Annotated in this window: 110 protein-coding genes and 5 tRNA genes (2 of these 115 running past the window's edge); 57 read left to right on the top strand and 58 right to left on the bottom strand. The window is 55.9% G+C overall.

The genetic code is table 11. The features are described 5' to 3' along the window. The 6 genes from D7D48_RS09335 to D7D48_RS09310 all read right to left on the bottom strand — a co-directional run. Positions 1-264: the 5' portion of an amino acid permease gene (locus D7D48_RS09335; protein WP_125231145.1), read on the bottom strand. 1,119 nt of this gene lie to the left of the window's left edge; only the first 264 of its 1,383 coding nucleotides appear in the window; its start codon is at positions 262-264; the stop codon falls past the left edge of the window. A gap of 66 nt (positions 265-330) precedes the next feature. After that, a complete protein-coding gene (locus D7D48_RS09330) occupies positions 331-2,394 on the bottom strand; it encodes a S9 family peptidase (protein ID WP_125231144.1) in 2,064 nt (687 codons plus the stop codon). A gap of 64 nt (positions 2,395-2,458) precedes the next feature. After that, on the bottom strand, positions 2,459-3,694 hold the full coding sequence (locus D7D48_RS09325) for a Xaa-Pro dipeptidase (RefSeq protein ID WP_125231143.1): 1,236 nt from the start codon (positions 3,692-3,694) through the stop codon (positions 2,459-2,461). 77 nt (positions 3,695-3,771) lie between these two features. Continuing rightward, a complete protein-coding gene (locus D7D48_RS09320) occupies positions 3,772-4,188 on the bottom strand; it encodes a DUF2497 domain-containing protein (protein WP_125231142.1) in 417 nt (138 codons plus the stop codon). Positions 4,189-4,208: 20 nt separating this feature from the next. Continuing rightward, positions 4,209-5,654: a TolC family outer membrane protein gene (locus tag D7D48_RS09315; protein WP_125231294.1), complete on the bottom strand. Its 1,446-nt coding sequence runs from the start codon at positions 5,652-5,654 to the stop codon at positions 4,209-4,211. A 17-nt stretch (positions 5,655-5,671) separates the two neighbouring features. Then, on the bottom strand, positions 5,672-6,256 hold the full coding sequence (locus tag D7D48_RS09310) for a protein-L-isoaspartate O-methyltransferase family protein (RefSeq protein ID WP_125231141.1): 585 nt from the start codon (positions 6,254-6,256) through the stop codon (positions 5,672-5,674). Positions 6,257-6,528: 272 nt separating this feature from the next. Here D7D48_RS09310 and D7D48_RS09305 point away from each other — a divergent pair. Both D7D48_RS09305 and D7D48_RS09300 read left to right on the top strand, forming a co-directional pair. After that, a tRNA-Cys gene (locus D7D48_RS09305) sits at positions 6,529-6,602 on the top strand. Positions 6,603-6,813: 211 nt separating this feature from the next. After that, positions 6,814-7,305, top strand: coding sequence for a c-type cytochrome (locus D7D48_RS09300; RefSeq protein ID WP_245964426.1), 492 nt, complete (start codon positions 6,814-6,816; stop codon positions 7,303-7,305). Positions 7,306-7,339: 34 nt separating this feature from the next. Here D7D48_RS09300 and D7D48_RS09295 read toward each other — a convergent pair whose 3' ends face one another. From D7D48_RS09295 to xseA, 3 genes are read right to left on the bottom strand one after another with little or no spacing between them, the layout of a single operon-like run. Then, positions 7,340-8,233, bottom strand: coding sequence for a M23 family metallopeptidase (locus D7D48_RS09295; RefSeq protein ID WP_245964425.1), 894 nt, complete (start codon positions 8,231-8,233; stop codon positions 7,340-7,342). Next, entirely contained in the window at positions 8,211-8,414 is a 204-nt protein-coding gene (locus D7D48_RS09290) for a DUF2093 domain-containing protein (protein WP_125231140.1), read from the bottom strand. The genes D7D48_RS09295 and D7D48_RS09290 overlap by 23 nt, the downstream gene beginning before the upstream one ends. Positions 8,415-8,458: 44 nt before the next feature. Beyond that, on the bottom strand, positions 8,459-9,868 hold the full coding sequence (xseA, locus tag D7D48_RS09285; protein ID WP_125231139.1) for an exodeoxyribonuclease VII large subunit: 1,410 nt from the start codon (positions 9,866-9,868) through the stop codon (positions 8,459-8,461). Between xseA and purD the strand changes: the two genes are divergently transcribed. Both purD and D7D48_RS09275 read left to right on the top strand, forming a co-directional pair. Next, positions 9,867-11,147: a phosphoribosylamine--glycine ligase gene (gene purD, locus D7D48_RS09280; RefSeq protein ID WP_125231138.1), complete on the top strand. Its 1,281-nt coding sequence runs from the start codon at positions 9,867-9,869 to the stop codon at positions 11,145-11,147. The genes xseA and purD overlap by 2 nt on opposite strands. Before the next feature lie 94 nt (positions 11,148-11,241). Continuing rightward, a complete protein-coding gene (locus D7D48_RS09275) occupies positions 11,242-11,928 on the top strand; it encodes a hypothetical protein (RefSeq protein WP_125231137.1) in 687 nt (228 codons plus the stop codon). A gap of 32 nt (positions 11,929-11,960) precedes the next feature. On the opposite strand, the gene D7D48_RS09270 is transcribed toward D7D48_RS09275, so the two are convergent. From D7D48_RS09270 to D7D48_RS09255, 4 genes are read right to left on the bottom strand one after another with little or no spacing between them, the layout of a single operon-like run. Further along, positions 11,961-12,134 carry a DUF1272 domain-containing protein gene (locus tag D7D48_RS09270; RefSeq protein WP_342769825.1) on the bottom strand — a complete coding sequence of 58 codons (174 nt, stop codon included), beginning with the start codon at positions 12,132-12,134 and terminating at the stop codon, positions 11,961-11,963. Between the two features lie 19 nt (positions 12,135-12,153). Next, positions 12,154-12,876, bottom strand: a complete 723-nt coding sequence (locus D7D48_RS09265; RefSeq protein WP_185739835.1) for a M48 family metallopeptidase — start codon at positions 12,874-12,876, stop codon at positions 12,154-12,156. Continuing rightward, the gene (locus D7D48_RS09260; RefSeq protein WP_125231134.1) at positions 12,845-13,279 is read right to left on the bottom strand and encodes a YcgN family cysteine cluster protein; all 435 of its coding nucleotides are present in this window, start codon (positions 13,277-13,279) and stop codon (positions 12,845-12,847) included. The genes D7D48_RS09265 and D7D48_RS09260 overlap by 32 nt, the downstream gene beginning before the upstream one ends. Position 13,280: 1 nt before the next feature. Then, positions 13,281-13,901 (bottom strand): SCO family protein, encoded by a 621-nt coding sequence (locus tag D7D48_RS09255; RefSeq protein WP_245964424.1) that lies wholly within the window; start codon positions 13,899-13,901, stop codon positions 13,281-13,283. Between the two features lie 71 nt (positions 13,902-13,972). On the opposite strand from D7D48_RS09255, the gene D7D48_RS09250 reads away from it, so the two are divergent. Further along, positions 13,973-14,611, top strand: coding sequence for an ankyrin repeat domain-containing protein (locus tag D7D48_RS09250; RefSeq protein ID WP_245964423.1), 639 nt, complete (start codon positions 13,973-13,975; stop codon positions 14,609-14,611). A gap of 26 nt (positions 14,612-14,637) precedes the next feature. Here D7D48_RS09250 and msrB read toward each other — a convergent pair whose 3' ends face one another. Both msrB and D7D48_RS09240 read right to left on the bottom strand, forming a co-directional pair. Next, positions 14,638-15,120, bottom strand: a complete 483-nt coding sequence (gene msrB, locus D7D48_RS09245) for a peptide-methionine (R)-S-oxide reductase MsrB (protein ID WP_125231131.1) — start codon at positions 15,118-15,120, stop codon at positions 14,638-14,640. A 60-nt stretch (positions 15,121-15,180) separates the two neighbouring features. Beyond that, positions 15,181-16,461 (bottom strand): cytochrome P450, encoded by a 1,281-nt coding sequence (locus tag D7D48_RS09240; RefSeq protein ID WP_125231130.1) that lies wholly within the window; start codon positions 16,459-16,461, stop codon positions 15,181-15,183. Positions 16,462-16,790: 329 nt separating this feature from the next. Here D7D48_RS09240 and queG point away from each other — a divergent pair, with 329 nt between their 5' ends. Beyond that, on the top strand, positions 16,791-17,876 hold the full coding sequence (queG, locus tag D7D48_RS09235) for a tRNA epoxyqueuosine(34) reductase QueG (protein ID WP_125231129.1): 1,086 nt from the start codon (positions 16,791-16,793) through the stop codon (positions 17,874-17,876). A gap of 39 nt (positions 17,877-17,915) precedes the next feature. Here queG and D7D48_RS09230 read toward each other — a convergent pair whose 3' ends face one another. Together D7D48_RS09230 and D7D48_RS09225 are read right to left on the bottom strand one after the other, a co-directional pair. Continuing rightward, positions 17,916-18,314 (bottom strand): hypothetical protein, encoded by a 399-nt coding sequence (locus D7D48_RS09230; RefSeq protein WP_245964422.1) that lies wholly within the window; start codon positions 18,312-18,314, stop codon positions 17,916-17,918. Further along, positions 18,311-18,970: an EI24 domain-containing protein gene (locus tag D7D48_RS09225; RefSeq protein WP_125231128.1), complete on the bottom strand. Its 660-nt coding sequence runs from the start codon at positions 18,968-18,970 to the stop codon at positions 18,311-18,313. The genes D7D48_RS09230 and D7D48_RS09225 overlap by 4 nt, the downstream gene beginning before the upstream one ends. Positions 18,971-19,042: 72 nt before the next feature. On the opposite strand from D7D48_RS09225, the gene D7D48_RS09220 reads away from it, so the two are divergent. Next, the gene (locus tag D7D48_RS09220) at positions 19,043-20,038 is read left to right on the top strand and encodes an adenosine kinase (RefSeq protein WP_125231127.1); all 996 of its coding nucleotides are present in this window, start codon (positions 19,043-19,045) and stop codon (positions 20,036-20,038) included. Here the strand turns inward: D7D48_RS09220 and D7D48_RS09215 are convergent. Genes D7D48_RS09215 through tsaD form a run of 3 tightly spaced genes read right to left on the bottom strand, consistent with a single transcriptional unit; the run spans position 20,035 to position 23,599 of the window. Further along, positions 20,035-21,531, bottom strand: coding sequence for a lipopolysaccharide biosynthesis protein (locus tag D7D48_RS09215; RefSeq protein ID WP_125231126.1), 1,497 nt, complete (start codon positions 21,529-21,531; stop codon positions 20,035-20,037). The two genes, D7D48_RS09220 and D7D48_RS09215, sit on opposite strands and share 4 nt — an antisense overlap. A gap of 41 nt (positions 21,532-21,572) precedes the next feature. Next, positions 21,573-22,568 carry an NAD(P)H-dependent glycerol-3-phosphate dehydrogenase gene (locus tag D7D48_RS09210; RefSeq protein WP_125231125.1) on the bottom strand — a complete coding sequence of 332 codons (996 nt, stop codon included), beginning with the start codon at positions 22,566-22,568 and terminating at the stop codon, positions 21,573-21,575. Further along, positions 22,565-23,599: a tRNA (adenosine(37)-N6)-threonylcarbamoyltransferase complex transferase subunit TsaD gene (gene tsaD / locus D7D48_RS09205; RefSeq protein ID WP_125231124.1), complete on the bottom strand. Its 1,035-nt coding sequence runs from the start codon at positions 23,597-23,599 to the stop codon at positions 22,565-22,567. Before tsaD ends, D7D48_RS09210 begins: the two co-directional genes overlap by 4 nt. Before the next feature lie 42 nt (positions 23,600-23,641). Between tsaD and hemC the strand changes: the two genes are divergently transcribed. From hemC to D7D48_RS09160, 9 genes are all read left to right on the top strand, one after another. After that, the gene (gene hemC / locus D7D48_RS09200; RefSeq protein ID WP_125231123.1) at positions 23,642-24,577 is read left to right on the top strand and encodes a hydroxymethylbilane synthase; all 936 of its coding nucleotides are present in this window, start codon (positions 23,642-23,644) and stop codon (positions 24,575-24,577) included. Next, a complete protein-coding gene (locus D7D48_RS09195; RefSeq protein WP_125231122.1) occupies positions 24,574-25,299 on the top strand; it encodes a uroporphyrinogen-III synthase in 726 nt (241 codons plus the stop codon). The genes hemC and D7D48_RS09195 overlap by 4 nt, the downstream gene beginning before the upstream one ends. Then, positions 25,296-26,132 (top strand): RNA-binding protein, encoded by an 837-nt coding sequence (locus D7D48_RS09190; protein ID WP_125231121.1) that lies wholly within the window; start codon positions 25,296-25,298, stop codon positions 26,130-26,132. Before D7D48_RS09195 ends, D7D48_RS09190 begins: the two co-directional genes overlap by 4 nt. A 100-nt stretch (positions 26,133-26,232) precedes the next feature. Beyond that, positions 26,233-26,664, top strand: a complete 432-nt coding sequence (locus tag D7D48_RS09185) for a flagella basal body P-ring formation protein FlgA (RefSeq protein ID WP_185739834.1) — start codon at positions 26,233-26,235, stop codon at positions 26,662-26,664. Between the two features lie 82 nt (positions 26,665-26,746). Continuing rightward, positions 26,747-27,022 carry a flagellar biosynthesis anti-sigma factor FlgM gene (gene flgM, locus D7D48_RS09180; RefSeq protein ID WP_125231119.1) on the top strand — a complete coding sequence of 92 codons (276 nt, stop codon included), beginning with the start codon at positions 26,747-26,749 and terminating at the stop codon, positions 27,020-27,022. Between the two features lie 4 nt (positions 27,023-27,026). Next, a complete protein-coding gene (locus D7D48_RS09175; protein WP_125231118.1) occupies positions 27,027-27,314 on the top strand; it encodes a hypothetical protein in 288 nt (95 codons plus the stop codon). A 73-nt stretch (positions 27,315-27,387) separates the two neighbouring features. Continuing rightward, positions 27,388-28,167: a lysozyme family protein gene (locus D7D48_RS09170; protein WP_125231117.1), complete on the top strand. Its 780-nt coding sequence runs from the start codon at positions 27,388-27,390 to the stop codon at positions 28,165-28,167. Then, complete coding sequence (gene flhA / locus D7D48_RS09165) at positions 28,164-30,293, top strand: flagellar biosynthesis protein FlhA (RefSeq protein ID WP_125231116.1); 2,130 nt, start codon at positions 28,164-28,166, stop codon at positions 30,291-30,293. The genes D7D48_RS09170 and flhA overlap by 4 nt, the downstream gene beginning before the upstream one ends. Next, complete coding sequence (locus D7D48_RS09160) at positions 30,283-30,993, top strand: sigma-70 family RNA polymerase sigma factor (RefSeq protein ID WP_125231290.1); 711 nt, start codon at positions 30,283-30,285, stop codon at positions 30,991-30,993. The genes flhA and D7D48_RS09160 overlap by 11 nt, the downstream gene beginning before the upstream one ends. A 9-nt stretch (positions 30,994-31,002) precedes the next feature. Here D7D48_RS09160 and D7D48_RS09155 read toward each other — a convergent pair whose 3' ends face one another. Then, positions 31,003-31,935, bottom strand: a complete 933-nt coding sequence (locus D7D48_RS09155) for a peptidylprolyl isomerase (protein WP_125231115.1) — start codon at positions 31,933-31,935, stop codon at positions 31,003-31,005. 79 nt (positions 31,936-32,014) lie between these two features. On the opposite strand from D7D48_RS09155, the gene D7D48_RS09150 reads away from it, so the two are divergent. After that, a tRNA-Ser gene (locus tag D7D48_RS09150) sits at positions 32,015-32,104 on the top strand. 1 nt (position 32,105) lies between these two features. Here the strand turns inward: D7D48_RS09150 and D7D48_RS09145 are convergent. Next, the gene (locus D7D48_RS09145; RefSeq protein WP_125231114.1) at positions 32,106-34,118 is read right to left on the bottom strand and encodes a TonB-dependent receptor plug domain-containing protein; all 2,013 of its coding nucleotides are present in this window, start codon (positions 34,116-34,118) and stop codon (positions 32,106-32,108) included. A gap of 147 nt (positions 34,119-34,265) precedes the next feature. Here D7D48_RS09145 and D7D48_RS09140 point away from each other — a divergent pair, with 147 nt between their 5' ends. The 3 genes from D7D48_RS09140 (at position 34,266) to D7D48_RS09130 (ending at position 38,781) form a co-directional block, all read left to right on the top strand. Further along, complete coding sequence (locus D7D48_RS09140) at positions 34,266-35,762, top strand: CoA-acylating methylmalonate-semialdehyde dehydrogenase (RefSeq protein WP_125231113.1); 1,497 nt, start codon at positions 34,266-34,268, stop codon at positions 35,760-35,762. A 5-nt stretch (positions 35,763-35,767) separates the two neighbouring features. Continuing rightward, complete coding sequence (mmsB, locus tag D7D48_RS09135) at positions 35,768-36,649, top strand: 3-hydroxyisobutyrate dehydrogenase (protein WP_125231112.1); 882 nt, start codon at positions 35,768-35,770, stop codon at positions 36,647-36,649. Positions 36,650-36,780: 131 nt separating this feature from the next. Next, positions 36,781-38,781: a 3-hydroxyacyl-CoA dehydrogenase NAD-binding domain-containing protein gene (locus D7D48_RS09130; protein WP_125231111.1), complete on the top strand. Its 2,001-nt coding sequence runs from the start codon at positions 36,781-36,783 to the stop codon at positions 38,779-38,781. 225 nt (positions 38,782-39,006) lie between these two features. On the opposite strand, the gene D7D48_RS09125 is transcribed toward D7D48_RS09130, so the two are convergent. Beyond that, positions 39,007-39,082 (bottom strand) — tRNA-Val (locus tag D7D48_RS09125). A 50-nt stretch (positions 39,083-39,132) separates the two neighbouring features. Then, positions 39,133-40,065: a helix-turn-helix domain-containing protein gene (locus tag D7D48_RS09120; protein WP_125231110.1), complete on the bottom strand. Its 933-nt coding sequence runs from the start codon at positions 40,063-40,065 to the stop codon at positions 39,133-39,135. Positions 40,066-40,320: 255 nt separating this feature from the next. Between D7D48_RS09120 and D7D48_RS09115 the strand changes: the two genes are divergently transcribed. The 5 genes from D7D48_RS09115 (at position 40,321) to D7D48_RS09095 (ending at position 44,251) form a co-directional block, all read left to right on the top strand. Beyond that, on the top strand, positions 40,321-42,399 hold the full coding sequence (locus D7D48_RS09115) for a M3 family metallopeptidase (protein ID WP_245964421.1): 2,079 nt from the start codon (positions 40,321-40,323) through the stop codon (positions 42,397-42,399). A 115-nt stretch (positions 42,400-42,514) separates the two neighbouring features. Further along, the gene (locus tag D7D48_RS09110) at positions 42,515-43,414 is read left to right on the top strand and encodes an SPFH domain-containing protein (protein WP_125231109.1); all 900 of its coding nucleotides are present in this window, start codon (positions 42,515-42,517) and stop codon (positions 43,412-43,414) included. Between the two features lie 9 nt (positions 43,415-43,423). Continuing rightward, positions 43,424-43,624, top strand: coding sequence for a type II toxin-antitoxin system antitoxin (locus D7D48_RS09105; protein ID WP_125231108.1), 201 nt, complete (start codon positions 43,424-43,426; stop codon positions 43,622-43,624). Position 43,625: 1 nt separating this feature from the next. Continuing rightward, positions 43,626-43,964: a hypothetical protein gene (locus D7D48_RS09100; protein WP_125231107.1), complete on the top strand. Its 339-nt coding sequence runs from the start codon at positions 43,626-43,628 to the stop codon at positions 43,962-43,964. Between the two features lie 17 nt (positions 43,965-43,981). Next, positions 43,982-44,251 carry a hypothetical protein gene (locus D7D48_RS09095; RefSeq protein WP_125231106.1) on the top strand — a complete coding sequence of 90 codons (270 nt, stop codon included), beginning with the start codon at positions 43,982-43,984 and terminating at the stop codon, positions 44,249-44,251. Here D7D48_RS09095 and D7D48_RS09090 read toward each other — a convergent pair. Further along, positions 44,248-45,084, bottom strand: coding sequence for a S1/P1 nuclease (locus D7D48_RS09090; RefSeq protein WP_125231105.1), 837 nt, complete (start codon positions 45,082-45,084; stop codon positions 44,248-44,250). The genes D7D48_RS09095 and D7D48_RS09090 overlap by 4 nt on opposite strands. 94 nt (positions 45,085-45,178) lie before the next feature. Here D7D48_RS09090 and bla point away from each other — a divergent pair, with 94 nt between their 5' ends. The 4 genes from bla to D7D48_RS09070 all read left to right on the top strand — a co-directional run bounded on the left by bla (position 45,179) and on the right by D7D48_RS09070 (position 48,706). Then, the gene (gene bla / locus D7D48_RS09085; protein ID WP_125231104.1) at positions 45,179-46,102 is read left to right on the top strand and encodes a class A beta-lactamase; all 924 of its coding nucleotides are present in this window, start codon (positions 45,179-45,181) and stop codon (positions 46,100-46,102) included. A 77-nt stretch (positions 46,103-46,179) separates the two neighbouring features. Next, the gene (gene ispG, locus D7D48_RS09080) at positions 46,180-47,319 is read left to right on the top strand and encodes a flavodoxin-dependent (E)-4-hydroxy-3-methylbut-2-enyl-diphosphate synthase (protein ID WP_125231103.1); all 1,140 of its coding nucleotides are present in this window, start codon (positions 46,180-46,182) and stop codon (positions 47,317-47,319) included. After that, positions 47,316-47,801: a GNAT family N-acetyltransferase gene (locus D7D48_RS09075; protein WP_125231102.1), complete on the top strand. Its 486-nt coding sequence runs from the start codon at positions 47,316-47,318 to the stop codon at positions 47,799-47,801. The genes ispG and D7D48_RS09075 overlap by 4 nt, the downstream gene beginning before the upstream one ends. 2 nt (positions 47,802-47,803) lie before the next feature. Then, the gene (locus D7D48_RS09070; RefSeq protein WP_125231101.1) at positions 47,804-48,706 is read left to right on the top strand and encodes a DMT family transporter; all 903 of its coding nucleotides are present in this window, start codon (positions 47,804-47,806) and stop codon (positions 48,704-48,706) included. A gap of 16 nt (positions 48,707-48,722) precedes the next feature. On the opposite strand, the gene D7D48_RS09065 is transcribed toward D7D48_RS09070, so the two are convergent. The 7 genes from D7D48_RS09065 to D7D48_RS09035 are packed head-to-tail and all read right to left on the bottom strand — an operon-like array spanning position 48,723 to position 56,405. Further along, a complete protein-coding gene (locus D7D48_RS09065) occupies positions 48,723-49,913 on the bottom strand; it encodes a serine hydrolase domain-containing protein (protein ID WP_125231100.1) in 1,191 nt (396 codons plus the stop codon). Continuing rightward, complete coding sequence (locus tag D7D48_RS09060; RefSeq protein ID WP_125231099.1) at positions 49,910-50,707, bottom strand: SDR family NAD(P)-dependent oxidoreductase; 798 nt, start codon at positions 50,705-50,707, stop codon at positions 49,910-49,912. The genes D7D48_RS09065 and D7D48_RS09060 overlap by 4 nt, the downstream gene beginning before the upstream one ends. Next, complete coding sequence (locus tag D7D48_RS09055; RefSeq protein WP_125231098.1) at positions 50,704-51,465, bottom strand: SDR family NAD(P)-dependent oxidoreductase; 762 nt, start codon at positions 51,463-51,465, stop codon at positions 50,704-50,706. The genes D7D48_RS09060 and D7D48_RS09055 overlap by 4 nt, the downstream gene beginning before the upstream one ends. Before the next feature lie 44 nt (positions 51,466-51,509). Further along, on the bottom strand, positions 51,510-52,592 hold the full coding sequence (locus D7D48_RS09050) for a phosphotransferase family protein (RefSeq protein WP_125231097.1): 1,083 nt from the start codon (positions 52,590-52,592) through the stop codon (positions 51,510-51,512). After that, entirely contained in the window at positions 52,589-53,677 is a 1,089-nt protein-coding gene (locus D7D48_RS09045) for a Zn-dependent alcohol dehydrogenase (RefSeq protein WP_125231096.1), read from the bottom strand. Before D7D48_RS09045 ends, D7D48_RS09050 begins: the two co-directional genes overlap by 4 nt. After that, on the bottom strand, positions 53,674-54,957 hold the full coding sequence (locus tag D7D48_RS09040; protein ID WP_125231095.1) for an acyl-CoA dehydrogenase family protein: 1,284 nt from the start codon (positions 54,955-54,957) through the stop codon (positions 53,674-53,676). The genes D7D48_RS09045 and D7D48_RS09040 overlap by 4 nt, the downstream gene beginning before the upstream one ends. Positions 54,958-54,989: 32 nt before the next feature. Beyond that, on the bottom strand, positions 54,990-56,405 hold the full coding sequence (locus D7D48_RS09035) for an MFS transporter (RefSeq protein ID WP_125231094.1): 1,416 nt from the start codon (positions 56,403-56,405) through the stop codon (positions 54,990-54,992). A 211-nt stretch (positions 56,406-56,616) separates the two neighbouring features. Here D7D48_RS09035 and D7D48_RS09030 point away from each other — a divergent pair, with 211 nt between their 5' ends. The 4 genes from D7D48_RS09030 (at position 56,617) to purL (ending at position 62,250) form a co-directional block, all read left to right on the top strand. After that, positions 56,617-57,777, top strand: coding sequence for an acyl-CoA dehydrogenase family protein (locus tag D7D48_RS09030; protein WP_125231093.1), 1,161 nt, complete (start codon positions 56,617-56,619; stop codon positions 57,775-57,777). 2 nt (positions 57,778-57,779) lie between these two features. Continuing rightward, a complete protein-coding gene (locus tag D7D48_RS09025; RefSeq protein WP_125231092.1) occupies positions 57,780-58,916 on the top strand; it encodes an acyl-CoA dehydrogenase family protein in 1,137 nt (378 codons plus the stop codon). Positions 58,917-58,929: 13 nt separating this feature from the next. Then, entirely contained in the window at positions 58,930-59,724 is a 795-nt protein-coding gene (locus D7D48_RS09020) for an SDR family NAD(P)-dependent oxidoreductase (RefSeq protein WP_125231091.1), read from the top strand. A gap of 327 nt (positions 59,725-60,051) precedes the next feature. Then, positions 60,052-62,250: a phosphoribosylformylglycinamidine synthase subunit PurL gene (gene purL, locus D7D48_RS09015; RefSeq protein WP_125231090.1), complete on the top strand. Its 2,199-nt coding sequence runs from the start codon at positions 60,052-60,054 to the stop codon at positions 62,248-62,250. A 44-nt stretch (positions 62,251-62,294) separates the two neighbouring features. Here purL and D7D48_RS09010 read toward each other — a convergent pair whose 3' ends face one another. Beyond that, positions 62,295-63,083, bottom strand: coding sequence for a Coq4 family protein (locus D7D48_RS09010; RefSeq protein ID WP_125231089.1), 789 nt, complete (start codon positions 63,081-63,083; stop codon positions 62,295-62,297). A gap of 129 nt (positions 63,084-63,212) precedes the next feature. Between D7D48_RS09010 and D7D48_RS09005 the strand changes: the two genes are divergently transcribed. From D7D48_RS09005 to bfr, 3 genes are all read left to right on the top strand, one after another. Next, positions 63,213-64,442 carry a DUF418 domain-containing protein gene (locus D7D48_RS09005; protein ID WP_185739833.1) on the top strand — a complete coding sequence of 410 codons (1,230 nt, stop codon included), beginning with the start codon at positions 63,213-63,215 and terminating at the stop codon, positions 64,440-64,442. Positions 64,443-64,496: 54 nt separating this feature from the next. Further along, positions 64,497-64,667 carry a (2Fe-2S)-binding protein gene (locus tag D7D48_RS09000; RefSeq protein WP_125231087.1) on the top strand — a complete coding sequence of 57 codons (171 nt, stop codon included), beginning with the start codon at positions 64,497-64,499 and terminating at the stop codon, positions 64,665-64,667. A gap of 101 nt (positions 64,668-64,768) precedes the next feature. Further along, positions 64,769-65,248 (top strand): bacterioferritin, encoded by a 480-nt coding sequence (gene bfr, locus D7D48_RS08995; RefSeq protein WP_125231086.1) that lies wholly within the window; start codon positions 64,769-64,771, stop codon positions 65,246-65,248. Positions 65,249-65,266: 18 nt separating this feature from the next. Here bfr and der read toward each other — a convergent pair whose 3' ends face one another. From der to panB, 4 genes are all read right to left on the bottom strand, one after another. Continuing rightward, on the bottom strand, positions 65,267-66,670 hold the full coding sequence (der, locus tag D7D48_RS08990) for a ribosome biogenesis GTPase Der (RefSeq protein ID WP_125231085.1): 1,404 nt from the start codon (positions 66,668-66,670) through the stop codon (positions 65,267-65,269). A 22-nt stretch (positions 66,671-66,692) separates the two neighbouring features. Next, positions 66,693-68,042 (bottom strand): outer membrane protein assembly factor BamB family protein, encoded by a 1,350-nt coding sequence (locus D7D48_RS08985; protein WP_185739832.1) that lies wholly within the window; start codon positions 68,040-68,042, stop codon positions 66,693-66,695. Next, a complete protein-coding gene (locus tag D7D48_RS08980; RefSeq protein WP_245964420.1) occupies positions 68,039-68,803 on the bottom strand; it encodes a tetratricopeptide repeat protein in 765 nt (254 codons plus the stop codon). The genes D7D48_RS08985 and D7D48_RS08980 overlap by 4 nt, the downstream gene beginning before the upstream one ends. Before the next feature lie 77 nt (positions 68,804-68,880). Beyond that, on the bottom strand, positions 68,881-69,747 hold the full coding sequence (panB, locus tag D7D48_RS08975; RefSeq protein ID WP_125231084.1) for a 3-methyl-2-oxobutanoate hydroxymethyltransferase: 867 nt from the start codon (positions 69,745-69,747) through the stop codon (positions 68,881-68,883). A 122-nt stretch (positions 69,748-69,869) separates the two neighbouring features. On the opposite strand from panB, the gene D7D48_RS08970 reads away from it, so the two are divergent. Beyond that, entirely contained in the window at positions 69,870-70,295 is a 426-nt protein-coding gene (locus D7D48_RS08970; RefSeq protein ID WP_245964419.1) for a hypothetical protein, read from the top strand. A 3-nt stretch (positions 70,296-70,298) separates the two neighbouring features. Further along, the gene (locus D7D48_RS08965; protein ID WP_125231083.1) at positions 70,299-70,514 is read left to right on the top strand and encodes a helix-turn-helix transcriptional regulator; all 216 of its coding nucleotides are present in this window, start codon (positions 70,299-70,301) and stop codon (positions 70,512-70,514) included. Between the two features lie 10 nt (positions 70,515-70,524). On the opposite strand, the gene D7D48_RS08960 is transcribed toward D7D48_RS08965, so the two are convergent. From D7D48_RS08960 to guaA, 4 genes are read right to left on the bottom strand one after another with little or no spacing between them, the layout of a single operon-like run. Beyond that, positions 70,525-71,595, bottom strand: coding sequence for a glycerophosphodiester phosphodiesterase (locus D7D48_RS08960; protein ID WP_125231082.1), 1,071 nt, complete (start codon positions 71,593-71,595; stop codon positions 70,525-70,527). A 25-nt stretch (positions 71,596-71,620) separates the two neighbouring features. Then, positions 71,621-71,974 (bottom strand): arsenate reductase, encoded by a 354-nt coding sequence (locus tag D7D48_RS08955; protein ID WP_125231081.1) that lies wholly within the window; start codon positions 71,972-71,974, stop codon positions 71,621-71,623. Between the two features lie 28 nt (positions 71,975-72,002). Further along, positions 72,003-72,212, bottom strand: coding sequence for a DUF2805 domain-containing protein (locus D7D48_RS08950; protein WP_125231080.1), 210 nt, complete (start codon positions 72,210-72,212; stop codon positions 72,003-72,005). Between the two features lie 13 nt (positions 72,213-72,225). Then, positions 72,226-73,800: a glutamine-hydrolyzing GMP synthase gene (gene guaA, locus D7D48_RS08945; protein WP_125231079.1), complete on the bottom strand. Its 1,575-nt coding sequence runs from the start codon at positions 73,798-73,800 to the stop codon at positions 72,226-72,228. A gap of 72 nt (positions 73,801-73,872) precedes the next feature. Between guaA and D7D48_RS08940 the strand changes: the two genes are divergently transcribed. Then, complete coding sequence (locus tag D7D48_RS08940; protein ID WP_185739831.1) at positions 73,873-74,397, top strand: TetR family transcriptional regulator; 525 nt, start codon at positions 73,873-73,875, stop codon at positions 74,395-74,397. Here the strand turns inward: D7D48_RS08940 and D7D48_RS08935 are convergent. From D7D48_RS08935 to tgt, 7 genes are all read right to left on the bottom strand, one after another. After that, positions 74,394-74,744, bottom strand: coding sequence for a hypothetical protein (locus tag D7D48_RS08935; RefSeq protein WP_125231077.1), 351 nt, complete (start codon positions 74,742-74,744; stop codon positions 74,394-74,396). The genes D7D48_RS08940 and D7D48_RS08935 overlap by 4 nt on opposite strands. A gap of 62 nt (positions 74,745-74,806) precedes the next feature. Then, entirely contained in the window at positions 74,807-75,580 is a 774-nt protein-coding gene (gene xth, locus D7D48_RS08930; protein ID WP_125231076.1) for an exodeoxyribonuclease III, read from the bottom strand. Between the two features lie 14 nt (positions 75,581-75,594). Further along, positions 75,595-75,939, bottom strand: a complete 345-nt coding sequence (locus D7D48_RS08925) for a HesB/IscA family protein (protein ID WP_425452553.1) — start codon at positions 75,937-75,939, stop codon at positions 75,595-75,597. Between the two features lie 99 nt (positions 75,940-76,038). Then, positions 76,039-76,770 carry a M23 family metallopeptidase gene (locus tag D7D48_RS08920; protein ID WP_125231074.1) on the bottom strand — a complete coding sequence of 244 codons (732 nt, stop codon included), beginning with the start codon at positions 76,768-76,770 and terminating at the stop codon, positions 76,039-76,041. 322 nt (positions 76,771-77,092) lie between these two features. Further along, positions 77,093-77,551, bottom strand: a complete 459-nt coding sequence (locus tag D7D48_RS08915; RefSeq protein ID WP_125231073.1) for a peroxiredoxin — start codon at positions 77,549-77,551, stop codon at positions 77,093-77,095. A gap of 13 nt (positions 77,552-77,564) precedes the next feature. Beyond that, positions 77,565-80,255, bottom strand: coding sequence for a bifunctional [glutamate--ammonia ligase]-adenylyl-L-tyrosine phosphorylase/[glutamate--ammonia-ligase] adenylyltransferase (gene glnE, locus D7D48_RS08910; protein ID WP_125231072.1), 2,691 nt, complete (start codon positions 80,253-80,255; stop codon positions 77,565-77,567). Next, a complete protein-coding gene (gene tgt / locus D7D48_RS08905) occupies positions 80,252-81,379 on the bottom strand; it encodes a tRNA guanosine(34) transglycosylase Tgt (RefSeq protein ID WP_125231071.1) in 1,128 nt (375 codons plus the stop codon). Before tgt ends, glnE begins: the two co-directional genes overlap by 4 nt. Positions 81,380-81,522: 143 nt before the next feature. On the opposite strand from tgt, the gene tldD reads away from it, so the two are divergent. The 4 genes from tldD to D7D48_RS08885 all read left to right on the top strand — a co-directional run bounded on the left by tldD (position 81,523) and on the right by D7D48_RS08885 (position 85,727). Then, positions 81,523-82,950 (top strand): metalloprotease TldD, encoded by a 1,428-nt coding sequence (gene tldD, locus D7D48_RS08900; protein WP_125231070.1) that lies wholly within the window; start codon positions 81,523-81,525, stop codon positions 82,948-82,950. Positions 82,951-83,007: 57 nt separating this feature from the next. Continuing rightward, positions 83,008-83,712 (top strand): endonuclease/exonuclease/phosphatase family protein, encoded by a 705-nt coding sequence (locus tag D7D48_RS08895; RefSeq protein ID WP_125231069.1) that lies wholly within the window; start codon positions 83,008-83,010, stop codon positions 83,710-83,712. A gap of 169 nt (positions 83,713-83,881) precedes the next feature. Further along, positions 83,882-84,220 carry a P-II family nitrogen regulator gene (locus D7D48_RS08890; protein WP_125231068.1) on the top strand — a complete coding sequence of 113 codons (339 nt, stop codon included), beginning with the start codon at positions 83,882-83,884 and terminating at the stop codon, positions 84,218-84,220. A gap of 31 nt (positions 84,221-84,251) precedes the next feature. Then, positions 84,252-85,727, top strand: coding sequence for an ammonium transporter (locus D7D48_RS08885; RefSeq protein ID WP_125231067.1), 1,476 nt, complete (start codon positions 84,252-84,254; stop codon positions 85,725-85,727). A 779-nt stretch (positions 85,728-86,506) separates the two neighbouring features. Here the strand turns inward: D7D48_RS08885 and D7D48_RS08880 are convergent. Continuing rightward, on the bottom strand, positions 86,507-86,920 hold the full coding sequence (locus D7D48_RS08880; protein ID WP_245964418.1) for a bactofilin family protein: 414 nt from the start codon (positions 86,918-86,920) through the stop codon (positions 86,507-86,509). 7 nt (positions 86,921-86,927) lie between these two features. Further along, positions 86,928-88,106: a M23 family metallopeptidase gene (locus D7D48_RS08875; RefSeq protein WP_245964417.1), complete on the bottom strand. Its 1,179-nt coding sequence runs from the start codon at positions 88,104-88,106 to the stop codon at positions 86,928-86,930. A gap of 290 nt (positions 88,107-88,396) precedes the next feature. Here D7D48_RS08875 and D7D48_RS08870 point away from each other — a divergent pair, with 290 nt between their 5' ends. From D7D48_RS08870 to D7D48_RS08835, 8 genes are all read left to right on the top strand, one after another. After that, positions 88,397-89,650: a glutamate-5-semialdehyde dehydrogenase gene (locus tag D7D48_RS08870; RefSeq protein WP_125231065.1), complete on the top strand. Its 1,254-nt coding sequence runs from the start codon at positions 88,397-88,399 to the stop codon at positions 89,648-89,650. A gap of 8 nt (positions 89,651-89,658) precedes the next feature. Then, positions 89,659-90,294, top strand: a complete 636-nt coding sequence (locus D7D48_RS08865) for a nicotinate-nucleotide adenylyltransferase (protein WP_245964416.1) — start codon at positions 89,659-89,661, stop codon at positions 90,292-90,294. 63 nt (positions 90,295-90,357) lie between these two features. Then, complete coding sequence (gene rsfS, locus D7D48_RS08860) at positions 90,358-90,702, top strand: ribosome silencing factor (RefSeq protein ID WP_245964444.1); 345 nt, start codon at positions 90,358-90,360, stop codon at positions 90,700-90,702. Positions 90,703-90,726: 24 nt separating this feature from the next. After that, on the top strand, positions 90,727-91,164 hold the full coding sequence (locus D7D48_RS08855) for a 23S rRNA (pseudouridine(1915)-N(3))-methyltransferase RlmH (protein WP_125231282.1): 438 nt from the start codon (positions 90,727-90,729) through the stop codon (positions 91,162-91,164). 83 nt (positions 91,165-91,247) lie between these two features. After that, positions 91,248-92,615, top strand: a complete 1,368-nt coding sequence (locus D7D48_RS08850; protein WP_425452567.1) for a S41 family peptidase — start codon at positions 91,248-91,250, stop codon at positions 92,613-92,615. A 49-nt stretch (positions 92,616-92,664) separates the two neighbouring features. Then, positions 92,665-93,144, top strand: coding sequence for a disulfide bond formation protein B (locus tag D7D48_RS08845; protein ID WP_125231064.1), 480 nt, complete (start codon positions 92,665-92,667; stop codon positions 93,142-93,144). Beyond that, positions 93,123-93,671 (top strand): demethoxyubiquinone hydroxylase family protein, encoded by a 549-nt coding sequence (locus tag D7D48_RS08840; RefSeq protein ID WP_245964414.1) that lies wholly within the window; start codon positions 93,123-93,125, stop codon positions 93,669-93,671. Before D7D48_RS08845 ends, D7D48_RS08840 begins: the two co-directional genes overlap by 22 nt. 73 nt (positions 93,672-93,744) lie before the next feature. Further along, the gene (locus D7D48_RS08835) at positions 93,745-94,323 is read left to right on the top strand and encodes a hypothetical protein (protein WP_125231063.1); all 579 of its coding nucleotides are present in this window, start codon (positions 93,745-93,747) and stop codon (positions 94,321-94,323) included. A 1-nt stretch (position 94,324) separates the two neighbouring features. Here the strand turns inward: D7D48_RS08835 and D7D48_RS08830 are convergent, their stop codons facing one another. From D7D48_RS08830 to D7D48_RS08810, 5 genes are all read right to left on the bottom strand, one after another. Then, a complete protein-coding gene (locus tag D7D48_RS08830) occupies positions 94,325-96,076 on the bottom strand; it encodes a DUF885 domain-containing protein (protein WP_125231062.1) in 1,752 nt (583 codons plus the stop codon). Between the two features lie 139 nt (positions 96,077-96,215). After that, complete coding sequence (gene gltB / locus D7D48_RS08825; protein WP_125231061.1) at positions 96,216-100,742, bottom strand: glutamate synthase large subunit; 4,527 nt, start codon at positions 100,740-100,742, stop codon at positions 96,216-96,218. Next, positions 100,739-102,181, bottom strand: coding sequence for an NAD(P)-dependent oxidoreductase (locus D7D48_RS08820; protein WP_125231060.1), 1,443 nt, complete (start codon positions 102,179-102,181; stop codon positions 100,739-100,741). Before D7D48_RS08820 ends, gltB begins: the two co-directional genes overlap by 4 nt. Before the next feature lie 159 nt (positions 102,182-102,340). After that, positions 102,341-103,141, bottom strand: coding sequence for an undecaprenyl-diphosphate phosphatase (locus D7D48_RS08815; protein ID WP_125231059.1), 801 nt, complete (start codon positions 103,139-103,141; stop codon positions 102,341-102,343). After that, the gene (locus tag D7D48_RS08810) at positions 103,138-104,061 is read right to left on the bottom strand and encodes a complex I NDUFA9 subunit family protein (protein WP_125231058.1); all 924 of its coding nucleotides are present in this window, start codon (positions 104,059-104,061) and stop codon (positions 103,138-103,140) included. Before D7D48_RS08810 ends, D7D48_RS08815 begins: the two co-directional genes overlap by 4 nt. A gap of 195 nt (positions 104,062-104,256) precedes the next feature. Here D7D48_RS08810 and D7D48_RS08805 point away from each other — a divergent pair. The 6 genes from D7D48_RS08805 to D7D48_RS08780 all read left to right on the top strand — a co-directional run bounded on the left by D7D48_RS08805 (position 104,257) and on the right by D7D48_RS08780 (position 113,717). Then, positions 104,257-104,343: transfer RNA gene (locus tag D7D48_RS08805), tRNA-Leu, on the top strand. Between the two features lie 116 nt (positions 104,344-104,459). Continuing rightward, positions 104,460-106,649, top strand: coding sequence for an autotransporter assembly complex protein TamA (locus D7D48_RS08800; protein WP_245964413.1), 2,190 nt, complete (start codon positions 104,460-104,462; stop codon positions 106,647-106,649). Further along, a complete protein-coding gene (locus D7D48_RS08795; RefSeq protein WP_125231057.1) occupies positions 106,649-110,809 on the top strand; it encodes a translocation/assembly module TamB domain-containing protein in 4,161 nt (1,386 codons plus the stop codon). The genes D7D48_RS08800 and D7D48_RS08795 overlap by 1 nt, the downstream gene beginning before the upstream one ends. After that, positions 110,809-110,994 (top strand): hypothetical protein, encoded by a 186-nt coding sequence (locus D7D48_RS08790; protein WP_125231056.1) that lies wholly within the window; start codon positions 110,809-110,811, stop codon positions 110,992-110,994. The genes D7D48_RS08795 and D7D48_RS08790 overlap by 1 nt, the downstream gene beginning before the upstream one ends. Positions 110,995-111,321: 327 nt before the next feature. Then, positions 111,322-111,993, top strand: a complete 672-nt coding sequence (locus D7D48_RS08785; protein WP_125231055.1) for a glutathione S-transferase family protein — start codon at positions 111,322-111,324, stop codon at positions 111,991-111,993. A 215-nt stretch (positions 111,994-112,208) separates the two neighbouring features. After that, on the top strand, positions 112,209-113,717 hold the full coding sequence (locus D7D48_RS08780; RefSeq protein WP_125231054.1) for a YifB family Mg chelatase-like AAA ATPase: 1,509 nt from the start codon (positions 112,209-112,211) through the stop codon (positions 113,715-113,717). 62 nt (positions 113,718-113,779) lie between these two features. Here D7D48_RS08780 and D7D48_RS08775 read toward each other — a convergent pair. The 3 genes from D7D48_RS08775 to rpsA form a co-directional block, all read right to left on the bottom strand. Beyond that, positions 113,780-113,865 (bottom strand) — tRNA-Leu (locus D7D48_RS08775). 57 nt (positions 113,866-113,922) lie between these two features. Continuing rightward, on the bottom strand, positions 113,923-114,201 hold the full coding sequence (locus D7D48_RS08770) for an integration host factor subunit beta (RefSeq protein ID WP_125231053.1): 279 nt from the start codon (positions 114,199-114,201) through the stop codon (positions 113,923-113,925). A 215-nt stretch (positions 114,202-114,416) separates the two neighbouring features. After that, positions 114,417-115,343 carry the 3' portion of a 30S ribosomal protein S1 gene (rpsA, locus tag D7D48_RS08765; protein ID WP_125231052.1) on the bottom strand. It continues 780 nt past the right edge of the window, so 927 of the gene's 1,707 nt are visible here — the last part of the coding sequence; its start codon lies off the right edge, out of view; its stop codon occupies positions 114,417-114,419.

Here is a 115,343-nt window from a genome sequence, read left to right as displayed (position 1 = left end):
GTCAGGGAAGGTTTGCACACCGTCCACGGCAATCGCCATTTCGGAGATCATGCGCATGACCAGCAAAATGATGAACCCGGCAATGGCAAAGGAGAAGACGGCGGCGGGACCAGCCTGGCTGATTGTGGTGGAGGAGCCGACGAACAGCCCCGCACCAATAATGCCGCCAATGGCAATCATCGAAACATGTCGCGACTTCAAACTGCGCGACAGTTCAGCCCCGCCATTGGTTTCGGTTGCGACATTATGCGCAATGTTCGTCATATTCCCCCCTTATTTAACGTCGCACCAGCGCAGGCCTTTGCTGGGCCGACGCCTATCATTGTCGGCTCACTTACCCTTCAGATATTTACCCACCCAATCAAACACCGTCCGGTGCCATTGGACCGAATTCTTTGGCTTCAACACCCAGTGATTTTCATCGGGAAATACCAGCAATTTCGATTCCACGCCTTGCTGCTGCAATGCCGTAAAGGCGGCCAGCGACTGTGAATAAGGGATGCGATAATCTTTCTCGCCATGAATCACCAAAGTTGGCGTTTTCCATTTGGTGACATGGTTGACCGGGTTCCATTTTTCCGCGTCACTGCGGGTGGTCCATGGTCCGCCATTGTCCCATTGGTCGAACCATAATTCTTCGGTTTCATAGGCCATGGCGCGCAGGTCAAAGATACCGGCATGGTTGACAAGGCACTTAAAACGGTCGGGCCAATTGCCCGAAATCCAGTTCATCATATAGCCGCCATAAGAGCCGCCGAGCGCGCAGGCATTGGCGGTATCAAGCTGCGTATCGATCTTGCCAACGGCATCCATGCCCTTTTGCAAATCTTCGAGCGGCCAACCGCCCCAATTTTTGTTGATGCTGTCGGTGAATTTTTGGCCGTAGCCAGTGCTCCCATGAAAATCGATGCTGACCACGGCATAGCCTTGGGCCGCCATGACGGCGGGGTTCCATCTATAGGACCAGTTGTTGTTAAACGTACCCTGCGGCCCGCCATGGACGAGTAACAGGACGGGCAGCTTACCCGTTGCGCCCTGTGGCTTGACGATCTGGCCATAGACTTGGTCGCCATTGGCCCCGGCAAAGTTAAACTGTTGGTAATTGACGGGATCAAGCATCGCGAGCGTGTCGGCGTTGACATTGGTCAGGCGGGTCGTTCTGCCCTTGGCATCCATATGGATAAGGTCAGACGGTCCGGCGATGCTGTTGATCGCATAGACCACGCCACCATTTTTAAGCGGCACGGCCTCAGCGATATTGCCGCGATCGGTCAGGCGTGTGACTTTACCATTCAGGTCGATGCGGAACAGCGGGGTTTCCAAAACATCCTGCGCGGTGGCGAGAAGGCTTTTGCTGTCGGCGGCCCATGCAAGCGAGCCGACCGAACGGTCCCATTTTTCCGTGAGTGCTATGACTTTACCACTCTTCAGGTCCATCAGCTTGACAACCAACCGGTCGGCTTCATAGGTCGCGCGCGCCATTGATGTCCATGCCAGATATTTGCCATCGGGGGATGCGACCGGTGTTGTGTCCATGCCGGCGTTATCAGCAGTCATGTTGACTGGCTTGGCCTTGCCGAGCGCCGAGCGGTAAATATCCAGATTGGTGGATTTGGCTTCTTGGGCATCGGAAAAACGCAGGGTGAATAGCACTGCGCTGCTGTCCGCGCTCCAGCTTATTTCTTCGCCGCCGCCAAAGGGCTTTGTTGGCGCATCGCCGACAAGCGTTCCGTCCATCGCTGCCGCCGACGTACCAAGTGTGCCGTCTGCGCCGAGCGCAACGGTGAACAGGCGGCTATAATTGCCCGGCGTTTCCCATTGGTCCCAATGCCGAACCATTAGCTGATCATATACGCGGCCCGTTCCAGGGCCCGGTTTTGACGTATCGCCATCCGTGTCGCAGCCAAATTCCATGCAATCGCGGGCAATGTCGCCCCAGATGGCAAAGTTTTTTCCATTGGGGGAGATTTTGAAGCCGCTGACATCAGCCTTGAAATCGCTCGCTTGCGTGGCTGTGGCCGATGCAATGTCATAGCGCCAAATTTGGTCCGACCCGCTTTGGTTGCTAATATAATAGATGCTTTTGCTGTCGGGTGAAAAAGCAGGGTCATGTTCATTTTTGTCAGGCGTTGAGGCGAACATCACCGGCTGCGCATCAGCGGTGCCGAGCTTCAGCATATACAGATCCGTCTTGCCCTTGTTCGCCGCCAAATCGGTCTCGCGCAACTGATACGCGATCATTTGCCCATCGGGCGACGCCGCAACCGCCGACAGTCGCTTCATCATCACGAGATCGGTCTCGGTCATGGGGCGAGCCATGGCACCTGTGGAGAGGGCGCCAAGCGAGATGGCAGACGTGCCCAAAAGGGCGGTGAGAAAGAAGGCTTTTTTCATACATCGCACGCTAGTCAGCGCACAGCAGGCAAGCAAGAAGTTTACACGGACAAGCGCTGGGTATTTAGCGGACTATGTTGCCGCCCTTCATAACATGGGCGACATTTTCCAAAATACGGATGTCGTTCAAAGGATCTCCGTCCACCGCGACAAGATCGGCAAAGCGCCCGGGTGCGATGCTGCCGAGTTCGTCGTCTTTGCCCAATAATTCTGCCGCGCGGACCGTTGCGCTTTGAATGGCTTGCATCGGGGTCATGCCGTAACGGACCATATAAGCAAATTGCCGACCATTTTGTCCGTGCGGATAGACGCCGCTGTCGGTGCCATACGCAATATTGACGCCCATTTTGACGGCCTGACTAAAGCGGGCGCGCTGCACATCCGTGGTCTCACGGTTTTTGCGGAGATATTCTTCAGGCCATTTCTCGCGCGTCCCGATGTCGTCAATATAATCGCCATTATATATATCCATCACCAGCCATGTGCCGCTGGCTTTCGCCATGGCCAATGCTTCATCGTCAATCAGGCTGGCATGTTCGATGGAACGTACGCCTGCGCGGATCGCGTTTTTGATACCAACCGCGCCATGGGCATGTGCGGTGACGAATCTGCCCTTTGCCTTTGCGGTTTGCACGGCCGCGCGCAGTTGCGCTTCGCTAAGCTCTGGTTCGCCAGGTTCGGTGCCGATGGCAAGCACTGCGCCCGTGGCGATGGTTTTAATAAAGTCAGCGCCTTGTTCGATAAGGAATTCTGTCTTTGCTGCAGCTTCTGCGGGCGTGCTGGCAATGCCAAGCCGCATGTCAGTCGGCAATTCTTCATTGGGCACAACGCCGTTCAATTCGCCGCCACCCTTGGGCAGGGTGATATAGGCACCGGAAACGAACATGCGTGGCCCAGGAACATGACCCGCGTTGATCGCATCACGCAAGGCTACATCGGTTAGTCCCCGATATGTGCCGACATCACGAACCGTCGTGAAACCAGCCTCTAACGTCAGCCGAGCATTATGCGCGCCTAACAAGGCGGTTGCCGCAGGTGATGTTTTGATAGGCAGCGCGAGGTCCGCGCTTTGTCCTGCATCTGCCAAATGGGTGTGCAGGTCAATCAAGCCGGGTAGAACGGTGAACGCGGTCCAATCCACCCGTTTCGCGCCCTTGGGTGTCGCGCCGCAGGGTGCGAAGGCCGTTATCCTGTCGCCGGTGATACTAATACATTGATCGGTGAGAACGGTACCCGCCCGAACATCCACAATCTTGCCCGTGGCAACATATAGGTCGGACGCTTGCACGGGAGCCGCCATGCAGATCAAAAACGCTGCCAATGATGTCAATTTGTGCGCGCTAACCACATCATGGCTCCAAAAGCGCACGGCCTTCGTCACCCTTTTTTGGTGATGCGCGTGATTTCGCGTTCCACCATCGCCTCGACGATAGGAGGCAAATGGGTGTCGAGCCAATCTTTTAACATCGGACGCAACAGGTCGCGCGTAAGCCCTTCAAGCGACGTTTCACCAGACCGAACAATTTGCGGTGCTGCGCCAGGTTCAGCCAGGGTTTGCAACGCGGAAAAGCTGTGGCGCAGGCTCTGCGCTTTATTGGTATCCAGTAAAACTTCGCCGCTGCCGGCATTGTCATCGGCGTCGGTTAGCTCAAGGACTTCGTCTTGCTCGGCATCCACCGCAGCGGATTTTGAGGCGGACTTTCTGGCGGGACGATTGCGGTCATCATCGGCGATGATGCGTTTGATCGAGGCCAAGATTTCATCCATTGAAGGTTCGTTTCGGCTGTCAGCCATATTTTCAGCCCTTACGTAAATTACCGGTTTCTGCTGTCGGTAACAATTGGCTCTATCTCTGCCTTTTGCGCAGCCGTGTCAACGGTCCGGGTCGATTTGGTTACGGGATCTGGCTGTGATGACCAGTCGTTCCATCCGCCGTCCACTTTTTGATAATCAGCGACAGGATCGTATAATGTGCCGCCTTCAAGGCCCAAGTCGCGCGCCTCGGCTTTACCCATTGCGGCCAACAAAGTGAAACCAGCGACATAAGCGTTACGGCGTGCGGCGACGAGTTGAACCTTACTGTTCAGCAATTCTTGCTCAGCGTTCAATATGTCCAATATGGTGCGGTTACCAACGCCATTTTCGGCGCGCGTCCCTTCCAGCGACAATTCATTTGCCGACACCGCGCGTTCGGAGGCAGCGATGACGTCAAGGGCAGCCCGCCAACTGGCGTAAGCGGCGCGGGTCTGCGCAATCACTTCCCGCTCAGCAGCGATTTCCAATTCTTGCGCTTGGCCAAGCCGGGCTTGCGCCTGTCGAATTTGCGCTGCGGGTTGCCCGCCTTGATACAAGGGTAAAGTCGCACGAACACCCGCTTGGGCATTTAAGGAACTGTTGTCTGCAACAAAACCCGGAATATTCGAAGAAATCGAATTCAACGCGTTGGAATAAGATTGGGACGTAAAGACGCTGATTGTGGGCAGACGCGATGCATTTGCAGCGCGGCGATCAAAACGGGCGGCCTCGCGCGTTTCGCGCGCGGCGATCAAATCCGGATTGCTGTCCAATGCTACGGCCACTGCGCTGTCTGGCGTTGACGGCAAATTGGGCAGTGGCGGCGGCGCCTGCAACTGCCCGGGCTCGCGTCCGACCAATTGGATATAGATTTCTTTCGAACGGATCAGATTGGCGCGGGCTGTTTCCAGATTGCTCGTTGCCAGAGCAAGGCGCGCTTCAGACTGGGCAACGTCGGTGCGGGTCAAGTCACCGATTTCAAACCGGTCACGCGTGGCATCCAGATTGACGGATAGCACGCCAACCTGCGCGCGGTTCAAATCAACAATCGATTCATCGCGAATGACGTCCATGTACGCGCCGACCACCGCCGAGAAGATGGCGCTTTCTGTGCCACGCAAATTGGCAAAGCCGGCCTCAACCCGGTTTTCCGCCGCACGCACTGCATTTCTAATGCCTCCACCCGCATATAAGGGCGCTGAAATGGTGCCGTTAATGTTGATACCACGGGCTTGAACTACGGAGCCGCCGCTGTCCTGAAGGATATTTTCGACATAGGTTGGTTGCACCGTGATATCCGGACGACCATTGGCCTTTGCCAAAGGAACGCCTTCATTGGTTGCGCGCTGTCCCTGCCGTGCTGCGGTTAGGTTGGGATTGGTTTCATATGCAGACAACAAGGCGTCACGCAAAGTGTCCGCATTGGCAGGTACGGCCAATCCTGTGGACGCCAGCAAGGCGACCATGAATAGACACCGAGCGCTCAAAATACGAACTCCGGTTTGCGTGCAAAAGCCGGCAATGGGGCAATTTCGCTATCTTCAAATGATTTCAACGCAATATTTCCCTTGTGAACATAGCCCTTGGCCAGGCGCGTCACCGCACCTTCAATGATACCAGTCACCAATCGCGCACCGTCGGCAGCAAGATTTACCAACGCGGCAGGCAGCTCTTCTGCTGCGCCGTCAATGACAATTAACGAATATGGAGCCGATGATTGCGCCGCTGCAACATTGTCCGGCGTGACAGAAAGGAGAGCGCTCACCCGTGTGCGCAAAATCGCGGCAACATAGCCATCCTCTTTGCCAACCAACAAAACATGATCGTCTGCGCGCACATCAGCTGCCTGAAGCAGCAGCGCGGTAGACACGCTAGGGCTGAGGACGAATCCACCATCCAGCGCAATTGATCGGTCCATATAGGCCGTGGATCGATGGGTGAGGGGTACGAAATCCTCACGTGGGATGCTACCCATGGCCGACAGCACCCATAAGTCGGTTACGCCACTTGTGCGCAGCTGGCTGTCCACCATAGACCGCCGCATTTCTTCAAAATTCACTGATTCCATCGGAATATTTCCACTAACTTGCTTGCCATTTGGCATAGCTGTATTGCAAACGCAATACAGCCTTTGAGTCTGGTTCTAGCCAGCCTTGTCCGTTACGCCAAGCGGGATTCAGACAAACAGCCGATTTCGGGTTGCAAATAGCAACTTTTTTAAAGCTTGTGGCGGTCGGGGCACAAGGTACCAGATTGCCAGTTGCATTGAATTGGCCAAGCCGCTAAACGCCCGCCTTCACCACATAATGGCATTGCTGTTCAGGCAAGTTATTGTTCAGGGGCCCGATGGCGGAGTGGTGACGCAGAGGACTGCAAATCCTTGCACGCCGGTTCGATTCCGGCTCGGGCCTCCAACAATTTTTACTTATTCTGCTGCATCTCGCCTCTTGCTCTAAATCTACTCATGTCGTCAGCGCCTGAGCCGACAAAAAACGCATAGGTAAAAAAGCTTGGATATGCCTGCTGAATGGCCTTTCCATGGGAAATGTAGTGGGCTAATCCTTCACCGAGATGAGTGGGTAAATCATTGGCTAACTGGCCAATAAAGACGCGACAGGAGAATCTATGGTCAACATGAAAGCAATCGCTGGCCTGCTAGCTTTATCGGCAGTGCTTGCCGCATGCTCGGGTGGTTCGGAAGGTGAAACGGAAACGTCCACACAGGCAGAGGCTTCGGCTCCGACCGCACCTGCCGGTCCGCTTGCGGCCACCGACATAAGCACGCTTGATGGCACTATTTTGGCTAACTTCACCGGCAATGCCGCCAACGGCAAGCAGGCGTTCGCACAATGCCGCACGTGCCATGTTACGGACGCTGGCGTGAACAAAATTGGCCCCTCCCTAAATAATATAATCGGGCGTACGGCCGGAACAGTTCCAGGATATACATATTCTGCAGCAAATGCGGGCGCCGGTTTCGTCTGGACCAAGGAAAAACTGTTTCAGTTTCTGGAAAAGCCACAGCGCGTCATTCCGCAGACCAAGATGATCTACGCGGGCCTTCCAGATCCGCAAAAGCGTGCAGACCTGATCGCGTATCTCGAAAAGCCTTATTAATATTGCAGTTCGAGGAATAGTTAAAAGTGCCGCGTTAACCAGACGGCAGCAGCAACTTTGGATCAATTCTGGCGCTGTTCCATTTCATGCCCCAGTGTAAATGCGGCCCACTTGCTCTGCCCGTAGCACCAACACGGCCGATGACTTGGCCTTGTTTTACTCGGTCACCCTCTTTGACTAGCAATTCGGACGCGTGCAGAAACGCACTGTTCAAACCCATGCCATGATCAATCATCAACAAATGCCCTTCCAAGGTGAAGGCATCATTGGCGGCAAGGGTGACGACGCCGTCGGCAGGTGCAACGAAATCCCGGCCCGTGGGCGCAGCGATGTCCATGCCATTATGATAGCTTCCTGGCGTGCCGTTATAGATGCGCTGCGCGCCAAATAGCCCTGATATGCGGCCTGACACGGGGCGGATGAATGTTTGACGCCAGCCTGCACTATCGCTGCGGACGGCGCGTGCGGACGCAATCTGCGTAAGCTCTTCGCTGCGCCGTGCCTGAAATTCGGCGGAACTTTTTGCGCCGCCGGTAATGTTCGCGGCAACATTTTCGATGCGCCAATTGCCCGGAGCGATGGCGATATTGCGCTCGATCTTGCGGCCGTCGGCATGTATCGCGACCAAATTGGCCTGCATCGGGGCGTCACGATCAAAACCTATAAGGAAGAAGCCGTCGGGACTAAGCTCTAACGGCGTGTCGTTTAAAAACAGGCTGTGTGTTCCTTCAGGCGCGCGGCCGATAACTAAGCCGCCTTGAACAGCAGCGCCGGACATCCAGAACTCTGCTGGGCTAATATGGGGCGGGACCTGCGGCCCTGCAGAAACCGGATAGGCAACACAGACGAGACTGAGGAAAGCCGAAATGGATGCGCGCAAAAACCAGTTGGTGCGCAGCAAGTGTTCAGCCTTTGGCCAATGCCGCACGGGTGGATGCCTCTGCGCTTACATAAGGCTCCTGCTTGACAACGCTCCAGTAACGCAGCTCATCCAGCGCAATGGCCTGTCCGGTCACCGCGCAGATAACATGGTCGCCTGCGGTGAGCATGCGGAAGTTATTTGCCATATAATGCAGGCGGGCAACTTTGTTTTTTGAAGACATCAGCATGGGCGCATTATGACGCATCGTCGCGCAATGGGCAATGCGTCGCGTCAGCCGTCGAAAAGATTGCCTTGATTGACCGTTGGCGACGTTGCTTTGGGCGTTGATGATCGCGGCGATGCAGCGCCGTGAACCACGCCGCCCACTTCGCCATCGACGAATCGCAAGGTCACGTCGCCCGCCTTTACCGCTGCGGCCCGCGACATAATTGTTTTGCCATCCGCATCTGTCACGCGGGCAAAGCCGCGTTTCAGCGGCGCTTCGGGATGCAGGCTGCCGGCAAGGCGGGTAAGTGCATCCAACCGTTGCTGCCCTTGCTCGACGCGGCGGGTTAAAAGGCGCGGGTGCAACATCATCGCTGGCCCCGAATAGGCAATTTCCGCCTTGCCAACGCGTGTGCGCAGCGACTGGCGCAGACGTTCGGCCAGATCATCGGTGCGTAACTGGTGCGGCGCGGCAAGGTCGGACAGGCGCGGCATCAGACGGCGTTGCGCCTCAAGCCGTTCGGCGGCTAGGTCAACATGCTTGCGCACACTATTCGCCATGCGCAGGCCTAATTGCCCGACGCGCTGCAACAGGTCGTTGCGCACGGGAACTGCGATTTCAGCAGCGGCGGTCGGCGTTGGCGCCCGCAAATCCGCTGCAAAATCGCATAAGGTGGTGTCGGTTTCATGTCCGACTGCTGAGATAATCGGTATTGTACAATCGGCGACTGCACGGACGACGGCTTCATCGTTAAAGGCCCATAAATCCTCAATCGACCCGCCACCACGCGCGACAATCACAAGGTCGGGGCGCGTGGCCGGACCATTTTGCGGCATTGCCGAAAATCCATTGACCGCACGCGCGATTTGGGCAGCGGCGCCTTCACCTTGCACCAATACGGGCCAGACGATGACATGTGTGGGGAAACGGTCGGCCAACCGATGCAAAATGTCCCGGATGACTGCGCCCGTGGGGGATGTGACCACGCCGATAGTGCGGGGCAGCGGCGGCAGCTTCTTTTTACGTTCCGGCGCAAACAGACCTTCTGCCGCGAGCCGCGCTTTCAGCTTTTCGAACAAAAGCATCATCGCGCCTTCGCCGGCTACCTCAAGGCTATCGACGACGATTTGATAATTGGAACGCCCCGCATATGTCGTGAGCTTGCCCGTGGCGACGACCTCAAGCCCGTCCTCCGGCGCGAAGGGCAGGCGGGCAGCGCCGCCCTTCCACATCACGGCATCGAGCCGCGCATTATCGTCTTTCAAACAGAAATAGATATGTCCAGATGCCGCGCGTTTGAAACCAGAGATCTCTCCGCGTACGCGGACATGGCCGAAACGATCCTCAACGGTGCGTTTCAGGGCAAGTGACAGTTCCGACACGCTCATCGCCTGGGCATTGTCGCCGGGCCGCTCCTCGGCTAACAGGCGAGCGACTTGCGGGTCGGCAGTTTCAAAGGGGTCATTTGCGGACATGAATATATTGCTCATCGGTTCGGGCGGTCGCGAACATGCGCTGGCATGGAAGCTCGCGCAATCGCCAAATTGCGATACACTCTTTGCAGCGCCGGGCAATCCCGGGATTGCGCAAGACGCAGAGTTGGTGGATCTCAATTTTTCTGATCACGGCGCAGTCATTAGCTTTTGTGAGGTCCATGATATTGGCTTGGTTGTTGTAGGACCTGAGGCCCCATTGGTCAGCGGCTTAGGCGACAGCTTGCGCGATGCGGGTATTGCGGTCTTTGGCCCCAACCAAAAAGCCGCGCAGTTGGAAGGTTCAAAAGGCTTTACCAAAGATATGTGCGCGGCGGCGGGCATTCCGACCGCTGGTTATGCGCGGCATGATAGCAAGGCATCGGCCATGGCTGGTCTCGATGCCTTCGATGCGCCTTATGTTATCAAGGCCGATGGCCTCGCGGCAGGAAAAGGCGTCATCATTGCCGAAACGCGCGCTGAGGCGGAGGCCGCTATCGATGATATGTTCGGCGGCGGTTTTGGGGACGCGGGCGCATCTGTCGTAATTGAAGAATTTATGACCGGCGAAGAGGCGAGCTTCTTTGCATTGACCGATGGCCGTGATGTTGTCGCCTTTGGTTCAGCGCAGGATCATAAGCGCGTGGGCGATGGCGATACGGGCCCCAATACCGGCGGGATGGGCGCATATTCGCCTGCCTTTGTGTTGACCGATGCACTGCAGACACAAGTTATGGAGCGCATCATTCGGCCGACCGTGGCATATATGGCGGCTAATGACATGCCGTATTCAGGTGTCCTGTTTGCAGGGCTGATGCTCACCGAGGAAGGACCAAAGCTGATTGAATATAATGCCCGCTTTGGTGACCCCGAATGCCAGGTATTGATGACCCGCTTTGAGGGCGATCTGGCAGCATTGATGCTGGCGGTTGCGACAGGCACGCTGGCGCAGGCCGAAGTTCCTGTGTTCTCGCACCAAGCGGCCTTGACGATTGTTATGGCCGCAAATGGCTATCCTGCTTTGCCGGAAAAAGGCGGTATTATTAGCCTTGCGGACGTGAAGGACGCCAAGATATTCCACGCGGGCACGGCTGAAGTCGGCGGCCAATTGGTCGCTAGCGGCGGGCGCGTGCTCAATGTTACCGCCACCGGCGATACGGTTACGCAGGCGCAAGCCACAGCCTATGCCGCTGTGGACAGCATCGATTTTCCGAGGGGTTTCTGTCGTAGAGACATTGGCTGGCGCGAAGTCGCGCGCGAAGCGGCATCTGGAACTGATTAACGTCCATTTTTGAGATGGCGAATTCATAGTTTCGCACGGCCATATTTTGGCGTAATTGAACGTCTTGTTTTTTGAGCTTCGGGGGAGAAATACATTGTCCAATTATGTACCAGTCATCATCGGTGCGGTTCTTGTCGTTGCTGTCTTATTGTGGTGGTTGCTGCCTTTGGGTGGCGCGAAAAAGAAAACAGAGAGCGCGGCTAATGACATAATGTCGCCGCCGCCGGCGGTTCCTGCACCACCAGCCATGCCTGTTGCTAAAGCCACGGCCCAAGTGTCGAAGAAGGCCAAAGCTCCAGCGAAGAGCGCTGCAACGAAAAAGAAAGCCACACCCAAGAGCGCTACGCCAAAAGCTGCGGCTAAGCCTGTTGCGGAAAAGGCAAAAGCGGAAAAAGCGCCAAAAGCGAAACCTGAAAAGGTAGAAGCAGCAAAGGTAGAGAAGGCGCCCAAGGCCAAAGCCGAAAAAGCAAAAGCCCAAGCTGCGCCTAAGGCAAAGGCGGCAAAGCCAGCTCCAGCGCCTTCAATCCCCGAAAATCTTGAACTGATCAAGGGATTGGGCCCCAAGGTCAACAATCTGCTCAAGGGACTTGGTGTAACCAGCTTTGCGCAGGTCGCCAGCTGGACCGCTGCCGATGTGGCGGACATAGATGCGAAGCTGGGTGCCTTTGCTGGCCGGATCACGCGGGACAACTGGATCGACCAAGCCAAATTGCTTGCGGCAGGGGACATTGCCGGCTTTGAAAAGAAATATGGTGCGTTGGGAAGTGGCGCAAAGAGCTAGGTCTTCACCTTAGGGTCAGGACCTAAGCCCGCTTATTTCTGAACGCGTTTCGGCCGTGGTTGCAAATTGCCCCTGCAATTGGGGCAATGACCCTTGAGCGGACCGGACACACAGTCTGTGCAAAAGGTGCATTCAAAGCTGCAAATCATGGCGTCCATGCTGTCCATCGGCAGGGGTGTTTCGCATCGTTCGCATGTTTCACGCATTTCAAGCATTGGCTTCTCCCTATCTGCCGACGCGCTGTAACCCAGTCCCATGCATTTTGAGCCATTGGTCTGCCGCCTTTCGGTTGCCTTCGTACAGCGTGTCGAGCCACGCATAAAAATCGGCGCTATGGTTCATATGGCGGATGTGCGCGACCTCATGCGCGATAACAGAACGGCGCACATAGACAGGGGCCATGATTAGCCGCCAGCTCAGGGAAATAGTGCCGTGGCTTGAACAACTGCCCCAACGGCTCCGCGGGTCGCCTAGCGAAAGACGCGGGATCGGCGCATTTGCCTTGGCGCAATAATGCTCGATTTCCTTGGTAAATATGGTGCGCGCTTCGGCTTTCAACCAACGCAAGATGCGGGCTTCCACTGACGCTACCGGACCACCAAGACGCAATCTACCCTCACCGCAACGGATGCTGCGCGGCCATTCCTCGCGCCATTCGATGACATGGCCTTCACCTTCGACAGCAATTTCGCTGCCTGGAGCAATGGGAGCGGCCTCCGCCACATTATTCAGCCGTGTGGCAATCCATTCTCGTTTCTTCTCGACAAAATCGAGCGCGATATTGGTGGGCGTGTAATGTGGCATCGTGATCCGGATTTCGCGTTTGATGGCATCGGCGCGCATGGAAATGCGTGTGGCGCGGCTGTTCCTGTGAATGCGCACGGGCAAACGCTCGCCTTCGATAACCACTGAGGGGTCAGAGAGGCTTTTCGATAATATGGTTTTCAAGCGGTCCAGCATGCAGTTCCGATATAGCCTTATTTTGCACGGACATGCCAGCATCATGTATCGTCTGACGGTCTCCGCTGATCAAATAATGCCATTCTGGCAGAGGTTTATCTGCCGCACGGAGCACATAAGCGCATGTTGACGGCAGCCAGACATAATCATCGATTTTGTTGGGCGTGAGCCGGAGACATTCCGGCACAATGGCCCTCCGTCCCCGATAATCGGAGCATTGGCAGGTTTTTAGATCAAGCAATTTGCAGGCGACATTGGTGGGGTAGATGCGGCCTGTATCTTCGTCCTCGACCTTGTTGAGGCAACATCTGCCGCACCCGTCGCACAAGGCCTCCCATTGCGCGCGATCGAGGCTGTCGATCGGGGCCTCCCAAAAAGGGACGTTGGTCACATTAACGGACCCATTTGGCCAGTTCGGCTTCAACTAAATCAGGCGTGCCTTCATTGGCATCGGTGTTGGGGGCATCGGCTGGCATGATTGCCAATGGTTCACCTTTCGGCCCCATCAAATAGGGCGTCTGGCTGTGGCTCATCAGATAGCTTTCCGGCGAGCTGCCGTCGACCCGGCTGGAGTAAATTGCGAATGTTTTGGCGGCTTCGGCAATTTCGCTATCTGTGCCCGTCAGCCCAATCGCGCGCGGATGAAAGGCGCTGACAAATTGTTTCAGCACCGCACTTGTATCGCGTGTGGGGTCAACAGTAATGAAAATCGGTTGGACCTTGTCCGCCAAATCAGGATATTTTTTCTCAAAAGATTTCAGGCCGGCCATGAGGTTCTGCATATCTGGCGTGCAGATATCGGGGCAATTGGTATAACCAAAATAGACGATACGATATTTGCCGTCGAATTCTTTAAAACTACGCTTTTGGCCATCCTGATCGGTCAGCAGAAAATCGCCACCGATTGTGGCTCCTGCCAGCGGTGCTTCGCTGAGCGGTAATTGCGCGGGACCAGTGTCACACGCGGATAGGAGCAGAAGGGCCGATGCGGCAAAAAGTGATGTTTTGTTCATAGCGAGGCCAGACATGGTCTGCTAAGATGCACTATTCAAGGATAATGGACATAAATATGGGACAGATTCTGTTGAAAAAGATATTTTTTCGCGCCGCGGCGGCTGGACTCATCTTGCCAATAACCAGTGGCGTCGTTGCGCCTGCTGCTATGGCGCAGTTTTCGGATAGTTATAATTTCCTGAAGGCCGTGAAAGACCGCAAGGGTGAAGATGCCGAAAAGTTTCTGGCAGAACCGGGCTCAGTCATCATTAACACGCGCGATATTACGTCCGGTGAAACTGCTTTGCATATCGTGATCCAGCGCCGCGATTCGACGTGGCTTGGTTATTTGCTTCAAAAGGGTGCCAATCCGAATTTGGCCGATAAAAAAGGGACGACCCCTTTAATGCTCGCCACACAATTGGGCTATGTGGAGGGTATAGAGGTGCTTACCCGCAGAAAAGCGCAGGTCGACCAGGCCAATCGCGCAGGTGAAACGGCGCTTATCCTGGCCGTCCAACTCCGCAATGCCGAAGCCGTACGAGCCTTGTTAAAGGCCGGGGCTAATCCGGACAAAACCGACAGCCGGGCCGGGTATTCGGCGCGCGAATATGCCAAGCAGGATGGCCGGGCATCGGAAATTGCCGCGATCATCGAAAGTCATGGTAAAGCAGATGCCGCCAAAAAGCCCGCTGAACTTGATTTTTCGGGTATTGAAGGTCCGAAATAACGCGCATTGCGTCACTGTTTACGGGGTCAGCCGGGTACGAACCTCATGGCGCCGCCATTCATGCAATAACGTTTTCCAGTGGGCTTCGGCCCGTCGTTAAACACATGGCCAAGATGCCCGCCACATTGCGCGCAATGCACCTCTGTTCGTGGCAAACCGATTTTATAGTCGGTTTTCGTGCCGACCCCACCTGCCAATGGCTTGTAAAAACTTGGCCATCCCGTGCCGCTTTCAAATTTGCTAGTCGACGAAAATAGTCTTTTATTGCAGCCTGCACATACATAGACGCCCCTGCGTTTTTCGCTGTTTAGCGCGCTGCTATAGGGCCGCTCAGTGTCCTCTTGGCGTAAGATACGATAGGCGGCTGGCGATAGGCGTTTCTTCCACTCGGCATCGCTATAGGTGACGGCAAAACGCGACTTAGCCGACGCATCCCGGCCGCAGCCCAAAACAAAGGCAGCCGCGCCTACACTACTGAAAGACAGAAATTGGCGTTTGCTCAGTTGCATGACATGCTCCTTTGAATGCCATGACAACACCTACGCTGCCATGGCCCAAAAAGTTTCATATCAATAACGCGACAGCTCCACATCCATCTTGCGATAGCCATGGACGAAACAACCGGCGACGCGCTCAGGTTCTGCAACGACGTTCGGCCGTAGGCGGCGTACAGCCATTTCTTCAAGCAGGATACGGATTTGCAGTTCGGCAAGGCGCGCACCGACGCAGCGGTGGATGCCATAACCAAATGCCAAATGCCGCCGTGCATTTTCCCGGTCAACAATCAGCTTATCTGGATTTTCAAACACGCTCTCATCGCGGTTGGCCGACAGATACCACATGCCAATCTTGTCACCTGCCTTGATTGGCGCGCCAAACAGGTCATGGTCTTGTGTCGCGGTCCGCCGCATATGCGCCAGCGGCGTCTGCCAGCGGATGATTTCGCTGACGGCGTTGGTGATGAAAGCTGGATTCTTTTCCAGCTTCTCCCGTTCATCTTGGAAGCTGTGCAGGCCATAAACATAACCCGACATGGAATTGCGGGTCGTGTCATTACCGCCGACGATGAGCAATATGAGGTTACCCATATACTCCAATGGATCCATATCCTTCATCGGTGAATGGATCATCCGGCTGATAAGATCAGGCGCCTCGCCTTTATTTTTGCGTTCGTTCCAGAGATTCTGGAAATAGGCGCCCATTTCGAACATTTTGGCGAGCCGCGCTTTGCGGGTTTCTTCAGAACGGAACAATTCGACGTCGCCCGCCCAATCCGACCATTCGGTCAGCTTGCGGCGGTCTTCCCAAGGAAAATCGAAAAGCAAGGCAAGCATTTGCGTGGTTAATTCAATCGAGACCAGATCAACCCAATCGAATGTTTGGCCAACGGGTAGGGAATCTAGCAATTCCGCCGTGCGGCGGCGGATATCGCCGGACATGCGGTCCATTTCGCCCGGCGTGAATGCTGGCGCGATGACGCGACGTTCCTCCGTATGTTTGGGCCGGTCCATTGCGATGAACATCGGCATGACGACCCTTTCTTCTTCCGGAATGGGTTCGGCGAGCGCATTGTCGTCAATGAGCGTGATGCCGCCATGTTCGAATGAAGACGAATACAGATCGGGCAATGCCTCAACATGCTGAATCGCTTTCAGCGTGGTGACATTCCAATAGCTGCCGAAATCTGATCCTTGGATTTTGTTAATCGGGGCCTTTTCCCGCATTTCCTTGAAAATGGGATGCCAACGATCCTCAAGATAAATATCGGCTTTGGTTACATCCCAGCGGTGCGGCGCCTCGTTCACTTCATAGGGCAGCGAATCGCTCTCAAATATCGGGGCAGTGGCCATTTTTCTCGACTCCTCTCACTGCAGAAAGTGCCACTACTTACAAAAATGTCAATCCAGTTTCGAACCGCAACTTAATCGCTGCTGGGGGTGACTTTAACCGCGAACTTGATCAACAGCTTATACGCTCGACTGGTTTCAAGGCTCTAGAAAAACTGGCTAAGAGAAATTGGCGAACCAAAGCGCCCAGCTGCTTGGAAGCCATAGAATTGCTTTACCAAGCGCTTTGCCTCTATTGCATATATTCTTAGGTACCTCGGCGTATGCGAGGGTTTGAATAAGGTCGGCGCGTGAAGAGAGACAAGTCAAATATAATTGATGCTTTGCAAGACATGGCCAAAAGCGAAGGTTTTGTCGCATTTGGCATTGCGCCTGGTCACCTTGCGCCAGCGGCAGGTTTGCGGCTTCAACAATGGCTGAAAGAAGGTCTGCATGGCGACATGCTTTGGATGGAAAGCCGCACCGATGAACGCGCCAATCCTGACCTGTTATGGCCTGAGGTCAAATCGGTCATCATGTTGGGGATGAGCTATGCCCCGCCACAGGACCCCATGGCGCTTGCCGATCAAGACATGCTTGCACGTATTTCTGTCTATGCCCAAGGACGCGATTATCATGATGTCGTGAAGGGGGCGCTCAAGCGGCTCGCGGGGTGGCTGGCGCATGAAGCAGGCGCTGGCGTCAAGGTTTTCGTAGATACGGCGCCCGTGATGGAAAAAGCCTTGGCGCAATCGGCTGGGCTTGGTTGGCAGGGCAAGCATAGCAATATCGTCAGCCGGGAACATGGCAGTTGGTTGTTTTTGGGCGCGATCTACACCACCGCCGAGCTTGATCCGGCATTGCCCGAAGACGACCATTGCGGCTCATGCCATTTGTGCCAAGACATTTGCCCGACCAACGCCTTTCCCGCGCCCTATCGGCTCGATGCCCGCCGCTGCATCTCTTATTTGACCATTGAGCATAAGGGGTCGATTGATCCCGAGCTACGGCCATTGATGGGCAATCATATCTATGGCTGTGATGACTGCCTTGCGGTCTGCCCGTGGAACAAATTTGCCGAAACGGCGGCGGCGCATAAGGCTTTTTTACCGCGCGCAGAATTGGTTGCGCCCCAAATTGCCGATTTATTGACATTGGATGATGCCGCGTTCCGTAAGCTCTTTTCTGGATCGCCAATCAAGCGGATTGGCCGTGACCGCTTTGTGCGTAATGTCTTAATCGCGGCTGGCAATGGACGTGATGCGGCCCTTGTTCCGCAGATTGAAGTGTTGCTGCGTGATCCTGCGCCTGTGGTGCGCGGTGCCGCTATTTGGGCGTTAGGGCGTCTTTCGCCGGAGGCGTTGGCGCAGCGGCGTGCCGAATATTTGCCTGACGAGCAAGATCCTTCGGTCTGTGCCGAGTGGGATTCCGCCACATAAGGTCATGATTATGCGCGCGGCGAACCGGTTGCTGATGCCTTAGCGGCGTTGCAGGGCATCTATGCAAGCGACGCGGTCTACAGCGGTTCCGTCGCTTCTGCGTGCATCGACATAAGTGACGACTTCGCGTCCGCCTTTGCGTTCGGGATAGAGAAACGCATCGAGAATGCACGGCTTGCCGACAAACTGCAACTTGCGGCCATAGACTTCGACAACGTCCAGGCGTGGCTCACCGAATAAGCGTTTTATGGCATTGGCATCCTTGCCAAGCACCCCTTCAAGTCCAGCTATTGGTGCGGGAGTAGGACGCGGCGGGAAAGATGCTGCCTTGCGCTCGATAGGTGCGGTCTGGCGCGCTGGCGCACGCGCCTCAGGCGCAGAGACGCAGCCCGCCAGCAACAAAGCGACTGCGGTGAGTGGAAGTATATTTTTGATCACGCGCTATATTCCGAATGCACCAAATGAACGGCCATCGCCGTTGCCAAAACAGGTACGAATAAGTTGACGAGCGGCACCATCATGCCTGCAGTGCCAAATAGTCCCAGCATGACGCGTGACAGCCTGTTCATCGCCCCCTTTGCGCCATGACGCGCGATAAGCATGTCCTCCAGATCTCGTCCCAAAAGCAGCGCATTGATAAGTAAAAAAGCAATCGCGGTGCCGACACCAGTGAACAGCAAGAGCACATAAATAGGCAACGCGAGCAGATTATAACCGACCACGCGCGCAATAGATTTTACCGCCATTTGGACACCCGCGCCAAGGCTTGGCCGTTTGCCGAATGCGGCGTGGCTTGGATAATGCCGATCCTCGACGGCATCGATGATGTCGTCGGCAAAAACCCATGTCATGGCAATCGCGACAACGCGGAACAGTAAAATGCCCGACAAGGCAGCAATCGCTGCCGACAACAAGCCTGACCAAAAGCCTGTGGCATTGATGCTCAGCCAGCTTAATAAGGCTTGCAAGGCAAACCAAAGCCCGATGCCCGAAACAATAAGAGTGAAAATGGTCAAAACGACCACTTTGACCATCACAACAGCGACGCGCCTGTCGGACAGGCTTTGGAATGAAAGCATCAGCGCCTGAATCATTCTGCTGTTCTAAAGCGCTTGCCGGAAATGTCCAATCCAACTAGGGCGCGCGTGGCTTACATAGGAACTTTCATGACTGATACCCGCTTCGACGTCCTCGCAATTGGCAATGCCATTGTGGATATTATCGCCGATACCGATGATGCTTTCATTGCAAACGAAGGCCTTACAAAGGGCAGCATGCAGCTTATCGATGAGGAGCGTGCGCAAGGCTTGTATGCGCATATGGGGCCTGCGCGTGAAATCAGCGGCGGTTCAGCTGCGAACACCTTGGCGGGTCTTGCGCGCCTTGGACACAAGACGGCGTTCATAGGGCAAGTCGCCAACGATCAGCTGGGTGAAGTTTTCGCGCACGACATTCGCGCAGGCGGCATTCATTTCGACGTTCCTGCGCGTGATGGTGCGCCATCGACCGCGCGTTGCTACATATTGGTCACGCCGGATGCGCAGCGCACAATGAACACTTTTTTGGGTGCATCCCAATATCTGCCTGCATCAGTGATCGACAAATCGCTGATCGAAAGCGCTGCGATTTTGTATCTTGAAGGCTATTTGTGGGACCCTGAAGAACCACGCGCAGCGATGCGGACCGCGATTGATGTCGCGCGCGCGGCTGGCCGCAAAGTGGCTTTGACCTTATCCGACGCTTTTGTGATTTCACGGCACGGACCGGACTTTATTGCCGAAATGGACGCTGGCCGAATTGATATTTTATTCTCGAACGAAGTTGAAATCTGCGCGCTAAATAACAGCGATGATTTTGAAGCTTCGGTTGCAGCGATCTCCGCGAAGGTTCCATTACTCGTCTGCACGCGCGGCGAACATGGTGCGATTGCCGTTGAAAATGGCGTGCGTACCGAAGTGAAGGCTGAGCCTGTGACGCAGTTAGTCGACACCACAGGGGCAGGTGACCTGTTCGCGGCCGGTGTGTTTGCGGGCCTTGCACAGGGGCGCCCCATGGCGGAATGCCTAACCATGGGTGCGGTGTGCGCGGCAGAAATCATCTCCCATTATGGCGCACGGCCAGAAGCGGACATTGCTGATTTGGTTGCCAAGCGCCTAGGTTAATCGGGCTTTTTGCGAAATAGAACTCGGTCTTCTGGGCCAAAGCCCCAGCGCCATATTATCCAGCCATAAAGGCCGAAAATTGCCGGAATACCGATTGTGAGTTCGACCCATTCAAATTGGGCGGGTACGCTCACGATTATTACCCCAAGCAACCCCGCCGCTGTGACAGCAATGAGCAAAGTCCAGCGCCAGACTCGGATGTTTTGCCCAAGCAATTTCGATAGAAACCGAGATTTTATAAGCGACCCGATGCCAAGCGAGATCATCAGGCCACAAGCAACTGCTGCCGCTTGAGCTAGACCAACATATTCAGGCTTAACGGGTAAATCGTCGATCAGCATGATAAGGCCAACACTCACCAATGCTTGGACAATGAGCATGCCAAGCGAGATTAAGAGATTTCGGTGACGTGCCATGTAAACGAGGGCGGATTCGCTCACGACCGCGGTGGCGGCGGCAACTTCTGCTGCGAGCAAAAAGGCCAATGCCACCGCCCCACCGGCGAATTCAGGGCCTACCAGCCCCATCACGGCCTCACCCGGAATACCAAGCGTTAAGGCGATCCCCGCTTGCGCGGCGATAATCCAGAAGCCGACTTGGCCGACTTGCTTGGCGATTTCCGCATAGTTTCGCGTTTGCAAATTGCGGGTAATGACGGGCCCCAAAATTGGATCAAAACTGGTTTTTAACTTCTGCGGCAAGCTCGCGACCTGTTGCGCGACATAATAAATTCCGACCACGGCAGGCGAAGCGAACAAGCCCAATATCGCAAGATCAAGCCGCCGGCTTCCCCATTCGGCGGCATCCGCAGCAGCAAGCGGCAGGTTGCGTTGCGCAATACCAAACGAACGCATCGGGCTTGGCCGCCAACCGCGCGGAAGGCCATAGCTGCGCCATAAAGGCCATAGGGCGACAACAAGCGCGGCGGCCAAAGAGGCTACATAAGCCAGGATCAGACCATCGCGGGCTGAATAGAAATAAAATGCACCTGCAGCGATGCTGATCGTCCAAGGCTCGACAATGGCGCGCGCGCGAACGGTGGACAATATATCAAATTTATAGGCGAGCGCGGACAGCGCAATGTCTGTCGCCACAATCGCAAAGATCGCCAGCGGTAAAAATCTATCTAACCCGTTGATCCCGCTATTGGGAAACATGAGTTGCGGGAACGTGATCAAAAATGCAGCGCCCAGCGCTGACGCGACTAACGCGGCGAGCAAGCAATCCGCGATGATATGGGCGTGCGGTTGACCTTCTTTAGACAAGAGCTCGGCAAGACCTCGACGCAAACCAAGCGACCCAAGCTGGGCGGCAAATTCAACAATCAAAATCGCATAAGCAAAGCGGCCAAGCGCCTCAGGGCCATAAAGTCGCCCTGCAATGAACAGGAATGGGATACGTGCGGCCAAGCGCAGCACGAATCCAAAAACATTGGTGCGCCCGCCCTCGGCAAGCGCTTGGATGTCTTTTTCATCTGTTCTGGCTATAGTCAAAAGTGGTCCTTTGTGCGTCAACTAGCGGATTCAGTCCGCCGTTACCAGCTTTCGGACTTGAGTGGACGGGCCAATAATTCAGTCACTACGGCGTCCACGGTGATGGTCCCCGCAAGTAATGCGCAAACAGCTGAAACGATTGGCATTTCGACATACAAGTCGGTTGCCGACTGCAATAGCACAGGTGCGGTAAAGGCGCCTTCGGCAATGGTTTTGCGGTCGGCCAGTAGATTTTCCGCTGCATGTCCTTGCCCGAGACTGCGTCCCAAGGAGAAGTTTCGCGAGTTCTCCGAACTACATGTCAGTACCAAATCGCCGAGCCCGGATAGCCCGGCCAGCGTTTCTGCTTTTGCGCCGCGGGCAAGGCCATAACGCTGCATTTCCGCAAAGCCGCGCGCGATTAACGCAGCGCGCGCATTCAGACCAAGACCCGCGCCATCGACAACGCCACAGGCAATTGCGAGCACATTTTTAACCGCGCCACCAATTTCCGCTCCAACGACATCATCGGACCAATAGGGGCGAAAAGACGGGGTGGCGATACTGCGCATCAGTGCCGCACCAAGCGTTGGGTTTGCAGTCGCAAGGGTGATGGCGGTTGGCTTTCCAGCCGCGACTTCATGCGCAAATGTCGGACCGGAAAGTACCGCTAAAGGATTGTCTGGCCGCACCTGCGCCGCGACATCGGACACCAGCATTTGCGTGTTGGCCTCAATCCCCTTGGCACAAAGGATAAGTGGCGCTTGTGTGTCGGGAAGTGCGGATAAAATTGCCCGCACATGCTGCGCCGGGGTAACAATCATGAATGCTTCGCATCCAGCCATGCGTGCAAGGTCGGCTGTTGCTTCAATCTTACGCGATAAAACTGTTCCCGGCAAAAACAGGGCGTTTTCATGGCTTGCGTTTATGCTGCGCACAACATCTTCTTCGCGGGCCCATAGCAAGACATCATCATGGATTTGCGCCATGACTGCCGCAAGCGCTGTGCCCCAAGCGCCGCCACCAATGATGCCGACGGGATATCTGCCTGCGCTCATGCCTTAACGCCTGCGCCGCGCGCGGGCGTGGCATGGGGGTCAAGCGGCCAACGGGGCCGGGCGACAAAATCCAGTCCGTCCGTGAGGCCCATACCAAAGCGTTCTGCGCCGGCCCAAGCAATCATGGCGCCATTGTCGGTACATAACCACAAGGGCGGGGCGACAAAACGCATGCCCCGTTGCGCGGCGAGCTTTTCCAGCATCTTACGGATCGGCACATTGGCCGCAACACCGCCAGCTACGACCAAGGCGGGGGGCGCATCTATGCGATCCAGCGTGTAAGTTATGCGGTCATAGAGGCAGTCGATCACCGCCAACTGGAACGACGCTGCAATGTCTTCGACCCTATATTGGCCCGTTTCATGTGCGCGCAGGACAGCGCTTTTCAATCCCGCAAAGGAGAAATGCGGCTCATCCGCGCCTTTCAATGGCCTAGGTAAGGGCACGTTATGGGCGTTGCCGATGGCAGCGGCGCGTTCGACCGCTGGCCCGCCGGGAAAGCCAAGGCCCAAGATTTTTGCGGTCTTGTCAAACGCTTCGCCCACTGCATCATCGATGGTGGTGGAAAGACGTTTGTAATCGCCAACGCCGTTGACGCGTAGCAATTGGCAATGCCCACCCGAAACGAGCAATAGCAAATAAGGAAATTCTAAATCCGCATCGATGAGGCGCGGCGACAAAGCATGGCCTTCAAGATGGTTGACCGCAATCAGTGGTTTGCCCGAAGCCATGGCAAGTGCCTTTGCTGTGACCAGCCCGACCATTACGCCGCCAATCAGCCCTGGCCCTGCCGTTGCGGCAATCGCATCCACGTCGTTTAAGGTAAGTCCTGCATCGGCCAACGCGGTTTCCACCAAAGGTGTCATCAATTCAGCATGCGCGCGCGCTGCAATTTCGGGAACGACGCCGCCAAAGGCGCGGTGATGGTCCTCTTGCCCAGCCAAGGCATGGCTTAAGATTGTCCGATCGGACCGCACGATTGCCGCTGCGGTTTCGTCGCAGCTTGATTCAAGACCCAGGATGATTGCCATTGTGCTTTCCCATAGGTGGACGCGCCGCTATGAACAAGCCGCATGACATGTCCAATATTCACAGTCGAGCGTCCTTTACGTATCGGAACCCGCCGTTCTCCGCTGGCTTTAGCCCAAGCCGAGATGGCTATGGCGGCTGTGAAACGGGCGCATAATCTGCCGGATGATGCGGTGAAGCTTGTTCCGATGCTGGCGACAGGCGACAAAATTCAGGACCGGCCATTGGCAGATATTGGCGGGAAAGCGCTTTGGACCAAGGAATTGGAACGAGCGTTAATCGAGGATCAAATTGATATCGCCGTCCATTCCATGAAAGACGTCGAAACATGGCGTCCCGACATTTTTGTCATTTCTGCGATGTTGCCACGCGCGGACGTCCATGACCGGTTGATTGGGGCAGCTTCGCTGGGTGACTTGAAACAAGACGCGCGTGTCGGCACGTCAAGTCCGCGGCGCGCGGCGCAGGTGCAACGGGCGCGGCCGGATGTGCAGATTGTGCCCCTACGCGGCAATGTCGCGACCCGACTTGCGCATATTGATACAGGCGACGCTGATGCCACTTTGCTTGCCGCTGCAGGGCTTGACCGTTTGGGTATGGCCGATGTGGGGGCTGAATTGTCGCTCGACGCGTTTTTGCCAGCCGCATCGCAAGGCGCCGTCGGCATTGACCGATTGGCCAGCCGCGCCGACCTCATTCCCATATTAGAGGCTATAAACGACGCGGATACATTTGCTGCCGTTGATGCCGAGCGTGCGTTTCTCGCCGCTGTCGGGGGCAATTGCCATTCGCCCGTTGCGGCGCTGGCGCGGGTTGAAGGGACGCAGATCAGGCTGCGTGCCGAAATCTTCACTGCCGACGGCAGCGAATTGCAGTCGGGCGAATGTCTATATGATATGGGTGGCGATGGCCCCGCGCAGCTTGCGCAAGAATTGCTGGGTAAAGCGAGCGCCGAGTTGCGCGGCATTTTTGCGTCGTGAAGCTTTTGATTATCCGCCCGCAACCTGGGGCTGATGCCACTGCGCATCGCCTGCGTGCGGCTGGACATACGCCTATTGTCATGCCTTTATTTTCCATCGAACATCTGCCTGTGAAGAGCGCATCCGCGGATGGTTATGACGCGATATTGCTGACCAGCGGTAATGCCGCGCGCGCTGCTGCCGAGTTCCTCACACAGGCCCATGCCAAGCCAATTTATGCCGTGGGCCGTGCCACCGCCTCCGCATTGCAATCATTGTCCGTACCCGTCGCTAAAATCGGGTCTGAGGGCGTTGACGCGCTGGTGCGGGGTGCCGCCGCCGACCGCTATCAACGCCTGTTATGGCTGGCAGGCGAGGATCATAGCCCCATTCCGCAAATCGAAAATGTCCGTATCGATATTGAAACCGTGTATCGAAGCGCGACCGTCAGCCCGCCAGACGACTTTGTACGGCAGGCAACCGAAAGCGATATCGTGATTCTGCATTCGTCGCGCGCCGCCCGGCATTTTGGAGAGCTATGTGCTATCATGGGCGTGCCGCGCGCCGACGTCACGCTAGCGACATTTTCGAGCGCGATTGCCGAAGCGGCCGGAGAAAATTGGGGGGCAATGATTGTAGCAGACGCGCCCAATGATGCTGCATTGTTGAAAGCCATCCAAGGACAGTTTACACCCGCGCATTGCCAAGACGAAGGCGGCGCGGCTATTGAAGGGCAGATATGAGCGATTATCCAACGGCACAGTCTGCTTCTAGTAGCGGGATGAAATTTAAGCATTTCATACTATTGCTTCTGATTACCTTTGCTGCCGGCGCGGCAGCGACATGGTGGCTGGCCGATAGCTTTGGTATTCTCGCGCCGACGGCACAAGAAGCGGCGGACGCAGAAAAAATAGCTGCCTCTTTGCCGTCTGCTAATGTCACGCCCGCAACGTTGCCTGCCGCTGGCACAACGACACAGGTCCAAGGTCAAGTGGTTCCGATTTATGTCACGGATTCCGCGATATCGGGTGACGCGGTACGTGGCGAGGGGCTGCTGCTGACATTTGCCGCGCGCCGTGCGCTCGATAATGGTGCGCCATTGGGATATCTTGCTGAACAGCTCCGGCTGCGTTTTGGCGCAGCGCAACCGCAGGCGGTTGCAACGATTATTTCTGCAGCGCAAGCGCCCGTTACTATCGACAAGCTGCAGACGGAGCTCACCGCGTTAGCGCCTATGTTGGTCTCTGGTCATCGCGATAATGGCGCGTGGACCACCGTAAAAAGCGAACTGTCGCAGCTTTTCGTGTTGCGCAAGGATGAGGGTGCGATGCGCACACCGGAACAGCACCTGATCCGCGCACAAGCCTTTGTTGAGGCGGGCAATCTATCGGCGGCCATGTTGGAGGTTACCGCGATGCCGGGCGCCCCTGCGGCCCAGTCGTGGATGGTGCGCGCGAAACGCTATGCTGATGCCCGTAAGGCGCTTTTGCGCTTGGAAGAAATGGCCTTGATCCGTCCTGTGGTCATGCCAGTAGCCGCCCAAGCGCCTGCAGCTGAGGCTTCCGTAAAGCCGTAACGCACATCCGTTCGGCGTTTGCGCTGCCTTAAGCGCGCTGGATTAATGCAATTGGCACGATGATTGCTCCCGTCGGATGAACACATCCGAAGGAATTTTTATGCTTAGCCTGTTGTTGATAATGTCCGCTGCTGCGCCGGTCCAATTTGAAGACCTTGCGCTGCTCGACAAAAATATTCAGATTCAAGCCAATGCAGAGCCTGTGGACAAAAGGCTGAAGCTCGCAAAATGCCCGGATGCACCGGTCATCATACCCGCGATTGATGGGGGGGCTGTCGTCCGCTGTCCGGCTCTTGGCTGGCGCTTGCATGTGCCAGCGCGTGCGCCAAATGCGATGGATGCAGGCGCGGATATTGTCATCCGCAAAGGCGATGTAATTGAATGCATTACAAAAGGACCGGGCTTTGCCGTATCTGCCCAAATGATTGCGCTGGATGATGCCAGAATTGGCCAATCTTTGCGTGTCAAATCGCTGACATCGGCCACGCCCATGACCGCCATGGCTAAAGCGCGCGGGTTGGCGATAATTTAATATTAAAGAGAATGAACAATCTGCCGTTTGTACACCCGTTGTTGCTGTCAGATTTCCGACAGCGAAGCGGAAAGGGATAAACATGGTGCATTCGGTCACATCAAAACCGCCGATTTTGGCTGGTGTTGGACAAAAGATTGCTTCGGACATTCCAAAGTTACGCCCGGAGAAAATCGAAAATATTCAACCCGTCACGCAAAATATAAGCCTAGCAAGTGCGCTTGCCCAAAAAGGCCCCCCATTTGATGCCGCACGGATCGCGTCGTTGAAGGAGGCAATCGCGAGCGGGAATTATCGGATTGATCTGGGCGCTATTGCAGATGGCATTATCCGTTTTGGATCGAAAAGCCCGGGCTAAAGTGATGATCGACCGCATCATTGCCCGCCAGACCGACCTTATTGCGGCGCTGGATGCGTTTGATGCCGACGCGGTTCTTGTCGCGTCGCGCGCGCTGGCTGAGGCACTGGCGGTTTTGCCGCAGGACAAAGAGGCCGTCGATCCCGAACAATTGGCTTATGGCATGAAACAAGCAGAAGCGGCGCGTATCCGGGTCAAATATCTGACGGCATGGAACCGCCAGAAAATTGACCGATTGGCCGAATTGCGCGGCCAATCATCGCCGCATACCTACACACCGCACCTACGATAGCCCATAAACCCTGGGTTTTCCGCATTTGGCACGGGCGTTGCTGTAGTCAGGTCATGAACACAAAGATGCCCTTATGACTGGCCCGATTACCGCAGCAGCGACGCAGCAGCGTGTGACTTTGGCGATTGCCAAGGCGTCCGCGCGTACGGGCGTTGGTTTTGACTATCTGATGGATCAGGCACAATTGGAAAGTGGTATGCGGCCAGATGCCCGTGCCCAAACATCTAGCGCCACTGGCCTGTATCAATTTACTAACCAGACCTGGCTTGCCACGCTGAAGCGCCATGGCCCATCACATGGGCTTGATTGGGCATCGCGCGCGATTACGCAAAACCGCAACGGTGCATTTTCGGTAGGTGAACCTGACATGCATGCCCAGATTATGGGCCTGCGCACGCATCCTGAAACAGCCGCCATCATGGCCGCTGAACTGGCGTCGGACAATGGCGATTATCTACAATCGCGAATGGGTGGAATCCCGCAGGACGTCGACCTTTATCTCGCACACTTCCTTGGGGCTAAAGGTGCAGGTGATTTTCTTGCCGCGATGCAGGTTGACCCCAATCAGGCTGCTGCACCGCTGTTTCCTTCCGCCGCAGCGGCGAACAGGTCGATATTCTATCGTCCAGATGGGATTCAACGTAGTCTCATCGAAATCCGCGACGGCTTTTCTGCAAAGATGGCCGCTGCCACATCGGAAGGGCAAATGTCATCGCGTTTAGAGCAGCGTTTTTCCAAAACGGCGCTCCGCCGAGCGCCTTTGGCTTTGGCGGAGATGGAGACGATGCCCAAGGGTCTGGATCTCGAATTTGCACGCAGGACATATGAGCGCCTGTCCGGGGTGAAGGCATGATGCGTAACCCAATGTTCGCGGTGCCGTTGGCCGCGCTGAAGGGCAACGCATTGCCCGTGGCCATATTGTTACTGGTCATGCTGATGATCGTTCCGGTCCCTACTATGTTGCTGGATGTCGGCTTCATCGCGAATATCATGATCAGCCTCGCCGTTGTGATGGTCGCAATGAACGTGGCAAAGCCGCTCGATTTTTCGTCCTTTCCGACCGTGTTGCTGCTTGCGACTATTTTTCGCTTGGCTTTGAACGTCGCATCGACGCGCGTGGTACTTGTCGATGGCCATAATGGTCCGGCAGCCGCAGGACATGTCATTGAGGCATTTGGCGCATTTCTGATTGGCGGCGATTATATCGTCGGTCTTTTTGTGTTTGCGGTGTTGATGATCATCAATCTGGTCGTCATCACCAAAGGCGCTGGCCGGGTTTCGGAGGTTTCGGCACGCTTCACGCTGGATGCCTTGCCGGGCAAGCAGATGGCGATTGATGCGGACTTGAATGCCGGTCTGCTAACGCCCGACGAAGCCAAGGCTCGCCGCCAAGAAGTCTCAACAGAGGCGGATTTTTACGGATCAATGGATGGTGCATCCAAATTTGTAAAAGGCGACGCCATTGCCAGTTTGCTTATCCTGTTCGTCAACATTTTCGGCGGTCTTATCTTGGGCATGGTCAGCCACGGCTTGAGCTTTAGCGAAGCTGCGCAAATATACATCATGCTTGCCGTGGGGGATGCGTTGGTGGCGCAGGTGCCTGCGTTATTATTGTCCATTGCCGCCGCAGCCATTGTAACACGTGTATCGTCACCACTTGATTTGGCGGGCCAAATCTCAAGCCAATTTGGTTTCTCACGCGCGTGGGGGCCTGTTGCAGGCATCTTAACGTTGCTGGGCATGGTTCCCGCCATGCCACAGCTTGTCTTGCTTCCTGCGGCTGCGGTCGCGGGCGCAATCTATTGGACATTGCGCAAGGCGGAAAGGGCGCCTGTGCGTGTGGTTGAACCGATCACGGACACGGGGCCAAGTCACCTGATCGAATGGCATGAAGTCGCAGACATTGCACCTATCAAGCTTGAGCTTGGCTATGGACTGGTGAGCTTGGTCGACGAACGCAAGGGCGCAGCCTTGATGGGTCGGGTTACCGCCATTCGCCGTCAATTGTCGCGCGAATTCGGTTTTGTCATGCCCATGGTTAAGGTCGCTGACGACCTGTCCTTGCCCGGAAATGCATATCAAATCCGCATATCGGGCGTGCTGGTGGGCGAAGATCAGGCATGGGCCAATGAATTGCTCGCACTTGATTCGGGCGATTGCCTCGAAGGTCTAACTGGGCGCGCGGTCAAGGATCCGAGCTTTGGCCTTGATGCCCTTTGGATTGCCGAGCGGGATCGCACCGATGCCGTTGCGGCAGGCTACACCGTGGTGGATCCAGCCACCGTTATCGCCACCCATTTGAACCAATTGGTTAGCACGTCTGCGGCGGAGCTGTTTGGCATGGATGATGCCCAGGCGTTGATTAACAATCTCAAGGAAAGCTACCCGCAACTCGCCGCAGGTTTGACGCCCGTGCCATATACGCTGGCGGCGGTTACGACCCTGTGCCGGGCTTTGTTGGCCGAGCGTGTTCCGCTGCGCGATTTCCGCCGCATTGCCGAAGCCATGGTCGACCTCGCCCCGCGCAATCTGGAAATGAACGAGTTGGTCGAGGCGGTCCGGCAAAGGCTTGGTGGGTTGATTGTGCAGACCATCGTCCCCGTCAAAATGCCGCTGCCCGCGATTACCTTTGACAGCGCGTTGGAATCGCTTTTGGTGCAATCGGTCCAATCGGCTCCGCAGGCAAGTTGGCCGTTTGAACCAGAGCTCGCACGCCGTATCATTTCAGTGATTGACGCAGCGGTGCAGCCGATGCTGGTCGCCGCGCGCAGCTTCGCCATCATCACCTCACCATTGTGCCGTGCAGCCGTCGGACGTTTGTTGCGCGCCCAATATAGCGACGTTGCCGTTCTGTCCTTCCTCGAAATTCCTGAAACCAAAAAGGTCGAAGTCATCGCCGTTGTCGGTGGCACCGGACCATTGGCTGAACCCGCTGCAACGGATGCACCGCAAGACATTGGAGACACTTATGTTGATTGAAGCCCGAAATGCGTATGCCACCCCGCAAAAGCTTGATCCGGCGCAACTGGTTGAAACGCATAGCGCATTGGTGCGCCGGATCGCTTGGCATGTGCATAGCCGGATGTCGTCCGCGATTGAAGTGGAGGATTTGATTCAGATCGGCCTTGTCGCTTTGGTTGAGGCGGCGCAGAATTTTGAAGAGCGGGGCATTGCCTTTGCGCCTTATGCGGCGACGCGCATTCGGGGCAATATGGTTGATGCGTTGCGCCTTGATGCGCGTATGGGCCGTGCCGGTATGGCCAATCGGCGCTATTTGGCCGGTATCCGCGCGAAGTTTGAAAAGGAACATATGCGCGCTCCGAATGATGCTGAAATGGCGACGGCGGCGGGGCTTGATCCGGCGGCATATCACGCGATGGTGGCGTCAACGCAGCCTGTGGGGCAGGAATCGATTGAAGACAGCTATTCTGACCATGACATGTGGTTTGCCGATATGTCCGACGCGGCGGATACGATGCTCGAAAAGGCGCAATTGCGTGAAGCGTTGATTGCAAACCTGTCGAAACTGTCCGAACGAGAGGCGCTTATTCTTCAGCTATATTTTGTCGAGGAATTGAACCTTGATGAAATTGGCGAGACCTTAGGAGTCGGTGCGGCGCGGGTGTGTCAGATAAAAAAAGCTGCGCTCGACAAGATGAAGATGATGATGGCGGATTAAGCCCCTCGCTTATTTTGCCTTGCGCCGGACGGGTACTGGAATATTGCAAATGTCCGCGCCGCCCGCTGGCACATTGAAAAACGGGTCGCGCCGTTTGGCCCGCGCATCGGCATAAGCAGCGAAGCTATCGCTTTCGGTGTCCAGATATTCAAAGGCAGGCGCGTCCAGCACTTCATTGCCAAGCCGGATAGACAGGATCGGCACGCGGTCCTCCTCCTTTTCGTAAAAACCAAGCGCGCCGGTGCCACGCGGCAGGCTCGACATATGCTCAATGCCCTCAATCACGCGGCCCACAAGCGCGATGTTGCGATCCAAGTGCCGCGGCGCGTGGCCGATGACAGTGTAAAGTTCAGCGCCACTGCCGGTGTCAGGTGAGAGATTACGGCCAACACCGACCATGCCGTAGCAGTGGATTGGCCAATTGCTTGCGGTATCGGGAGTAGCAACGCCAGCGACGGGAAATCCTTGATGAAAGCTGGTCCACCGAATGATGTTATTTGGCGGAACAAAAATCGGATCGAGCGAATGCGGACGCGTAAGTGCTTCTGGAAAGACATAATCTTCCTCCGACACCACCGCCAACCCCTCCGGCAAAGCCTTTTTCTCGGATGCATCGCCCCATTGCACGACATAATTATCTTGCACGCGGTTAATGCTGGTGCCGTCCCAAAATTTGGTCGCTGCCAGCTTGCGGATATTGCCGACCCACCCTTGGCTGAAGGGTGCAGGCATCAATTGGATGACCACGCGGCGCGGATTGCCTTTCGAATCGGGCGCAAGGTCCATGATCATCAGGTCGGACGATTTAATGGGAACCCATGCCTCTGCTTTGGCTGCCGCCACAATCTCCGAAGGTGCGGGATAGATTTTGGCCTTCTGCGCCAAAAGCGGGAGTGGCGCGCATAAAGCGGCGCAAGCGACCAAAAGCAGATATCTTTTCATCTGATGCATTATGGCAAATCACTGTGCCTTGCGAAAGCGCAAAGGAGCGGCTAGGGGCGTGCGTCCCCAAGGGGAAAGCGGAGACGTGGCCGAGTGGTCGAAGGCGCACGCCTGGAAAGTGTGTATAGGGGTGACTCTATCGTGGGTTCGAATCCCACCGTCTCCGCCAGTTACTTCATTATAAACTTCAGCCCAATCCAGAAGATGCGTGGCGTACCGAGATCGATGGAGCTGTCGATCTTGCGGGTGACGACGGCTTCGTTGAAGATATTCTCTACCCGGCCGGTCAAAGCGACCTGTCGCGTTATGGGCACTTGGGCAAAGCCGTCGAATGTCAGCGCGGAGGGCAGGATGTTGCTTTCCAGATCATCTTCAAACTGTGCGCCCACATAACGGGCGGTTGCAGAGAACACTGATCCGGCATGTGGCGTCCAACGCAATGTTGCATTCGCGGCATGGCGCGGGCTTTGTGCCGGAGACAGGCCATTAAGTGCCGACGCGCTGCCTGAGGCGCGCACTTTGCTATCGCTATATGCGTAAGATCCCGAGAGGGTCATAGTGCCGAAAACGGCCTCGCCACTCAGCTCAAGACCCTTAGCCAAGACAGCATCCACATTGCCCCGCTGACGTAGATTGGGCCCAATGGTGATATTGGCGATGGCATCATTCAGGCGGTTGTAGAAGATGGTCGCGCCAAAGGAGACGCCATTGGCCAAACGCACATCAAAGCCTGCCTCAACGCCGCGCAGTTTTTCAACGTCTAATGCGGCGTTGGCGCGGGTGGCGACGGGGAATACCGTAAAGGGCCGGTAAAGTTCATTGAGCGTAGGCAAGCGGAACCCCGTATATGCCGCCGCGCGCAAGGCAAAGTTATCACGCGCGGCGAAAAGCGCGCCAACCCGCGTACTTGTTTCCCAATTGGAGCGGTTGGCAAAATTGTCATCGCGCACGACAGTGCCATTGGCGCTGCGCTCGGCTAAAAAGCCGTTGCTTATTATCCAGCGATCGGCACGCAGACCGCCGGTCAGCGTTAAGACACCGAGGCTCCAGTCATGTTCAGCAAACACACCAAAGGTCGCACTATTGCCTCCGGCATTACGGCGTGCGGTTACGAGCCCTGTGACTTGGCTATACGCATCTTCAAATAATTCGCCTTCGGCCAATCGGACATCCGCGCCAAGGCGCAAGGGGTGGCCACCGCCAACCGGCGGGCGGACCTCGATTTTGCCGCCAAGCCCTGTGGAGGGCGTATTGCGTTGGTCCAGCGTCTTGCGCAAAGACGTGGCGCTGATCACGACATTCGTGAAATTGCGTGCCTGCACATAAGCTAAGGCATCAAATTGCCAGCGGCCTTGCGATATGATGCGGATGCTGGCGTCTTGCCCTTCGGAACTGCTGTCCGCGCCTGCAAAGCGCAGGGTGCGATTATCTTGGAACAGCAGTCCGCGAAATTGCATCTCCACGCCATCGGCCAAAGGCGCGACCGCGCGCAGACCAGTGGACCAGCTATCATAAGCGGCGCGCACATCGCTTGGCTGCCGCGTAGCGGCAGGCGCGGTGAAAAACCCGTCGCCGCTGTCTAGGCGTCCCGAAAGGCTGATAAAGCCAGCGCCAAAGTCTGTTGTGAGGCCCGCCGACAGTTCGCGTGCATTATCGCTACCGTAAAAAGCTGACAGCGAGACGTTGGCCAAGTCATCACGCTCAGCGCTATTCAGCTCAATCGTGCCAGCGACAGCGCCCGCACCGAAAGCGCCATTGCCGCTGCCGCGCGTTACGCGAACGGAGGACAGGCGTTCCGGCGCAATGGCGCTAAACGGGATATAACCGAAAAACGGGTCAGCTTGCGGCACGCCGTCCAGTAATATGAGCGTTCGGCTCGACGCATTGCCGCCAAGTGCGCGCAACGTTGCGCCTTGGGCGGATGGGTTCGCTGAGCGGCTGTCCGAACGGCGGAACTGCTGAAAGCCTGCAACATCGGCAAGGATATTTTCGATCCGTCCCGATGCCTCGCTGGTGAGGCGCGCGCGGTCGATTTCAACCGCGCCATAAGCGGGATCACTTTTGGTCTGCTCAAGGCCCTTGCCCGTCACGACAATGATTGGTGTAGCATCATCTTGCGCATAAGCGGCGGGTGCGCCGAAGGCGATTGCCACGAAGGATGTGCGGACCAAAAGGGTAATCATCGGCGTTCCTGAAATAGGGAGAAGGAGGCTGTCGGCTTATGTTGTGCCCATATATGCACTGCCGCCGAATTTTGAACCACAATACGCGATGGTTGCAATAATGCATTGATACGCGCATGGCACGCGGACGGAATCAGGAGAAGATATATGCGTCAAATCGATCATTTCATCAGCGGCGGTGCAGGTGCCAGTGCATCGCGTTTTGCTGAGATCATGGATCCCAATAATGGCGGCGTGCAAGCGCGGGTAGTCTTGGGTGACGCAAATATACTTGAACGTGCGGTGCAGGCGGCATTGGCCGCGCAGCCTGCATGGGAAACGACCAACCCGCAGCGCCGTGCGCGCGTGATGTTCGAATTCAAGCGTCTGGTTGAAGCCAATATGGACGAACTGGCGCATATGCTTTCGGCCGAGCATGGCAAGGTCATCGCCGACAGTAAGGGTGATATTCAACGCGGGCTAGAAGTCATCGAATTTTGCTGCGGCATTCCGCATGTGATGAAAGGCGAATATAGCCAAGGCGCTGGCCCTGGCATTGATGTATATTCAATGCGTCAGCCCATCGGCATTGGTGCAGGCATCACGCCATTCAACTTCCCCGCTATGATTCCTTTGTGGATGAGCGGCCCTGCCATCGCGACCGGTAACGCGTTCATCATTAAGCCAAGCGAGCGTGACCCAAGTGTTCCTGTACGCTTGGCTGAACTGTTTATCGAGGCTGGTCTGCCCGAGGGCATTTGCCAAGTTGTACATGGCGACAAGGAAATGGTCGACGCCATTCTTGACCATCCCGCTATTGGCGCGATCAGCTTTGTCGGGTCATCCGACATTGCACATTATGTCTACCATCGCGGCGTTGCCAAAGGCAAACGCGTGCAAGCGATGGGCGGCGCGAAAAACCATGGCATCGTGATGCCCGACGCTGATCTCGACCAGGTCGTCAACGATTTAACGGGTGCCGCTTTCGGCTCGGCGGGCGAACGCTGCATGGCGCTTCCTGTGGTTGTCCCTGTGGGTGATGATACCGCAGAGCGCTTGAAGGCAAAGCTCATTCCGGCAATCGAGGCGTTGCGTGTTGGTGTCTCCACCGATGCAGAGGCGCATTATGGTCCGGTTGTCACCGCGCAGCATAAGGCAAAGGTTGAAGGTTGGATTCAGACCTGTGTCGATGAAGGTGGCGAGTTGATCATCGACGGACGCGGGTTCAAGCTGCAGGGACATGAGGAAGGCTTCTTCATAGGACCAACTTTGTTCGACCATGTCACCACCGACATGGAAAGCTATAAGGAAGAAATCTTCGGCCCCGTCCTACAAATGGTCCGCGCGGCCAGTTTTGAAGAGGCCTTGGCGCTCCCGTCCAAGCATCAATATGGCAATGGCGTCGCAATCTTCACGCGTAACGGCCACGCAGCCCGCGAATTTGCCAGCCGCGTGAATGTCGGCATGGTCGGCATCAATGTGCCGATTCCCGTGCCGGTTGCTTATCACAGCTTTGGCGGATGGAAGCGCTCCGGCTTTGGTGACACCGACCAGTACGGCATGGAAGGCATTAAATTCTGGACCAAGGTCAAGAAGATCACGCAGCGTTGGCCTGATGGGGCACCTGATGGCGGCAACGCGTTCGTCATCCCGACCATGGGATAAGCCAGATGAAAATCGCATTTATCGGGCTTGGCAATATGGGTGGCGGCATGGCCGCAAATCTTGTCAGGGCGGGGCATGCGGTTAACGCCTTTGACCTGTCACGTGATGCATTGTCACGCGCGCAGGATAATGGCTGCGCTACATTTTCGTCTGTGCGCGACGCTGTCGCGGGCGTTGACGCCGTGGTGTCGATGCTACCCAATGGTAAAATTGTCGCGCGTGTTTTTGCAGACGACGTCTTGGGTCATGCCCCCCAAGGTGCAATATTGCTGGATTGTTCGACTATTGATGTAGGCACTGCGCGGCAGGTGACGGCCGATGCTGTCGCTGCTGGCTATGACATGGTCGATGCGCCTGTTTCGGGCGGCATCGCTGCAGCCAATGCAGGCACGTTGACTTTCATGGTGGGTGGCACGGGTACTGCCTTTGCGCGCGCGGAACCGATATTGTCCTGCATGGGCAAAGCGGTGATTCATGCCGGCGCATCTGGTGCAGGACAGGCGGCGAAGATCTGCAACAATATGCTGCTTGGCGCGTCAATGATTGCGACTTGTGAGACCTTTGCCATGGCCGAAAAGCTAGGGCTGGATCTGCAGACCTTTTACGACATTTCGTCGAAAGCTTCGGGCCAGAACTGGTCTATGACCAGCTATTGCCCGGTCCCTGGCGTTGGGCCCACGACACCTGCGGACAATGAGTATCAAGGCGGCTTTGCCACGGCGTTGATGCTCAAAGATTTGAAATTGGCGATGGAAGCGGCGCAATCCGTAAATGCCGACGTACCGATGGGCGAACGCGCGGCGGAACTATATGCGCAATTTGACAAGGCGGGAAATGGTGGCCTCGATTTTTCAGCAATCATCCAAAGCTTGAAAGACCAAGCGTAAAACGCAGGTCGCTGTTATGCTTGGAGCAGCAGGATTGCAAAGCCTGCAGAAAACATATTAGGACTGCCGTACGTTTCTTCATCACTCGACAACCGGCCAGCGTGCCGAACCTTAAAAATTAGGAGTTGCCCGTGCAATCAGTAACCACGCAGAAATTTGACGACGTCCTTGTGGTGCTTGTCGACAATCCCCCTGTCAACGCACTGTCTTGGCATGTCCGTCAGGGGTTGAACGACAGTTTTGAACAGGGCCTGTCGGATGATACTGTAAAAGCCATTGTTCTGCGCTGTGCAGGATCGACCTTTATCGCCGGCGCCGACATCACGGAATTTGGCAAACCACCGCAAGGGCCGGATTTCAACGCTGTGTTGAACATAATTGAAGCTTCCGAAAAACCCGTTGTCGCTGCCATTCATGGCACGGCGCTGGGTGGGGGGCTGGAAACTGCCTTAGTATGCCATTACCGCATCGCTGTGCCATCTGCGCGGCTTGGCGTGCCAGAGGTCAAGCTTGGCCTTCTGCCGGGCGCTGGAGGGACGCAAAGGCTGCCGCGCGTTGTGGGTATTGAGGCCGCCGCTACAATGTGTGCGCTTGGCGAACCTTTGTCGGCAACAAAGGCGGCGTCGATTGGTTTGGTCGACCGTTTGGCTGGCGAAGATAGCTTGGCTGACGACGCCATTGCCTATGCACGCGAATTGATTGCTATCGGCCCACGGCCAACGCGTGAACGCCCTCTGGGCGGTGATGTTGGGATTATTGAACAATTGAAGGCGGCCAATGCCAAGAAATGGAAAGGCTTTGACGCGCCTTATGCCAATCTTGCCTGTGTTGAGGCGGCAACGCGGTTGCCCTTTGAAGAAGGCATGAAGTTTGAACGCGCGGAGTTTGTGAAGCTGATGGCCGGATCGCAATCGGCGGCCCAGCGGCACATGTTCTTTGCTGAACGTCAGGCTGCAAAAATTGATGGATTGGCCAAAGACATTGCGCTGCGCGATATCAAGAAGGTCGGCGTGATTGGTGCGGGCACCATGGGCGGCGGGATTTCGATGAATTTCCTGTCCAAGGGTATCCCTGTGACCATCGTCGAAATGGTGCAGGAAAATCTGGACCGCGGCGTTGGCGTTATCCGCAAAAATTACGAAAATAGTGCAGCCAAGGGCCGCTTCTCGCCTGAACAGGTCGAGGCAATGATGGCCTTGTTGACACCGTCCTTGACATTGGATGATCTCGCCGACTGCGATCTGGTCATCGAAGCGGTCTATGAAAGCATGGACGTCAAAAAAGAGGTTTTTGGAAAGCTCGACATTATTTGTAAGTCCGGCGCGATTTTGGCGTCGAATACATCCTATCTCGATATTGACGAAATTGCCGCGAGCACCGCGCGTCCGCAAGATGTTGTCGGCATGCATTTCTTCTCGCCTGCCAATGTCATGAAATTGCTAGAGGTCGTGCGCGGCGACAAAACCGCGCCGGACGTGCTCGCCACAGCCATGGCGATTGGCAAAAAAATCGGCAAGGTGGCTGTGGTCGCTGGTGTTTGCCATGGCTTTATCGGCAACCGGATGCTGTCCACGCGGCAGCAGCCAGCTATGCAATTGCTGTTGGAGGGTGCAACGCCTGCGCAGATTGACAAGGTGCATACCGATTTCGGCATGCCCATGGGCCCGTTCCAGATGAGCGATTTGGCTGGCCTCGACATTGGCTGGCATCGTGACCCCTCACGGGTTGAGACCATCCGCGATGCCTTGTGCGCCGCTGGCCGTTTTGGTCAGAAGAATGGCAAGGGCTTTTACGATTATGATGAAAAGCGTGTGGGTACGCCAAGCGCCGAGGCATTGGCGATCATCGAAGATTTCCGTGCTACGTCCAACTTGCCGAAGCGCGAGATTAGCAATCAGGAAATCGTTGAACGCACGCTCTATCCTATGGTCAATGAGGGCTATTATATCCTCGAAGAAGGCAAAGCCCAGCGCGCATCTGACATCGATGTGGTGTGGATCTATGGCTATGGCTGGCCGATTTATCGCGGCGGCCCTATGTTCTGGGGCGAACTGGAAGGCGCAGGCAAGATCGTCGAAGCGCTTGAGCGGCATGGCGTCAAGGTCGCAGAGAGCCTGAAGGCCAAAGCCTGATTTTTGCGGTCTTAACCCCGGCGTCGCTTGCGGCGCCGGGTGGAGCCGGAAAGCAGCATGACCGCAGATATGGGAACACGAATCGGCGTGACGAGGGGAACCGAAGCTGCCAGGCCAGATAACAGCCGCATCCAACAGAGATACCGCTGGCTTACCGCATGATTTTGAGAAACGAAAATCTGCTAAATTTTGCGCAGATAATGGCGGATATGCCATTGAAAAATATGGTGGGCGCTAACGGGCTCGAACCGCTGACCCTCTCGGTGTAAACGAGATGCTCTACCAACTGAGCTAAGCGCCCCTCTCGGGAGACGGGCCTTTGCCAAAGTGAAACACATTTGGCAAGACCATTTAGATGATGGGGACAAAACGGGTGCTTACTGCCACAATATAATCATCCATTTTTGCAGAAGTTTCGGGCGAAAGCTCAATAAACACGCGCCGCGCGTCGGCTGGGTCCTGCCGCCGCACGAGCATACCGCTGTCGGTCATTGCAGAAATCCATCGCAAGGCCGTTGTCGGCGGGACCGCAGCGGCGATGCAGAGGCTGGATACCGACACATGCTGCCCCTCTTGCGCGGCTGCTTTGAGATCGAGCAGGATATCCCATGCCGGATCCGCAAAGAGGTCGGGCGGGAAAAACCGTTCGCGTAACCGGCGTAGCTTTATAATTTCGCGCAGACTCAGCTTCGCCGCAACTTCGCGCGCAACCGAAGTTTCGCTTGGAAATCCTTGAAAGCCACCAAGCGGCGCGGCTCTGAAGGAGACCGACTTATCCTTTATTTTGTCCTTGAGGTCTGGATCGGCCATGCGCGCCAGCGTTCGGGCGAATTCAGCCAATTCGTCGCTGATCCGGTGTAGCGACCTAAATTCTACTTCTTGGTCTCTATCATGCAGTCGATCCATACCGCTCCGTCCAAATGCACCCGCCAAAATAGGCATTGCTTCGACGTCATCTGCATTGACCAGAAAGTGACATTGGCCCTGCGGAAACGCCGCAAAAATTACTTCCAGCGACTCCATCTTGGACCAAATCAATGCAGTGCTGCGATATGTTAGGAGATAATGCGTTATTTGCGATACGGTATTGTTGAGTCTATCCGTTTCGGAGCAAAGGTCGATCAGTAGAAAATCGGCGGGCCGCGTTTCGTCCATTGCCACCGGCGTACAACCAGCCAAACTGGCTAACCGCGCAAGTTCGGCATCCCGCTCTAATGACCCTCCGGCGATCATCGCAATGCGTCCATTTTGGCCTGTGGCGGGGTGAGGTGAATTGTCTGGCATAACTTTTCGAACAACTGACTGATAAGATTATGCTTTTGGGAACGCACGAAAAAACGATGACGAAATTGTAAAACTTATCTCCATATTGGAGGAATCAGTTTTGACGGACGGAAGGTTTGCTTACGCTGTGCGATGCGCTATCCCCTTCTGTATGAAGCGCCTGCATAACGGCAGCATGACCCAGAGGAGCAAAATTAGGTGAAAAGACATTTTATTATGATGCGCGCAGCGGCGCTTTTATTGTCAGGAGTATCAATGACAGCGGTTGCACAAACAAAGGAAATGAACACCACGCAGGCAGCCAATGAGCCCGCCTTGCTGCAGGAATGGACAGGCCCTTATGATGGTGTTCCGCCTTGGGATCAGGTTAAAGTGTCGCAATTTCCCGCGGCATTCCAAGCCGCGATGGACGCGTCAAAGGCTGAATTCGAAGCCATGCTGGCAAAGCCAGAAGCCATTAGTTTCGAGAATACAATCACTGCAAGCGAACTGTCAGGCGAGAAAATTGGCCGTTTATTCTCCATCTGGGGTGTTCATTCGTCGAATCTGTCCACTCCTGAAGTGCGCAAGATTCAGGCTGAGTGGGAACCAAAGCTCAGTGCGTTCTTCTCCGAATTGTCTTTGGATGCGCGCTATTTTCAGCGCGTGAAATATCTATATGATCAGCGTGCCAATCTGGGCCTCGATGCCAAGCAGATGCGGCTTTTGGAGCGGACCTATGATGGCTTGGTCCGCAATGGCGCTATGCTGGATGCGGCACAAAAGGCGGAAGTAATCCGTATTGAGACCGAACTGGCAAAGAAGTTTTCCGCTTTTTCCGACAAGGTACTCGCAGATGAAGAAACCTTCATTCTGATTACGCAGGAAGCCGATTTGGCTGGCCTGCCAGAAAGCTTTGTTGCGTCGCTGCAAGCTGCGGCAAAGGCGAAGGGCCAAAGCGGTTGGGCTGTCGTCAACACCCGCTCAGCGGTACAGCCATTCCTTGAAAATTCGACCCGCCGTGATTTGCGTGAAAAAGTCTGGCAAGCCTTTACCAAGCGCGGTGATAACAAGAATGCCAATGATACGAATGCGACCATCGCCGAAATCCTGAAGCTACGTCAGCAGCGCGCGGAGATTTTGGGTTTTGCGACCCATGCGCATTACCGCATGGCCGACACTATGGCGCAGGACCCGAATAAGGCGATGGACCTGATGATGAAGGTTTGGCCGGCTGCGGCCGCGCGCGTGCGTGAAGAAGTTGCTGATATGCAGGCGATTGCCAATGCGGACAACATCACCATCGCGCCGTGGGATTATCGTTTCTACGCCGAAAAAGTGCGCAAGGCGAAATATGACCTCGATCAAGAAGCGGTAAAGCCATATTTCCAATTGGATAATATGGTCGCCGCGATGTTTGATGCCGCAGGCAAATTATACGGCATGAGCTTCACCGAGAATACCGGCACGGTTCCAGTGTTTGAACCCAAAGTGCGGACATTTGAGGTTAGGCGCGATGGCAAGGTCATCGGCCTCTTCTACCTCGACAATTTCGCACGCGCAGGCAAGCGTTCGGGGGCGTGGATGACCACCTATCGCAGCCAACATCGCTTGGGCGGCAAAAACAACATCGTGTTGGCGTCGAACAATAACAACTTCGTGCCCGGTGCCGATGGCGTACCAACGTTGATCAGCATTGATGATGCATCCACCTTGTTCCACGAATTTGGCCATGCAATCCATTATCTGAACTATGATATTACCTGGCCCGGTCTTGGCGGGACACCGCGCGATTTTGTGGAATATCCGAGCCAAGTGAACGAAAACTGGCTACTGACGCCCTATATTCTAAATACATATGCCAAGCATTATAAGACCGGGGAGCCCATTCCGGCGGCTTTGGTCGAGAAAATTCGGGCCAGCGACACGTTCAACCAAGGTTTCGCCACGGTGGAATATCTGTCGAGTGCCATATTGGATATGAAATTGCATAACCGAAGCGAGCCTGTGGCTGATCCTGCTGCCTTTGAACGCGATACGCTGGCAGAAATTGGCATGCCAAAGGAAATGGTCATGCGGCATCGCTTGCCCCAATTTAACCACCTGTTCTCCAGCGATAGCTATTCGGCGGGCTATTATAGCTATCTTTGGTCTGAAACGATGGATGCTGACACCTGGGCCGCCTTCACCGAAAAAGGCGATGTCTGGGACAAGGAAACCGCCGAGCGTTTTCGTTCTATGTTGCTGGCAACGGGCAATGAAACCGACCGGATCGAGGCGTATCGCGCGTTCCGCGGTCGTGATCCTGACGTGAAATATATCATGAAAAAGCGCGGATTTCCGACCGGCGAATAAGGCGCTCTTATGGCATTAAAAAGGGGCGGCGCAGGCAATAATCTGCGCCGCCCCTTTTGTGTTGACCTGCGCCAAATAAGATATAATTATGATATCATATTTTATGGAGGTCGTAATGACAGACGATTCGAATAACCTACTCAATGCGAGCCGGGAAATTGCAGCGCGCAGTTTCAACGGCTATTTGATGTTACTTGTGATTTTGGGCAGCATATTGTGGTTCGGTTGGGCGATGACCTCGGTCATACCCGGTGGTCCAAATGCTGATTTCCTGGGTATGGGCCTGAGTATCGCCATTTTCACCTTTGTTTCCGCAGGCTTTTATATGCTGCAGCCAAACCAAGGCGTGGCGCTGACGTTATTCGGTGCGTATAAAGGTACGGACCGGAATGAAGGGCTGCGCTGGACATGGCCATGGATGGGCAAAGCCAAGGTATCGCTGCGCGCGAACAATTTGATCTCGGAAAAGATTAAGGTCAACGATCTGCGCGGCAACCCAATTGAGATGGCCGCGCAAGTGGTCTGGCGTGTGACGGATACGGCGCAGGCTTTGTTTGATGTCGATGATTATAAGGCATTTGTGCTTGCACAAATCGAGGCGGCGGTTCGGACCATCGGCGCACGCTACCCTTATGATGATTTTACGCATCAGGAAGTGACGCTACGCGGCAATCACGATCAAGTCGGCGGCGAATTGCGTCTGGAATTGATGGAGCGTTTGCGCGTTGCGGGTATTACCGTCGACGAATGCGGCTTCACCCATTTGGCCTATGCGCAGGAAATTGCGGGTGCCATGCTCCGTCGCCAACAAGCCGAGGCAGTGGTCGCGGCGCGTAAGACCTTAGTCGAAGGCGCCGTTGGCATGGTCGAAATGGCGCTTGAAATGCTGTCGGCGAAAAATGTGGTTGAGCTGGACGACGAACGCCGCGCGGCGATGGTCTCCAACCTCATGGTGGTCCTGTGCGGTGAACGCGATACACAGCCCGTGGTCAACGCCGGTACATTGTACAGCTAGGCTACTTACATGTCCGCTCCGTCCAAAAAGGCTTTTCCGCTCCGCCTCGATCCGGCATTATTTGCCTGCATCGAACGCTGCGCAGCCGCCGATTTCCGGAGCGCCAATGCAGAAATTGAAGTGCTGTTGCGGGAGGCATTGGCCAAACGCGGCGTGAAGGTAGGGGTCAGCGAAACGCCAAAACGTGGGCGACCGCCGAAGGAGAGTTGAAATGCGCGATGAAGATAAACCCTTTGTCTATTACAAAACGGGATCCGGCTTTAAAATATCCCCACGCAATGCGGCAGGCTGGCGCGCATTTGCTGTCTGGATGTTCGCATTTTTTGGTGCAACGGGCATTTTTGTGTGGGCGACGGTTGCCGCCGAAAGAGCGGGCTGGGAAGATAGTAAAATGCTATTGCTTGTTACTGCGCCATTTTTGTGTGTGACCGCCATTTGGGTTTTTGCCATGATCAGGTACATGAAAGCGCGAAGCGAGATTGTCGATATGGACAGCCTGATTCAGTTAAAGCGCGAATTGGACCGCAATAAGAAGCGCAATTCGCGCTGAAAACGGGGATTGGATCTATGCTACATCTCTTTTTGGGCAAAGAACCTTGGTTTCGTGCGAAACGTTTTGGCTATGGTGCAGGCCTACCTTTCAAGTGGCAAGGCTGGGTGACATTGGCGGTCTATCTTTTGGCGATGGTGGGTTTGGGGCTGTTCGCGGACGGTAATGGGGCCATGCCTACGATCGTAACTGTTGGGCTCATGCTGACCACGACTGCCATTTTCCTCGTCATCGTCCGCAACCATACCGAAGGTGGATGGAAATGGCGCGGGGATTTTGGGGCTTAGCCTAAAGCCTCTTCCAACAACCGTGCCAAGCGGATGCCGCCACGCTCTACTTGTTGCCGTAATGCTGCACGCGATGCCGCGACGTCGGCTTCGTCAATAACAACGGCTGTGGTTGGTTTCGCGCCACAGGCATCACCATCCATAGCGCGCGGATAGGCTATGCTTTTCGACACGGCCCAATTTTCTTCACTCCAACTGCGCACATTGCCCTGTGCGATTACGGCTTTCTCCGCGGGCGAAAATTGGCGGACAATAGCAGGCGCTCCGGACAGTGCGCGGTCCGCTAAAAGCCCATCCCAGACCGAATGGAGATTATAACCTGGCATCACGCCATAAGTTGTTTTTAGGTCATTGCCGCCGCGATCGGCGCGGTCGCCAGCATGTAATGGCTGATGTATGTCGCCGACAAAATGGATCAGGAAGGCAAGCGCCTCCAACCGAACATGCGCAGGCAGCGCTTTGTTTGATAAAAGCGCAAAGTTGCGGTCAATCTGGGCGGAAACGCAATTGCCATCGGCGCAGGCGCTTTTCAAATCGAACGGTTTGCAGATGTCGACATTTTGGTAATGCCAGCTGTTGGTGTAGCCCCAGCGCACCCGGTCACCCTTGATGCAATCCGCCCAGATGCTGACATCGCCGATATTGCGCATTGCACATTTCGGGGTTCCAAGCATCGGTGCCGCGCGCAACAGGCGTTGCATATTCGTGCGCGCCTTGGGAGACATGTTCGCTTGGGCAATGTGCGCGACTGTCTCATGGCCATATTCCCAATATGCTTGGGCAGGTGCGAGTGGTGCGAACAAAAGGGCGATCGACATAAGGAAGCGTTTCATAAATGTGCCTTAGTTTGTATCCATGCGTAAATCAAAGCAGTAGGCGCATGCATTGCGATTTGGTGCCACTAGCAAAAACATTGGGAGGCGGGTGATGGAAATTGATAGACGCGGGCTCATGGCAGGTGCTGCGGCGTTGACGATCGCCGGCTGCGCTGGGCCGCGGCAAGTGCGCCCGTCCGTTTCCGCCAATGCCGCGTTGGCGGCGCTAGAGGCGCGCGCTGGCGGACGGCTAGGGGCGTTGGTGCTCGATACGGCATCGGGGCGTATGACGGGGCATCATTATGATGACGCTTTTGCGATGTGCTCGACCTTCAAGCTCGCGCTCGCTGCAGCGGTTCTGCAACAGGCGGATCAAGGCAGGCTGAAACTGGATACGGTGTTGCCTTATTCGCAAGCGGATATGGTCCCGCACGCCCCCGTCACAGGACCGAACTTGGCAAAAGGTGCGATGCGCATCATCGATTTGGCTGAAGCCGCGCAAAAGACCAGCGATAATGTGGCGGCCAATCTGCTGATGAAACATCTGGGTGGACCAGCCGCCATTACCGCTATTTTCCGCAGCTGGGGCGATGACGTCACGCGCCTTGACCGGTACGAGCCGGACGTGAACAATGTCCCGCCCGGTGAAGTCCGCGACACGACTACGCCGCGAGCATTTGCGTGGATGATGGCGCGACTGTTGACGGACGACCGAATATTGCAGCCGAGTTCGCGTGATTTGTTGACCCAATGGATGGTCGATACAGCCACGGGGATGAAGCGGATTCGAGGTGGCCTCCCCGCTTCTTGGAAAAGTGGCGATAAAACCGGAACCGCCAATAGCACACATTTCAACAACAAGACCAATGATGTCGCCATTTTCTGGCCGCCCGCGCGGCCTCCGGTCATTGTGACGGCCTTTTATGAAGCGGACGGGAAATATGAACAGACCCGCGATTCTGATCAGGCCGTTCTCGCCGAAATAGGCAAAATTGCTGCAGCGCAAGCAGTGGCGTGGAACGGTGGTCTGGACTGAGGAGCGTAGCGCGCCCTCCTGAAAAACAGTTCAGGATGATGATTGCGGGAAAATAGCAAGCCGCCTATATCCCGTTCATGTCTTCTATTCGCCCTTGGCGCGATATTGCGCGCCGTCAGTCCCGCCAGATCATGGTCGGTAAAGTCCCTGTCGGTGGCAATGCCCCGATCTCGGTGCAAACCATGACCAATACGCTGACCAGCGATGCTGCTGCTACGATTGATCAGATCCGCCGCTGTGAGGATGCAGGCGTCGATATCATCCGCGTTTCCTGCCCCGATGTGGAAAGCACGGCGGCGCTGAAACAGATTGTCCGCGCGGCCAATGTACCCATCGTCGCCGATATTCACTTCCATTACAAACGCGCACTTGAGGCGGCGGATGCGGGTGCGGCGTGCTTGCGCATCAACCCCGGCAACATTGGTTCATCGGAACGCGTGAAGGAAGTCGTCAACGCCGCCAAAGCCAATGGCTGCGCGATCCGGATCGGCGTGAATGCAGGTAGCTTAGAAAAAGACTTGCTCGAAAAATATGGCGAACCCTGCCCAGAGGCGCTGATCGAAAGCGCGCTTGACCATATCAAGTTGTTGCAGGACCATGATTTCCACGAATTTAAAGTCGCGGTGAAGGCGTCCGACGTCTTCTTGGCGGTTGCCGCTTATATGGGCTTGGCCGACGCCGTTGATTGCCCCTTGCATTTGGGCATTACCGAAGCGGGCGGGTTGATTGGCGGCACCGTCAAATCCTCGATCGGCATGGGCAATTTATTGTGGGCGGGGATTGGCGACACCATCCGCGTTAGCCTGTCTGCCGAGCCTGAAGAAGAAGTGCGCGTCGGCTATGAAATCTTGAAAGCTTTGGGCTTGCGCACCCGCGGCGTGCGCGTTGTCAGCTGCCCAAGCTGCGCGCGGCAGGGCTTTGACGTGATCCGCACCGTGCAAAAGCTGGAGGATGCGCTTGGCCATATTAAAACCCCGATGTCGCTGTCGGTCCTTGGTTGCGTTGTCAATGGCCCCGGCGAAGCGCGCGAAACCGACATCGGCATCACCGGCGGCGGCAATGGCAAGCATATGGTCTATTTATCTGGCGTCACCGACCATCATGTCGAGGATGACGACATGATCAGCCACATCGTGCGTCTGGTCGAAGCCAAAGCCGCAGAGATTGATGCGGGCACCAGCGTCAGCATGGATACGCTGCACGGGAAAACGGCTTGAGCCTCTCGATACGGGCTGCAACGTCAGCGGACATCACGCTCATCGGGCAATTTATTCGCGACCTCGCGGAATATGAAAAGCTGGCCCATGCCGTGCGCTTTGATGAGGCGCTGATGGCGCAAAAGCTGTTTGGACCGCGGCCTTATGCCGAGGTTTTGATTGGCGAGATTGACGGCATCGCGCAGGGCTTTGCTTTGTTCTTCCACAATTTCTCAACCTTTGAAGGGCGGCCGGGAATCTATTTGGAAGATTTGTTTGTCCGGCCCGATGCGCGCGGCTCGGGGCTTGGCAAGGCGTTGCTGGGTAAGCTTGCGGCGCTTGCGGTTGAGCGCGATTGTGCGCGGCTCGAATGGTCAGTGCTGGACTGGAATACACCCGCGATTGATTTTTATAAGGCGCTGGGGGCCGTACCGATGGACGAATGGACCGTCTATCGTGTGGATGGCACGGCGCTCAAAACCCTTGCCACACACAGCCTGTAAATATGGCTGAACTGCATCCGCGTCCCTTCATTCCGTTCGTGATGGCGGCGGCGGGCGTTGCCACATTTTCGCTCATGGATGCGATGATGAAAGACATCGCTTTGTCTCTGGGTGCTTATAATGCGGTCATGTGGCGAAACTGCCTTGGCACATTGTTCATGGGGTTGTTGTTCGTTGGCATGCGGCAGAAATGGCCGCCATTTGACGTCCTCAAAATGCATATATGGCGCAGTATCATCGTGTCGATCATGGCGGTCAGCTTTTTCTGGTCGTTGACGCAATTGCCCTTGGCCGAAGCCATCGGGCTGAGCTTCATCGCGCCAGTCATCGCGCTCTATCTCGCAGCCGTGATGCTGGGGGAGACAATCGGCCGTCCGGCCATCTGGGCGTCGCTGGCGGGGCTTGGCGGCGTCGCCATCATCATGGCTGGTCGGTTGAGCGGACATTATACCAGCGGGCATCTTTGGGGCGCTGCGGCGGTTTTGTTTTCGGCCGTGGTTTTTGCTTATAATTTGATATTGGCACGGCGGCAGGCGCAGGTTGCTGGGCCAATCGAAATTGCCTTTTTCCAAAACCTGTTTGTGGCGGCAACCCTCGGCTTGGCTGCCCCATGGTTTTTGCAGCCCATCGGCATGGCCGATGCCCCGATGATTGGCGGTGCGGCGGCCTTGGCGATTATCTCGTTATTGTTTTTAAGTTGGGCCTATGCCCGCGCGGAAGCACAGATTTTGATTCCGGTTGAATATACCGGTTTTGTCTGGGCCGCATTTTTCGGCTGGTTGTTTTTTGCCGAGCCCGTCACGTGGCCCGTGCTTTTGGGCACGGCCCTGATTGTGGCTGGAAGCCTGATTGCGGCCCGGGCAAAACCGGAGCCCGTCAATCAGGTGGAGATTGCGACGGTTTAAGGGGGTAGGCTGGTCCCTACGCGGCCAGCGCCGAATAGATCATCGTCTTGATCTCACGGCGCACGGGATAGGTGGTCGATGGCAGCAATTGCGTCATGAAAATCATGATGATGTCCTCAACCGGATCGACGAAAAAGGCGGTAGAATACATGCCGCCCCAATAAAAATCGCCGTTGGAACAAGGCGTAAGTGTCGCGCTGTTGTCGATGGTGGTCGCAAAGCCAAGGCCAAAACCAATGCCAGCCATATCGGCCTCGCTGAACAAGGATTTCGACATTTGCGTCAGATCTTGACCGCCGGGAATATGGTTGGCGGTCATCAATTCTATCGTCTTGGGGCTCAGAATTTGTGCGCCATCAAGCGCGCCGCCGTTCAGCAGCATCCGGCAGAAACGATGATAGTCCGCAACGCTCGACGCAAGGCCGCCACCGCCGGAGTTAAAGGACCAGCCCTTTGCCCACATGCTTTCTGCGCCTGCTTTGTCGAGCAGCTTCATTTTGGTTTCAGGATCAAATCCGAAACCTTCGGGGATTCGTGCTGCCTTGTCGGCGGGCACGTGGAAAAATGTATCGGTCATGCCCAAGGGTGCGAAAATATGCGTTTGGAAATATTCGGGCAGGGATAGTCCACTAATCCGTTCGACCAATATGCCCACTATGTCGGTGGCCACCGAATAATTCCACTGTGTGCCTGGATCGAATTCTAAGGGAATTTGCGCGAGCGTATCAATAAAGCTTTGCGCCGTATTTTTGCTCCAGCTTTCAACATCGGTCTTGCGATAGGCCGCGTCGACATTGCCTTGTTCCTGAAAGCTGTAAGTGAATCCAGCGGTGTGCCGCAGCAGGTCCACCACGCGCATGTGCGTGGACGGTGCGCGCGTCATAAACGGCACATTGCCGCCTCCGCCCATAAACACACCCAATTTCGCAAATTCGGGAATATATTTGGCGACCGGATCGGTCAGCGCAACCTTGCCCTGCTCCACCAACTGCATGAAGGCGACTGAGGTAATGGGTTTCGTCATCGATGCGATGCGGAAAATGGCATCATCTGCGACGCCCGAACTCCATTGCAACGCGATATCGTCGCCACGTCCAACCAGTACCGACGCAAAGGGCAATTTGCCATTGTCGAGATAATTGGATTGGATGAATGCAGGAATCCGCGCAAGGCGGTCGGAAACAAAGCCTAGGTCTTCGGCGCTCATACGGCGGTTTGTCCTGTTAACTGACGTGTTACGGGGTGCGAGCTCGACAGTCCGCCGTCCACGGCAATGGCTTGGCCATTGACATAAGAGGCTTGGTCACTCGCGAGGAACAAGGCAACATTCGCCAGTTCCTCTGGCTGTGCGCCACGGCGCAAGGGGTTTAGTCGGCCGATTTTTTCGGTCACGCCCTTTTCGCGGGCATAATCGAAAGTCGGCTTCGTCATGCCGGTTTCGGTCAGGCCAGGGCAAATTGCGTTGCAACGGACATTCGTGCCAGACAATTGCTGTGCGCTGACCTGCGCCAGATTGATGACCCCAGCCTTTGACGCCGAATAAGGCGGGCCGCCGGCGCCCGAGCGGATACCGGCAACGCTTGCTGTCAGGATAATCGAACCGCCATTGCCGGCATCGGCCATGACTTTGCCGGCATGTTTCACCATCAACCAGGGGCCGATGAGGTTAACGCGCAGGACGCTGGTGAAGTTTTCGACGCTGTTATCGAAGATGCCTTCCATGCCGCCGGAGATGCCAGCGTTCGCAAAAGCAATGTCGAGATGGCCATGCAGCGTGATGGCCTTGGCGACCAAAGCCGCAACATCGGCTTCATCGCCTGCATCCATTTGTACGGCCGTGGCGGCATTGCCAATCATCGCTGCGGTGTCATGGACGGAAGCCGCCATGTCGCCCAAGATGACCTTCGCGCCTTCGGCTGCAAAACGAATGGCGGACGCGCGGCCTATGCCTGATCCTGCGCCGGTGATGATGGCGACTTTGCCTGCCAGTGCCCCACTCATACGACTACGCCTCCATCCACAACAATTGTCTGCCCCGTCATAAAGGTGGACGCGTCCGATGCCAAATACACCGCCGCGCCCGCAATCTCGCGCGGTTCGCCAATACGGCCAAGCGCTGCGCCCGAGGTGGAAGCCTTCAGATTTTCTGGATTCTCCCACAATGCCTTGGCAAAATCGGTCTTTACCAGTCCTGGCGCGATCGAGTTAATGCGGACATTATACGGACCATATTCGCGGGCGAGATTTTTGGTCATCTGAATATCCGCCGCTTTCGTAATCGCATAGGCGCCCAAGATCGGCGATCCCCGCAGGCCGCCAATAGAGGATACAATCACGATGGAGCCCGATTTGCGGGCGATCATTTCGGGCACGACCATCTGGATCAGCCAATGTTGCGAGACAATATTGTGGTCGAGCGTCTTGCGCAGTTGTTCGTCGGTGATCGTCGCCATGGGGCCATAATGCGGGTTGGACGCGGCATTGCAGACCAAAACATCGACCTTCCCAAATGCCTTACGCGCTTCATCGACCAGATTCTGCAAGCTTTCTTTGGAGGATAGACTTGAGGCCACGGCAAGCGCCGCGCCCGCATGCTTGGCGTTAATTCCAGCAGCGACCGCTTCGCAATCTTCGATATTGCGGCTGGAGATCACAACCTTTGCGCCATGATCTGCCATTTCTTCGGCAATTGCCTGTCCAATGCCGCGTGACGACCCTGTGATGATCGCGACCTTGTCGGTCATATCGAATAAAGACATTTTTCTCTCCACTTTCCTCTCCGTTTATCGGGAGGGGTTATACCTTACGCTCCGGCCTTTTCCGCAAACTTCCATGCCGATTCTGCCAACGGGAACACGCGTTCGGCCATGGCTTGCGCATGGGACGAACTTGCGGTGCCGTCGATGACGCGTTTTTTAATGCCCTGAATAATCCCCGCGAGGCGGAAGAAATTATAGGCAAAATACCAGTTCATGTCGGGCACGCCGTCGCGACCTGTGGCGGCACAATAACGCTCCACCATCGCATCGAGTTCGGGAATACCCAAAGCAGCTCGGTCTAAATCCATAACGCCCGACCGGCCTTCATTATGCGTCACCCATGCCATTGCGACATACGTGAAATCGGCCAACGGATCGCCCAAGGTGGACAATTCCCAATCCAACACCGCGACGACCTTTGCCTCTTTGGCATCGAAGATCATGTTGTCGATGCGATAATCACCATGTACGACACTTGTGCGTGTTTGCTCGGGCAAAGTCTTCGGCAACCATTCGATAAGCCGTTCCATTTCGGGCATTGTTTCGGTTTCGGCGAGCCGATATTGCTTCGTCCAGCGTTCCACCTGCCGTCCGAAATAATTTCCGGGTTTACCGAAATCGGACAGGCCAGCGCTTTCAACATCCACATTATGCAACGCTGCGAGGGTGTCGATCATCGCCTCATAGGTTGCGCGGCGTTCGGCAGGGTTTGACCCCGGCATAGCGCCATCCCAGATGGTGCGACCCTCAACCATGTCCATGATGTAGAACATCGAACCGATGACGCTGTCGTCGGTGCATAGGCCAAAAGGTTTGGCGACCGGAAATCCCGTGGGGTACAGGCCTGCAATTACCTTATACTCGCGGTCAACGGCGTGTGCGCTGGGCAGCAAGACGCCAAATGGCTTACGGCGTAGGACATAGGAGCCGCTTTTCGCGTTCAAGCGATAAGTCGGGTTGGACTGCCCACCGGCGAATTTCAGAACCTCGACTGGGCCTTCGAAGCCCTCGACGTTCGCGTCCATCCACTGCGCCAATTTGTTGGCATCCAAGATATCCGCGCCGCTTGGCGCAACGGTGCCTGTAAAGGCCGTCTGTGCATCAATGGGTGTCGGCGCTGCGGTCATTGGTCGAATACGATAACCGAACGGGCAGCATCACCGCGCTTCATTTGGTCAAAGCCTTCATTGATACGTTCCAGCGGAATTGTCTCCGAAACGATGCTGTCGAGATCGAGCATGCCGCGCATGTAGAAATCCACGAGGCGCGGAATATCGACCGGGAAGCGGTTGCCTCCCATGATCGCGCCTTGCAGTTTCTTACCCGACAGCAAATCCATTGCCGACAGTCCAACCGAATGCTGCAATGGCATCATGCCCAAAATCGTTGCAGTCCCGCCGCGTTTCAGCGACTTGACGGCAAGCTCCCCCGAGGCTGGACGTCCGACAGCTTCAATCGCATGATCGACGCCGCCCTTGGTCAATTCCTGAATTTGCTTGGCTGCGTCAGCATCCATTGGATCGATGACATCGGTTGCGCCGAGCTTCATCGCCAGTGCACGCTTTTCAGGCATTGGGTCCGCTGCGATGATCCGGCCTGCACCGGCGATTTTGGCGGCGTTAATGGTCGCAAGGCCAACACCGCCACAACCGATAACGGCAATGGTTTCACCGGGCGTTACTTTGCACGCGTTGAAAATGGTGCCTGCACCGGTGGTGACTGCACAACCAATGACCGATGCCTTATCGAGCGGCATTTCTGGGTTAATCGCAACGCAGGCATGTTCGTGCACCAACATCATTTCGGCATAAGCTGATAGGTTGAGCATCTGATTGACAGTGCTGCCATCAGGCCGTGTCAGGCGCGGGGCCTCACCTGCTTTGCGCCGTGTGTCGCCGCCGAGGCACAAGGACATCCGACCAGAGACGCAATATTCGCAATGGCCGCAGAACGCCGACAAGCAGGTGACAACGGCGTCGCCCACCTTCACCGTGCGCACTTCGCTGCCTACCGCTTCGACAATACCCGCTGCCTCATGCCCGGGTATCGCGGGCAAGGGATGCGGATAGGTACCTTCGATGAAATGCAAGTCGCTATGGCACAATCCGCAGGCCGCGGTGCGGATCAGCACTTCATGCGGCCCAGGATTGGCGATGTTGATCTGCTCAATCTGAAGCGGTTTGCCCGCTTCGATCAGGACGGCAGCCTTCACCGTGTTGCCCCCATATCGCCGCTGGACATGCCGTCTTTGCCACGGCCGCCATGCTTGCCCAATTCCATACGCGCGATGGCGCGGGCGTGCACTTCGTCGGGACCATCGGCCAGACGCAAGGTGCGCTGATGCGCCCAAGCCGAGGCGAGACCGAAATCGTCGGACACGCCGCCGCCGCCATGGGCTTGGATAGCGTTATCGATGATGCTCAAAGCCATATTGGGTGCTTGCACCTTGATCATTGCAATTTCAGCGGCAGCCGCCTTGTTGCCGACCTTGTCCATCATGTCTGCTGCCTTCAGGCAAAGCAGACGGGTCATTTCAATGTCGATACGGGCACGGGCAATGCGCTCTTCCCAGACGCTATGCTCGGCAACCGTCTTGCCAAAGGCAACGCGCGATTGCAGGCGCTTGCACATTTTCTCCAGCGCTTCTTCGGCGGTTCCAATGGTGCGCATGCAGTGATGGATGCGGCCTGGTCCAAGGCGGCCTTGCGCGATCTCGAAGCCGCGACCTTCGCCCAGCAACATGTTCGATGCCGGAATACGGACATCCTTCAATTCAATTTCCATATGACCATGCGGCGCGTCATCATAACCAAAGACTGGCAAATGGCGCAGAATCTTTACGCCGGGGGAATCCAGTTCCATCAGCACCATGGATTGCTGCGCATGGCGCTTGGCTTCAAAATCGGTTTTGCCCATAACGATGGCGATTTTGCAGCGTGGGTCGCCCGCACCTGATGACCACCATTTTACGCCGTTGAGGACATATTCATCGCCTTCACGGCGAATGGATGTTTCGATGTTGGTCGCATCCGAAGAGGCAACGGCTGGTTCCGTCATCAAAAACGCCGAACGGATTTCGCCGTTCATTAATGGGATCATCCATTTTTCTTTTTGCTCTGCCGTGCCGTAGCGCAGGAAGACTTCCATATTGCCGGTGTCTGGAGCCGAGCAGTTATAAACTTCGGATGCAAAACCGATGCGGCCCATTTCTTCGGCGCACAGGGCATATTCCATGTTGGAGAGGCCGGGACCATCGAACGCTACGCTGTCATCGACATGCACGCGGCCCGAGGTTGGTGGCATGAACAGGTTCCATAGACCCGCAGCCTTGGCGCGCGCCTTTTCTTCTTCAACGACTTGAAGCACTTTCCAACGGTCGCCCACTGCCTGCTCGGCATAATAATCGGCAACGCGTGGACGCAAGAAGCGTTCATTATGGTCGCGGATACGGTCCCGCCAATATGTTTGCTTGTCGTTGAGATCGAAATCCATGGCTCATTCCTCTTTGTAATTTAATTGATTGGTTAACTGGCAGACTCTGTCGTTGTGTTCAAGGCGCGCAAGCGTTCATTGTGACTTTCACGCGAAATCGGGAAATGGCGCAGGATAAGGACACCGATAATGCCGACTACCAAGACCGTGCACATATAATATAACGCCAGCCCATCGAGGACGGCGACATCCACTTCGCCCGGCTTCGCGTCTTGCGGAAAACTGGCGAAGCTTAGGATCATTCCGGCTGCAAAGGTGCCGATGCCAACGGCACATTTCTGCATGAAGAAATAGCCCGCGAAAAATAGCCCTTCGGAACGCCGGCCGGTTTCTTGCTGCGATGCCTCCACCACATCGGCCATCATTGAGGATGTGAGCATCATCATACTCACCGCCGCGCTATTGGCGATGGTCATTAACCCAAACATAAACAGGATTGAGGGATTTGACGGCGCTCCGGGTACAATGTCGAGCAGCCAGCTTCCGTATAACGCCGCCGTAAAGGTCAGCGAGATAATCGCGAACAAAATTGCAGCATGTTTCTTGCCCAATCGCGCTGATACGGGCGGAACAATGATGAAAGCAATGATGACCGTCGAAAATAGGGTTAGCGCATAATAGAGCATTTCGATCTGTTGCAGCTGCCATAGAAAAGCGAGCTGGTAATTGGTGAGCGCAAAGGTCATCCCTTGGTTGATAAGCCCAAACAAAGCTGCGGAGACGAGCCACAGAAAGGCGCGGTTGGATAATGTCGCCTTCACTTCGGCAAAGGCATGGCCAAGGCCAGCACCGCGCGGGGCAGGGGACGAAGGCTTTGCGATGTGCCGATGTTGCCCAAGCGCGGAGATAAGCACCGCGCCGCTCATCATAAGCGCGCCCCACACCGAATAGGCATCATATCCCACAGGGTCACTCACGCCCTTTTCGCCCGTGAAGAAAATGCCATATGCAAAGATCAGCATGAGCAATCCACCCGCCCAGCCAAACAGGAAACGGTACCGCATCAAACGCGTGCGCTCATCATAATCGCCGGTCAGTTCAGGCACGAGCGCGATGGACGGCACTTCGCACATCGCCACCAAGGTGCGCGCCAAGACCGCGGTGCAGAACAACCAGATGATTGTGCCAGTTTGCCCCATTGCGGGCGGATGCCACAACAGCAGCCAGATAATGCCAAGCGGAATGGCGGCGGCATATAGCCATGGCAGGCGCCTGCCCCATTTGCTTTGCGTGCGGTCGGACAATTCGCCAATGATCGGGTCGACAAAGGCATCAAAAATCAGCGCAGCCATGATGACGGTGCCAACGATGCCTGCATCAATCCCAAGCACCTGATTATAAAAAATCAGCAGGAAAACCGAAAAGCCATTGTCCTTTACGCCATAAGCAACGGAGCCAAGGCCATGCATGACTTTTAAGGATCGGGGAAGGGCGACAGCAGCGACCATATTGGCTTAAATCACAAAACGCGAAAAGGCGTGTTTTACGGCGAATCGCACGATGTTTCTCTCCTCTATCCTGCGCTTATGCTAGGCGCGTAGCCCAGCCTGTCAATCGAGATGCAAATGACGTTACGGCATGCATCGCTCACCGATAAAGACTTGCGTTTCGGCGCGTGACCGCCCAAAAATTCATCAAGCAATTAAACAGGAGAGCGTCATGTCTGAGCTTGAAACATTCCGCGCCGAGGCGCGCGCCTGGCTGGAGGAAAACTGCCCCGCCGAAATGCGCACACCGGCCAAAGGTGACGAAGACGTCTGCTGGGGCGGACGCAATTTTGTGTTTCAATCCGAAGCGCAAAAACTGTGGCTCGAACGCTGCGTGGCGAAGGGCTACACGGTACCCGATTGGCCCAAAGCTTATGGTGGCGCTGGCCTTTCCCCGCAGGAAACCAAAGTCCTGCGTCAGGAAATGGCGAAGCTCGGTTGTCGCTCGCCGCTGAACAGCTTTGGCATCTGGATGCTTGGCCCGGCGTTACTGAAATTCGGCACGGAAGAACAAAAAGTGCATTATATGGGCCAGATCGCCCGCGGCGAAATCCGCTGGTGTCAGGGCTATTCCGAACCGGGATCGGGCAGCGATCTTGTGTCGATGCAGACCTTTGGTGAAGATAAGGGCGACCATTGGGTCGTCAATGGTCAGAAAATTTGGACTTCTTATGCTGACAAGGCGGACTGGATTTTCTGCTTGGTCCGCACTGACAAAACGAACAAATATCAAGGCATCAGCTTCTTGTTGTTCGACATGGAAACACCCGGTGTTTCGACCAAGCCTATTAAGCTGATTTCCGGAAATTCACCCTTCTGCGAAACCTTCTTCGACAATGTTGTCGTGCCAAAGCATCAGATTGTCGGCGAAGTAAATCGCGGCTGGGATGTGGCGAAATATTTGCTTGGCCATGAACGCGAGATGATTTCCGGCATGGGCGGTGATGGCGGCGTGACCTCGATCGGTGCGGCGATGAAGGCGACTTTATCGCAAGAGCCTGTGCTGCGCGCGCAGATGGCGTTGTTCGATGTCGATAATTTAACCTTCCGTGCCCATGGCGAACGTTTCATGGATGAATGGAAAACCGGCAAGGCGCACCCCGCTTATTCCAACCTGATGAAATATGTTGGGACCGAGCTGAACAAAAAACGCAATGAACTGGTCATGTCGATTGGTGGTTCTCAAGCGCTTGAGTGGGAAAGCGAACGTAGCAATGGCGGGTCTAAAGCGCGCAATTGGCTGCGTACCAAGGCGAACTCGATTGAGGGCGGTACCAGCGAAGTGATGCTGAACGTTGTGTCAAAACGCATTCTCGAAATGCCGGGAGCTTAATCATGGCAATGACCTTAACCGATGACCAGAATATGCTGCGCGACACCGCGCGGGATTTTATGGCGAGTGAAGCGCCCGTCACCCATTTCCGCAAGTTCCGCGACATGGGCTGCAAAGACGGTTTCAGCCATGGCTTGTGGAAGCAATTCGCCGAAATGGGCTTTACCGGCATCCTTATTCCTGAGGCCGATGGTGGCATGGGCATGGGCCAGATTGAGGCTGGTATTGTGCTTGAAGAAATTGGCCGCAACCTCTCACCTTCGCCTTTTCTGACCACGTCGGTGGCGGCGGTTGAGGCGTTGAAGCTGGCGGATAAGGCGATGCGTGACCGCTGGTTCCCCGGTATATTGGCCGGCGAAACCGTCATTGGCATCGCGATTGAAGAAGGTGTCAAGCACCGGCCCGAGAAGATTGCCTGCGTTGCGGAACGCAGTGGCAATGGCTTTAAACTCACAGGCCAAAAGCAATTTGTCGTGCAGGGCGTGTCATCGGACATGCTCATTGTCGCGGCGCGTACTGCGGGCGTTGCAGGCGAAACCGATGGCCTGACCTTGTTCGCGGTGGACAAGGACGCGGCTGGCCTCTCGATGGAAGCGGCACGCCTTGTCGATTCTGCAGTCGCCGCACATGTAAAGCTGGATGGTGTTCAGGTGGATGCCGACGCTGTGATTGGCGAAGTCGATGGCGGTTGGGCGGTACTGTCCAAGATGCTTGACGCCGGACGGGTGGGCGCCGCGGCCGAAATGGTTGGCGTTGGCACGGGCGCGATGTACATGACTTTCGAATATCTCAAGACGCGCAAGCAATTTGACCGCGTCATTGGCGAATTTCAGGCGCTTCAACACCGCGCCGCGCATCTCTACGGCGAAATGGAAGGCGCGCGTTCGATTGTGCTGAAGGCGCAATCCTTAATGGACGAAGGCCATGCCAAGGCCGAACTTTATGTCGCTGCGGCCAAGGCGAAGGCCGGACTTGCCTGTAATCTTTCGGTGCGCGAAGGCGTACAAATGCATGGCGGTATTGGCATGACCGATGAATATGACATCGGCCTCTATATGAAGCGCGACCGCAGCCTGAATGAATTTTTCGGCGATGCTTATTATCACGCAGACCGCGTGGCGACGATGAACGGTTATTAAAAGGAAACCGCAAATGGACATTCAAACCTTATTCAACCTCAATGGCCGCGTGGCATTGGTCACCGGTGGATCGCGCGGCATCGGCAAGATGATCGTCGAAGGCTATCTTAAGGCTGGCGCAGCACGCGTGTATATCAGCGCGCGCAAGGTCGACCAGATTGAGGAAACAGTTGCTGAATTCGGCAGTCAGGTCATCGGTCTACCGTGTGACCTTTCGACCGTGGAGGGTTGCCTGTCACTCGCCGAACAAATTGCGGCGCGTGAGGAAAAGGTCGACATTCTCGTGAACAATGCGGGCGCAGCATGGGGGGCGGATTTCGGTCAATTCCCTGAAGCTGGGTGGGACCGGGTTATGGATCTGAATGTCAAATCTTTGTTCTTTTTGACACAAGCCTTGCACCCGCAGTTGAAGGCAGCTGCAAGTTTTGATCGTCCCGGTAAGGTCATTAACATTGCATCGATTGATGGCCTGCGCATCAACCCATGGCAAACCTATAGCTATCAGGCATCGAAAGCTGCCGTCATCCATTTGACGCGCCGTCTGGCCGCTGAGCTGGCCAAGGACAATATCCTTGTGTCGGGTATTGCGCCGGGCGCATTTCAGTCGGACATGAACAAAGTTGCGCGCGACCATGCTGAGGCTGTGGGGAAGAATATTCCATTCCCACGAATCGGAACGCCGGAGGATATGGCGGGTCTTGCAATCTTCCTCGCCGCACGCGCGGGCGATTATATTGTGGGCGAAACCATCGCTTGCGACGGCGGTATCGTTAATGCGTCGCTGCCGGGTAATGGTATCGCGCCTTAATTGCGCATTTTGGTATGATTTGGGAACGCAATTAACGCGTTTCCAACAAGAATAGGGTTAGTTGCAAAACATGCAACCAACCCTATTCTTTTCGCAATTGCAGCAAAATCATCCAAGTCCTATTTGCATCTCAACGGCAAGCGATTGCCGAACGCACATTGACTGGGCGGCTCTCTCCTCCTCTCTCCCTCGCCCCCGGACAATTTTTACGGCCTCCATGCACTGCGTGGGGGCCGTATCGTTTTGGGCGCATGTGATTGGTCATTTTGCGCTTACGCACACCTAAACAGGCTGGATAAACACAATCGGTCTCGCTAAGGCCGTTTTATGTCCGAAATCACGCCCCAAATCGTCGCCGACCATGGTCTAAATGAAGAAGAATATGCGCGCATCTTGCACGCCATGGGGCGCGAACCCAACATGGTCGAGCTTGGCATATTCTCGGTGATGTGGTCGGAGCATTGCTCTTATAAATCCTCACGCATCCATTTGAAGAAATTGCCGACTGAAGCCCCTTGGGTCATTTGCGGGCCTGGCGAAAATGCGGGCGTTATCGACATTGGCGATGGTCCAAATGGCACCAAACTTGCCGCTATCTTTAAGATGGAATCGCATAATCACCCGTCCTACATCGAACCTTATCAAGGCGCGGCAACGGGCGTAGGCGGTATATTGCGCGACGTGTTCACCATGGGTGCGCGGCCCGTAGCCAATATGAACGCGCTGCGTTTCGGGCGACCTGACCATCCCAAGATGAAGCATCTGGTGCAGGGTGTCGTTGCCGGCATTGGCGGCTATGGCAATTGTGTTGGCGTGCCGACCGTTGGTGGTGAGACCAATTTCCATCCCGCCTATGATGGCAATATCCTAGTAAACGCCATGACCGTGGGTGTCGCCGACCAAGATAAGATTTTTTATTCTGCGGCTACGGGGCTTGGCAACCCCATTGTATATGTCGGGTCAAAGACGGGCCGCGACGGTATTCATGGCGCAACGATGGCATCGGCCGATTTCGGCGCGGATATTGAAGAGAAGCGCCCCACGGTGCAAGTGGGCGACCCCTTCACGGAAAAGCTGCTGATTGAGGCATGTCTTGAACTGATGGCGTCGGACGCAATTGTGGCGATTCAGGATATGGGCGCCGCGGGTCTGACCAGCTCCAGCGTCGAAATGGCGACCAATGGCAAGGCGGGTATCATCCTCGACATGGACAAGGTGCCGTGCCGCGAGGAAGGCATGACGCCCTATGAAATGATGCTGTCCGAAAGCCAAGAGCGTATGCTCATGGTGCTCAAGCCCGGTCGTGAAGAATTTGCCAAGGCAATTTTCGACAAATGGGAGCTGGATTTCGCGGTCATCGGCGAAGTCACCGACACGGGTCATATGGTTCTAATGTGGAAAGGCGAAGTCGTTTGCGACATCCCGCTTGGACCATTGGCAGAAGACGCGCCTTTGTATGATCGTCCCGCCGCATCTAAGGACGAATATAAAGCATGGGCCAAGGTGCAGCCGCTGAATGACATTCCCGCCAGCCATGATCTTGGCGCGGATTTGCTAAAGCTTATGGCTAGCCCTGACCTTGCGAGCCGCGCATGGATTTGGCAGCAATATGATAGCCAAGTCGGTGGCGACACCGCGCAGCTTTCGGGCGGGGACGCCGCCGTGGTGCGCATCCACGGCACCAACCGAGCACTCGCGATGAGCACCGATTGCACGCCCCGTTATTGCTATGCCGACCCTTATGAAGGCGGCAAGCAAGCGGTCGCCGAAACCTATCGCAACATCAGTGCCGTTGGCGCAACGCCGCTGGCAATCACCAACTGCCTGAACTTCGCCAACCCGCAGCGGCCCGAAATTATGGCGCAGATTGTTGGCTGTTTGGAGGGCATGGGCGATGCCTGCCGCGCGCTCGATTACCCGATCGTGTCGGGCAATGTGTCGCTCTATAATGAAAGTAAGGCCACAGGTGGCGGCAGCGCAATTTTACCAACGCCCGCGATTGGCGGCGTCGGCGTGCTGGAAGATGTCAGTAAAATGGCGACCATCGGGTTCAAAAATGAAGGCGATGGCATTTTCGTCATTGGAGATAACAATGGCCATCTTGGCCAATCCTTATGGCTGCGCGAATTGCAGGGCCGCGAAGACGGCGCGCCGCCGCCTGTTGATCTCGCTAAGGAACGTGCACATGCAGAATTCATCCGTCAACTAATCCAAGACGGTAAGGTGAACGCTGTGCACGACGTTTCCGATGGCGGCTTGCTGGTTGCGCTCACTGAAATGGCGCTTGCCAGCGGTCGCGGCTGCGTGCTCGCAGAAATCGGCGATGCCTTTACGGCTTTTGGTGAAGATCAGGCGCGCTATGTTGTTACCAGCGCGCATGCCAATCACATTCAGGCGGCTGGCATTCCCATGACACGCATCGGTACCGTAAGCGGTGACGCTGTTGCTGGTCCGGGCTTTTCCGTAGCCGTCGCGGAATTACGCGCGGCGCATGAAAGCTTCTTCAAGGACTGGATGGAAAGCTAAGGGTAAGCCCCCGCCGCAGGCGACGAAGGCTTTAAACCTTGCTCTTACGCCGCCGCAGCCAGCAAATTATACGGGTCAATACCGTCTGACCGCATCGCGGCGTGGGCCGCATGATAGGTCGTCGGTGTTGTTATCCCTAAACGCTTGCGTGCATCCTCCAGCGGCTCGCGCAACAAGGCGCTGATATCTTCATGCACGAGATTTTTCGCGGCCTTACCAATGCGGAACCCTTCATGTACGGCGCCCATGATGGGGGCAGAAGGGGCAACGCGGCGTTTCAATTCGATGCCGCCCGCATAGGCAATAAAGCCAACGCCCAGATTGCGATGCTGCGCAAAGGTGAACGCCAGCACACATTGTTCACCCAAAGCGTCGCGGCCATAGCCAGTCAATATATGGTGCAAGTCATGCGTGTCGCGCAGCCGGTCGCCATAACGGTCAATGCCATCTTCAAAGCGCATACCGGCCGTGGTGAATTTGGCATATTCGGCCTCAAGCCCCGCGGCAGACAAGCCCTCGCGCTCCATAAATTCGACATAGGCACGGCCCACAGTCCCCGCGGGCAATTGCTTCAGCGTGGCGTGGTCATCGAGAATATCTATCAACCGCTCATCGGCCGTCAGCAGCCTTTGTCCCTTATCACTGTTCCAAAAGCGTTGGGCAATGTTGCGGAATTTGCGACCACGCAGCGCGGCGATGATGTGAAACACCTGCTCGGTGTCCTCTTTATCCGCGATCAGCGCCTTAAAATGGCGCCACGCCTTGAGCGGACGAAACTCGCTGCCCGGACGATCAGGATGATGGAAAGGTATATTTGCATGCGACGCGGCCATGATGGAACTCCAGCGAATCTTACCTATTGAGAATTATGGCTTACCTACATTGGTGTCAATAACAAAAGCATAATCCACTAGACCGGCACGCGCAGGAGCTGTATTAACATGACAATACAGGGGGCAATTATGCAAAGTTTGGAACAACGGCACATCAGTTTGGACGCCATGCGCGGCTTTGCGGTGATGGGTATATTGGCGATGAACATCATCGGCTTTGCAATGCCCGAATGGGCTTATGTGACCCCTGCGGCTTATGGCACGGACACCTTAGCGGACAAAATGGCCTGGGCATTTTCGTTCGTCTTTATTGACGGCAAAATGCGCGGTTTGTTCTCGTTGCTATTCGGAGCGAGCATGATGCTCATCATCGACCGTGCCGAGGCAAAGGGAGAAAGCGCTGCGCAAGTCCATTATCGCCGGATGGCCTGGCTCGCGCTGTTTGGTCTCGCACATTATTTCTTCATCTGGTTTGGGGATATCTTATTCCTCTATGCGATTATCGGTATGATCGCGTTTCGTTTCCGTAATTGGTCACCGGAGCGGTTAATCAAGGTCGCTTTAATCATTTTTGCGGTTGGGCTGACGCTCTGGGGTTTGCAATTTGGCGGGCTTCAACTCTTTCAATATTTCGCAACCCAGCCGGATGCGAACGCAGATATGGCCCGCCAGTTTCGCGCGCTGCTGGCGAGTGCGGATCTTGCGTTTAACATTGCGCCGGACCTTGCGTTGCACCGGGGCAGCTATGTCGCGATTACAATGGACAAGATCAACGAGTGGAGCACGCCGCTGATCTTGGTGGTTCAGTCGGCGAGCGAGACTTTACCGCTGATGATGATCGGCATGGCAATGCAGAAAAGCGGATTCATGACAGGTGCATGGGATGCGCCGGATTACCAACGCTGGGTGAAGCGGATGCTGCCAGTCGGCTTGCTGCTCACGCTGGTCTTAGCGGTTTGGATGGTCGCTGTGGACTTTGACCAGATTACTGCGCTGGCGGTTTTTTACTTTTGGGGCGGAGTTCCGCGCATGATGCTGACGATTGGCTATGCCGCACTCTTGATCCTGCTCATTGGTCGTTATCATTCCTACCCGATGTTATCGCGCGTTGCTGCTGCGGGCCGTGCCGCCTTTAGCAACTATCTCGGCACGAGCATCGTCATGACCACAATTTTTTATGGCTATGGCTTTGGCCTGTTTGGCGACTTTGGCCGTGCCGGACTGTGGCCATTTGTGCTGGTCGCATGGGCGATCATGCTGCTTTGGTCAAAGCCATGGCTGATGCAATTTCATTACGGCCCGTTGGAATATCTTTGGCGGAGCCTGGCGCGCGGGAAAATACAAGCCATGCGTCGTTAATGCTATTGCAATCAGTTCTCATTAACGATAATGCAAAGCCATAGGAGTTGATCCATGGTCGTTTGCATCTGTAATGCAATCAAGGAAAAAGACCTTCGCGCTGCGGTGCGTTGTGCTTCGGAGCGTCCGAATGATGTCTATGCCCGCCTTGGGCGCAAGCCAAAATGCGGCCAGTGCCTTTCGTTCGCGCGAAACATTATCAACGGAACAGCTGCAACCGCTTAGCAATAGCGCACTGAAAAAATCAGCTTTTCCGCCGTTTTTCTGCCTTCACGCCCATCTATTCACGCGCTAATATATGCGCACCTAATCTAAAGGACATGGCTATGAAGGGTGATGCAAAAGTCATCGAATTTTTGAACGAGGCGCTCAAGAACGAACTGACTGCCGTCAATCAATATTGGTTGCATTACCGCATGCTCGATAATTGGGGTGTGTCGCGTCTGGCAGATTTTGAACGGCACGAATCAATTGACGAGATGAAGCATGCCGACAAATTGTCGGAACGCATCCTGTTTCTGGATGGCTTGCCCAATTTCCAATTGCTTGGCCGTCTGCGCATTGGCGAGACCGTTGAGGAAATCCTGAAAGCTGACCTTGAGCTGGAATATGAAGCATTGCCTCTGCTCAAGGATGCAATTGCGTATAGCGAAAGCGTCCGCGACTATGTCAGCCGCGACCTGTTCGCATCCATATTGGAAAGCGAAGAAGAGCATGTCGATATGCTGGAAAAGCAGTTCGACCTGATTGCGCGCATGGGCATAGAAAACTACATCCAGCTGCAGTCCAAACCTATTGAGGACTGATATCGCGCTGGGTAATCCCTAATTATTGTCGGCAAACGGATTCTTTGACGACCGGAAGTTGATCCGCACGGGTACGGCGCCAAAATCGAGATCGCGGCGTATGCCGTTGAGCAAATAGCGCGCATAGCTGGCGGGTAACTCGTCGGTACGGTTGCCAAAAATGACAAAGGTCGGCGGACGGTTCCGCGCTTGGGTCATGTAGCGCAGCTTAATCCGCTTACCGCCAGGGGCCGGTGGCGGATTTGCCGAAATAGCGGCTTCGAACCAGCGGTTGAGAATGCCCGTTGGCACACGCTTGTTCCAAGCTTCACGTGCATCGAACGCGGCGGAAATCATCTGGTCAAGGCCCTTGCCCGTCAATGCCGAGACAGCGATCATCGGAACGCCCTTCAACTGCGACAGGCCTTCTTCCAACGCGGCACGAATGCCTTTGAACAGCCCGCTGCCATCAACCGCGACATCCCATTTGTTGATCGCGATAATCAGCGCGCGGCCCTCTTGAATGACATGGTCGGCAATTTTTAGATCCTGCACTTCCAAACCCTTAGTCGCATCCAGCAGCAGGACGACAACTTCGGCAAAATCGATCGCATGGCGTGCGTCGGCGACCGATAGTTTTTCCAACTTGTCCTGCACCTTGGCGCGTTTGCGCATCCCGGCGGTATCAATCAACCGCACGCGGCGATCGGTCAGCAGGGGCGGGATATTGCCTTCTTCATCGGGCTCGCCTTGCTTGGGACTTGGGTCTGTCCAGATCCAGTCCACCGAAATACTGTCGCGGGTAATGCCGGCTTCAGGACCGGTAATCAGGCGGTTTTCACCCAATAATTTGTTAATCAACGTCGATTTACCGGCATTTGGCCGTCCAACAATCGCTAGCTTCAATATTGCGTCGGGCGCTTCGGGGTCGGGCACTTCAAACGCGCCGCCGTCAATATGCGGCAGCAGCGATTGAAACAGATCGGCCATGCCTTCGCCATGTTCGCCGCTGATGGCGATAGGGTCACCAAAGCCAAGCGCATAGCTTTCCAATATGCCATTATCGCCTTGCTTGCCTTCGGCCTTATTGACCGCAAGCACGACCGGTGTCGCGCTGCTGCGCAGCCAACGGGCAATTTCCTCGTCAAGCGGGGTCACGCCAACGCGGCCATCAATCAGGAAAAGGGCGACTTGCGCCCCTGCAATTGCCGCCTCTGTTTGCATCCGCATTCTGCCGGGCAGAGTGTCTGGATCTTCATCCTCATAGCCTGCCGTGTCGACAATGGTGAATTCAAGGTCGAACAAACGACCTTCACCTTCACGGCGATCACGCGTGACACCCGGCGTGTCATCGACCAGCGCGAGTTTCTTGCCAACCAGCCGGTTGAACAAAGTAGACTTGCCGACATTAGGCCGACCAATAATGGCTACCGTCGGCAACATGCCGGCATTCTCCTATAGGGCCTTAGCCGCGAAACGCGGAAATGCGGCCAGAATCATCCAGAATATATAAGATATTATTTGCGACAATTGGCGCAAGCGACACATCGGATTTGACATCGGCAACCTCAGTCGCGGTGCCATCTTCCGGTGCCACCGTCCAGATTGCCCCTTGTGAATTGACAACAATCAAGCGACCGCCCGCAAGTATGGGACCATACCAGCTGATGGGGCCCTTTTTCTTCTTTGCATTATCGTAACGTTGTAGCTTCGAAATCCAGCGGATTTTGCCACTGGACCGCGCAACGCTCAGCAACTGTGCTTCGTCGGTCATCACGAACACCCATTCGCCGGCCGTCACGGGTGTCGAAATACCCGCAATGTTGATTTCCCAAATGCGCTGGCCCGTCACTAGTTCATAGGACGCCATGCGTCCGCCTTTGCCCAATGCGAAGACACGGCCACGGTCGATGACAGGGTCAGCATCAATATCAGTCAGCGTCGACACCGATGTCGACATCGCGGTACGCGACAAGGTGTCATTCCACAGGCTGCGGCCATTTTCATACCGATAGGCGGCCAACTCACCACTGGAATAGCCCGCAATGACCGTGCCTTGCGCCGCGGCAGGGGCGCCAACGCCGAATATACCCGATGCTGCTACAGGGCCGGCTTCCTTCCATTGTGGCTCACCATCGCTTTGGCGCAGCGCGTAAATTTGGTTGTCCTGCGTCATCACATATAGATTGCCGTTGGACAATGTCGGGGCGCCGCGCAATGGTCCGGCTGGACGCTTTTTCCATACAAGCGCGCCAGTGTCCGCGGCAAGCGACACGACATCGCCGACGCCATTGGTGGCGTACACATTGCTGCTGGTGGCACTCACGCCGCCGCCATAACGGGATGGTTTGCCATCACTGTCAACTTCAAGCGCGTTCGACCAGATTTGTGCGCCCGTGTTTGCATCAAATGCTGTAACGCGCGCCGTGGTGTCGACGACATAGACTCGGCCATCGCTCATCACAGGGCTTGCGGCCAGGCGTGCGCGCGGGTTGGCGCCAGTTACATCTGCGGTCCAAATGCGCGTTAGCTTTTGACCCAGCGCGACATGGCCGGGTGATTTTGACGCATTGCCGCCGGGCTGTGCCCATGCTTCGTTCATCATAGCTGGCGGTAAGGTGACGGCTACATCCGCCAAGGACGCATCGACTTGAGTATCACGCTCTGTGCCCAAGATGCTGACGCGGGCGCCCACGGTTGGCGTGTTGTTCTTCTTACCAGCATCACCGCGCACGCCGTCAAGAACGGCGCAGCCACCGAGCGAAGTTGTCACGGCGAGTGCCAGAAGCAATTTGGATAGGGTCTTCAAAGTCACTCTCCTTTGGCGGCGCTAGCGCCAGCCTTCGATGCCGCATTACGGCTTGCGTCAAGCTGAACGGTATCGATGCCAAGCGCACCTGCCATCTGCTGTGCACGGCTGCGCAGGGTCGGCGGCGCATCTTCCTGCTTTGCGATCTGTGCAAAAATGGGGCCAGCCAAATTGTCCTTACCCATTTTCATATAAGCCAAGGCTGTCAATTCGCCTGCGCTGCCGAAATAAGGGTGGCCAGCTGTGGCCAAGGGTTTCAACCGGTCAATAACTTGCTGCGGCGGGATGGAATCAAACTCCGCACTCACTTGACGGATCAGCGCCAGATCACGGAATGTTTGTGGTAGGCTGTCGTCGCCTGCGACCTTACCATATAAAGCAATAGCCTTTTTGGTTTCGCCATCTTCACCGAGCAGATTGGCTTCAACCAGTTGCGCCATCGCGCGATATCCAGGTTGATCTGCTTGTGCCAGCTTTGCCAATTTGGCGCGTGCCTCTTTTTCTTGGCCCGCGCGCAATTTGTCCATTGCGTCGACAAATTCTTCGCTTTGCAAGTCAGCGGCGGCCTGCACTTGGTTGTGATAGATGATCCAGCCACCAAAGGCCAAAAGCCCAGCCACCACCGCCGCCAATAGCCAGCGGCCATAACGTGTCCATAAACTGCTGAGATCACTTGCGCGGACGGCATCGTCCACCTCACGCAAAAATGCCTCGTCACTGCCACTCCGGTCTTTATCCGCGGGCTTTTCAGTCGGTGTCAAAGCCAAAAGGGCCTCCGAATTTGTTTAGTCAAAATTGGTTAGTGCTGTCCTTAGCCCGACTCGGCCCGATAGGCCAGCCTGCTTTATACAGGCTGATACAGTTGATCTGGTCCGGGGAAGCTGCGGTCACGGACACCCGCGGCGTACGCGCGAACCGCTTCTTCGACGCCAACACCCATCTCACCGAATTTTTTGACGAATTTCGGCACGCGGTCAAACAGGCCCAGCATATCTTCGGCGACCAGCACTTGGCCGTCGCATTGCGCGGACGCACCAATACCGATGGTTGGGCAGGCGACTTTTTGCGTGATCTCGATGGCGATATGTTCCAGCACGCCCTCAATCACCATCGCAAATGCGCCTGCGTCGGACATGGCAATCGCGTCATCGACGATGGATTTGGCTTCTTCCGGGCTTTTGCCGCGCACGCCATAGCCGCCCAATATGTTCACTGCCTGCGGGGTCAACCCGACATGCGCCATAACTGGAATACCGCGGGAGGTTAGAAATTCGACCGTGGGCGCGAGCACTTTGCCGCCCTCTAGCTTCACCGCTGCCGCACCGGTTTCTTTCAACAGCCGCGATGCGTTGACAAATGCCTGCTCTGGCGAGGCTTCGTAAGACCCAAAGGGCATATCGACGATGACGGCGGCGTGATAGCTGCCGCGCACAACCGCTGCGCCATGCGCCGCCATCATTTCCATCGTCACCGCAACAGTGTGCGGCAGGCCGTAAATCACTTGCCCCAGCGAATCACCGACCAGCAGCATGTCGCAATGCGGGTCCATCAACTGCGCCATGCGGACGGTATAGGCCGTCAGCATGACCAGCGGTTCCTTACCCTTTTGCTGCCGGATGCGCGGCACCGTTAGGCGCTTCATCGGCGACGGCGTTGGGTTCGCACGGCTGGTGGATGTGTCGAAAGTGAGCGTTTTGGGATGCGTAGACATAGCGCAAGGGCTTAGCCGCTAAACGCCTTGGGCAAAAGAAAGAACGGCAAGATGTTTGATTTTGTTGACTCAATGTTAAAAATATATAACATTAAGTACGAATCACATAACATGGAGATGTCATGATGTCCTTTCGTGAGAAAATTCATTGGGTGGCTTTTCTAAGCCTCATATTGGGCTTTGGCTGGTATTTCATGTCTTACCCTTGGGCCGTCGCAAACACGCGCGGCGGTATGTTGACCGCAGTCTGGATGCTTATTCCAACGACAATCATTTTTCTGGTGCCGATGGTGGCCGGGACTGTTTGGTTTACAATCCGCACACCAAAAGAGGCAAATCTCAAGGAAGATGAGCGCGAAAAAACGATTCATCTGAAGGGAACCCATGCGGCGTATTACCCGTTGGTCCTTGGAATATGGGCCAATATCTTTGCCCTCATTAATGGCCTAAGCTACGGTTGGTCGGTCAATATTTTGATGGCGACGTTGGTTTTGGCAGAACTGATACGTGTCGGATCGCAGCTATATCTTTACCGGCGCGGTTATTGATCAATGGCGCAGGCACCCTTTACCAATGACATTAAAACCTTACGCTTTTTGGCGGGCGAAATGACACAAGGCGATTTGGGCGACAAGGTCGGCGTCACGCGCCAGACCATTGCCGCCATTGAGCAGGGCAAATACTCTCCCTCGCTGGAGGTAGCCTTTCGGATTGCCCATGTCTTTGGCAAGCCATTGGAGGAGGTATTCCGCTGGCAGGCCGACTGAGGCGCGCGTCTTAATGTGACCGCGCCGCCACTGCCTCTGTGACATTGTCGCTGAAAATGCCGTCAATGCCGGTGGCCAAGAAGGCTTTAATCTCTGTGTCCAAGTCGCCGACCTCACGCGGATCAACGCCGGATTTCTGCGCGAGGGGCAAGAAGTAATTTTCGCGGCGAAATGTCCAAGGGTGGACCGCAAGGCCGACTTTATGTGCGTCGGCGACAAGGGACGTCGGATCGCCCAAATTGCCCAGCACAGTGCGCGGGATGATGAGCGCCTTATTGGGGCCAATGCCATCGGCATAAGTTGCAATAGTCTTCAGACCTTGCGCGCTTGCCATTTGCGGATAGGTCAGGTCGCTGCGGTCGGCGGGGCTGCCTTTCGCATCCATCAACTGGATCAGGCGCAATTGTGTCTTGGACCGCAAAGCTTTTAAATTTTCGACCTCGAAGGACTGGATGAACACCGGCGCTTTTTTGTCGACATGGCCATATTGGGTCAGCGCCGCCAGCAATGCGCCCTCGTGCGGCAAGCCAATTGCGGTGAAATAGCTGGGATGCTTGGTTTCAGGATAGACGCCTATCGTCCGACCCGTCGTCTTGCTTGCCTCTTTGGCCAGCGCGAGTATCTCGTCAAAGGTCGGTATCTCAAATTGCCCGTCATAGGCCATGTTGGCCTTACGCAATTGCGGCAGACGCTCTTTCGCGCGAAGCGTCTTCAATTCGGCGAGGGTAAAGTCTTCGGTAAACCAGCCCGTCATTTTCTGGCCATCGATGATTTTGGTTACCTTGCGGTCTGCAAATTCCGCCTTGTCCGCAACGTCGGTGGTTTCCGAAATCTCATTCTCATGACGCGCGACCAAAACGCCATCCTTGGTGAGCACCAAGTCCGGTTCAATATAATCGGCGCCCTGTTCAATCGCGAGGCGGTAGCTGGCCAGCGTGTGTTCGGGCCGCTCGCCACTCGCGCCACGATGGGCGATGACAATGACTTTGCCTTCAAGCGGTTGTTCCATGGCGTGGCTTTCCGATGCAAAACAGGCGGACAAAATGAATGGGACGATTAAGAGGGGGCGCAAAATTTTCATAATGCCTCTTTGCCCCCGCGACGTTTCAATTCTGCGACAGTAAAGCGTCCCATTCGGGTTCTTTAAACCCGACGAGCAAAGCCTTGCCGCCCTCAACCACGGGCCGTTTGATCATCGACGGGTTGGCGACCATCAACGCAATCGCCTTGGCCAAGTCAATATCGGCCTTGTCGGCATCGGGCAGCTTCTTAAACGTGGTGCCTGCCTTGTTGAGCAGCTTCTCCCAGCCCACAACATCACTCCATCGTTCCAAGTCCGCTGCGGTAACGCCGGCCTTTTTATAATCGTGGAAATGATAGCCAAGGCTGCGCGCCTCAAGATAATTGCGTGCTTTTTTGACGGTGTCGCAATTGGGAATGCCGTAAAGGGTTAGGGTCATATGATTGGTCCGTTATGTGCCATGAATATCATTTATAATGCGCGCGCCGGTCGCCGAAATCACGGACACGCTTGCGCCATGCGCGATAGCTTCCAGGTTTTAATTCGGTGCGCATGAGGACTTTAACCTCGTCGGGCGTGACCCCGTGCTGCGCCGAAATTTGGGCGAAGCTGACATGGTCGGACAGCGCCATTTCGACGATCTCGCTTATCTGCGCGGGTGAAAGCGGGCTAGGCATTTCGGTTGAACGCCTACTCCCACTCAATCGTTCCGGGTGGTTTCGACGTATAATCATACACCACGCGGTTGATGCCCTTCACCTCATTGATGATGCGCGTAGAGACACGGCTTAGGAACGCGCTTTCGAACGGATAAATGTCCGCCGTCATGCCATCGGTGGAGGTCACTGCGCGCAAGGCGCAGACATTGTCATAGGTGCGTCCATCGCCCATCACGCCCACGGTGCGGACGGGCAGGAGAACCGCAAAGGCTTGCCAAATCGCGTCATATAGACCCGCATTGCGGATTTCTTCGAGATAGACCGCGTCCGCCTTGCGCAAAACGTCGCAACGTTCCTTGGTCACTTCGCCCGGAATGCGGATCGCAAGGCCAGGGCCGGGGAAGGGGTGACGGCCGACAAATTGATCATTCAGGCCAAGCTCACGGCCCAGAACGCGGACTTCATCCTTGAACAATTCGCGCAATGGTTCGACCAACTGCATATTCATTCGCGCGGGCAAGCCGCCGACATTATGGTGGCTTTTGATCGTGACCGATGGCCCGCCGGTGAAGCTCACGCTTTCGATCACATCGGGGTAGAGCGTGCCTTGCGCCAAGAAATCCGCGCCGCCGATTTTCTTCGCTTCTTCTTCAAAGACGTTGATGAATTCCGCACCGATAAACTTGCGCTTCTTTTCTGGGTCCGTGACGCCGGATAGTCCCGCCATAAAGCGTTCTTCGGCGTCTACAACAACAAGCGGTATATTATAATGGTCACGGAACAGCGTTTCGACCTGTGCGCGTTCGTTCATGCGCAGCAAGCCATGGTCGACAAACACGCATGTGAGTTGATCGCCAATGGCTTCATGAATCAGGATTGCAGCGACCGAGCTATCGACGCCGCCCGAAAGACCGCAAATGACGCGGCCGGAGCCGACCTGCGCGCGGATCTCGGCGATTTTCGTCGCGCGGAATTCTGCCATCGTCCAATCGCCGGCCAACCCGCATACCTTATGCACAAAGTTGGAGATCAGCTTTGCCCCATCGGGGGTGTGCACGACTTCTGGGTGGAATTGAATGCCATAATATTGCCGCGCTTCGTCGGCGATAAAGGCATAAGGCGCGCCATCGCTGGTGGCGACAACTTCAAAGCCCGGGGCAAGGCTGGTCACCTTGTCGCCATGGCTCATCCATACCTGATGCTTTTCGTCTGTCTGCCAAAGGCCGTCGAATAAGGCGCAGGGTTTTTCGACCTCAATAAACGCACGGCCAAATTCGCCGCCATCACCTTCGCTAACATGGCCGCCGAGCTGCATCATCATCGTTTGCTGGCCATAGCAAATGCCAAGGATAGGCAGACCGCTATCGAACACGATTTGCGGCGCGCGTGGCGATCCGGCCTGCGTGGTCGACGCTGGACCGCCGGACAAGATGATGCCCTTTGGCTGCATCCGCGCGAACGCGGCCTCGGCATTATTGAATGGGGCGATTTCGGAATAGACCCCCGCCTCGCGCACGCGGCGGGCGATAAGCTGGGTGACTTGCGATCCGAAATCGATGATCAGGATGGAGTCCGAAGGTTCGCTATGTGTTTTGGATTCTGGCATGCCCAGCCGATAGAGATACTGGCGCACGCTGTCCAGTTGCCACCTTTGTCTTTGACGCGCTATGCTGTGTGCGTGAGCAAAAACGACTCCCGCCGCGCGGAGATTATCCAGCGATTGACCGATTATGTCCTAACAGAGGGATTGTCGGCGGCGAGCCTGCGTCCATTGGCCAAGGCGGCGGGCATTAGCGACCGGATGCTCCTCTATTATTTTACCGACAAGGCGGAGATTATCACCGCGGTGCTAGAGCAAATCTCGGCGCGGCTGGTGGGGCTGATGTCCGAACGGGCCGCGTCTGTGCCATTGCCGTTAGAAGATCTGCGCCGCCAACTATCCGCGCTTTTGTTTGAGGACGCGTTATGGCCGTATATGCGCATCTGGCTGCAGGTCGCGGCGCGTGCGGCGATGGGCGATGCCTTTTATCGCAGCGTCGGCGAACAGATTGGCCGTGGTTTTCTGGACTGGGGCAAAATGCAGTTAAAGGCAGAGAGCGCAGCACAATTGGAAGTCGATGCCGCGCGCCTGCTGGTCAGCATGGAAGGCATGCTGTTTCTAAAAAGCATTGGCCTGGATGATGTAAACGCGAAAGCGCTTTAACGCCGGTTTTCGGCCCGTGCTTTGCCCAATAAAATGGCGGCGCTGTCGCCTTTATTTCGGATGCTTTCGATGAGCAGATAGGCCGCCAGAAACGGTGCGCCCAAGTTGAAGGCCGCAAATCCCAAGATTATCCCGCCAACCGAAAATGCATGCCGCCATGCGACCCAGACGCCGGACATGATAAGGAAACCCAAAAAGTCGAGGTTAAACTGCCCGTTCCATGTCATATCCGCAATGTCGCCGAAAAATATGGGATATAGCCCCACGCCATGGTTCGCGACCACAATGCCGGTGTAGACACCGATAACGGCAATGATGGTGACGAGAAATATACGGAACAAAGTCATAGTTCGGCTCCTAAAATGGAACTTAACTATAACAAATTGTAGCAGGTGCTACAATATCGGTTTTAGTCCGCTAACTCCACCCAAGTCGGGGCATGGTCGCTCGCCTTTTCGCGGCCACGATGGTCCTTGTCGACGCCGCAATGGGTTAGGCGGTCGGCGACGGCGGGGCTTAACAACAGATGGTCGATGCGAAAGCCATGGTCGCGTTGCCATGCACCGGCCTGAAAGTCCCAAAATGTCCACACCCCGCCTTGCGGATAATGCGTGGCGAGCGCGTCGGTCCAGCCTTGACCAAGCAAGGCGCGATAGGCAGCGATGCTTTCGGGTTGCCGAAGCGCATCGTCCAACATCGCAGCTGGCGCCCAGATATCATGTGCATGCGGGATGACATTATAATCGCCTGCCAATACCGCAGGGATTTCCGCCGCTAGCAATTCTGCCGCGCGGGCATATAGCCGTTTCATCCACGCCAGCTTATAGTCGAATTTGGGGCCGGGTTGCGGGTTGCCATTGGGCAAATAAATGCTCGCAACGCGTATACCTAAAATATCGGCCTCCAAATAACGGGCATGTTCGTCCAACGGATCGCCGGGCAAAGTGCGCTGCGTCTCAATCGGTTGCGCACCTTTGGCGAGGATAGCCACGCCATTGAACGACTTCTGCCCATGCCAGATCGCGCCATAGCCCGCGCGTTCAAACTCCGCGATGGGAAAACCCTCATCTTGCGACTTCACCTCTTGCAAGCAGGCAATGTCGGGCTGGGTCTCCTCTAGCCATTCCAGCAATCGGGGCAGGCGCGCCTTGACGCCGTTAATATTATAAGTCGCAATACGCATGAAGCCACGTCCGCCTAAACTGAAAAGCTCGATCCGCAGCCGCAACCCGCTTGTGCTTGCGGGTTTGTAACCTTGAAGCTCTTGCCGCCAAGCGATTCTACGAAGTCCACAGCAGATCCGCGCACGAGATCAAGGCTCATGGGGTCGACAACCAGCGATGCACCGTCGCCTTGCGCTTGAATGTCGTCGGCCTCAATCGAGTCGGCCAAACCAAAGCGATATTGAAAGCCCGAACAGCCGCCCCCTTCAACCGACAGGCGCAGCACAGGATCCTTGCCCAATTTGGTGGCGATTTCGGCCACGCGGCGCGCGGCGTTTGCTGTCATGGAGATGACTTCAGTGTCGATCATACTGATCATGTAGGCCATGGCACACATAAAGAAAAGGGGCGGCAGAGTATCCCATGCCAGCCCCCAAGATTACACCCTCTCCCAAAGGTGATGCGTTAGCCTGTCCGCTTACTCACCTTCAGCAGGACCGCCAATGGCATTGCTATCAGTAGTTTTTGAGGCAAGCAAGAATTTTGCGCCAGTTGGGTCTGATTGCTGCGGGGCGAGGAAAGCAATTGGGTTGATCGCTTCACCAGCGATGCGCACTTCATAATGCAGATGGCTTCCGGTGGAGCGGCCAGTTGAACCCATATAGCCAACAATGTCACCCTTGCGGATACGTTGGCCGGGGGTCACATTCATAGCCGACAAATGGCCATAACGTGTTTGCACCGCGTTGCCGTGGTTGATTTCAACAAATTTGCCATAGCCGCCAACCCATTCAGCGCGGCCGATGATGCCGTCTGCGGTAGCAAAAATGGGCGTGCCCACGGGGCCAGGAATGTCGATGCCCTTGTGGTTGCGGCTGGCGCCACGTGTGGGGGCATTACGAAAGCCAAAACCGCTGGAGAATTTCATGGTCTCAACAGGGTTGATCGAAGGAACGGCAACGACAACCTTGCTAATGGCACCGTTAATGCGGCCCCAGCTGTCGTTCAATGCCCGAAATTCGGGGTCCGAAACGCCAAGGGCGGTTTGGTTAGCCTTCAAATCTTCGGGTGAAATACGGAAAGTGTCAGACGAAGCGGCGGCGGAATTTGCAACAGCAGGTGTAGCGGTTGCAACAGCGACCAAAATGCCAATCGCAGCGGCAGCTTTCAGGATCAGTGATTGGCACGAAGCCAAAGCGCTGGATACCATGTGTGTCGTTACCTTGTTGTTGCGACCCGCACCGATTTTGGCGCAGCCCCGAAAATTGACCAAGGCAGATGATCTGCCCACTTCTTATGAAAAGGGTCGTGTCCGATGGCTCAATTATATGCAACATCTCTGTCATAATCGCGGGACAAGCCGCCGCTCAAACGCGTTGAGTCGTTGAATTGAGGCTATAGCGCCTGACAAAATGACGGTTTACCGATGTTTTAACGCGGCCAGCGGCCATTTGTTCCGGCCGCGCTGCAGCTGATGAAAGAGATTCGGCTTATGTGTGCCGCATGTCCGAAGTCCCTTTCAAGGGCGCGACCTATAAAGCCTTCGCCGCTGCCAAGACTTCCGCTGCATGGTCCTTGACCTTCACCTTGCGCCAGACCTGCGCCACTTTGCCGTCCTTGCCGACCAGAAAAGTTGACCGGTCAATGCCCATATAGAGTTTACCATACATGGACTTTTCGACCCAGACGCCCATTTGTTCCGTGGCGTCACTCGCTTCGTCCGATAGCAAATGAACATTCAGCGCATATTTCGCGGCAAATTTGGCGAGCTTCGCAGGCTTGTCCTTCGACATGCCGTACACTGGGCAATTCAGCGCCGCAAATTCAGCTGCTAATTCAGTAAAATCCTTCGCCTCATTGGTGCAGCCGGGCGTATCCGCTTTGGGATAGAAATAGAGCACAAACGGGCCGGAAAGCGCCGCCAGATTGACCGGATTGCCTGCGCTATCGGCGACGGTCACGTTGGGCAGCGTGTCGTTAACATCGGTCATGTGTCGTTCCTTTTCAAAAATCGCGTGTGCCAAATAGGCTCTGCCATTGGGTCATGACAACCCCGCGATAATCCCTAAGTGCGTCCATCAACCGGTCCCAACCGTCAAAGCCTAGACTGTGCGCAATTAGCTTTTGTGCCGCCTCGGGCGGGGCTGCGCAATCGGGCGCGATTAGGCGCACCATGACCAATAGCCGCGCCATTAAGGCAAAGGCTTTGGCAAAGTCAGCGTGCAGGTGCCCCGCTGCGACCAACGCATCAATCGCGGGGCCAAGCTGGGGGTGCATGCCGTCATGTGTTTCCAACTGCAGCGCGTGGATGATGAACTCCATATCCACCAATCCGCCGGACAGCAGCTTTACATCCAACGCACCCTTTGGCGGCTTATGCGCGGCCATGTCCTTGCGCATCTTTGCAATATCGAGGCGCAACTTCTCGGTGTCGCGAGGTGTATGCAAAACATCGCGGATGATGTCGGCGACTTGGCCACGCGCGCCGGCTGATCCAAAAAGCACGCGCGCGCGGGTGAGCGCCATATGCTCCCACGTCCAAGCGTTCTCGCGCTGATATTGGTCGAAGCTTTTGACCGACGCGCACAATAGCCCATCTGCACCCGATGGCCGAAGGCGTGTATCAATTTCATATAAGGCACCCGAAGCGGTTGCCACGGACATTGCCGCAATCACCCGTTGCGCCAGCCGGTTAAAATATTGTGTTGCGCCAAGGCTGCGCGGTCCATCCGATTCCGCCAGATAGTCGCCCGTGAACAGTAGGATGATGTCTAAGTCCGATGCGTGCGTTAACGCTTCACCGCCCAGCCTGCCTAAAGCGAGAATGATGAGCTCACCGCCCTTTATTGTGCCATGTGCTTTTTCAAATTCAGCCACGGTCGCGGCCGTCAAGGTTTGAAGCGATGCTTCGGCCAGATGGGCGTAACTGCGGGATATGTCGAGCGCGTCGCTGCGCCCCTCAATCAACTGCACGCCCTGCGCAAAGCGTTTTTCGCCGACATAATCGCGGACGATGTCGAGGGTGGATTGATAATCGGCGGTGCCAATTCGGCGCTGCATCGCGTCCTGCAATGCCGACATGTCGCCGGGCAAATGCATGGCGCTGGTATCAATCAACGCATCAAGATAGCGACTTTGACGGCCCAGATCGTCGGCCAAAGTCGGCGCATAGCTTAAGATATCCGCGACCAGTTGCACGAGGCCGGGACGCGCCTCCAGCAAACGAAAGACGTTAATCGCGCTGGGCATCGCCTCAATCATATTGTCGAAACGGGCGATGGCGCGGTCCGAATCGGGTGCTTGCGCCAGCGCCGCCATGATTGCGGGCAACACCGCCTCAAAGGCTTCGCGCGCTGATGGGCTGCGGATCGCGCGGATTTTGCCGCTGCGCCATCGCGCCAGTCGCTGCATTACGGCTATGGGGTCGGCATAGCCCAGATCGGTGAGTTGCTCCTCCAGCGGCAGACCTTCGTCCGCCAACCGTGGCCCCTCGCTACCCCCTGCATCGACCATGCGGTCATAGATGGTCGCCACCTGCGCCGTAATTGGCGCAATCGCGGCAATCAGCGCGTCGGCATCGGCTAGGCCATGTAATCGCGCGACAGCATCGGCGGTTTCGCGATTGGCGGGTATTTCATGCGTTTGCCGGTCGCTGTGCATTTGCAAGCGATGTTCGAACATCCGCAACTGTGAATAGGCCGAGGACAAGATCTCCGCCTCTTGCGTGCTGATTGGTCCAGCCGCTGCCAGCACCGATAAGGCCGCTCGCGTGTCAGCGATACGCAGCATGGGGTCGCGGCCGCCATGGATAAGCTGATGCGCTTGGGCGAAAAATTCGCATTCCCTTATGCCGCCATGCCCACGTTTCAGGTCAAAGCCGAGGCCCATTTTCTGCCCCTTGGCATAATGGTCGCGGATTTGGGCGGTCATCGCGGTGATATTCTTCAATTGCCCGAAATCGAGCGATTTGCGCCAGATGAACGGCTGAATAGCCTGCAGGAAATAATCGCCTAATGCGCGATCGCCTGCGCTGACCCGTGACCGGATGAAGGCCGCTTGTTCCCACGCCAAGGCAGACGATTCATAATAGCCGATAGCTGCCTCCACCGGCAGAACGATGGGGCTTACCTCCGGCGACGGACGCAACCGCATGTCGACGCGAAAGACATAACCATCCCCGTCCAGCGCGGAGAGCAGTTCAATCACCCGCCTGCCATAACGCACCGCTGCCTCCGCCACATCGTCGCGTTCGCGGTGGGGTAAGGTTTTGGGGTCGAACAGGAATATCGGGTCAATATCCGACGAATAATTTAATTCCCGCCCGCCATGCTTGCCCAATGCGATGACAGCAAAGCCTTGGTTCGGCGCACCCGGCACGCGTTCTTCAATCGCGGCGGCTATGGCTTGATCGAGCGCATGATCAGCAAAGTCGGAGAGGATGCGCGTCACGCGTGTAAGGTCCCAAATTCCGGCAAGGTCGGCGATGGCCGTCACAAGCGCAACGCCTTGGCGCTGCTTCCGCAATGCCGTGCCAGCAGTCTCTGCATTGCGGGCGAGCGCGGTGTTAAGCGCATCGTCGAAATTGCCCGCTTGGATCAGCGGCATGAGGTCGGCGTTGCGATCCATCAGGCCAGCCAAGAATGGGCTATTGGCCTGCGCGCGTTTCAGTGCATCGTTGATCGACGCTGCGCTCATGCTTTGAGATAATCCCGCCGGAATTCTTGCGCAAAGGCTGCAAAGCGCCCCTGCGCTATCGCTGCGCGCATGTCGGCCATCAGCATCTGGTAATAATGCAGATTGTGCTGCGTCATCAGCATCGCACCCAGTATCTCGCCCGAACGAATCAAATGATGGACATAGGCCCGCGTCCATGTCGCGCATACGGGGCACGTGCAGCGGTCATCAATTGGCCCTTGGTCCTCGGCAAATTTGGCGTTGCGGATGTTGATGGGGCCATGATGGGTAAAGGCTTGCCCATTGCGGCCCGACCGTGTGGGTAAAACGCAATCGAACATATCGATGCCGCGCTCCACCGCGCCGACTAAATCGTCGGGCTTGCCAACGCCCATAAGGTATCGCGGGCGATCGGCGGGCAATTGGTCAGGCGCATAATCGAGGCAACCGAACATCGCCTCTTGCCCTTCACCCACCGCAAGGCCGCCAACGGCATAACCGTCAAAGCCAATGTCGATGAGCGCATCGGCGGACCGCTTGCGCAATTCTTCGTCCAATGATCCTTGTTGAATGCCGAACAATGCCGCGCGCGCCGCATGTTCGCCGCCGCTGTCAAACCCGTCGCGGGATCTCTTGGCCCAGCGCATCGACAGTTCCATTGATTTAATGGCTGCGTCCCGCGACACGCCATTGGCGGGACATTCGTCAAACGCCATGACGATATCGGACCCCAATAAACGCTGAATTTCCATTGATCGTTCGGGGGACAGCATATGTTTCGACCCGTCCAAATGGCTTTGGAACGACACGCCCTCTTCGGTGATTTTACGTAAGGCCGATAGGCTCATCACCTGATAACCGCCGCTGTCGGTCAGGATCGGCCGGTCCCAGCCCGAAAATTGATGCAAGCCGCCCAATCGTGCCACCCGCTCTGCGCCGGGACGCAGCATCAGATGATAGGTATTGCCTAATATGATGTCCGCACCCGTCGCGCGCACTTCAGCAGGGCGCATCGCCTTAACCGTGGCGGCGGTGCCCACGGGCATAAAGGCCGGCGTGCGAATTTCGCCACGCAGCATTTGAATGCTGCCTGTGCGGGCCTTGCCATCGGTGGCGGAAATCGAAAATTTGAATCGCGTGGTCATGTGGTGGCTTTAGGGGCTGATAACCGATTTGTCATTCCTGCCTTCGGGGTGGCGGATTGCGCTCGACACCATCGGGGAAGGAATTGGCGTGCAATATATAAATTGCCCTTTCAACCGTCGCCGCACCGGCCCATATAGGTGCCATGACTTATACAGACCCACGCTCCTATCTTTACCAACCTGGCCTACTGGACCCTGATGCGGCGCAGCGGATTACGCGGGATGCGTTGAAAGCCTGCGATGATGGCGAGCTGTATCTGCAATATAGCGCGACCGAGAGCTTTGGTTTTGATGATGGCCGTCTGAAAATGGCGGATTATTCGACTGGATCGGGTTTTGGCCTGCGCGGCGTTTCGGGCGAGATGACGGGGTTCAGTCACGCCAATGACATGAGCGAGGCCGCAATCCGCCGGGCAGGGGAAACTTTGAAGCTGCTCGATCCCACAAAGGATCAGCCTGCGCCGCCACCGCGCCAAAACAACCGGCATTTATACACTGATGGCAACCCGTTGGAGCTGGTGCCCTTCGCGCAAAAGGTGGCTTTGTGCCAACAAATCGACGCCGCCGCCCGCGCCCGTGACCCACGCGTGGCGCAGGTCAGCGTCAGCCTGTCGGGCAGCTGGAGCGTTGTCGAAATCGTCCGCGCCGATGGCTTTGTCGCCACGGACGTCCGGCCCTTGGTGCGCCTCAATGTCGGCATTGTTGCGCAAGATGGCGAACGTCGCGAAACCGGGAACCATGGCTTTGGCGGCCGCTATCTGTACGACAAATTATTTGAAGAACAGGAATGGGAGCACGCCATTGATGTTGCCTTGGCGCAGGCGCTGACCAATTTGCGGTCGGTCGCCGCACCCGCGGGCGAAATGACCGTGTTGCTTGGGCCGGGCTGGCCGGGCGTGTTGCTGCATGAGGCAGTTGGCCATGGCTTGGAGGGTGATTTCAACCGCAAGGGCAGCAGCGCCTTCTCCGGCAAAATCGGGCAGCGCGTGGCCGCACCCGGCGTCACCGTGGTCGATGACGGCACCATGATGAACCGCCGCGGTTCCTTATCGATTGATGATGAAGGCACGCCGACTCAGGAAAATATCCTGATCGAAGACGGCATATTGCGCGCTTATATGCAGGACCGCATGAATGCGCGCCTCATGGGCGTGGAGCCCACGGGCAATGGCCGCCGCGAAAGTTTCGCCCATGCCCCGATGCCGCGCATGACCAACACCTTCATGCGCAGCGGTAATGATGATCCGGCCGAACTATTAAGCCGTGTCAAAAACGGCATTTTCGCCAAAAGCTTTGGCGGCGGGCAGGTGGACATTGTGTCGGGCAAATTCGTGTTTAGCTGCACCGAGGCCTATTTGGTCAAGAACGGCAAGCTGGGCGACCCGATCAAGGGTGCGACGTTGATTGGCGATGGCCCCACTGCGCTTAATAAGGTCATTGGCCTTGGCAATGACATGGCGCTGGATGAAGGCGTTGGCGTCTGCGGCAAGGCGGGACAAAGCGTGCCTGCGGGTGTCGGGCAACCCACCACTTTGGTCAGCGCGTTGACGGTGGGTGGGACCGCTGGTTGATTGGCGTGAATTGCGGCCACAAGCTTGCCATGGCCCAACTAACCGCATGATTCGGACATGAGCCACGCGATCAAGGTTGCGACTTATAATATCCGTAAGGCGGTGGGGTTGGATCAAAAGCGCAACCCGGCGCGAATATTGTCGGTGCTGAATGAAATCGATGCCGATATTGTCGCGCTGCAAGAGGTGGATCGCCGTTTTGGCGCGCGGCAGAGCGCGATACCCTTGGCGATGCTGGAGGCAGATTCGCCTTATGTGCCTGTGCCTTTAAACGCTTTTCCGGCGGCAATTGGCTGGCACGGCAATGCGATATTATTGCGCAAGGGCATTGAGCTGCGCCATGCCCAGCCCATTGACATGCCAACGCTGGAACCGCGCGGCGCGGTGATGGCGGAACTGTCCGTAGGCGGGCATAGCTTGCGCGTGATTGGCGTGCATCTTGATTTGTCGGGCCTGTGGCGGCGTAAGCAAATTCGCGCTTTATTGGCCGCTATTGATGCTAGCCCGCGTTTCATGCCCACGATCATGATGGGTGATTTCAACCAATGGTCGGACAAAGGCGCGCTGAGCGAGTTGGCCTTTCACCATCACCGATTGGTGCAAACGCCCAAAAGCTTTCACACATCGCGCCCCGTTGCGTGTCTTGACCGCATCATCGTTAGCCATGACGTCACGGTTACCGCTGCCGATTGCCATATTTCCGCCTTGTCGAAACAGGCGTCGGATCACCTGCCGATATGGGCCAGCATGCAGATTGGTTAATTGCCTAAATATTAAGCAGTCAAAAATCACTGATTAAATAATAGGCATATTTTATGTCCGCGGTGCGCGGCATTATGACCCCAACGACCTAATACTGTCGCTTTTGCGTTATTTTCGCGTTCTGGCACGGCGTTTGCATATTGCATTGCGATACCATCAGGGGGTTTGCATGAAATATATTATCGCCGTGATTAAACCGCACAAGTTGGATCCGGTACGCGAGGCGCTCACTGCGCTGGGCGTGTCGGGGATGACGGTTAGCGAGGTCAAAGGTTTTGGCCGACAAAAGGGGCAGACCGAAATCTACCGTGGTGCTGAATATGCTACCAACATGGTGCCTAAGGTGAAGATTGAGGTGGCGTGCGCGTCCGATCAAGCCCCTGCGGTCATTGAGGCCATTCAGCATGCCGCCGAAACGGGCGCCATTGGTGATGGCAAAATTTTCGAATTCGATCTTGCCGGTGCGTTACGCATCCGCACCGGCGACACCAACGAAACCGCGCTTTGACGCGATCATATCAAGCTAGGGGAACCAGATAATGTCAAAGACACTGAAATTTTTGGGCGCGGCGGGGGCGACACTGTTCGCTGCCTTGCCCGCCTTTGCGCAGGAGGCTGCGGAGAAAGCAGCTGATGGCGCAGCGACGGCTGGTGCTGTTGTAGCCGCGGCTGTTGCAGACGGCCCGATCAAGGCCCCAACGGTCGAACAAATGGCGGGCATGGTCGACAAGGGCGACACAACGTGGATGCTGATCAGCTCCGCTTTGGTATTGCTGATGTCGATCCCGGCCTTGGCCTTGTTCTACGGTGGTTTGGTCCGCACAAAGAATATGTTAAGCCTGTTGATGCAGGTGTTCATGATTGTGTCGGTCGCGGCGCTTGTCTGGGTCACTTATGGCTACAGCCTGTCCTTCACCAGCGGCAATGCCTTCATTGGCGGCTTTTCTAAGCTGTTTTTGCAAGGGGTCGATGCGACCACATATGCTGCAACATTTAGCAACAATGTCTACATTCCTGAATATGCCTTTGTGGTGTTCCAGATGACCTTTGCCTGCATTACGCCGGCGTTGATTGTCGGCGCATTTGCAGAACGGATCAAGTTCACACCGTTGATGATCTTCACCGTATTGTGGCTGACCTTCGCTTATTTCCCGATCGCGCACATGGTTTGGTACTGGGCTGGTCCAGACTTCTTGGTCGATGCACCAACCGATATGGGCCTGTTGTGGGGCTGGGGTGCGCTGGATTTTGCGGGCGGCACCGTGGTGCACATTAACGCCGGTATTGCGGGCCTTGTCGGCTGCCTTATCATCGGTAAGCGCGTTGGCCATGGCAAAGAAGCGACGCCGCCACATTCGATGACAATGACCATGATTGGCGCATCGCTTTTGTGGGTGGGCTGGTTTGGATTTAACGCTGGCTCCAATTTGGAAGCCAATGGCTTGGCCGCGCTGGCGTTTATTAACACCTTTGTCGCCACAGCTGCTGCGGCGGTGGCATGGTGCCTGATTGAACAATTCCACCATGGTAAACCATCCTTGCTTGGTGCTGTTACCGGCGCCGTTGCCGGCCTTGTGGCCATTACGCCAGCCAGCGGATTTGCAGCGCCCATGACCTCCATCCTGCTTGGCTTTGCGGCATCGGGCCTGTGCTATGTGTTCGTTGCTTATGTGAAGAACAAGCTTGGCTATGACGATACGCTAGACGTCTTTGGCGTCCATGGTGTCGGCGGTATTGTCGGCGCAATTGGCGTGGGCATTGTGGCGGATCCGGCCTTGGGTGGTCAGGGCTGGATCGACTATACCGTGTTCCCAGCCGTTCCGGGCGAATATGACATGGCTGGCCAAGTCATCACTCAGCTTTGGGCGGTGGGGACCACAGTTTTGTGGACTGCAATTGTTTCGGCCATTTTGTTCTACGCGCTGAAATTCACCACTGGCCTGCGTCCAACCGAAGATGCTGAGCGTGAGGGCTTGGACCTCACCGAACATGGTGAGCGAGCCTATAATTATTGAGTTTTACGACTTGGCGGCGGGGCATTTTCTCCTCTCCCTTAATGCCCTGCCCCTCCCGATGTTCCTCCCGCGAACATCCAACTTAAAGCCCGGACCAGTCATGGTTCGGGCCTTTTTTATGTCCCTGCGCGAAAACTACTTTCCTACAAATAACCAGATAGGTTATCTGATTCGCGTCATTCAGGCTGCGGTCTAGAACGTGGGTCGGGATGATGGGAACGCTGGCGTGGAAACGCGCTGGCACGGCCGGCGCGATAGGGTGTTTGCTTCTGCCTTTTAAAAGGGCCTGTTGCATCAAGCTCTGAACAGCGCACAAGAGGCTGGGTGTGGCGGATAACCGCCCCGTTCGTCATGGACGGCCTTGGGGGCTTTAGGAACCTTCATCCCAAGGAAAGCAGCCCAGCCAAGGTAAGGCGGCTCCTAGAATGAGACTGATGGAACAAACGAGCCTTAATCACCCAACACCATCAGCCGGAAGCAGCACCAGCGCTTCCGCGTCGGCCGTCCCCCTTTTTTAAGCGCAAAGATGCACGCGTGGGGTTTGTTGGAAATTATGTTACGCGTGTAGGAAATTTTCAGGTCGCGGGTGCGTTCACGCCGTCCCCCTGAACTTGGTTCAGGGCCCATCGTGCAGCACAACCAGAGCCAGAAAGACTAAATAGACCCTGAACCAAGTTCAGGGTGACTGGTAAAAAAGCGTCTCAGCCCGTTCGTGTCGTGCGAAGACAAGACACCCTTATAGCATCTACCTCCGCTCCAACGCACCAAGCAAAACTTGGTTAAGCGACCTTGGCATCCGCTGTTAGGATAAATGGATCATTATCCTTGCCGACATTGACCGGCGCGCTTGGAATGCTTGGCTTGGCCGTGGACTTGTGGCTGAACTTGCCTTCAATCTGGCCGCCGGGTGCAATGGTTAGATTGCTATAGATCACATCGCCTTTGACACGCGCAGAAGATTCGATGACCAAATCATTGGCTTCGATAGAACCTTCAACATGGCCCGAAAGCTTCGCTGATTCGGCGATGACTTTGCCCACGATGATGCTGCCTTCACCCTGCACGAGATTGCCGCAGGTCACGTCGCCATGCACCTGGCCGTCAATATGAAGGTCGACTCGCGCCGACAAATTGCCGACGATTTCGACGTCGGATGCGATGATCGAGAATGTATGACCTGAGTTGTTGCGCACGCTTACATTATTCCTTTGCGGCAGAGTCGGCACGGTTTCCGGCGACTGTTTGGACCTTGAGAACATCTGGATTTGCCTCCAAAAACTTTCGCGGGTTAATCGCCTGACCGTTAAGGCGCACCTCAAAATGCAGATGGCTGCCGGTCGACCGACCACTGCTGCCCATCCGTCCGATTTGAACGCCGCGATCAACCATTTGCCCCCGTCTGACATTTAAGCCAGACAAATGTGCATAGCGTGTAACGAGCCCATTTGCATGTCTAATTTCGATTGTGTTGCCATAGCCCCCGTTGAAGCCAGCCATAACCACCTTGCCTTCGGCTGCGGCAAGAATGGGAGTGCCAATGGGGCCCTTGAAATCGAGGCCAGCGTGCATCGCGCCGGCGCCGGTGAATGGGTCTGCGCGATAGCCAAAGCCGCTCGACATCATCATCGAAGCGGCGGGCATAGCGGTAGGGATTGCGGCCAAAGCGCGTTCCATTGCGTCCATGCGGCCAAGCGCGGCGGCAAGTTTCAAGAAACGCGGGTCGCGAATGTCTTTTTTACCTTTGCCAAAAAAGGGTTCGAACAGACCACCTTGGGCGTTACGCGCTTGGCGGGCCAAGACTGCGGGGTTGAGCCCGAATTGGCGAATGGCGGCTTCGGCCTTTATTGTGCGCGCGTGCGCGACCTTCGTCATTTTTTCGGCGAACCGAATTTGCCGCGCTTCGATACGGGCAAGGCCAGCAGCTTCGGGAACCATTGCGCTAATGGTCTTCACGGTCTTTTCTTCTTCGCGCGATTGGGTCGAGGTGGCAGGGGCTTGCGCCTCGGGCTCCGGTAAATCACCGAGATATTGGTCGCCCAAGCTTTCCAGCATTTCCTGCCGACGTTCCAAATCCTTCGTCACTTCATCGATGGAACCACGATAGTTAGCTACGCGTTCTTCGGCGGATTCAACCTTGGCCTCTTGCTCGCTCAGCGCAAGGCGCTGGGCGCTCACGGTCATTTGATTAATGGCCATGCCAAAAGTGACGAGCAACCAAGCGCCGATAACGGACGTCAGGGTAACGGCAACGCGGCGCTGCAATTGCGCTGATATTTTCAAAAACCGGACTTGGCCATTGGCCCGCATGAAAAATTCGCGGTCAATAAACCATCCAGCTATCCGGTCTTTCCAACCGGATATTCTGATTTTTAGCGTCACGACCTACCCCGTTATTATGAAGGTCCGCGCCTAGCAGAGGAGTCGGGGCCCGGCGAATCACCGAAAGCAGACTCGTGACGAGTCGGTTGAGTCGTGCGATGAGCTGTGGAAAACTTGCCCAAATGTATCTCTGAAAATGTCCGAATCGATATGTATTTTTCAAATGAGTCGCGTAAAATTACCTAAATTCAATAATCTATGTGCGATTCGCATTTGTTCCTTATGCGATGGATGCACAACGGGGACGATCACTTTCCCTTTTGAAGGCATTTCTCTACGAGTATCAGGCTATGACAGGCAGCAACATTTTGATGACCGATCTCACGGCTAAGGCGCGCAGTGCGGCGCGGTATTTGGCGGGCGTGGATGATGCAACGAAGGCGGCGGCATTAACTGGCGCGGCGCAGGCATTGCGCGATGGCATGGCGGATATCCTCAGCGCCAATGCAACGGATGTTACCGCTGCGGTCGCGGCCGGTATTTCGCCTGCAATGCTGGACCGGCTGACGCTGGATGCACCGCGCGTCGCGTCGATGGCGGCTGCGGTCGAACAGGTCGCAACGCTGGAAGATCCGGTCGGGCAAATCATTGATCGCCGCGAACGACCCAACGGTTTAGTGATGGAGCGCGTCCGTGTGCCTGTTGGGGTGTTGGGCATTATTTATGAAAGCCGCCCGAATGTAACGGCTGATGCGGCCGCTTTGGGGCTGCGGTCGGGTAATGCGGTTATCTTACGCGGCGGTAGCGAAGCGGTGCACAGCAATCGCGCAATCCATGCCTGTATGGTGCAGGGCGTCTGCCAAGCAGGCTTATCAGCCGATATCATTCAGCTTGTCCCGTCGCAGGACCGTGCGCTGGTCGGCGACATGCTGCGCGCGCAAGGGGCGATTGACATGATCATCCCGCGCGGCGGAAAATCGCTTGTGGCGCGCGTTCAGGATGAGGCTCGTGTGCCCGTGCTCGCGCATCTGGACGGCATCTGCCACAGCTATGTGCATAAGGACGCGGATCCCGATATGGCGCAAGCAATAGTGGTCAACGCCAAAATGCGGCGCACCGGCATTTGCGGCGCGACCGAGACGCTGTTGATTGATCAGGATTATCCTGCGCCTGCTGCGTTGATTACAGCATTGCTCGATGCAGGATGCGAAGTGCGGGCGGACGATGTGCTGATGGAGCTGGATGCGCGGACCGTTTCTGCCGACGCGCAGGATTGGGATACTGAATATCTCGACTCGGTTATTTCGGCCTGCGTCGTGTCGGGTTTGGATGAAGCTATGGCGCATATTGCCCGCCATGGATCACACCATACCGACGCGATTATAACCCAGGATTCTGCTACTGCTGCCCGTTTCTTGGCTGAGGTCGATAGCGCGATTGTCATGCACAATGCCTCTACCCAATTTGCCGATGGCGGCGAATTTGGCATGGGCGCGGAAATCGGCATTGCGACGGGCCGTCTGCATGCCCGTGGCCCTGTCGCGCTCGAAGGGCTTACGACCTATAAATGGGTCGTGCGCGGGCAGGGTCAGACCCGCCCTTGAAAAGAGACATGCCCTTGAAAACCATTGGCCTCATGGGGGGATCGTTCAACCCAGCACATGCAGGGCACCGCGCGATCAGCCTGTTTGCGATGGATTCGCTTGGCCTCGATGCATTTTATTGGATGGTCTCGCCGGGTAACCCGCTAAAGCCCAAATCGGACATGGCCCCATTGTCCGCACGCATGGCATCGGCCAAGGTGCAGACGCGCCGCACGCCGATTAAAGTCACGGCCATCGAACGCGATCTTGGCACCGTTTACACCGCCGAAAGCTTGCAAAAGCTGGTCGCACGTTATCCGAAAACGCAGTTCATCTGGATCATGGGGGCGGACAATTTGGCGCAATTTCACCACTGGCGGCGCTGGCGTGATATCGCGCGGTTGATGCCGATTGCAGTTATCGCCAGACCCGGCTATAAGGAGCGCGTCGTTGCGGGTCCCGCAATGGCCTGGTTCAGACGGTTTGTCCGGCGTCCGGAACAGCGTCATCACTGGACGAAATGGAGTACGCCAGCGCTTGTCTTTTTGCGCTTTCGTCCAGATCCGCGTTCTGCCACCGCTTTACGGCGCGCTGACCCATATTGGTTTCACCGATATAAAGAACTTGGAACGCGGGACGGCGTTACCCGAAACATTGTGCTTTAAGGAGCCATCTTGATCGACACTGCTTCCGTTCCTGCGCCGACTGCAAAGTCCAAGGAACCCACATTGACCCCCGACGCGCTGCTCGCGTTGATCCTCCAATCGCTTGACGATGATCAGGCGCAAGAGGTCGTCACCATCCCGCTTGAGGGGAAAAGCAACATTGCCGACCATATGGTTGTCGCATCTGGCCGTTCGTCGCGCCAAGTCGCGTCAATGGCGCAGAAACTTGCCGAGCGTATCAAAAAGGCTGGCCGTCATGCCCGCATCGAAGGTCTGCCGTCGGCGGACTGGGTGCTGATTGATGCGGAAGATGTCATCGTGCATCTGTTCCGTCCCGAAGTCCGCAGCTTCTATAATCTAGAACGCATGTGGGCCTTTGGTGACGCGCCCGAAGTCGCGTCGCAATAAGACCGATTGCCCGCGCCGATGGCGATGCGCCTGCACATCATCGCGCGCGGCAAGATTGGCCGCTCCCCAGAATCGGAACTGGTCGATCGCTATTTGAAGCGGATTAGCTGGCCGACCAAGCATAGCGAACTGCCTGACACGCCTGATAAGGGTCGGGGCGGGGATCTTCCGGCGTCCGATTCCCCTTACAAAACAATCATGTTGGATGAAAAGGGCGCGCAATTGTCCTCGGTTGAACTCGCGCGCTTGTTGGAACGCTGGCGCGATGATGGTGTGCGCGAAGTGCGCTTTCTGATTGGTGCGGCCGACGGCTTTGATGATGCGGCGCGCGCAAGCGCAGATCAGCTCATCGCTTTTGGCAAAGCGACATGGCCGCATCTGATGGCGCGCGCCATGCTGGCCGAGCAATTGTTCCGCGCGACATCGATTATTGCCAACCATCCTTATCATCGTGAGGGATGAAGGCTGCGCCTTTTGCAAAGCTGCTTTCACACAAGGTTAAGGCGAGATATAGCAGCAACAATATGATGAAATGGACATTATCAATGAAGAACCGTTTGCTGCCCTCCACTTTGGCTATTGTGGCGGCCATAGCCGTGCCCGGCACAGTGCTCGTTGCGCAAAATATGCAGCAGCAACAATATGAGGCACAGCAGATTGAGGATCTCGACGCATTTCTTGCTGTCTACCAAAAGGTCAAATCGAGCTATGTCGACAAGGTCGATGACAAAAAATTGATGGAAGGCGCGATTCAGGGGATGCTGTCCAGCCTGGATCCACATAGCGGTTTTCTAGATCGTTCCGACTTTAGTTCGCTGCGGACACAAATTGACGGCGAATATGGCGGTCTTGGGCTTTCGGTAACGCTGGAGGACGAAGCGGTTAAAGTCATTGCGCCGACGAAGGATACGCCCGCAGATAAGGCTGGCATTAAGTCTGGCGACTTCATCACCCATCTGGACGGCAAGCTGATTGTCGGCGGGACCTTGGACGAAGCGGTGGATGCCATGCGCGGCGTGCCGGGCACAACAATTAAGCTCACAATTTTCCGTCCTGGCCGCGATGGGCCATTTGACGTCACATTAACGCGGGCGATTATCGACCTGAAACCTGTACAATGGGAAGTGAAAGACCGCATCGGCATTATTTCCGTCTTGGGCTTTTCCGAACAGACCGGTGCGGATGTTGTTGCCGCCGTTGCCGGTATCAAGAAAAGTGTGGGCGGTAATCCGCTGGGATATATCATTGACCTGCGCTCCAACCCGGGCGGCATATTGGATGAGGCGGTGGTCGTCTCCGATGCGTTTTTGACAAAGGGGGAGATTGTCTCCGAACGTGGCCGCGACCCGCGCAAAGTTGACCGCTGGTGGGCAGAGCGCGCCGTCCCCGGTGACGTGACCGGCGGCGCGCCGATCATTGTGTTGGTGGATGCCGGGTCGGCTTCGGCCTCTGAAATTGTCGCGGGCGCTTTGCAAGATCATCATCGCGGCCTCGTCATGGGGGAACGCAGCTTTGGTAAGGGGTCGGTGCAAAATGTCCTACCCTTGACGCGGGACACGGGCCTGCGCCTGACGGTTGCGCGATACCATTTGCCATCGGGGCGTTCGGTGCAGGAAGGCGGCATTAAGCCAGATATCCGCGTGCCCCAGTTGACGGACCCTGATTATAAAAGCCGCGTGTCGATCCGCGAATCCGACCTGCGCCGTCATTTGGTCAATGAACTGAAAGACAATAATAAGGATCTGGAACAGGACATCACCTACGATCCTCGCTTTGCGATGACTGCGGAGCAGTTGAAGGCAAAGGGTATAGAGGATTTCCAGCTATATTATGCGATGGAAACACTTCAGCGGCTTGGACCCCGGACAATGAAACTCGCGGCAAAGCCCATGAAGGGTAAAGCTAAGAATTGAATTTAGGCTGACATAATTCCGCATGAACATTTTCTAGGCAACACAGCATATGACACCAAAGTTCGATAAGGCCCATTGGTTGGCATTTTTGCTTCCCGCTGCATTGCTGGGCGGGGCTTATGGATCGCAATATATTGGCGGCCTTTTCCCGTGCGAAATGTGTTGGTGGCAGCGTTATCCGCATTTTGCTGCGGTGGTGATTGCGCTCGTCGCTTTTGGCGTCAGCAATGCGGCCTATCGCAAGGTCTTGGTCGCGCTGGCGGCATTGGCGATGGCGACTAGCGGCCTCATTGGCGGCTTTCATGCGGGCGTCGAATATGGCTATTGGGAGGGGCTGACCGCTTGCACCGCGACGATTTCGGGTAGCGGGGATGATTTGCTCCAGTCGATTATGAACGCGCCTTTGGTGCGTTGCGACGTTGCACCGTGGACGTTATTTGGCATTTCTCTTGCTGGGTATAATTTTCTCTTGTCGTTCGGCGGCGCAATGCTCATCTTGGGAATGATATGGCGCAGCAAGAAACTCTGAAAACCGCCGCACAGCGGGCACGGGCAATGGAACGCATGATCCGCGTAAACCAAGCGGGCGAGTTTGGGGCGAAACGGATTTATGCCGGACAGCTTGCGGTGATGGGCGATCGTACCCCAGCGGCGCGCAGCATCGCGCATATGGCCGAACAAGAGGAACGCCATTTAAGCGCCTTTGACAAAATGATGGCCGAACGCGGCGTCCGTCCCACGGCTTTGTACCCGATTTGGAATGTTGCGGGCTTTGCGCTGGGTGCTGTGTCCGCGGCCATCGGGCCAGAGGCCGCAATGGCGTGCACCGTTGCCGTCGAAACCGAAATTGACCGCCATTATAGCGAACAACTCGCCGAAATCGGTGACAGTGACCCCGAATTATCGGCGATGATACTGGATTTCCAAGCCGATGAGTTGGAACATAAGGCCACGGCCTTGGCGCAAGGCGCGGAACGCGCGCCCGCTTATCCGGTGATGAGCGCTTTGGTCCGCCTTGGGTGCCGTACCGCCATTGCCGTGTCGAAACATATATAGGCTTCATACAGCATTCAGCCTGCAATGTTCAAAAGCAGGAAAACAGATATTTGGAGATGATCTCGTGAAGGCAATGACCAGAATTTCGCTCGCGAGCATCGCCCTGATGCTATCGGTTCCGGCGTCGGCGCAGGGTGCACCGGTGGCCAAGCCTGGCGATGAAAAAATCAATCAGCTTATCATCTATGGCGATGACAAATGCCCCGAAAGCGTCGGTGATGAAATCGTTGTCTGCGCCCGCATGGGGGAGGCGGACCGTTATCGCATTCCGACCAATTTGCGCGACGACCCCAATGACCCGCGCAACCAAGCCATGTCAGAGCGGATTAAGTCTTACGAATATGTCGCAGCAAGCGGCACGATGAGCTGCTCGCCATCGGGGGCTGGGGGTTTTACGGGCTGCGGCATAGCGGAGATTAACAAGGCTTATGCCGAAAAGGCGCAAGACCCAGGCATCACTTTCGGTCGCTTAATTGCCGCCGAGCGTGCCAAGCGCATGGCAGGCGTTGACGCCGAAGCCGCCGAAGTGGAAGCGCGCGTTGTCGAATTTGAAAAAGGCCGCGCCGAGCGGGAGGCCAAGTTGCAGGCTGAGCTAGATGCCAAAGAAGCGGCTGGCGTAGAGGCCGAGCCGCTTCCTGAGCCAAAAGGCTAAATCAGCCCTTCGCTTTTTCCGCCGCGACCCAATCCTTAATTTGCTGCTCCAGCACGTCTAGGGGCACAGACCCTTGCCCCAGCACCGCGTCATGGAATGCAGCCAAATCGAATTTGGGGCCAAGTTCCTTTGTTGCCAAGTTGCGCAATTCGCGGATTTTCAGCTCGCCCAATTTGTAAGCAAGCGCCTGACCCGGCCAGCTGATATAACGGTTTACCTCCGCCTCGATATTGGCGGCAGATAAGGCACTATTGTCGGTCATGAAGGCGATGGCCTGTTGCTTGCTCCAACCCTTGGCATGAATACCGGTGTCGACGACCAAGCGGCACGCACGCCACATTTCATAGGACAATCTGCCCATATCCTTGGCGGGCGTGTCATATAGGCCCATTTCAATACCCAGCCGTTCGGAATACAGCCCCCAGCCTTCGGTAAAGGCGGTGAACGACGCGCCATATTTACGGAAATCGGACAAGGGTAGTTCCTGCTGCAACGCGATTTGGTGGTGATGCCCCGGTACCGCTTCATGCACCGACAGCGCCGGAATTTCCCAGAATGGGCGCTGGTTCAGTTTCGACGTGTTGACATAATATGTCCCCGATATCCCGATTTCAGGCGATCCCGGATTATAATAAGCCGTGGTCGTGCCCTCCGCTGTTTCCGCCGGAATTTCTCTTATGCCATAGGGCAGGCGGGGCAGGCGGCCGAACAGGCTGGGCATCTTGCCGTCGATGATTTTGGTCACACGCGCGACTTTCTCCATCAACTCCTCTGGCGTTTTGGCATAATATTGCGGGTCGGTACGCAAATGTTCGATAAAGGCTTCGCGGCTCGGATAGCCTGCCTTTTTCGCGACCTCGACCATTTCGGCGCGGATACGCGATACTTCGCTCAGGCCAATTTGGTGGATTTGCTCCGCAGTCAGATCGGTTGTGGTTTCTTCGCGGATACGAAAGGCATAATAAGCCGCACCATTGGGCTGCGCCGAAACGCCCGGGGCCTTGGCACAAGCGGGCTTATAGCTTGCGGTGTACCAGGCCAACTGCTTGGTCAGCGCCGGGTGTATGACGTTGCTGATGGTCGCCGCCGCTTCGGCTGCGAGCGCTGCGAAGTCACTTTCCGAAATGCTCTCGGGGCGCTTTGCCGCATAAGGGCCGTAAAAACGCGATTGGCGAATGTCGGATGCGATCAGGCCGCGCACGGTCCCTTCGAAACCGGTCAGTGTTTCGCAAGGCTGCGTAAATTTACCCTTGATGGCGACATTGGCGACCGCGATATTCTCGTCATTTACGCGGCCATATTGCGTGAGCCGGGCATTGTAGCTTTCAAAATCCGACTTGGTCTTGAACGGCAAGTTGCGCGACATGCTGGCGAGTTGTTGGTGCCAGCTTGAATAGGTCGTGAAATTGATGGCGCGCTGGCCAAACCTATTGCCTTCGATGGTAGACACTAAGGACCGTCGCAATATGCCGGCCTCTACCTTCGATGCTGCATTCAAGCTATTTGCGGGAATGGCATCCAAGCGGGCAAGGAACTTTGTCGCATCGGCGGCCCTACGGTCCTGCGCGGCCAGCGTATAATCGCCCAGTTCATTGGCATAATCATTCACGCCCAGCGCGCTCGCGTAAACCGGCGCTTCTTGCAGCGTCTTCGCCCAGACGTCGTCCACCAAAATGGTGAGATCCTTATTGGCATCAGCATACGCAGGCGCAGAAAGCGCAAATAAGGATCCAGCGATTAACAGGCTACGCATAAATAAGGCTTCTCCGTCACAAGTCGAGGTGTCGAATAAAGCAGGGAAAGCAGCAATTGGCCAGCGGCGATTCTGTTTGCGTATGGACTCGGCTGCTTACGCGCAGGCTGAACACGGGGGTTCAGCCTGCCGCAGTATTTTACTCGGCAGCTTCCAACGCTTCATGGTCGGACAAAGGTTGGCTAAGCCGCGTGAGCATTTCCTTCGGGCAAATCTGCCAGAATTCGCCGCGCCGACGGTCCCAATCCTCAAGGATTGATTTCGACCACGCGCTGTCGGTTGTCCGCGCATGTTCGGTGATCAGGGCTTTCAACGCGTCTTCCCAATAGGCGCTTTCAAGCCGTTGCCACACGATGCTGTCTGGGTTCGCCATGTCGCCAAAGCTGCCTTCGGTATCGAGTACAAAGGCCATGCCGCCCGTCATGCCGGCACCGAAATTGCTCCCGACTTTGCCTAAAATAACCGCCATGCCGCCGGTCATATATTCAAGGCCATTGGATCCACAGCCTTCAACGACGACATGCGCGCCGGAATTACGGACCGCAAAACGTTCGCCTGCTTGTCCTGCCGCGAACAAATGGCCGGATGTGGCGCCATAGAGCACGGTGTTGCCGATGATGCTATTTTGCTGGCTGGTTAGCGGGCTGCTGACCGTTGGACGAACGATGATTGTCCCGCCCGACAGGCCCTTGCCGACATAGTCATTGGCATCGCCAAAGACTTCCAACGTAATGCCTTGGCACAAAAATGCGCCAAGTGACTGGCCAGCGGAACCCCGTAAACGAACATGCACATGTCCTTCAGATAGCCCCTTCATCCCATATAAACGCGTGATTTCGGAGCTTAACCTTGTGCCCACTGCGCGGTGCGTATTGCGGACATTATAGGTTAATTGCATCTTCTCACGCCGTTCAAACACAGGGCGCGCATCATGAATCATCTGTGCATCAAGGCTGTCGGGCACTTCGTTGCGGAAGGTCGGGATGCTGAAGCGGCGCGCACTGTCGGGCGCATCGACCTTGGCCAAAATTGGGTTGAGATCGAGATCATCGAGATGCTCAGCCCCGCGGCTAACCTGCCGAAGCAGCTCTGTGCGACCGATCACTTCATCAAGGCTGCGATAGCCCAACTTCGCCAATATCTCGCGCACTTCTTCGGCAATGAATGTCATCAAATTGATGACCTTTTCCGGCGTGCCCGTGAATTTCTTGCGCAAGGCTTCATCCTGAACACATACGCCGACAGGGCAGGTGTTCGAATGGCATTGCCGTACCATGATGCAGCCCATGGCGACAAGGCTGAGCGTGCCGATGCCAAATTCCTCAGCACCCAATATTGCGGCGATCACAATGTCGCGTCCGGTTTTTAATCCACCATCCGTGCGCAGCTTCACGCGGTGACGAAGGCCGTTGAGCGTCAGCACTTGGTTGGCCTCCGATAGGCCCATTTCCCACGGCGTGCCTGCATATTTGATACTGGTTTGTGGGCTTGCACCCGTCCCGCCGACATTGCCGGAAACCAGAATGACATCGGCATGCGCCTTGGCCACGCCCGCCGCAATGGTGCCGATGCCCGCCGCACTGACGAGCTTCACGCAGACCCGCGCGCGCGGGTTGATTTGCTTAAGGTCGTAGATCAGCTGCGCCAAATCTTCGATCGAGTAAATGTCATGATGCGGTGGCGGTGAAATCAGCGTGACGCCGGGCGTCGAATGCCGCAGGCGCGCAATCATTTCGGTCACCTTGAAACCAGGCAATTGCCCGCCTTCGCCGGGCTTTGCACCCTGCGCGACCTTGATTTCAATTTCCTCACACGCACCCAAATATTCGGCGGTCACACCGAAGCGGCCGCTGGCAATTTGCTTAATGACGCTATTGGCATTGTCGCCATTTTCATAAGGCTTGAAACGCTTGCTGTCTTCGCCGCCTTCACCCGATACGGCCTTTGCGCCGATGCGGTTCATGGCGATGGCCAATGTCTCATGCGCCTCTGGCGACAGCGCGCCAAGCGACATTCCAGGCGTGACAAAGCGCTTGCGGATTTCGGTGATGGCCTCAACCTCGTCAATCGCAACGGGTTCTTTGGCGAAGTTGAATTCCAGCAAATCGCGCAAGTAAATCGGCGGCAGTTCCTTCACGCCTTGCGCAAATTGCGTATAGGTCGAGTAGCTGTCATTCGCGACCGCGCTTTGCAGCAAATGCATCAGGCCAGCAGAATAGGCATGTTCTTCACCGCCGTTGCGTTGCTTGTAAAATCCGCCAACAGGTAGGCGCGCAACAGCCGCATCGAACGCGTCATCATGACGGTCGCGCGCGTTGACATATAAGGAGTGATAGCCTTCGCCTGAAATCTTGTTCGGCATGCCGGGGAAGAAATCGTTCACCAATGCCCGTGACAGGCCAACCGCCTCAAAATTATAGCCGCCACGGTAGCTGGAGATGACCGCAATGCCCATTTTAGACATGATCTTCAGCAGACCTTCGTTAATCGCGGTGCGGTAGTTTTCGACCGCTTGCTCCAAGCTATAGCCTTCGAGCAAGCCGCGTCCATGCCTGTCGGCAATGACCGCTTCGGCAAGATAGGCGTTCACTGTGGTTGCGCCAACGCCGATGAGCACGGCGAAATAATGCGTGTCCAAGCACTCGGCAGAACGGACATTGATCGACGAATAGCTACGCAGGCCATTGCGGACCAAATGCGTGTGCACGGCAGCGGCGGCAAGGATCATCGCGATACCCACGCGATCCGCGCTGATATTTTCGTCGGTCAAGAACAGTTCGGATTTGCCCATCCGCACGGCGGCTACGGCTTCTTCACGGATACGCGTGATGGCGGCGCGCAAGCCTTCTTGTCCGTCGGAAATGTCATAGGTGCAATCAATCTCAGCGCCCAGTGGTCCGAACGCCGCCTTCAGCCTGCGCCAATCGTGCGCCGTCAGGACCGGGCTGTCGAGTACCAAGACATCGGCATTCTGGCTCTTCTCTTCCAAGATATTGGCAAGGTTGGAAAAGCGCGTTTTCAAGCTCATCACATGCCGTTCGCGTAAGCTGTCGATGGGCGGGTTGGTGACTTGGCTGAAATTTTGCCGGAAGAATTGGCTGATTAGGCGCGGCTTGTCGCTGATGACGGCCAATGGCGTGTCGTCGCCCATAGACCCAATGGCTTCCTTGCCATCTTCGATCATCGGCGCGAGAATCATTTCGACATCTTCCAATGTCATGCCCGCAGCAATCTGACGCTTGGTGAGCTCCGCGCGTGACCACGCAGCTGGACTATCTTCACCCGCGTCAGGCAAATCGGTGATGCGGCGGAAGCCGCCGACCAGTGCGCCATAATCTTGCTCGGCCGAAATGCGGTCCTTCAACTCGCCATCGCGGTATAATTTGCCTTCATCCAAATTGACGGCAATCATTTGTCCCGGGCCAAGGCGGCCTTTTTCCAATATCGTCGTTTCGGGCAAGACAACCATGCCTGTTTCCGAACCAATCACCAGCAAATTGTCCGACGTGCGGCTGTACCGCAAAGGACGCAGCGCGTTGCGGTCAACGCCAGCCACGGCCCATTGGCCATCGGTCATCGCCAAAGCGGCAGGGCCATCCCATGGCTCCATGACGCTGGCCATATATTCATACATAGCGCGGTGGGTGGCCGGCAAATTGGGGTTCGACTGCCATGCTTCGGGGATCAGCATAAGCTTGGCCGTCGGCGCTTCTTTCCCTGAACGGACCAAGGTTTCGAACACAGCGTCCAATGCGGCAGTGTCCGATGATCCAGCTGGAATGACTGGTTTGATATCATCCGACTGCGCGCCAAAGGCGATGCTCGCCATCTTGATCTCGTGGCTCTTCATCCAATTTTGGTTGCCACGGATGGTATTAATTTCACCATTATGCGCAAGGCCGCGGAAAGGCTGCGCCAACCACCATTGTGGAAAAGTGTTGGTCGAATAACGCTGATGGAAAATCGCAACGCGGCTTTCAAAACGGTCATCTTGCAGGTCGGGGTAAAATACCGACAGCGACTCTGCGAGGAACAGACCCTTATAGACAATCGATCGGCACGACAGCGAACAGATATAGAAATCGCGGATTTGCGCCGCGATGATCTTCTTTTCGATCCGGCGGCGGACGAGATATAGATTCTTTTCAAACTCGGTCGCGTCCACCTCGTCTGGCATAGGGCCTGCGATCATGATCTGCTCAATCTCGGGCCGCGTCGCTTGCGCCTTGTCCCCGATCACGGACACGTCGACCGGCACCTGACGCCAGCCATAAATGGTATAGCCCGCGTCGATGATTTCTGCCTCGACAATCGTACGGCAATTCTCTTGCGCGCTCAGGTCGGTGCGCGGCAGGAACACCATGCCCACTGCAAGTCGGTTGGGCATTGGCCGGTGGCCGCTGTCTGAAATCGCATCGTCGAAAAAGCGGACGGGCAAGTCGATATGCAGGCCCGCGCCATCGCCGGTCTTACCATCGGCGTCGACTGCGCCGCGATGCCATACGGCCTTCAGCGCCTCAATCCCCGCCGCGACAACACGCCGCGATGGCTTGCCATCGGTCGCCGCAATCAAACCAACGCCGCAGGCATCGCCTTCGGACTCAGGATGATACATGCCTTCACGGGCAAGACGTTCATGTTCGGGGGTAGGGTAAAATATGGTCATGCTGCTTGCCTCTCGCGGCGTGCTTTCGATTTTAGATAAGTGTGCATATGCGGCGTCACATCGCGGCCATCGCGAATGGCCCAGACGACAAGGCTGGCCCCGCGTACGATGTCGCCAATGGCAAACACCCCGTCGAGGTTCGTCATCTGCGTTGTATGGTCGACACGCACGGTACCCCAGCGGGTGACGTTGAGGTCTGGCGCGTTAAATAAGACGGGCAAGTCTTCGGCCTCAAAGCCGAGCGCCGTAATCACCATATCGGCGTTCAATGTGAAGTCGCCTTCGGGGTCATTTTCCGGCGTCCGACGACCAGAGGCATCGGGGGCCGCAAGCCGCATCTTAGCGACATGGACGCGCTCTACTTTGCCATCGCCGTCAAAGCCCTTGGGTCCGGACAGCCAGACAAACTCAACGCCTTCTTCTTCGGCGTTGGTCACTTCGCGCTGTGAACCCGGCATATTCTCGCGGTCGCGACGGTAAAGGCACTTTACGGATTTTGCACCTTGGCGGATGGCGGTGCGAACACAATCCATCGCGGTATCGCCGCCGCCAATGACGACGACATCTTTACCATGCGCATTCATCGCGCCGCTTTCAAACGCAGGCACCGAATCGCCAAAACCCTTGCGATTGGATGTTGTGAGATAATCAAGCGCGGGGATAATGCCCTCTAGTCCAATACCCGGCGTCGCGATTGCGCGGGCCTTATAAACGCCGGTCGCGATTAAAACTGCATCATGTTTCGCGCGCAAATCGTCCAGCGAGGCATTGCGGCCCACCTCAAAATTGGCATGGAAATGAATGCCTGCATCCTCAAGCCGTTTGACGCGGCGCATGACGACGTCTTTCTCCAACTTGAAACCGGGGATGCCGTAAGTCAGCAAACCGCCCATGCGATCATAGCGGTCGTAAACATGGACATCATAGCCCGCGACGCGCAGATATTCTGCTGTTGTCAGTCCGCCCGGGCCAGCGCCGATGATGCCTACCGACTGGCCTCGCGATGGCCCAACTTCGACGGGTTCAACCCAGCCCTGTTCCCACGCGGTGTCGGTGATATATTTTTCGACCGAACCAATAGTGACGGCGTCATGTCCCGAAAATTCAATAACACAATTGCCCTCGCACAAGCGATCCTGCGGGCAGATGCGGCCGCAGATTTCGGGCATAGTGCTGGTTAGGTTCGACATCTCATAAGCTTCGCGCAAACGCCCTTCGGCGGTCAGACGCAACCAATCGGGAATATGATTGTGTAGCGGGCAATGGACCGAACAATAAGGCACACCGCATTGCGAGCAGCGGGATGCCTGATCGGCTGCTGCGGCGGGTGCATAACGATCGGCGATTTCGGCAAAATCCTCCGCACGCAATTCGGCTTCCCGCTTATGCGGATAAGCCTGCGGCTTTGAGATGAACTTTAGCATTGGATCTTTTGCCACAACACGCTCCTTCAGAAGCGCTGCGCGTAACGCGGCAGACATGGGCTGTCACGCAGAAAACCGATAATAGGGCAGCTTTATTGACTAAATCAAATGATTTTGAGACTATAATTTAATCCCGCGCAATTTTATTTCACATTAAAAGGTCCGTTACGGACCTTACCGTAGATAAAGCCATAACAATGCCGCTGTTCCTGCGATGATTCGGTAATACGCAAAAGGGGCAAAGCCATATTTGCCGACGATGGCGACAAACGCCTTTACCACGACCACCGCGACCAGAAATGCCATGGTGAAGCCAATGCCGATCATCCCCAGATCATCCGCGTTCAAAAGTGCCCGGTCTTTCCATAAAGCATATACGGTCGCCGCCATCATCGTGGGCACGGCCAAGAAGAAGGAAAACTCCGCCGCCGTCTTGCGTTCCACACCCATCATCAGGCCGCCCATAATCGTCGCGCCGGATCGACTCACGCCCGGCAACATCGCGGTGCATTGGACAATGCCAATCGACAAGGCGGTGCCAAAGGGGATGTCCTCAACCGCATTAAAGCGCACCGTCTTCACCACGCGCTCCAACAATAATATGATGACACCGCCGACGATCAACGCGATGGCAACAATCTCCGGCGTCTGCATCGCGGCGCGGATGGCATCATAGGCCACAACGCCAATCACCAAAGCAGGCGCGAAGCCCAACATGATGTTGCGCGTGAAAGATATCGGCCCAGCCTCCATTTTGAGCAGCCCAGTTCCAACTGCCCAAAATCGCCGCCAATATACCAATAGCACCGCCAATATCGCACCGAGCTGTATGGCAATTTTAAAGGCGACAGAGCTATTGTCGGTAAAACCAACCAGCTCGCCCGCCAGAATAAGATGCCCCGTCGATGATACGGGTAAAAACTCTGTGAGCCCCTCGATAAAACCAAGGAGCAAAGCGATCATCATATCGTTCATGCTTTGGGGCTGCCGCCAAAGCGGCCATGCTTGCGGTAAATGTTCAACCAATCAGCCGCAATGACATCCAGCGGCGTCGGCACGATACCATAAGCCACCAGCCCGTCGGTACCCGTGACCACATTGTCATGGCCGAGCATCTTAAACTGGTCATTGGTAATCGGCGCACCGGGCATCCACCCTGTGCCCTTTGCGAGAATTTTAGCCGCGATATCTGGAACTTCAACGAACATTGGGTCATGGCCAATGGCCTTGGCGATCCAGCGGTTGAGTTCCATCATGGAGAATATCTCCGGTCCGCCAAGCTCCAGCACGCGGCCGTCCTGATGCACCAAAGCGGTGGCAACAGCCTTAGCCACGTCGCCTACAAATACCGGCTGAAATTTTGTGGCCGCGCCAATCACGGGAACAACGGGTAGCATGCGGATCAGCCCGGCAAAGCGGTTGATAAATTGGTCTTCGCGGCCAAACACAATCGATGGGCGCAAGATGACGGCCGATGGAAACGCGGCATGCACCGCCGCTTCGCCGCCCGCTTTACTTTGGCCATATTCGGCGTCGCTGGCGGCGTCGGCACCAATCGCCGAGATGTGTACCAAAGCGCTAACGCCCGCGTCTGCAGCAGCCTGCGCCACTATGCCTGCACCGACATTCTGAACGGCATCCATATCGGCAAAGCTGCCCACCAGATTGACCACGGCGTCAGCGTCCATTACGGCGCGCGCAACGCTGGCTGGTTTGCGGATATCGGTTGGCATCAACTGCACTTGGCCCAAATTGCCAAGCGGCTTAATATGATTGGCGCTATGGGCATTGCGGCACGCAATACGCAACCGCGCACCTTGGGCGAGCAGTGCCTGCGCAACATAACGGCCCAAAAACCCGCCGCCGCCAAAAACCGTTATCAACTTGCCTTGCATAAATGCTCCGTCAGCCAGCGTGAAATCCTGCCCGCGCTTTGCACCACCGCTAGGCAGCTTTCAAGGCCGACCTGCGCATCGTGCGCACAGCGGCGACATTTAATCCGTCACGCGCGCGGCACAGACGTTGACAATATCGCCCGACCGCTTAAAGGAGCGCGCCTACCCGACGCGCAGAAAAGCTGCGTGTCTCGTGCCCGGATGGCGGAATTGGTAGACGCACCAGCTTCAGGTGCTGGCGCTGGCAACGGCGTGGAGGTTCGAGTCCTCTTCCGGGCACCATTTTGTTACAGGCGTTGCGTTCTTGTTTGCAACCCTTGCCTTTCGCACTATCGCATGTTGCGGAGCCAAGCGGAACCTTTTTCCAGAAGGGGGTGTTGGGGCCAGGGGATGTCTGTTTGATCCGAGTAATTGCCTTTTTGTATTTGAGCAGCGTGGCGGTGCCCTTGCTTGCCCAAAGTCCGGCGGCTGAGGCCCCTGTGACTGATCCGCATAGGCCTGTCATTACGGACACGGAGTTTAATGCGACCATTCCGTCCTTGAATGATGCGCCCTTGGAAAGCATTGAAGCCTGGCAAGCGGAGCAGGAGGAACGTCCTGTAGACGGTTCTGCGGCGCAGCAGCCGGCACAAGCCGTTGCTGTCTCCGCAATGTTAATGGCGCAAGATAAAAACGCGGTGAAATCACTGCCCGATCCGTCCTTAACCGATCCATTATTGGACGATCCCCTGCCGCCTATTGAAAATTTTGATGCCGAACCTCCGCCCGCGCCAACGCAGGCTGCGGAACGCGAGGCGGGTGCCGTGCGCTATATTCTGCGCATTGATGGCTTGGATGCAACCGCAACGGCAGAACTGGTGAAAGATGCCGATGGCATCGCGGTTGAAGCAGCGGTTTGGAATGATGTCCGGTCGCGTTTTTACGATCTTTCGTTACTTAAAGAGAATGGCGGTCGCGCCGATAGCCGCGCGGAGATTGGCCAACGTGCGCGTGCGGATCGGCAATTGTTGTTGGACATTCTGAACGGGCAGGGTTTTTTTGACGCCGATGTTCAGGTGAAAACCGAAACATCGGCAACCGAAGGCGGCCCCGTCAATGTCATCATGACGGTATTGCCCGGTCGCCGTTATTATCTGGGACATATCGCTTTTGACGCCCCAACGGTGCAGCCGGCTGATCTTATCAGTGGTAACTTCGCACCCAAAACGGGTGATGCAATCATTGCCGACGTCATATTGGCGGCTGAAGCAAACATCTCTGTCGCATTGCCGCAAAATGGTTATCCCTTCGCCAATGTCGGCCAGCGCGATATAGTGTTGGATGGCGATACGGGAATGGGTGATTATACCTTGCCAATTGACCCCGGCCTACGCAGCTATTTCGGACAATTGCGCACCGAAGGCACGGCAACATTTGACGCAGGCCATATCGCAATATTGCGGCGTTTTAAATCCGGTGACCTTTACGACAGCCGCAAAGTAGATGATTTGCGCGCCGCGTTGATTGCCACAGGGTTGCTATCTACGGTTTCGGTTGAAGCCATTCCAAGTGAAGGCGTGGCACCGGACGGAACGCCTTATGCCGAATTGCGCGTCCGCCAAGAGGCCGCGCCGTCGCGGAGTTTGGCGGCAAGTGTGGGCTATGGAACGGGGCAAGGCTTTCGTGCGGAAGGCAGCTGGTCGCACCGAAATCTATTTCCGCCCGAAGGCGCATTGCGCTTGGCAACATTGCTTGGCACGCAAGAACAGGCAGCAAGTGTCACCTTTGATCGCGCCAATGCCGGACGGCGCGACCGCAATATTGAGATATCCTTGTCGGCCCTGCACAGCAATTATGACGCGTTTGAGGCATATACCGGACGGTTGGCCGTGACGATGGCGCTGGTTTCGACCCCCATTTGGCAAAAGAAATTCACGTGGTCGATGGGGGCGGAAATCTTGGGCACGTCCGAAGATGCGTTTGAATTGGCACGCGGCGTCCGCGATCGGCAGCTATATTATGTTGCTGCTTTGCCTGCTCAGGTTGGTTTTGACCGATCAAATGATTTGCTTGATCCTGTGCGGGGCTATCGCGTCAATTTGCGCGTCTCACCCGAGGTATCTTTAGGAACCGGCAAACAAATTTATGCACGCGCCATATTAGATGGATCTTATTATTATCCAGTGCAGGATAATGTGGTGGTGGCAGCCCGCGCGCGCGTTGGAACCATAAAGGGCATATCGCGGGATAATCTGGCACCATCGCGTCGGTTCTATGGCGGTGGTGGCGGTTCTATCCGCGGCTTTGGGTATCAACGGCTCGGCCCGTTGGACCCGAATAATGATCCCATCGGTGGCCGAAGCGTGAACGAGTTTGCGCTGGAAGGGCGCTATCGCTTTGGCAATCTTGGTGTTGTCGGCTTTGTCGACGCGGGCCAAGCCTATGAATCGAGTTTCCCCAAATTTGACGATTGGCGCGTAGGCGTTGGCATTGGCGGCCGTTTTTACACTAATTTTGGTCCCGTCCGGCTCGACCTTGCAACGCCGTTGAACCGCCGACCAGGTGACACCCGCTTCAGCGTCTACGTGTCGATTGGGCAGGCGTTTTAATGGTGTCGCGGCGGTTCGCTATTGCCGGCTCTACTGCTGCGCTGCTTTTGCTGCTCTTATTGGTTGGTGGCTTCATTTGGCTCGACAGCCCATCCGGACGGACTTTTGCCGCACGGCAGATTGCGGCTTTTGAATTCGAAAATGGCCTTAACATTCGCATCGGGAAAATTGACGGGTCGATTTACGGTGACGCGACCTTGTCCGACGTTCGTTTTCACGATCCCAAGGGCGAATTTGCGCGCGCGCCTGAAATCCGGTTGGACTGGAGCCCATTGTCCTATCTGCGGCGGGGCGTGGCTATCCATGCGCTAACGGCGCAAGAATTGAACATAAAGCGCTTGCCCGCGTTTCGTGCGGTTCCCGACCGCCGCTCTCCGTTGCTTCCTGATCTCGATATCCACATCGAACGGCTGCAGGTTGATCGCATCCTCTTTGCCAAAGGCATCACCGGTGCGGGGCACGTCGCTTCATTATCGGGCAAGCTGCAGATTGCCGACAGGCGCGCGATTATCGACGCGACCGCAGGTAGTAGCCGCGGCGACCGTTTTGTTTTGAAACTCGACGCCGTACCCGAAAATAATCGTTTTGATGTCGATATGAAGCTGGACGCGCCGGCCAAGGGGCTATTCGCTGGGCTGGCGGGTCGCCCAGTCCCAATGACAGCGCATTTGAGCGGTCGCGGTGACTGGCGCAAATGGGATGGTGCGTTGACCGCGCAATTGGCGTCTGAGGGCATTGCGGACCTTGCACTGACGGTGCGCGCGGGGACATTTGCGGTGCGGGGCACTGCAGCGCCAGCCAAAGTCTTGGCCAAAAGCTTGCTGATGCGGGCGTTGTCGCCGGTTGCAAAGGTGGATTTGACGGCAAGCTTCGCCGACCGTGCCATGAAAATTCGCGGGAGCATCCGTTCTGCCGCAGCAGAGGTTGATGCCAACGGGGTGGCCGATTTTGGCGAAAGCCGCTTTGATGATCTCGCGCTGGAATTTCGCATTCTTCGCCCCTTTATCATCGGGGCGAATGTCAGCGGCACTGATATCCGCGGCAATGCTCTGCTCAACGGTGCGTTTGCCGGTCCTAGGGTCGCGTATGTCGCGCGCACTGGTCGGTTGGCATTTGACAGCACAGCATTTGAGGATGTGACTGTGACTGGCGAAATGCAAGGAAAGGCAGATCGCTTCATCATCCCCATTAAAGCCACGGCACGCCAGGTTACGGGCATTAACCAAATCGCTGGAGGCTTGCTGACCCAACTGCGCGTGAATGGGGATATTGCCATCGCTGACGGGCGGTTGCTGTCCGACAATTTGAAAATTCGTTCCGACCGGATCAATGCCAAGGCTTTGCTGATCGGGGACATTGATAAAGGCGTTTACACCACGGCGTTAAACGGAAAGCTGGATGGTTTTCAGGTCAACTCGGTCGGCCTTTTCAATGTGGTGGCCGATGTGGATATCGAAACAAAGCGTGGCCGGGGCTATGCTTTGGTCGGCACCGTAAAGGCGCATTCAACCCGGCTATTCAGCCAGGGTTTCCAGAATTTCCTTGGCGGCCAAATGTTCGTGAACGCCGGCATCCGCTATGGCAATAATGGCATCTTGCAGATTACCCGCGCCAGTTTGGTTTCGCCCTTGTTCCGGATCAATAGCGGCAGCGGCAGTTATGTGACCAGAGGCGGAGGGATGGTGTTCAATGGCGAAGGCTATTCCAACCAATATGGTCCTGTGCGCGTAGGGATGACCGGTACATTTGACCGCCCAGAATATCGCATCACGGCAACCAGCCCCGGGTTTGGCATCGGTATGTCTAATGTCGTTGGTATGGTGACGCGCAGTCCGCATGGCTATGCCGTCGCTATTACGGGATCGACCGATTATGGCCCGATCAGCGGCGATATTGATGTGCTGTCGGGCAATGGCCCGCTGACCATAGATATCATGCGCGGCAATTTTGCAGGTGTCGGCATAATGGGCCAGATAAAGCAGGCCGCGTCTGGACCGTTTGTCGGCACATTGACAGGGGCAGGTGCTGGCTTTGGTGGAACCATCGCTTTGTCCGCTCAGGGTGCTTATCAGCGCGCCGTCGTCGATGCCACTGCACGCAATACTGTGCTTTCTGGTACACAAAAACTCGCGATCGGGCGGGGGATTGTGAACGCAGACATCATCTTGTCTGACAGCCCACAGGTCATTGCCGATGTGCAAGTTGAAAACGCTGTCATGCATGACGTTACGATCGCTGCGGCACGGGCGAAGGTGAATTATAGGGCCGGTGTTGGCACTGCACAGATATTGGCCGAGGGACGCAGCGAGGTGCCTTTTCGCTTTGCCGCCAATGCCGATTTTACGCCCCAATTGTGGCGGATAGCCGCGAAGGGCCGCGCCAATGGCGTCAATTTCGCGACCAATGGGGCTATGCATATTGTCCCACGCGGAAGCAGCTATGACATTTTGCCGAGCGATATCAACGTCGCGGATGGCACCTTACGCATCTCAGGCAGCTATGGCGACGCCCTTGTCCTGCAATCACGCATAGACAAGGTCGATATTGCCGTGCTGGATCCTTTCCTACCCGGTCTTGGACTTGGCGGGCGGGCAAGCGGCAGTGTGGATTGGTCGCAGGCGTCGTTGTCTGCTTTCCCGAATGCGGATGTGCGGCTGGAGATTAACCGCTTTGTCCGCGCAAATTTGGGGGCACGATCACAGCCAGTGGACATCAGCATGGTTGCAAGATTGTTGCCCACAGGCGGTAACGCCCGTGCCATTATACGGCGACGGGGCGCCGCGGTGGGACGACTTCAGATTGACTTGACGCCACTACCTCCCGGAAATGCACGCTGGACCGAACGGTTGCGCGACGCGCCCTTATCCGGTGGCATTCGCTATAATGGTCCGGCCGATACGCTTTTTTCTTTGGCCGGGCTTGCGGATCAAAGCCTCACAGGTAACATCGGTGTTGCCGCCGATTTTTCAGGCAGGGTGCAGGCCCCTATATTGACAGGCGTCGTCCGCGCGAACGACCTTGTGTATGAAAATGATAGCTATGGCACGCGATTGACCAATCTACGTGTGCGGGGCGTATTCACAAATGACCAGTTGGAAGTAACAGAGCTGAGCGCAAAAGCAGGCGATGGTACAGTCACGGGCAAAGGCATCGTCAATTTAAGCGCGGCCAAGGGCTTTCCGGTGCAGCTTAACCTTGACCTCGACCGCGCCCGCGTAGCGCGCAGCGAATTGATTTCGACAACAGCAACTGGTCAGGTCAGCGTCACCAAAACGCCCGACGGTGAAGCATTGGTCAGCGGCACTTTGCGGCTGCCAGAAACGCGCTTCAAGATTATCCGTCAGGGCGCGGCCAAAGTCGCAACCTTAACCGGCATCCGCCGTAAAGCATCAACGGGCCGGGCACGTGTGTCCGGCGATGCAGACGCGATCAGAAGTCTTCCAAGCAATTGGAAACTCGACATCCTCTTAGAGGCTCCAGACGCATTATATGTGAGCGGAATGGGACTGGAGTCCGAATGGGGCGCTAATTTGCGGATCACTGGGACCAGCGACGTGCCGTTGATATCGGGCGATATGCAACTTGTGCGCGGGACGTTGGGTTTCGCAGGCCGTTCCTTTGCATTGGAAAGCGGACGCATTTCCTTCAACGGCGGGCCTGCAAGTAATCCATCGATCCGCGTGACGGCCGCAAGCGAGGTTGACGGAACGACGGTGCGCGTCAACATTGCGGGCACCGGACAAAATCCCGCGATTAGCTTTAGTTCAACCCCTGCCTTGCCGCAGGATGAAATTATGGCGCGGATCTTGTTTGGAAATTCCATTGCCGAGTTATCTGCCATTCAGGCGGTCCAGCTTGCGGGGTCACTGAACAGCTTGCGTGGCGGGTCGGGCGGACTAAATCCGCTAGGTGTGCTGCAATCGGCGACGGGACTTGACCGTTTGCGCCTGCTGAATGCGGACGCGAATAGCGGGCGCGAAATGGCTGTTGCCTTTGGCCAGTATATTACCAATGACGTCTATGTTGAAATCGTAACAGACGCGCGCGGTTATACCGCAACGCAATTGGAAATCAGTCTAACCCGTGCGCTTTCGGTGTTAAGCCAGATTGGCACCGCCGGCACATCGAACGTCAATATTCGGTATAAAAAGGATTATTGATGCGGCGGGTCTTATGTTCGCTCAGCTTAACCGTAACGTGCTTTCTGACGATGGGGTGTCAGCGGGACTTTGATGCGCAATATGCGGAGACGGAGGCCAAGGTGAAAGCGGCTGAAGCAAAAATTGATGCTGAAATGGCAAAGGAAGCCAAGCGCGAGCCTGTCGAAAATGGCAATTCGGATTAGGGTCAGGACCACTTAAATGCACCTTCGCGGTTTGAGGCCATATTGTTCAGTGCAAGGCGGCAAGCGCTGGGCTTAGTGGTTCTAAGTCCAAGCTTGCCAACGCAGCAATGGACAATATGGGTCAAATCCGAAGGACGCCAAAATGGCTGCGATCTCGAAACAAAATGCCCTTGCAGGCAGAATAACAGCCTGCGGCGGACATTTTACCTCGATATCTTTGCCATTTTGACGCCGCGAAGGTGGATTTAAGTGGTCCTGACCCTAATGCCTTTGCTTTTGGGGCGACGCCCCCTTCACATTCTGTGTAACCGGTTCTAACAGATACACATGTGGCAACTCCATCAATATCCACTCTGTCCCTTTTCACGCAAAGTACGTCTTCTGCTAGGCGAAAAAGGCGTGCCATATAGCTTGGTGCGAGAGAATCCTTGGGATCAGCGCGACGAATTTGTGCAAATGAACCCTGCGGGACGGACGCCCGTCATGCGCGATACCGAACGCAATATCACTTTGTCCGATTCGGTCGCCATTTCGGAATATATTGACGAAACCGTTCCAACGAACCCGATGATTAGCGGAACCGCGCAATATCGCGCCGAAATTCGCCGTCTCGTATCTTGGTTCGACGAACAATTTTATGGCGACGTGACACAGCCACTTTTGCATGAGCGCATGAAGAAGCGACTGATTGATCGTCAACCGCCCGAAGCCAAAATATTACGCGAAGCGATGAAGCTAGCGAACGGCCATCTCGATTATATCGATTATCTCATCGACCACCGCGCATGGTTGGCGGGCTCAACTATGACAATGGCTGACTTGGCTGCAGCGGCGCAGATTTCCGTCGCGGATTATCTTGGTGGAATCGACTGGAATGGGCATGAACAGACCAAGGCATGGTATGCTATGTTCAAATCGCGGCCTAGCTTTCGGCCCTTATTGTCCGAACGGATGGAAGTTATCGCGCCGCCCAAACATTATGAGCAGGTCGATTTTTAAGTCCTAAAAACGTCTGATTTCTAAGTGTTTCCGCATCTGGCTTGCCTATAGATGGCGGCAAATAGGATATACCAACCTTTAGTATACGAAACGGTAGCGCTTGTCATCGGTGCCTTTCACGGCGCAGTTGGCCATGTCGATCACTGGACCGGTCGGCCGGGCCTCCGCTGTAACGTCATCCCAGCACAGCGGGGGTCCACCTTTGGGGACAATATATGGTGTCGATTGTTTCCACAGTCGCGTATCTCGGCTTGGAAGCGCGCAGCGTTGAAGTTCAATGCCAAGTCGCACCAGGGATGGTCAGCTTCGCCGTTGTGGGTCTTCCAGATAAGGCAGTCGCAGAGAGTCGGGAGCGGGTACGCGCCGCAATCTCCGCGCTGGGTCTCGCTTTGCCGCCTAAACGGATCACCATTAATCTGTCTCCTGCGGACCTACCCAAAGAAGGGTCGCATTATGACCTGCCAATTGCCTTGGCATTGCTTGGGGCCATGGGGCTGGTGGATGCAGAGGCGCTGGCGCAATTTGTTGTAGTCGGTGAGCTCGGTTTGGATGGCAGGGTCGCGGCATCACCTGGCGTGCTTTTGGCGGCGCTACATGCCTCGGCACGCGGGCTCGGCTTAATATGTCCAGCAATGCAAGGGTCAGAAGCCGCTTGGGCAGGTGAAATCGAAGTCGTGGCCGCGCCGGACTTGCTTGGCTTACTGAACCATTTGAAAGGGCAATCCTTGCTGCGTCCGCCTGCGCCTGGGGTTGCAGCGCCGCGCGAAAAGGGGCCTGATCTGAAAATGGTCAAAGGGCAGGAAACCGCAAAGCGCGCGCTGGAGATTGCGGCTGCTGGTGGTCACAATTTGGCGATGATTGGCCCACCGGGGGCGGGTAAGTCTTTATTGGCCTCATGTATGCCCGGTATTCTGCCGGAGCTTTCGCCTGCTGAAGCATTGGAAGTGTCGATGATTGCATCTGTCGCCGGATCGTTGGACGGTGGCCGTTTATTGCGTACCCGTCCGTTTCGTGCACCGCATCACAGTGCGTCTATGCCAGCGTTGGTAGGCGGCGGTCTTCGTATTCGTCCCGGCGAAGTAAGCTTGGCGCATCTTGGTGTCTTGTTCCTCGACGAACTGCCTGAGTTCCAACGCGGCGTACTTGACAGTTTGCGGCAGCCGCTGGAAACTGGCGAAGTTAGCGTTGCGCGGGCCAACAGCCATGTGACCTTCCCTGCCAACGTCCAATTGGTCGCCGCAATGAACCCGTGCCGTTGTGGGCATCTTGGCGACGCGGCGTTGGCATGTAGCCGGGCACCACGATGCGCTGCGGACTATCAGGCAAAGATATCGGGGCCATTGTTGGACCGGATTGATCTGCATGTCGAAGTGCAGGCCGTGCGCGCCGCAGACTTGGTCCTTCCGCCGCCTGCAGAAGGATCGGCGGAGGTCGCCATGAGGGTGCAAGCAGCGCGCCTCCTGCAGAGTGCGCGGCTGCAAGGCACCGATCTGCGAACGAATGCGGATTTAGATGGTGATGCACTTGCGGCTTTTGCCACACCAGATGTGGCGGGTCAGAAATTGCTTGCCCAAGCGGCAGAAGCGATGCGCCTATCGGCGCGCGGCTACACGCGTATATTGCGCGTTGCCCGTACCATAGCCGATTTGGCTAATGCCAAAGACGTTGGCCGTATCCACATTGCCGAAGCGCTAAGCTACCGACGTCAGCCCCCGCGCAACTAAGGGGCGAAGGGGCGCAACTTGCATGAAAGATGATGTTATTCTGAAGGGCGGTTAAGGCCAATTGGTGCGGATGGCGGGACTCGAACCCGCACGCCCTTACGGACAACAGATTTTAAGTCTGTAGCGTCTACCATTCCGCCACATCCGCTTGACCATGCGCAGACAGCATTACGCTCGCAGCGTCAAGTGCCTTTGCACAAACAACTTATTTGTTAAGGCCTTCGCGGACTTCTTTGCCCGGTTTGAAATAGGGTACGCGCTTCGATGGCACTTCAACCGATGCACCCGTGCGTGGGTTGCGGCCTTTGCGTGGGCTGCGGTCGCGGGTCGAAAAAGCACCAAAGCCGCGCAATTCAACGCGCCCGCCATCAGAAAGGCGTTGAATGATCTGGTCAAAAAACAAATCGACAATCTTTTCGATTTCTTCTGTTTTGAGTTCCAGATTCTCAGCTTCAAGCTTTTTGATCAACTCGGAACGGATCATATAATGTTCCTCTCTTACCGTTATCTAATAGGACGCAGGGCGCTTATCAAATATCACGTTACAATGCGTTACAATAATGTAGGCACGCTGGCAGAAATTTTTCATTATTACAACGGTCTTCCGAAGGTTTCATGCCATAGACAGCAAAAAACCCGCTCCTCAAGCAAGGAGCGGGTTTCTATTCCGATATTTCGGATGGTAGTTTTAGCGGAAATTTATTTCTTCACGCCCTTGAGTGCCTCACCCAAGATATCGCCAAGCGATGCGCCGGAATCCGACGAACCATATTGCTCAACGGCTTGCTTTTCTTCAGCGAGCTGAAGCGCCTTGACCGAGAAGTTTGGCTTTTTCGAACGGTCGAAACCGGTGACCATAGCATCAAACTTTTGACCAACTTGGAAACGGTCCGGACGTTGCTCGTCACGGTCGCGGCCAAGGTCAGCACGTTTGATGAAGCCAGTTGCGCCATCTTCGCCCGCTTGCACTTCAAGTCCGCCATCGCGCACTTCAAGAACAGTAACGGTGGTGGTGCCACCCTTCTTCAGGCCGCTTGCCGAAGCAGCGCCGGCTGCCGATGGAGCACCCTTTTCCAACTGCTTGATGCCGAGCGAAATGCGCTCTTTCTCGGCGTCGATGTCGAGAACGATTGCCTTGACGGTTTCGCCCTTGCGGTGAAGGTGCAGGGCTTCTTCGCCCGTGATGCCCCATGCGATGTCGGACATGTGAACCATGCCGTCAACGTCGCCGTCGAGACCAATGAACAGGCCGAATTCGGTCGCATTCTTGACTTCGCCTTCAACGGTCGAACCAACGGGGAACTTGTCAGCGAACGACGCCCATGGATTGTCGTGCGCTTGCTTGAGGCCAAGCGAAATGCGACGCTTTTCCATGTCGATGTCGAGAACGACAACGTCGACTTCTTGGCTTGTCGAAACGATTTTGCCTGGGTGGACGTTTTTCTTTGTCCAGGACATTTCCGAAACGTGGACCAGACCTTCGATGCCAGCTTCGAGTTCGATGAATGCACCATATTCGGTGATGTTCGTGACCGCGCCCTTAAGCTTGGTGCCAACTGGATATTTGGCAACAGCTGCATCCCAAGGATCGCTTTCCAACTGCTTCATGCCAAGGCTGATGCGCTG

The sequence above is a fragment of the Sphingorhabdus wooponensis genome, assembly GCF_003933235.1.
Lineage (GTDB): Bacteria > Pseudomonadota > Alphaproteobacteria > Sphingomonadales > Sphingomonadaceae > Sphingorhabdus_B > Sphingorhabdus_B wooponensis.
The sequence above is the reverse complement of the archived record's forward strand: the minus strand, read 5'-3'. Positions and strand labels throughout refer to the sequence as shown.

Bases quoted from the DNA above. Each gene is read 5' to 3' on its own strand.
- D7D48_RS09330 (WP_125231144.1), bottom strand. From the start codon at position 2,394: ATGAAAAAAGCCTTCTTTCTCACCGCCCTTTTGGGCACGTCTGCCATC.
- D7D48_RS09325 (WP_125231143.1), bottom strand. From the start codon at position 3,694: ATGGCGGCTCCCGTGCAAGCGTCCGACCTATATGTTGCCACGGGCAAG.
- D7D48_RS09320 (WP_125231142.1), bottom strand. From the start codon at position 4,188: ATGGCTGACAGCCGAAACGAACCTTCAATGGATGAAATCTTGGCCTCG.
- D7D48_RS09315 (WP_125231294.1), bottom strand. From the start codon at position 5,654: ATGGTCGCCTTGCTGGCGTCCACAGGATTGGCCGTACCTGCCAATGCG.
- D7D48_RS09310 (WP_125231141.1), bottom strand. From the start codon at position 6,256: ATGGAATCAGTGAATTTTGAAGAAATGCGGCGGTCTATGGTGGACAGC.
- D7D48_RS09300 (WP_245964426.1), top strand. From the start codon at position 6,814: ATGGTCAACATGAAAGCAATCGCTGGCCTGCTAGCTTTATCGGCAGTG.
- D7D48_RS09290 (WP_125231140.1), bottom strand. From the start codon at position 8,414: ATGCTGATGTCTTCAAAAAACAAAGTTGCCCGCCTGCATTATATGGCA.
- purD (WP_125231138.1), top strand. From the start codon at position 9,867: ATGAATATATTGCTCATCGGTTCGGGCGGTCGCGAACATGCGCTGGCA.
- xseA (WP_125231139.1), bottom strand. From the start codon at position 9,868: ATGTCCGCAAATGACCCCTTTGAAACTGCCGACCCGCAAGTCGCTCGC.
- D7D48_RS09270 (WP_342769825.1), bottom strand. From the start codon at position 12,134: ATGCGTGAAACATGCGAACGATGCGAAACACCCCTGCCGATGGACAGC.
- D7D48_RS09255 (WP_245964424.1), bottom strand. From the start codon at position 13,901: ATGAACAAAACATCACTTTTTGCCGCATCGGCCCTTCTGCTCCTATCC.
- msrB (WP_125231131.1), bottom strand. From the start codon at position 15,120: ATGCAACTGAGCAAACGCCAATTTCTGTCTTTCAGTAGTGTAGGCGCG.
- D7D48_RS09240 (WP_125231130.1), bottom strand. From the start codon at position 16,461: ATGGCCACTGCCCCGATATTTGAGAGCGATTCGCTGCCCTATGAAGTG.
- queG (WP_125231129.1), top strand. From the start codon at position 16,791: ATGGCCAAAAGCGAAGGTTTTGTCGCATTTGGCATTGCGCCTGGTCAC.
- D7D48_RS09225 (WP_125231128.1), bottom strand. From the start codon at position 18,970: ATGATTCAGGCGCTGATGCTTTCATTCCAAAGCCTGTCCGACAGGCGC.
- D7D48_RS09220 (WP_125231127.1), top strand. From the start codon at position 19,043: ATGACTGATACCCGCTTCGACGTCCTCGCAATTGGCAATGCCATTGTG.
- D7D48_RS09210 (WP_125231125.1), bottom strand. From the start codon at position 22,568: ATGAGCGCAGGCAGATATCCCGTCGGCATCATTGGTGGCGGCGCTTGG.
- tsaD (WP_125231124.1), bottom strand. From the start codon at position 23,599: ATGGCAATCATCCTGGGTCTTGAATCAAGCTGCGACGAAACCGCAGCG.
- hemC (WP_125231123.1), top strand. From the start codon at position 23,642: ATGACATGTCCAATATTCACAGTCGAGCGTCCTTTACGTATCGGAACC.
- D7D48_RS09190 (WP_125231121.1), top strand. From the start codon at position 25,296: ATGAGCGATTATCCAACGGCACAGTCTGCTTCTAGTAGCGGGATGAAA.
- D7D48_RS09185 (WP_185739834.1), top strand. From the start codon at position 26,233: ATGCTTAGCCTGTTGTTGATAATGTCCGCTGCTGCGCCGGTCCAATTT.
- flgM (WP_125231119.1), top strand. From the start codon at position 26,747: ATGGTGCATTCGGTCACATCAAAACCGCCGATTTTGGCTGGTGTTGGA.
- D7D48_RS09175 (WP_125231118.1), top strand. From the start codon at position 27,027: ATGATCGACCGCATCATTGCCCGCCAGACCGACCTTATTGCGGCGCTG.
- D7D48_RS09170 (WP_125231117.1), top strand. From the start codon at position 27,388: ATGACTGGCCCGATTACCGCAGCAGCGACGCAGCAGCGTGTGACTTTG.
- flhA (WP_125231116.1), top strand. From the start codon at position 28,164: ATGATGCGTAACCCAATGTTCGCGGTGCCGTTGGCCGCGCTGAAGGGC.
- D7D48_RS09160 (WP_125231290.1), top strand. From the start codon at position 30,283: ATGTTGATTGAAGCCCGAAATGCGTATGCCACCCCGCAAAAGCTTGAT.
- D7D48_RS09155 (WP_125231115.1), bottom strand. From the start codon at position 31,935: ATGAAAAGATATCTGCTTTTGGTCGCTTGCGCCGCTTTATGCGCGCCA.
- D7D48_RS09145 (WP_125231114.1), bottom strand. From the start codon at position 34,118: ATGATTACCCTTTTGGTCCGCACATCCTTCGTGGCAATCGCCTTCGGC.
- D7D48_RS09140 (WP_125231113.1), top strand. From the start codon at position 34,266: ATGCGTCAAATCGATCATTTCATCAGCGGCGGTGCAGGTGCCAGTGCA.
- mmsB (WP_125231112.1), top strand. From the start codon at position 35,768: ATGAAAATCGCATTTATCGGGCTTGGCAATATGGGTGGCGGCATGGCC.
- D7D48_RS09120 (WP_125231110.1), bottom strand. From the start codon at position 40,065: ATGCCAGACAATTCACCTCACCCCGCCACAGGCCAAAATGGACGCATT.
- D7D48_RS09115 (WP_245964421.1), top strand. From the start codon at position 40,321: ATGACAGCGGTTGCACAAACAAAGGAAATGAACACCACGCAGGCAGCC.
- D7D48_RS09110 (WP_125231109.1), top strand. From the start codon at position 42,515: ATGACAGACGATTCGAATAACCTACTCAATGCGAGCCGGGAAATTGCA.
- D7D48_RS09105 (WP_125231108.1), top strand. From the start codon at position 43,424: ATGTCCGCTCCGTCCAAAAAGGCTTTTCCGCTCCGCCTCGATCCGGCA.
- D7D48_RS09100 (WP_125231107.1), top strand. From the start codon at position 43,626: ATGCGCGATGAAGATAAACCCTTTGTCTATTACAAAACGGGATCCGGC.
- D7D48_RS09095 (WP_125231106.1), top strand. From the start codon at position 43,982: ATGCTACATCTCTTTTTGGGCAAAGAACCTTGGTTTCGTGCGAAACGT.
- D7D48_RS09090 (WP_125231105.1), bottom strand. From the start codon at position 45,084: ATGAAACGCTTCCTTATGTCGATCGCCCTTTTGTTCGCACCACTCGCA.
- bla (WP_125231104.1), top strand. From the start codon at position 45,179: ATGGAAATTGATAGACGCGGGCTCATGGCAGGTGCTGCGGCGTTGACG.
- ispG (WP_125231103.1), top strand. From the start codon at position 46,180: ATGTCTTCTATTCGCCCTTGGCGCGATATTGCGCGCCGTCAGTCCCGC.
- D7D48_RS09070 (WP_125231101.1), top strand. From the start codon at position 47,804: ATGGCTGAACTGCATCCGCGTCCCTTCATTCCGTTCGTGATGGCGGCG.
- D7D48_RS09065 (WP_125231100.1), bottom strand. From the start codon at position 49,913: ATGAGCGCCGAAGACCTAGGCTTTGTTTCCGACCGCCTTGCGCGGATT.
- D7D48_RS09060 (WP_125231099.1), bottom strand. From the start codon at position 50,707: ATGAGTGGGGCACTGGCAGGCAAAGTCGCCATCATCACCGGCGCAGGA.
- D7D48_RS09055 (WP_125231098.1), bottom strand. From the start codon at position 51,465: ATGTCTTTATTCGATATGACCGACAAGGTCGCGATCATCACAGGGTCG.
- D7D48_RS09050 (WP_125231097.1), bottom strand. From the start codon at position 52,592: ATGACCGCAGCGCCGACACCCATTGATGCACAGACGGCCTTTACAGGC.
- D7D48_RS09040 (WP_125231095.1), bottom strand. From the start codon at position 54,957: ATGGATTTCGATCTCAACGACAAGCAAACATATTGGCGGGACCGTATC.
- D7D48_RS09035 (WP_125231094.1), bottom strand. From the start codon at position 56,405: ATGGTCGCTGCTGTCGCCCTTCCCCGATCCTTAAAAGTCATGCATGGC.
- D7D48_RS09030 (WP_125231093.1), top strand. From the start codon at position 56,617: ATGTCTGAGCTTGAAACATTCCGCGCCGAGGCGCGCGCCTGGCTGGAG.
- D7D48_RS09025 (WP_125231092.1), top strand. From the start codon at position 57,780: ATGGCAATGACCTTAACCGATGACCAGAATATGCTGCGCGACACCGCG.
- D7D48_RS09020 (WP_125231091.1), top strand. From the start codon at position 58,930: ATGGACATTCAAACCTTATTCAACCTCAATGGCCGCGTGGCATTGGTC.
- purL (WP_125231090.1), top strand. From the start codon at position 60,052: ATGTCCGAAATCACGCCCCAAATCGTCGCCGACCATGGTCTAAATGAA.
- D7D48_RS09010 (WP_125231089.1), bottom strand. From the start codon at position 63,083: ATGGCCGCGTCGCATGCAAATATACCTTTCCATCATCCTGATCGTCCG.
- D7D48_RS09005 (WP_185739833.1), top strand. From the start codon at position 63,213: ATGCAAAGTTTGGAACAACGGCACATCAGTTTGGACGCCATGCGCGGC.
- D7D48_RS09000 (WP_125231087.1), top strand. From the start codon at position 64,497: ATGGTCGTTTGCATCTGTAATGCAATCAAGGAAAAAGACCTTCGCGCT.
- bfr (WP_125231086.1), top strand. From the start codon at position 64,769: ATGAAGGGTGATGCAAAAGTCATCGAATTTTTGAACGAGGCGCTCAAG.
- der (WP_125231085.1), bottom strand. From the start codon at position 66,670: ATGTTGCCGACGGTAGCCATTATTGGTCGGCCTAATGTCGGCAAGTCT.
- panB (WP_125231084.1), bottom strand. From the start codon at position 69,747: ATGTCTACGCATCCCAAAACGCTCACTTTCGACACATCCACCAGCCGT.
- D7D48_RS08970 (WP_245964419.1), top strand. From the start codon at position 69,870: ATGATGTCCTTTCGTGAGAAAATTCATTGGGTGGCTTTTCTAAGCCTC.
- D7D48_RS08965 (WP_125231083.1), top strand. From the start codon at position 70,299: ATGGCGCAGGCACCCTTTACCAATGACATTAAAACCTTACGCTTTTTG.
- D7D48_RS08960 (WP_125231082.1), bottom strand. From the start codon at position 71,595: ATGAAAATTTTGCGCCCCCTCTTAATCGTCCCATTCATTTTGTCCGCC.
- D7D48_RS08955 (WP_125231081.1), bottom strand. From the start codon at position 71,974: ATGACCCTAACCCTTTACGGCATTCCCAATTGCGACACCGTCAAAAAA.
- D7D48_RS08950 (WP_125231080.1), bottom strand. From the start codon at position 72,212: ATGCCTAGCCCGCTTTCACCCGCGCAGATAAGCGAGATCGTCGAAATG.
- guaA (WP_125231079.1), bottom strand. From the start codon at position 73,800: ATGCCAGAATCCAAAACACATAGCGAACCTTCGGACTCCATCCTGATC.
- D7D48_RS08935 (WP_125231077.1), bottom strand. From the start codon at position 74,744: ATGACTTTGTTCCGTATATTTCTCGTCACCATCATTGCCGTTATCGGT.
- xth (WP_125231076.1), bottom strand. From the start codon at position 75,580: ATGCGTATTGCGACTTATAATATTAACGGCGTCAAGGCGCGCCTGCCC.
- D7D48_RS08925 (WP_425452553.1), bottom strand. From the start codon at position 75,939: ATGATCAGTATGATCGACACTGAAGTCATCTCCATGACAGCAAACGCC.
- D7D48_RS08920 (WP_125231074.1), bottom strand. From the start codon at position 76,770: ATGGTATCCAGCGCTTTGGCTTCGTGCCAATCACTGATCCTGAAAGCT.
- D7D48_RS08915 (WP_125231073.1), bottom strand. From the start codon at position 77,551: ATGACCGATGTTAACGACACGCTGCCCAACGTGACCGTCGCCGATAGC.
- glnE (WP_125231072.1), bottom strand. From the start codon at position 80,255: ATGAGCGCAGCGTCGATCAACGATGCACTGAAACGCGCGCAGGCCAAT.
- tgt (WP_125231071.1), bottom strand. From the start codon at position 81,379: ATGACCACGCGATTCAAATTTTCGATTTCCGCCACCGATGGCAAGGCC.
- tldD (WP_125231070.1), top strand. From the start codon at position 81,523: ATGACTTATACAGACCCACGCTCCTATCTTTACCAACCTGGCCTACTG.
- D7D48_RS08895 (WP_125231069.1), top strand. From the start codon at position 83,008: ATGAGCCACGCGATCAAGGTTGCGACTTATAATATCCGTAAGGCGGTG.
- D7D48_RS08890 (WP_125231068.1), top strand. From the start codon at position 83,882: ATGAAATATATTATCGCCGTGATTAAACCGCACAAGTTGGATCCGGTA.
- D7D48_RS08885 (WP_125231067.1), top strand. From the start codon at position 84,252: ATGTCAAAGACACTGAAATTTTTGGGCGCGGCGGGGGCGACACTGTTC.
- D7D48_RS08870 (WP_125231065.1), top strand. From the start codon at position 88,397: ATGACAGGCAGCAACATTTTGATGACCGATCTCACGGCTAAGGCGCGC.
- D7D48_RS08865 (WP_245964416.1), top strand. From the start codon at position 89,659: ATGCCCTTGAAAACCATTGGCCTCATGGGGGGATCGTTCAACCCAGCA.
- D7D48_RS08855 (WP_125231282.1), top strand. From the start codon at position 90,727: ATGCGCCTGCACATCATCGCGCGCGGCAAGATTGGCCGCTCCCCAGAA.
- D7D48_RS08850 (WP_425452567.1), top strand. From the start codon at position 91,248: ATGAAGAACCGTTTGCTGCCCTCCACTTTGGCTATTGTGGCGGCCATA.
- D7D48_RS08845 (WP_125231064.1), top strand. From the start codon at position 92,665: ATGACACCAAAGTTCGATAAGGCCCATTGGTTGGCATTTTTGCTTCCC.
- D7D48_RS08840 (WP_245964414.1), top strand. From the start codon at position 93,123: ATGGCGCAGCAAGAAACTCTGAAAACCGCCGCACAGCGGGCACGGGCA.
- D7D48_RS08835 (WP_125231063.1), top strand. From the start codon at position 93,745: ATGACCAGAATTTCGCTCGCGAGCATCGCCCTGATGCTATCGGTTCCG.
- D7D48_RS08830 (WP_125231062.1), bottom strand. From the start codon at position 96,076: ATGCGTAGCCTGTTAATCGCTGGATCCTTATTTGCGCTTTCTGCGCCT.
- gltB (WP_125231061.1), bottom strand. From the start codon at position 100,742: ATGACCATATTTTACCCTACCCCCGAACATGAACGTCTTGCCCGTGAA.
- D7D48_RS08815 (WP_125231059.1), bottom strand. From the start codon at position 103,141: ATGAACGATATGATGATCGCTTTGCTCCTTGGTTTTATCGAGGGGCTC.
- D7D48_RS08810 (WP_125231058.1), bottom strand. From the start codon at position 104,061: ATGCAAGGCAAGTTGATAACGGTTTTTGGCGGCGGCGGGTTTTTGGGC.
- D7D48_RS08795 (WP_125231057.1), top strand. From the start codon at position 106,649: ATGGTGTCGCGGCGGTTCGCTATTGCCGGCTCTACTGCTGCGCTGCTT.
- D7D48_RS08790 (WP_125231056.1), top strand. From the start codon at position 110,809: ATGCGGCGGGTCTTATGTTCGCTCAGCTTAACCGTAACGTGCTTTCTG.
- D7D48_RS08785 (WP_125231055.1), top strand. From the start codon at position 111,322: ATGTGGCAACTCCATCAATATCCACTCTGTCCCTTTTCACGCAAAGTA.
- D7D48_RS08780 (WP_125231054.1), top strand. From the start codon at position 112,209: ATGGTGTCGATTGTTTCCACAGTCGCGTATCTCGGCTTGGAAGCGCGC.
- D7D48_RS08770 (WP_125231053.1), bottom strand. From the start codon at position 114,201: ATGATCCGTTCCGAGTTGATCAAAAAGCTTGAAGCTGAGAATCTGGAA.